This is a genomic window from Mesorhizobium sp. CNPSo 4684 (assembly GCF_057784315.1).
The window spans coordinates 57672-173014 of the sequence record NZ_JBWLUX010000007.1 but is presented as its reverse complement, the minus strand read 5'-3'; the positions used below and the strand labels follow the sequence as shown (position 1 = coordinate 173014).

The 115343-nt window shown below is 62.7% G+C and carries 98 protein-coding genes, 1 tRNA gene and 3 pseudogenes (2 of these 102 cut by a window edge); 48 read left to right on the top strand and 54 right to left on the bottom strand.

The features are described from left to right. The 3 genes in view from lptB to lptC are tightly spaced (each overlapping or abutting the next) and all read right to left on the bottom strand, a layout consistent with a single transcriptional unit that may run on beyond the window. Positions 1–249: the 5' end (the start) of an LPS export ABC transporter ATP-binding protein gene (gene lptB / locus AC04SG_RS08575; RefSeq protein ID WP_112562685.1), read on the bottom strand. 570 nt of this gene lie to the left of the window's left edge; 249 of the gene's 819 nt are visible here — the first part of the coding sequence; it begins with the start codon at positions 247–249; its stop codon lies beyond the left edge, outside the window. Next, positions 246–830 carry an LptA/OstA family protein gene (locus AC04SG_RS08570; RefSeq protein WP_488550677.1) on the bottom strand — a complete coding sequence of 195 codons (585 nt, stop codon included), beginning with the start codon at positions 828–830 and terminating at the stop codon, positions 246–248. Before AC04SG_RS08570 ends, lptB begins: the two co-directional genes overlap by 4 nt. Beyond that, a complete protein-coding gene (gene lptC, locus AC04SG_RS08565) occupies positions 817–1530 on the bottom strand; it encodes an LPS export ABC transporter periplasmic protein LptC (protein WP_488550676.1) in 714 nt (237 codons plus the stop codon). The genes AC04SG_RS08570 and lptC overlap by 14 nt, the downstream gene beginning before the upstream one ends. A gap of 296 nt (positions 1531–1826) precedes the next feature. On the opposite strand from lptC, the gene sppA reads away from it, so the two are divergent. From sppA to lhpI, 4 genes are all read left to right on the top strand, one after another. Further along, positions 1827–2783, top strand: coding sequence for a signal peptide peptidase SppA (gene sppA, locus AC04SG_RS08560; protein ID WP_488550675.1), 957 nt, complete (start codon positions 1827–1829; stop codon positions 2781–2783). Positions 2784–2863: 80 nt separating this feature from the next. Further along, on the top strand, positions 2864–3148 hold the full coding sequence (locus tag AC04SG_RS08555; RefSeq protein WP_006200394.1) for an integration host factor subunit beta: 285 nt from the start codon (positions 2864–2866) through the stop codon (positions 3146–3148). 54 nt (positions 3149–3202) lie between these two features. Beyond that, a complete protein-coding gene (locus tag AC04SG_RS08550; protein WP_112562691.1) occupies positions 3203–3547 on the top strand; it encodes a lipopolysaccharide assembly protein LapA domain-containing protein in 345 nt (114 codons plus the stop codon). Between the two features lie 31 nt (positions 3548–3578). Next, positions 3579–4544 (top strand): bifunctional Delta(1)-pyrroline-2-carboxylate/Delta(1)-piperideine-2-carboxylate reductase, encoded by a 966-nt coding sequence (gene lhpI / locus AC04SG_RS08545; protein WP_488550674.1) that lies wholly within the window; start codon positions 3579–3581, stop codon positions 4542–4544. On the opposite strand, the gene AC04SG_RS08540 is transcribed toward lhpI, so the two are convergent. From AC04SG_RS08540 to AC04SG_RS08525, 4 genes are all read right to left on the bottom strand, one after another. Then, on the bottom strand, positions 4534–4968 hold the full coding sequence (locus AC04SG_RS08540) for a VOC family protein (protein WP_488550673.1): 435 nt from the start codon (positions 4966–4968) through the stop codon (positions 4534–4536). The genes lhpI and AC04SG_RS08540 overlap by 11 nt on opposite strands. A gap of 121 nt (positions 4969–5089) precedes the next feature. Continuing rightward, positions 5090–5524 carry an EVE domain-containing protein gene (locus AC04SG_RS08535; protein ID WP_488550672.1) on the bottom strand — a complete coding sequence of 145 codons (435 nt, stop codon included), beginning with the start codon at positions 5522–5524 and terminating at the stop codon, positions 5090–5092. Then, positions 5521–5901, bottom strand: coding sequence for a VOC family protein (locus AC04SG_RS08530; protein WP_488550671.1), 381 nt, complete (start codon positions 5899–5901; stop codon positions 5521–5523). Before AC04SG_RS08530 ends, AC04SG_RS08535 begins: the two co-directional genes overlap by 4 nt. 91 nt (positions 5902–5992) lie before the next feature. Beyond that, positions 5993–6691, bottom strand: coding sequence for a helix-turn-helix transcriptional regulator (locus AC04SG_RS08525; RefSeq protein WP_488550670.1), 699 nt, complete (start codon positions 6689–6691; stop codon positions 5993–5995). Between the two features lie 127 nt (positions 6692–6818). On the opposite strand from AC04SG_RS08525, the gene AC04SG_RS08520 reads away from it, so the two are divergent. The 6 genes from AC04SG_RS08520 to olsB all read left to right on the top strand — a co-directional run bounded on the left by AC04SG_RS08520 (position 6819) and on the right by olsB (position 13815). Next, positions 6819–7895 carry an RsmD family RNA methyltransferase gene (locus AC04SG_RS08520; RefSeq protein ID WP_488550669.1) on the top strand — a complete coding sequence of 359 codons (1077 nt, stop codon included), beginning with the start codon at positions 6819–6821 and terminating at the stop codon, positions 7893–7895. Positions 7896–7929: 34 nt separating this feature from the next. After that, positions 7930–8787: a TrmH family RNA methyltransferase gene (locus AC04SG_RS08515; protein ID WP_488550668.1), complete on the top strand. Its 858-nt coding sequence runs from the start codon at positions 7930–7932 to the stop codon at positions 8785–8787. Then, the gene (gene lspA / locus AC04SG_RS08510) at positions 8784–9272 is read left to right on the top strand and encodes a signal peptidase II (protein WP_488550667.1); all 489 of its coding nucleotides are present in this window, start codon (positions 8784–8786) and stop codon (positions 9270–9272) included. The genes AC04SG_RS08515 and lspA overlap by 4 nt, the downstream gene beginning before the upstream one ends. A 65-nt stretch (positions 9273–9337) precedes the next feature. Further along, positions 9338–10327 (top strand): acrylyl-CoA reductase (NADPH), encoded by a 990-nt coding sequence (gene acuI, locus AC04SG_RS08505; protein ID WP_488550666.1) that lies wholly within the window; start codon positions 9338–9340, stop codon positions 10325–10327. 144 nt (positions 10328–10471) lie between these two features. Continuing rightward, positions 10472–12763 (top strand): response regulator, encoded by a 2292-nt coding sequence (locus AC04SG_RS08500; protein WP_488550665.1) that lies wholly within the window; start codon positions 10472–10474, stop codon positions 12761–12763. A 176-nt stretch (positions 12764–12939) separates the two neighbouring features. After that, positions 12940–13815 carry a l-ornithine N(alpha)-acyltransferase gene (gene olsB / locus AC04SG_RS08495; RefSeq protein ID WP_488550709.1) on the top strand — a complete coding sequence of 292 codons (876 nt, stop codon included), beginning with the start codon at positions 12940–12942 and terminating at the stop codon, positions 13813–13815. Between the two features lie 94 nt (positions 13816–13909). Here the strand turns inward: olsB and AC04SG_RS08490 are convergent, their stop codons facing one another. Both AC04SG_RS08490 and grpE read right to left on the bottom strand, forming a co-directional pair. Further along, the gene (locus AC04SG_RS08490) at positions 13910–14548 is read right to left on the bottom strand and encodes a trimeric intracellular cation channel family protein (protein WP_488550664.1); all 639 of its coding nucleotides are present in this window, start codon (positions 14546–14548) and stop codon (positions 13910–13912) included. A gap of 113 nt (positions 14549–14661) precedes the next feature. Then, positions 14662–15291: a nucleotide exchange factor GrpE gene (gene grpE / locus AC04SG_RS08485; protein ID WP_488550663.1), complete on the bottom strand. Its 630-nt coding sequence runs from the start codon at positions 15289–15291 to the stop codon at positions 14662–14664. A gap of 239 nt (positions 15292–15530) precedes the next feature. On the opposite strand from grpE, the gene AC04SG_RS08480 reads away from it, so the two are divergent. Together AC04SG_RS08480 and AC04SG_RS08475 are read left to right on the top strand one after the other, a co-directional pair. After that, positions 15531–15731 (top strand): hypothetical protein, encoded by a 201-nt coding sequence (locus AC04SG_RS08480; protein WP_488550662.1) that lies wholly within the window; start codon positions 15531–15533, stop codon positions 15729–15731. Positions 15732–15815: 84 nt separating this feature from the next. Next, positions 15816–16838: a fatty acid desaturase gene (locus AC04SG_RS08475; RefSeq protein ID WP_488550661.1), complete on the top strand. Its 1023-nt coding sequence runs from the start codon at positions 15816–15818 to the stop codon at positions 16836–16838. A gap of 48 nt (positions 16839–16886) precedes the next feature. On the opposite strand, the gene AC04SG_RS08470 is transcribed toward AC04SG_RS08475, so the two are convergent. From AC04SG_RS08470 to cysG, 7 genes are all read right to left on the bottom strand, one after another. Beyond that, positions 16887–17507, bottom strand: a complete 621-nt coding sequence (locus AC04SG_RS08470; RefSeq protein WP_142868981.1) for a DJ-1/PfpI family protein — start codon at positions 17505–17507, stop codon at positions 16887–16889. 194 nt (positions 17508–17701) lie between these two features. Continuing rightward, entirely contained in the window at positions 17702–19309 is a 1608-nt protein-coding gene (locus tag AC04SG_RS08465; RefSeq protein WP_488550660.1) for a GMC family oxidoreductase, read from the bottom strand. A gap of 96 nt (positions 19310–19405) precedes the next feature. Beyond that, complete coding sequence (locus AC04SG_RS08460) at positions 19406–19939, bottom strand: DUF934 domain-containing protein (protein ID WP_488550659.1); 534 nt, start codon at positions 19937–19939, stop codon at positions 19406–19408. Positions 19940–20058: 119 nt separating this feature from the next. Continuing rightward, a complete protein-coding gene (locus tag AC04SG_RS08455; RefSeq protein ID WP_192259174.1) occupies positions 20059–20823 on the bottom strand; it encodes a phosphoadenylyl-sulfate reductase in 765 nt (254 codons plus the stop codon). After that, a complete protein-coding gene (locus AC04SG_RS08450; protein WP_488550658.1) occupies positions 20798–22468 on the bottom strand; it encodes a nitrite/sulfite reductase in 1671 nt (556 codons plus the stop codon). The genes AC04SG_RS08455 and AC04SG_RS08450 overlap by 26 nt, the downstream gene beginning before the upstream one ends. A 43-nt stretch (positions 22469–22511) precedes the next feature. Further along, the gene (locus AC04SG_RS08445; protein WP_192259176.1) at positions 22512–22817 is read right to left on the bottom strand and encodes a DUF2849 domain-containing protein; all 306 of its coding nucleotides are present in this window, start codon (positions 22815–22817) and stop codon (positions 22512–22514) included. Next, positions 22814–24265 carry a siroheme synthase CysG gene (gene cysG, locus AC04SG_RS08440; protein WP_488550657.1) on the bottom strand — a complete coding sequence of 484 codons (1452 nt, stop codon included), beginning with the start codon at positions 24263–24265 and terminating at the stop codon, positions 22814–22816. Before cysG ends, AC04SG_RS08445 begins: the two co-directional genes overlap by 4 nt. A gap of 421 nt (positions 24266–24686) precedes the next feature. Between cysG and AC04SG_RS08435 the strand changes: the two genes are divergently transcribed. Further along, positions 24687–25136 (top strand): baeRF12 domain-containing protein, encoded by a 450-nt coding sequence (locus AC04SG_RS08435; RefSeq protein WP_488550656.1) that lies wholly within the window; start codon positions 24687–24689, stop codon positions 25134–25136. Positions 25137–25340: 204 nt separating this feature from the next. Continuing rightward, positions 25341–27131 carry a cation:proton antiporter domain-containing protein gene (locus tag AC04SG_RS08430; RefSeq protein WP_488550655.1) on the top strand — a complete coding sequence of 597 codons (1791 nt, stop codon included), beginning with the start codon at positions 25341–25343 and terminating at the stop codon, positions 27129–27131. A 45-nt stretch (positions 27132–27176) separates the two neighbouring features. On the opposite strand, the gene AC04SG_RS08425 is transcribed toward AC04SG_RS08430, so the two are convergent. After that, positions 27177–27983 (bottom strand): AraC family transcriptional regulator, encoded by an 807-nt coding sequence (locus AC04SG_RS08425; RefSeq protein ID WP_488550654.1) that lies wholly within the window; start codon positions 27981–27983, stop codon positions 27177–27179. Positions 27984–28091: 108 nt separating this feature from the next. Between AC04SG_RS08425 and AC04SG_RS08420 the strand changes: the two genes are divergently transcribed. Beyond that, a complete protein-coding gene (locus tag AC04SG_RS08420; RefSeq protein ID WP_488550653.1) occupies positions 28092–29009 on the top strand; it encodes a zinc-binding dehydrogenase in 918 nt (305 codons plus the stop codon). Between the two features lie 9 nt (positions 29010–29018). Here the strand turns inward: AC04SG_RS08420 and AC04SG_RS08415 are convergent, their stop codons facing one another. From AC04SG_RS08415 to AC04SG_RS08405, 3 genes are all read right to left on the bottom strand, one after another. Next, entirely contained in the window at positions 29019–29771 is a 753-nt protein-coding gene (locus AC04SG_RS08415) for an SDR family NAD(P)-dependent oxidoreductase (protein ID WP_192259182.1), read from the bottom strand. Positions 29772–29834: 63 nt separating this feature from the next. Continuing rightward, complete coding sequence (locus AC04SG_RS08410; protein WP_488550652.1) at positions 29835–32108, bottom strand: transglycosylase domain-containing protein; 2274 nt, start codon at positions 32106–32108, stop codon at positions 29835–29837. A gap of 123 nt (positions 32109–32231) precedes the next feature. Then, positions 32232–33467, bottom strand: coding sequence for a hypothetical protein (locus AC04SG_RS08405; protein WP_488550651.1), 1236 nt, complete (start codon positions 33465–33467; stop codon positions 32232–32234). Between the two features lie 1313 nt (positions 33468–34780). Between AC04SG_RS08405 and AC04SG_RS08400 the strand changes: the two genes are divergently transcribed. Together AC04SG_RS08400 and AC04SG_RS08395 are read left to right on the top strand one after the other, a co-directional pair. Continuing rightward, entirely contained in the window at positions 34781–35011 is a 231-nt protein-coding gene (locus tag AC04SG_RS08400) for a hypothetical protein (protein WP_488550650.1), read from the top strand. Next, positions 35004–39398 (top strand): NACHT domain-containing protein, encoded by a 4395-nt coding sequence (locus AC04SG_RS08395; RefSeq protein WP_488550649.1) that lies wholly within the window; start codon positions 35004–35006, stop codon positions 39396–39398. The genes AC04SG_RS08400 and AC04SG_RS08395 overlap by 8 nt, the downstream gene beginning before the upstream one ends. A gap of 53 nt (positions 39399–39451) precedes the next feature. Here the strand turns inward: AC04SG_RS08395 and AC04SG_RS08390 are convergent, their stop codons facing one another. Together AC04SG_RS08390 and AC04SG_RS08385 are read right to left on the bottom strand one after the other, a co-directional pair. Continuing rightward, positions 39452–40354 (bottom strand): hypothetical protein, encoded by a 903-nt coding sequence (locus AC04SG_RS08390; RefSeq protein ID WP_488550648.1) that lies wholly within the window; start codon positions 40352–40354, stop codon positions 39452–39454. 501 nt (positions 40355–40855) lie between these two features. Continuing rightward, entirely contained in the window at positions 40856–41836 is a 981-nt protein-coding gene (locus AC04SG_RS08385) for a hypothetical protein (RefSeq protein ID WP_488550647.1), read from the bottom strand. A 735-nt stretch (positions 41837–42571) separates the two neighbouring features. Between AC04SG_RS08385 and AC04SG_RS08380 the strand changes: the two genes are divergently transcribed. Beyond that, entirely contained in the window at positions 42572–43600 is a 1029-nt protein-coding gene (locus AC04SG_RS08380) for an SMEK domain-containing protein (protein ID WP_488550646.1), read from the top strand. 444 nt (positions 43601–44044) lie between these two features. Here the strand turns inward: AC04SG_RS08380 and AC04SG_RS08375 are convergent, their stop codons facing one another. Then, positions 44045–48250 (bottom strand): NACHT domain-containing protein, encoded by a 4206-nt coding sequence (locus AC04SG_RS08375; RefSeq protein WP_488550645.1) that lies wholly within the window; start codon positions 48248–48250, stop codon positions 44045–44047. Positions 48251–48842: 592 nt separating this feature from the next. Between AC04SG_RS08375 and AC04SG_RS08370 the strand changes: the two genes are divergently transcribed. The 5 genes from AC04SG_RS08370 (at position 48843) to AC04SG_RS08350 (ending at position 52768) form a co-directional block, all read left to right on the top strand. Continuing rightward, complete coding sequence (locus AC04SG_RS08370) at positions 48843–49019, top strand: YegP family protein (RefSeq protein WP_127426917.1); 177 nt, start codon at positions 48843–48845, stop codon at positions 49017–49019. Positions 49020–49382: 363 nt separating this feature from the next. Then, positions 49383–50048, top strand: a complete 666-nt coding sequence (locus AC04SG_RS08365) for a thermonuclease family protein (protein ID WP_488550644.1) — start codon at positions 49383–49385, stop codon at positions 50046–50048. A 10-nt stretch (positions 50049–50058) separates the two neighbouring features. Further along, positions 50059–50664 (top strand): BRCT domain-containing protein, encoded by a 606-nt coding sequence (locus tag AC04SG_RS08360; RefSeq protein WP_488550643.1) that lies wholly within the window; start codon positions 50059–50061, stop codon positions 50662–50664. 62 nt (positions 50665–50726) lie between these two features. Continuing rightward, positions 50727–51494, top strand: a complete 768-nt coding sequence (locus tag AC04SG_RS08355) for a hypothetical protein (protein ID WP_488550642.1) — start codon at positions 50727–50729, stop codon at positions 51492–51494. 155 nt (positions 51495–51649) lie between these two features. Then, entirely contained in the window at positions 51650–52768 is a 1119-nt protein-coding gene (locus AC04SG_RS08350) for a GIY-YIG nuclease family protein (RefSeq protein WP_488550641.1), read from the top strand. Between the two features lie 100 nt (positions 52769–52868). Here the strand turns inward: AC04SG_RS08350 and AC04SG_RS08345 are convergent, their stop codons facing one another. Beyond that, positions 52869–54620, bottom strand: coding sequence for an ATP-dependent helicase (locus tag AC04SG_RS08345; RefSeq protein WP_488550640.1), 1752 nt, complete (start codon positions 54618–54620; stop codon positions 52869–52871). Between the two features lie 22 nt (positions 54621–54642). Then, entirely contained in the window at positions 54643–56430 is a 1788-nt protein-coding gene (locus AC04SG_RS08340; protein ID WP_488550639.1) for an ATP-dependent nuclease, read from the bottom strand. 99 nt (positions 56431–56529) lie between these two features. On the opposite strand from AC04SG_RS08340, the gene AC04SG_RS08335 reads away from it, so the two are divergent. Both AC04SG_RS08335 and AC04SG_RS08330 read left to right on the top strand, forming a co-directional pair. Next, positions 56530–59181 (top strand): PD-(D/E)XK nuclease family protein, encoded by a 2652-nt coding sequence (locus tag AC04SG_RS08335; RefSeq protein WP_488550638.1) that lies wholly within the window; start codon positions 56530–56532, stop codon positions 59179–59181. Beyond that, a complete protein-coding gene (locus AC04SG_RS08330) occupies positions 59163–62462 on the top strand; it encodes a UvrD-helicase domain-containing protein (RefSeq protein WP_488550637.1) in 3300 nt (1099 codons plus the stop codon). The genes AC04SG_RS08335 and AC04SG_RS08330 overlap by 19 nt, the downstream gene beginning before the upstream one ends. A 10-nt stretch (positions 62463–62472) precedes the next feature. Here AC04SG_RS08330 and scpB read toward each other — a convergent pair. Both scpB and AC04SG_RS08320 read right to left on the bottom strand, forming a co-directional pair. After that, positions 62473–63181 (bottom strand): annotated as a pseudogene (scpB, locus tag AC04SG_RS08325) (SMC-Scp complex subunit ScpB). Positions 63182–63183: 2 nt separating this feature from the next. Beyond that, a complete protein-coding gene (locus AC04SG_RS08320; RefSeq protein ID WP_488550636.1) occupies positions 63184–64140 on the bottom strand; it encodes a DUF1403 family protein in 957 nt (318 codons plus the stop codon). 277 nt (positions 64141–64417) lie between these two features. Between AC04SG_RS08320 and AC04SG_RS08315 the strand changes: the two genes are divergently transcribed. Then, positions 64418–64777, top strand: a complete 360-nt coding sequence (locus AC04SG_RS08315) for a helix-turn-helix transcriptional regulator (protein ID WP_488550635.1) — start codon at positions 64418–64420, stop codon at positions 64775–64777. Here the strand turns inward: AC04SG_RS08315 and AC04SG_RS08310 are convergent. From AC04SG_RS08310 to AC04SG_RS08300, 3 genes are all read right to left on the bottom strand, one after another. After that, the gene (locus tag AC04SG_RS08310; protein ID WP_488550634.1) at positions 64758–66011 is read right to left on the bottom strand and encodes a tyrosine-type recombinase/integrase; all 1254 of its coding nucleotides are present in this window, start codon (positions 66009–66011) and stop codon (positions 64758–64760) included. The genes AC04SG_RS08315 and AC04SG_RS08310 overlap by 20 nt on opposite strands. Before the next feature lie 313 nt (positions 66012–66324). Beyond that, positions 66325–67887 carry a glutamine-hydrolyzing GMP synthase gene (guaA, locus tag AC04SG_RS08305; protein WP_192250469.1) on the bottom strand — a complete coding sequence of 521 codons (1563 nt, stop codon included), beginning with the start codon at positions 67885–67887 and terminating at the stop codon, positions 66325–66327. 55 nt (positions 67888–67942) lie between these two features. Next, positions 67943–68425, bottom strand: a complete 483-nt coding sequence (locus AC04SG_RS08300; RefSeq protein ID WP_192250466.1) for a MarR family winged helix-turn-helix transcriptional regulator — start codon at positions 68423–68425, stop codon at positions 67943–67945. A gap of 83 nt (positions 68426–68508) precedes the next feature. On the opposite strand from AC04SG_RS08300, the gene AC04SG_RS08295 reads away from it, so the two are divergent. After that, positions 68509–68826 (top strand): hypothetical protein, encoded by a 318-nt coding sequence (locus AC04SG_RS08295; RefSeq protein ID WP_488550633.1) that lies wholly within the window; start codon positions 68509–68511, stop codon positions 68824–68826. 9 nt (positions 68827–68835) lie between these two features. On the opposite strand, the gene AC04SG_RS08290 is transcribed toward AC04SG_RS08295, so the two are convergent. The 3 genes from AC04SG_RS08290 to AC04SG_RS08280 form a co-directional block, all read right to left on the bottom strand. Beyond that, positions 68836–69474, bottom strand: a complete 639-nt coding sequence (locus tag AC04SG_RS08290) for a 5'-methylthioadenosine/S-adenosylhomocysteine nucleosidase (protein WP_488550632.1) — start codon at positions 69472–69474, stop codon at positions 68836–68838. A gap of 135 nt (positions 69475–69609) precedes the next feature. Then, positions 69610–70068 carry a PaaI family thioesterase gene (locus AC04SG_RS08285; RefSeq protein WP_013893903.1) on the bottom strand — a complete coding sequence of 153 codons (459 nt, stop codon included), beginning with the start codon at positions 70066–70068 and terminating at the stop codon, positions 69610–69612. Between the two features lie 138 nt (positions 70069–70206). Further along, complete coding sequence (locus AC04SG_RS08280; RefSeq protein WP_488550631.1) at positions 70207–71496, bottom strand: RsmB/NOP family class I SAM-dependent RNA methyltransferase; 1290 nt, start codon at positions 71494–71496, stop codon at positions 70207–70209. A gap of 314 nt (positions 71497–71810) precedes the next feature. Here AC04SG_RS08280 and AC04SG_RS08275 point away from each other — a divergent pair, with 314 nt between their 5' ends. Continuing rightward, complete coding sequence (locus tag AC04SG_RS08275) at positions 71811–72488, top strand: MIP family channel protein (protein WP_112562434.1); 678 nt, start codon at positions 71811–71813, stop codon at positions 72486–72488. Between the two features lie 65 nt (positions 72489–72553). Here the strand turns inward: AC04SG_RS08275 and katG are convergent, their stop codons facing one another. Beyond that, entirely contained in the window at positions 72554–74749 is a 2196-nt protein-coding gene (katG, locus tag AC04SG_RS08270) for a catalase/peroxidase HPI (protein ID WP_488550630.1), read from the bottom strand. A 140-nt stretch (positions 74750–74889) separates the two neighbouring features. Here katG and AC04SG_RS08265 point away from each other — a divergent pair, with 140 nt between their 5' ends. Next, a complete protein-coding gene (locus tag AC04SG_RS08265) occupies positions 74890–75798 on the top strand; it encodes a hydrogen peroxide-inducible genes activator (RefSeq protein WP_488550629.1) in 909 nt (302 codons plus the stop codon). An 87-nt stretch (positions 75799–75885) separates the two neighbouring features. Here the strand turns inward: AC04SG_RS08265 and AC04SG_RS08260 are convergent, their stop codons facing one another. Then, complete coding sequence (locus AC04SG_RS08260) at positions 75886–76410, bottom strand: hypothetical protein (RefSeq protein WP_488550628.1); 525 nt, start codon at positions 76408–76410, stop codon at positions 75886–75888. 12 nt (positions 76411–76422) lie between these two features. Then, a complete protein-coding gene (locus AC04SG_RS08255; RefSeq protein WP_488550627.1) occupies positions 76423–77253 on the bottom strand; it encodes a class I SAM-dependent methyltransferase in 831 nt (276 codons plus the stop codon). Between the two features lie 78 nt (positions 77254–77331). Between AC04SG_RS08255 and AC04SG_RS08250 the strand changes: the two genes are divergently transcribed. Together AC04SG_RS08250 and AC04SG_RS08245 are read left to right on the top strand one after the other, a co-directional pair. Further along, the gene (locus tag AC04SG_RS08250) at positions 77332–78240 is read left to right on the top strand and encodes a LysR family transcriptional regulator (RefSeq protein WP_488550626.1); all 909 of its coding nucleotides are present in this window, start codon (positions 77332–77334) and stop codon (positions 78238–78240) included. Positions 78241–78273: 33 nt separating this feature from the next. After that, a pseudogene (locus AC04SG_RS08245) lies at positions 78274–78420 on the top strand (hydrogen peroxide-inducible genes activator); the annotation flags it as partial. Positions 78421–78638: 218 nt separating this feature from the next. On the opposite strand, the gene AC04SG_RS08240 reads toward AC04SG_RS08245, so the two are convergent. From AC04SG_RS08240 to AC04SG_RS08230, 3 genes are all read right to left on the bottom strand, one after another. Then, positions 78639–78902, bottom strand: coding sequence for a hypothetical protein (locus tag AC04SG_RS08240; protein WP_477337828.1), 264 nt, complete (start codon positions 78900–78902; stop codon positions 78639–78641). Positions 78903–79056: 154 nt separating this feature from the next. Further along, entirely contained in the window at positions 79057–80214 is a 1158-nt protein-coding gene (locus AC04SG_RS08235; RefSeq protein ID WP_488550625.1) for a calcium:cation antiporter, read from the bottom strand. Positions 80215–80359: 145 nt separating this feature from the next. Next, positions 80360–80581: a cysteine rich repeat-containing protein gene (locus AC04SG_RS08230; RefSeq protein ID WP_488550624.1), complete on the bottom strand. Its 222-nt coding sequence runs from the start codon at positions 80579–80581 to the stop codon at positions 80360–80362. Positions 80582–80661: 80 nt separating this feature from the next. On the opposite strand from AC04SG_RS08230, the gene AC04SG_RS08225 reads away from it, so the two are divergent. The 3 genes and pseudogenes from AC04SG_RS08225 to AC04SG_RS08215 all read left to right on the top strand — a co-directional run bounded on the left by AC04SG_RS08225 (position 80662) and on the right by AC04SG_RS08215 (position 85532). Next, the gene (locus AC04SG_RS08225) at positions 80662–81831 is read left to right on the top strand and encodes an efflux RND transporter periplasmic adaptor subunit (RefSeq protein ID WP_488550623.1); all 1170 of its coding nucleotides are present in this window, start codon (positions 80662–80664) and stop codon (positions 81829–81831) included. Further along, complete coding sequence (locus AC04SG_RS08220) at positions 81828–84977, top strand: efflux RND transporter permease subunit (RefSeq protein WP_488550622.1); 3150 nt, start codon at positions 81828–81830, stop codon at positions 84975–84977. Before AC04SG_RS08225 ends, AC04SG_RS08220 begins: the two co-directional genes overlap by 4 nt. Further along, positions 84923–85532, top strand: a pseudogene (locus AC04SG_RS08215) (DUF992 domain-containing protein). The gene AC04SG_RS08220 and the pseudogene AC04SG_RS08215 overlap by 55 nt, the downstream one beginning before the upstream one ends. Before the next feature lie 86 nt (positions 85533–85618). Here the strand turns inward: AC04SG_RS08215 and AC04SG_RS08210 are convergent. The 4 genes from AC04SG_RS08210 to hisS form a co-directional block, all read right to left on the bottom strand. Continuing rightward, on the bottom strand, positions 85619–87385 hold the full coding sequence (locus AC04SG_RS08210) for an AMP-binding protein (protein WP_488550621.1): 1767 nt from the start codon (positions 87383–87385) through the stop codon (positions 85619–85621). Positions 87386–87620: 235 nt separating this feature from the next. After that, positions 87621–88322, bottom strand: coding sequence for an ATP phosphoribosyltransferase (gene hisG, locus AC04SG_RS08205; protein WP_488550620.1), 702 nt, complete (start codon positions 88320–88322; stop codon positions 87621–87623). Then, positions 88319–89437 (bottom strand): ATP phosphoribosyltransferase regulatory subunit, encoded by a 1119-nt coding sequence (locus AC04SG_RS08200; RefSeq protein WP_488550619.1) that lies wholly within the window; start codon positions 89435–89437, stop codon positions 88319–88321. Before AC04SG_RS08200 ends, hisG begins: the two co-directional genes overlap by 4 nt. A gap of 181 nt (positions 89438–89618) precedes the next feature. Next, positions 89619–91112, bottom strand: a complete 1494-nt coding sequence (hisS, locus tag AC04SG_RS08195; protein ID WP_488550618.1) for a histidine--tRNA ligase — start codon at positions 91110–91112, stop codon at positions 89619–89621. A 466-nt stretch (positions 91113–91578) separates the two neighbouring features. Here hisS and AC04SG_RS08190 point away from each other — a divergent pair, with 466 nt between their 5' ends. Then, positions 91579–91821: a hypothetical protein gene (locus tag AC04SG_RS08190; RefSeq protein ID WP_488550617.1), complete on the top strand. Its 243-nt coding sequence runs from the start codon at positions 91579–91581 to the stop codon at positions 91819–91821. A gap of 111 nt (positions 91822–91932) precedes the next feature. Here AC04SG_RS08190 and AC04SG_RS08185 read toward each other — a convergent pair whose 3' ends face one another. Further along, positions 91933–92571 (bottom strand): DNA-3-methyladenine glycosylase I, encoded by a 639-nt coding sequence (locus tag AC04SG_RS08185; protein ID WP_488550616.1) that lies wholly within the window; start codon positions 92569–92571, stop codon positions 91933–91935. 206 nt (positions 92572–92777) lie between these two features. On the opposite strand from AC04SG_RS08185, the gene AC04SG_RS08180 reads away from it, so the two are divergent. Together AC04SG_RS08180 and AC04SG_RS08175 are read left to right on the top strand one after the other, a co-directional pair. Then, positions 92778–93521: a L,D-transpeptidase gene (locus tag AC04SG_RS08180; protein ID WP_488550615.1), complete on the top strand. Its 744-nt coding sequence runs from the start codon at positions 92778–92780 to the stop codon at positions 93519–93521. A 257-nt stretch (positions 93522–93778) separates the two neighbouring features. Next, positions 93779–94699: a bifunctional 5,10-methylenetetrahydrofolate dehydrogenase/5,10-methenyltetrahydrofolate cyclohydrolase gene (locus AC04SG_RS08175; RefSeq protein WP_192248116.1), complete on the top strand. Its 921-nt coding sequence runs from the start codon at positions 93779–93781 to the stop codon at positions 94697–94699. A gap of 165 nt (positions 94700–94864) precedes the next feature. Here the strand turns inward: AC04SG_RS08175 and glcF are convergent, their stop codons facing one another. The 4 genes from glcF to AC04SG_RS08155 form a co-directional block, all read right to left on the bottom strand. Next, positions 94865–96190: a glycolate oxidase subunit GlcF gene (gene glcF, locus AC04SG_RS08170; protein WP_488550614.1), complete on the bottom strand. Its 1326-nt coding sequence runs from the start codon at positions 96188–96190 to the stop codon at positions 94865–94867. A 12-nt stretch (positions 96191–96202) separates the two neighbouring features. Further along, entirely contained in the window at positions 96203–97408 is a 1206-nt protein-coding gene (locus AC04SG_RS08165; protein ID WP_488550613.1) for an FAD-binding protein, read from the bottom strand. 235 nt (positions 97409–97643) lie between these two features. Then, on the bottom strand, positions 97644–99140 hold the full coding sequence (locus AC04SG_RS08160) for an FAD-linked oxidase C-terminal domain-containing protein (protein ID WP_352590953.1): 1497 nt from the start codon (positions 99138–99140) through the stop codon (positions 97644–97646). 280 nt (positions 99141–99420) lie between these two features. After that, entirely contained in the window at positions 99421–100743 is a 1323-nt protein-coding gene (locus tag AC04SG_RS08155) for a DUF3422 family protein (RefSeq protein WP_488550612.1), read from the bottom strand. A gap of 265 nt (positions 100744–101008) precedes the next feature. Here AC04SG_RS08155 and AC04SG_RS08150 point away from each other — a divergent pair, with 265 nt between their 5' ends. Genes AC04SG_RS08150 through AC04SG_RS08140 form a run of 3 tightly spaced genes read left to right on the top strand, consistent with a single transcriptional unit; the run spans position 101009 to position 103778 of the window. Continuing rightward, the gene (locus AC04SG_RS08150) at positions 101009–101806 is read left to right on the top strand and encodes an FCD domain-containing protein (protein ID WP_488550611.1); all 798 of its coding nucleotides are present in this window, start codon (positions 101009–101011) and stop codon (positions 101804–101806) included. Positions 101807–101818: 12 nt separating this feature from the next. Further along, the gene (locus AC04SG_RS08145) at positions 101819–102955 is read left to right on the top strand and encodes an alpha-hydroxy acid oxidase (RefSeq protein WP_488550610.1); all 1137 of its coding nucleotides are present in this window, start codon (positions 101819–101821) and stop codon (positions 102953–102955) included. Positions 102956–103010: 55 nt separating this feature from the next. After that, on the top strand, positions 103011–103778 hold the full coding sequence (locus AC04SG_RS08140) for a metallophosphoesterase (protein WP_488550609.1): 768 nt from the start codon (positions 103011–103013) through the stop codon (positions 103776–103778). Here AC04SG_RS08140 and AC04SG_RS08135 read toward each other — a convergent pair. Both AC04SG_RS08135 and AC04SG_RS08130 read right to left on the bottom strand, forming a co-directional pair. Further along, complete coding sequence (locus tag AC04SG_RS08135) at positions 103775–103915, bottom strand: hypothetical protein (protein ID WP_006206855.1); 141 nt, start codon at positions 103913–103915, stop codon at positions 103775–103777. The genes AC04SG_RS08140 and AC04SG_RS08135 overlap by 4 nt on opposite strands. Positions 103916–104188: 273 nt before the next feature. After that, a complete protein-coding gene (locus AC04SG_RS08130; protein ID WP_203279822.1) occupies positions 104189–104887 on the bottom strand; it encodes a type 1 glutamine amidotransferase in 699 nt (232 codons plus the stop codon). A gap of 87 nt (positions 104888–104974) precedes the next feature. Here AC04SG_RS08130 and AC04SG_RS08125 point away from each other — a divergent pair, with 87 nt between their 5' ends. From AC04SG_RS08125 to AC04SG_RS08110, 4 genes are all read left to right on the top strand, one after another. Further along, positions 104975–105622 (top strand): hypothetical protein, encoded by a 648-nt coding sequence (locus tag AC04SG_RS08125; RefSeq protein ID WP_488550608.1) that lies wholly within the window; start codon positions 104975–104977, stop codon positions 105620–105622. Positions 105623–105653: 31 nt separating this feature from the next. Beyond that, positions 105654–106388: a 16S rRNA (uracil(1498)-N(3))-methyltransferase gene (locus tag AC04SG_RS08120; protein WP_488550607.1), complete on the top strand. Its 735-nt coding sequence runs from the start codon at positions 105654–105656 to the stop codon at positions 106386–106388. Positions 106389–106531: 143 nt separating this feature from the next. Next, the gene (locus tag AC04SG_RS08115) at positions 106532–107905 is read left to right on the top strand and encodes a glutamate--cysteine ligase (RefSeq protein ID WP_488550606.1); all 1374 of its coding nucleotides are present in this window, start codon (positions 106532–106534) and stop codon (positions 107903–107905) included. Positions 107906–107994: 89 nt separating this feature from the next. Further along, positions 107995–109044, top strand: a complete 1050-nt coding sequence (locus AC04SG_RS08110) for a DUF937 domain-containing protein (protein WP_488550605.1) — start codon at positions 107995–107997, stop codon at positions 109042–109044. A 162-nt stretch (positions 109045–109206) separates the two neighbouring features. Here AC04SG_RS08110 and AC04SG_RS08105 read toward each other — a convergent pair whose 3' ends face one another. Further along, entirely contained in the window at positions 109207–109497 is a 291-nt protein-coding gene (locus AC04SG_RS08105) for a DUF1127 domain-containing protein (protein WP_488550604.1), read from the bottom strand. Between the two features lie 179 nt (positions 109498–109676). Between AC04SG_RS08105 and AC04SG_RS08100 the strand changes: the two genes are divergently transcribed. The 3 genes from AC04SG_RS08100 (at position 109677) to AC04SG_RS08090 (ending at position 113623) form a co-directional block, all read left to right on the top strand. Continuing rightward, entirely contained in the window at positions 109677–110633 is a 957-nt protein-coding gene (locus AC04SG_RS08100) for a LysR substrate-binding domain-containing protein (RefSeq protein WP_488550603.1), read from the top strand. A 156-nt stretch (positions 110634–110789) separates the two neighbouring features. Next, on the top strand, positions 110790–112394 hold the full coding sequence (xseA, locus tag AC04SG_RS08095; protein ID WP_488550602.1) for an exodeoxyribonuclease VII large subunit: 1605 nt from the start codon (positions 110790–110792) through the stop codon (positions 112392–112394). Positions 112395–112504: 110 nt separating this feature from the next. Next, positions 112505–113623, top strand: coding sequence for a DmpA family aminopeptidase (locus AC04SG_RS08090; protein ID WP_488550601.1), 1119 nt, complete (start codon positions 112505–112507; stop codon positions 113621–113623). A gap of 34 nt (positions 113624–113657) precedes the next feature. On the opposite strand, the gene AC04SG_RS08085 is transcribed toward AC04SG_RS08090, so the two are convergent. The 3 genes from AC04SG_RS08085 to AC04SG_RS08075 form a co-directional block, all read right to left on the bottom strand. After that, positions 113658–113912 carry a DUF768 domain-containing protein gene (locus AC04SG_RS08085; RefSeq protein WP_192248174.1) on the bottom strand — a complete coding sequence of 85 codons (255 nt, stop codon included), beginning with the start codon at positions 113910–113912 and terminating at the stop codon, positions 113658–113660. Between the two features lie 176 nt (positions 113913–114088). Further along, positions 114089–114165 (bottom strand) — tRNA-His (locus AC04SG_RS08080). 347 nt (positions 114166–114512) lie between these two features. After that, complete coding sequence (locus tag AC04SG_RS08075) at positions 114513–114971, bottom strand: phasin (RefSeq protein ID WP_112561969.1); 459 nt, start codon at positions 114969–114971, stop codon at positions 114513–114515. Positions 114972–115272: 301 nt separating this feature from the next. Here AC04SG_RS08075 and AC04SG_RS08070 point away from each other — a divergent pair, with 301 nt between their 5' ends. Then, positions 115273–115343 carry the 5' end (the start) of a PAS domain S-box protein gene (locus AC04SG_RS08070; protein WP_488550600.1) on the top strand. Its footprint extends 3922 nt past the window's final position, so 71 of the gene's 3993 nt are visible here — the first part of the coding sequence; the start codon lies at positions 115273–115275; its stop codon lies off the right edge, out of view.

Here is a 115343-nt window from a genome sequence, read left to right as displayed (position 1 = left end):
GCCGGTGACCATGTAGAAACAAGTGGTCTTGCCGGCGCCGTTGGGGCCGAGCAGCCCGACAGCCTCGCCGGCGCGCACGCCGATGGTGACGCCGCTGACCACCTTGCGGCCCTTGTAGCTCTTGGTCAGACCCTTGGCGATCAGGGTGCCCTTGAACTTCGCGGAATCGACGGTGACTGTGGCCGGGGCAGCAAGTTTGCTGGCCGCCCGTCCCGGAAGGCGGGTCAGCAGCGAAGATACGCCAGTCATTCGGGCTTCGGCGCCTCAGATTTCGGCGGCGGCGTCATCGACATGATGACTCGCCCGCCGCAGCCATCGACCTGAGCCAGGCCGCTTTTCATCTGCACGGTGAGCTTGCAGCCCTTGAGCACATTGGGGCCTTGGGACAGCACGACTTCATTGCCCGACAGGACGAGCACCTGCGTCTTCATGTCGAACGTGGCGTTGTCGCCGGTGGCGATCTGGTCATTCGACTTGATGTAGACTTTGTTCTTGACCACCAGGTGATCGATGTTGGCCGAGCCGGTCATCGCCGAAGCGCCGGCGGCCGCACCCTTGGCGGCGTTGGGGTCCTTGACGTAGTAGACTTCCATACTGCCGGCCTTGAGCAGCGTCGGCCCTTGCGTGACGGTGACGTTGCCGCTGAACAGCGCCATGCTGTCGGCCTGGCGGACCTCGAGCTTGTCGCTCTCGATCTGGATCGGCTGGTCGCCCGACAGTTTGAGCCCGGATTGGCTGCTGGCGCTGGACTGAGCCCAGGACGGCGCCACACCCAGCAACAGCAAGGCCGAAGCTGCGGTGACAAGCCGTGCCGAATTACTGGGACGCATTCGATTCTCCGCTCTTTGCCTCTGCCGCCTTCATAGTGGCCGGATCGATGTGAACGCTTACCTTATTTTCGAAAACGACAACGTTGCCATTTTCTTCGACGGACATCGACCCCGCCGTGATCCGCGAGCCGTTGCGGCTGACATCGACCGGATCACCTGTCTTCATAGAGCCTTTGCCCATGTCGAGGAAGACCGATTTGAACGTGGCAGCGACGCCGTCGGTGGTGGTGACGGTGACGTCGCTGGTCATGTCCATCGTGTTGGCGTTGCGGTTATAGATGCCGCGCTTGGCATCGACGACCGCCACATTGTCCGCCGTCAGCGGCAGTTTGGCATGGATGCCTTCGAGTTGGATCATGTCCTGCTTGCCGACGTCCTGGATGGCGCGCAGCGCCGTCAGCGAATAGGGCAGCTTCTGCTTGGTGAAGCCGTTGAGCTTGGGATTGGCCATCACCAGCTTGCCGTCGGCAAAGGCGGTGCCGTCGGCCTGTATCGAGACCGAGACCGGCGCCGCAAGATAGGAATAGACCGGAAACGCAACCGCGATTCCAGCGGCAAGCACCGGCACTGCGAATTTCAGCACGCGCACGCGGCGCGAATGGCGCTGGGCGCGGTCGAAGGCGTCCCCGCGCGTGCCCGCTGGCGCCGTGGGCGCCAAGGCCGCATCGGCGTTGGTCGGTTCGTTCGATCGAGCTAGCATGACTGACTTCTAATAAACCCTTGCCCGCCAAAACACCTGCCATAGGTGGGTTGCCGGCCCCCGCAAGCAAGCACAAGCGGAGGAAAACCGCAAAAATGTGACGGCCGTTGTTTTTGCAAACGGAAATCAGGCGTCACAATTTCGGCACTTCATAGCAGAAACGAAGGCGCTGCGTCATTTTTTCCTGAAATGCCGCCATTGGCGCGGTCGCTTCGTCGCAGGCCCGTGAGGAAGAGGTAGCCGGGCGCGGACGCTTGCTTTAAAAGCATCGCTTCCCACCGACTATGAGGCAGACCATGGCACTGAGAGCCGACGACCTGATCGACCGCCGCCGCTTGCGGCGCAAGCTGACCTTCTGGCGCGGCGCGGCCATTGCCATCGTGGCGCTCGGGGTGATTGCACTTGCAAGCTGGTTCTATGGCGAAGATCTCGGCGGCTCCTCGGTCAACCATATCGCCAAGGTCAGGATCGAAGGCACCATCACCGAGGACGAGGAACTGATCAAGCGACTGGAAACCATCCGCACATCCTCGCAGGTCAAGGGCGTCATTCTGGCTATCGATTCGCCCGGCGGCACCACGGTCGGAGGCGAATCGATCTACGAGGAGGTGCGCAAGCTCGCCGCCGACAAGCCGGTGGTTGCCGAGGTCGGCACGCTGGCCGCATCGGCCGGCTACATGATCGCCAGCGCCAGCGACCACATCGTCGCCCGTAAGACCTCGATCGTCGGCTCGATCGGCGTGCTGATCCAATATCCCGATGTCAGCGGCCTGATGGACAAGGTCGGCATCAAGCTCGAAGAGGTGAAATCCTCGCCGCTGAAGGCCGCGCCCTCGCCCTTCAAGCCGACCAATGAAGACGAGCGCGCCATGGTCCGCAAGCTCATCCTCGACAGCTATGACTGGTTCGTCGGCATCGTCGCCGAGCGCCGCAAGATGACCCGCGACCAGGCATTGGCGCTCGCCGACGGGTCGATCTTCACCGGCCGCCAGGGTCTCGCCAACGGTCTGATCGACGCCGTCGGCGGCGAAAGCGTGGCCATCGACTGGCTGGCGACCAAGGGTGTCGACGCCAAGCTCAAGGTGGTGGAATGGAAGGACACCGAACGGCGCGGCAGCTTCCTGTTCTCGAAAGCAATAGCGCGCAACGTCGGCAGCGCGCTCGGTCTGTCGGAGACCGGAAGCGACGTTCTTCACGAAATCGGCGCCGATCGCTTGTTTCTTGACGGTCTCGTTTCCGTCTGGCACCCTTGATCTGCCGTTTGGGGCGAGTAAAAAAACAAATAAAATCATCCTGATAATTTGACCGCAGCGCTTTCACGGGGACCTTTCTGATGATCAAATCCGAGCTTGTGCAGATCATTGCCACGCGCAACCCGCATCTTTTCCTGCGCGACGTCGAAAACATCGTGGGGGCGATATTCGACGAGATCACTGATGCCCTTGCGGAAGGCAACCGGGTCGAGTTGCGCGGCTTTGGCGCTTTTTCGGTGAAAAACCGCCCTGCCCGCACCGGCCGCAACCCGCGCACCGGCGAATCCGTCGAAGTCGAGGAGAAGTGGGTGCCGTTCTTCAAGACCGGCAAGGAATTGCGTGAACGGCTGAACGGCGGCAAATAAGCGCGGACTTGACGCGTCGGCCTTCTCAAGGCCTGCCTTTCCCAAGGAATCTCTATGTTCAACCGCTTCATACTTATCGTGGTCTTCGTGCCGCTGGCCGTCATCCTGATTGCACTGGCCGTCGCAAACCGCGAGCTCGTCGCCTTCACGCTCGATCCGTTCAACCCGGGCAATCCGAAGCTGACGCTGAACTTGCCGCTGTTTATCTTCCTGTTCGTGGCACTGGCCATCGGCATGGTCGTCGGCAGCCTGGCGACCTGGGTCAAGCAGGGCCGCTACCGCAAGCTGGCGCGCCAGCGCGGCGTCGAGGCCGAGAATTTGCGCCAGGCGGTCAGCCGCGTGCCGGCCGCGCCGCAAGGTTCTGCCCCGGGGACGGCGCTGCCGAAGCCAACGGCCTGAAGCCGGCGCTTTTACCTTCGCGGAGTTTTGCATGCTGACCATTTCGGCCGACGCTGTCGACCAGGCGCTGAGCTTTCCCGGACTGGTCGAGACACTGCGCGTGGCCTTCCGCGAGGGTGCTGTGCAGCCCGTCCGCCATCACCACGCGGTCGAGCGGCCCGATGGTGCCACGTCGACGCTGCTTTTGATGCCGGCCTGGACCGACTTCCATGCCGCCGGCACATCGGCGGGCGGTCATATCGGCGTCAAGATCGTAACCGTATCGCCCGACAACAACGCCATCGGCAAACCGGCTGTCATGGGGCTCTACCTCTTGCTCAACGGCGCCACCGGCGAGCCCGAGGCGCTGATCGACGGCCAGCGGCTGACGCAGTGGCGCACCGCTTGCGCCTCGGCGCTCGCCGCCTCCTATCTCGCCCGCGAGGACGCCTCACGGCTTCTGGTGGTCGGCGCCGGCGCGCTGTCGCCATTCCTGGCCAAGGCGCATTCGGCGGTTCGGCCGATCAAGACCATCCGCATCTGGAACCGCACGCCGGCCAATGCCGAAAAGGTTGCGGCCGATTTGCGCGAGGAAGGTTTCAACGCTGAAGCCGTTAGCGATCTCGACGCCGAGCTTGCTCAGGCCGACATCGTCTCATCGGCGACCATCACGACGACGCCGCTCGTCAAGGGCGCGCTCTTGAAACCGGGCGCGCATGTCGATCTGGTCGGCGGCTTCACGCCGACCATGCGCGAAAGCGATGACGATGCGATCACGCGCGCCCGCATCTATGTCGACACCCGCGCCGGCGCCACCAAGGAAGCCGGTGACATCGTCCAGCCGCTCGCCTCCGGCGTGTTGAAATCGGAAGCCATCGTCGCCGATCTGCATGAACTGGCGCGCGGTGAAAAACAGGGCCGGCAGAGCCCCGGTGAGATCACGCTGTTCAAGTCTGTCGGCGCGGCGCTCGAGGACCTCGCCGCCGGCATTGCCGTCTACAACGCCCTCAAGCCGTAGCGTCGGCCGGCGCTACGGCGCCAGCCTTGCGATCGAATTTCCGGATTGCTTCCGCGCTGACCGGAGTGAAGAAGTTCACCAGATTGCCATCGGGATCGCGCAGCAGCAGCGATCTGTTACCCCATGGCATTGTCGTCGGCGTCTGTACGAAGCCGCCGATGATTTTCGCCAGCCTGCCGTACTCCGCATCGACGTCGCTGACGCGAAACTCGATGATCGCCGATCGATTGGCGGCCGGCTGCGCCACATCCGTTCCGAACAGGGCCAGAGTGCGTGTGCTGCCGATCGCCAGCGTGCAGGAGAGCGTTGCCAGCTCGGCGAAATCGTCGGTGAACCAGGTTGCGCTAAGCCCGGTGATCGTCTCGTAGAATGCCACCAGAGGTTTGATCTGGTCGGTGATGATGCGGATCGAGACGAAGTCCATACTATTCTCCTTGGGGAGGTGCGGCGGATCAGGTGGCGATGCGCTTGTCGCACAAGACTGCTGACAGCTTGGCGTCAGCAGCCTTGTCACCATGGCCGTGCCAATCCGGGGCGCTGAAGACCTAGGCTGCCTTCGTGGTTTCGGCGCCCATCGCCTCGGCGATCAGCGAGAAATCATGCGCGGTGATTTCGAACAGGCCAAAGCGCAGCTGGTAGCCCCAGTTCGACTTGCCCTTGGTGTAGTCGAGTTGTTCGAGCAGCGGCTTGATCGGCGCTTCGTCCGCCTTGGCCCATGCGACATCCCTACGAAATGGTGTGAAACCGGCGCCCATGTCGCCCTGGTAAGGTTCGCCTTCACGCACGGTGCCGATCGCCGTGAAGGCCTGCAGGTGGTCCTTCTCGCGCAGAATTGTGGTCGGCGAGTAGTAGACGATGCCGTCGCCTGGCTTGATGCGGCGCAGCGGTGCCGCCTTGCCGTGATTGACCTGCATGAAGCCGGCCTCACGGCCGCGCCGCACATGCTCGGCGGAAGCCACCGCGATCCAATGGGCACTCATCCCTGTTCTCCGTCGTTCAGCCAATAGACACGCAGCCGGTGGTTGTCGGGATCGAGCGCAACGAAGGTGCGGCCGAAATCCATGTCGGTCGGTGTTTGCAGGATGGCCAGGCCGCGCCCTGCCCAGTCCTTATGGGCGGCGTCCACCGCATCAGCCCGGTCCGACGCGAAGACGAGTTCCGCACCACCACCCGCTGCGGCGGCCGACGGCTCCACGGTGTGACGCGACCACAGGCCGAGCTTGAACCCATTGTCGAGCACGAACAGCACAAAGGTTGGCGCTGCCTCCACCGGCTGGCGCCCAAACAGCGCGCTGTAAAAGGCACCGCTCCGCTCCGGGCTGTCGACATAGAGGATGACGAAATTAGGGGTGTTCATGCCTGCTCTCCAGGGTTTCGATTGGAGGAGCATAGGCGGCCCCACTGTCAGATTCTGGCAGCAGTGATTCGCCAACTCGTAAAAGGAAGCATCACGCGTCAGTTTGGCGCTTTGGCGCATCCAACGTCACGCGCCATTCCTTCAGCAGCGCCTGCCGGCGGCGCGGATAGCGGCTGTCGGTGGCGTTGAGAGCGGACATGCGATCAGCTCGAAAGTGGCGGAAATCCTGGCGCGTCTCGCACCAGGCGACCATCACCCGCACCTTGTCGAAGAAGCCGATCGCAAACGGCCAGACCATGCGCTGCGAAGCGGCGCCACCGGCGTCGCGATAGATAAAGCCGAGTTTTCGCTCATTGCGGATCGCCTGGCGAACAAGTCCAAGATCGATACCTTCGACGGCATCGCCGCGCGGCCCGACCAGCAGTGTGTTTGCATCGAGGTCCTCGCGCAGATCGTCCGGCAGCACCGCGGCAACCTTGGCCAGCGCGTCGGCCGCCGCGGCCGAGAGACGCTTGTCCGGTTGTCTGGCAACCCAACGCGATCCGAGCACAATGGCCTCGATCTCCTCGTCGGTGAACATCAGCGGCGGCAGCATGAAGCCGGGCTTCAGCACATAGCCCAGCCCCGCCTCGCCCTCGATCGGCGCGCCTTGCCCCTGCAGCGTGGCGATGTCGCGATAGAGCGTGCGGATCGACACATTCATCTCGCCGGCAAGCGTGCGGCCGCTGACCGGCCGGCGATACCGGCGCAGAATCTGGATCAGGTCGAGCAGGCGTTCGGAACGGGACATCGCCCAGATTTGCCTGTTTCCTCAGGCGAGGTCCACTACCTCGGACATTCGTATGTTGGACCATTTTGTTTGCGCAGCCGGTGACCCTATGTCAAAAGCGGCCTGCCGCCTCCGGAGACGTTCCTGCTTGAAGTCTTTTCGCGACAAACGCCGCGACAACCGTCCGCCCGCAAAGGGCAGGGCCGAACACGCGCGGCCGCAGCCAGCCGCTACGCCAATCCGACCGGAAGCCAAGCGCCACGAAACAAAACCGGACGACCGGTTTGATCCGAAGCCGGCGCCGCGCCTGCTTGCGCGTCGCGACGGCGCCCTCCCCGCCGAACGCCTGCCGGTGATCCTCGAAGTAGCGCCCAACCAGGATTATGCGCTGCTCGACAGTGGCGCCGGCGAAAAACTCGAACAATACGGCCCCTACCGCATCGTACGGCCCGAAGGCCAGGCGATCTGGCAAAAGGCCTTGCCGGCAAGGGACTGGGACCGCGCCGACGCCATCTTCACCGGCGACACCGACGAGGAGGGCATCGGCCGCTGGCGTTTTCCGAAAATGCCGCTTGGCGAGACCTGGCCGATGAAGCATGACGGCATCGATTATCTCGGCCGCTTCACCTCGTTTCGCCACGTCGGCGTCTTCCCCGAGCAGGCCTCGCACTGGGACCATATGGCCAGCCTGATCGCGGCGGCGAAGCGCCCGGTCAAGGTCCTGAACCTGTTCGGCTACACCGGGCTCGCTTCTCTCGTAGCAGCCCGAGCCGGCGCCGAAGTCACCCATGTCGATGCCTCGAAGAAGGCGATCGGCTGGGCCCGCGAAAACCAGGAAATGGCCGGCCTCGGCAGCAAGCCGATCCGCTGGATCGTCGACGACGCGGTGAAATTCGCCGAGCGCGAGGAGCGCCGCGGCAGCCGCTACGACATCATCCTGTTCGACCCGCCCGCCTATGGTCGCGGCCCCAAGGGCGAGGTCTGGCAATTGTTCGAGGACCTGCCTGGCCTGACCGACCTTTGCCGCGCGATCCTGACGCCGAAGCCGCTGGCGGTGGTGCTGACCGCCTATTCGATCCGCGCCTCCTTCTTCGCCATCCACGCCCTGATGCGCGATACATTTGCCGGCATGGGCGGCACGGTTGAATCAGGTGAACTGATCATCCGCGAGCAATCCGCCGGCCGGGCGCTGTCGACATCGCTGTTTTCGCGCTGGGTGGCCTGAATGCCCGGGGGACCTGAATGCCCGGGAGTCATGGATGAATGAGCGGCACGCCGGCGCGCCGGGTCAGGTGAAGGAAGTCACCAGCCTCGCCAACCCGCTGATCAAGGACATCAAGGCGCTCGCGCAGAAGAAATTCCGCGACCAGCAGAATGCCTTCATGGCCGAAGGGCTGAAGCTGGTCATCGACGCGCTCGACCTCGGCTGGTCGATCAAGACGCTGGTCTTCGCCAAGGCCGGTCGTGGCAATGCGGCGGTCGAAAAGGTAGCGGCGCGCACGGTTGCCGCCGGCGGCACCGTGCTCGAAGTGTCGGAAAAGGTGCTGGTCGCCATCACCCGCCGCGACAATCCGCAAATGGTGGTCGGCGTCTTCCAGCAGAAACTTCTGCCGTTGAAGGACATCCGCGCCCACGACGGCGATGTCTGGGTGGCGCTCGACCGGGTGCGCGACCCCGGCAATCTCGGCACCATCATCCGCACCGTCGATGCTGTCGGCGCCAAAGGAGTCATCCTGGTCGGCGAGACCACCGATCCTTTCTCCGTCGAAACCGTGCGCGCCACCATGGGCTCGATCTTCGCTGTGCCGGTAACCAGGGCCACGTCCGAAGCGTTCCTGGCCTGGCGAAACAGCTTCTCAGGCCTTGTCGTCGGTACCCATCTCAAGGGTGCGGTTGATTACCGCTCGGTCGATTTCTCCAGGGGGCCGGTGCTGCTGATGATGGGCAACGAACAGCAGGGCCTGCCCGACAATCTGGCCGAAAGCTGCGACCGGCTGCTCCGGATTCCGCAGGCCGGCCGCGCCGATTCACTCAACCTTGCCGTCGCCACCGGCGTCATGCTGTTCGAGATCCGGCGCGGCGCCCTGAAGCTTGCTCCCGAGGACGCTAAATCGTGAAATCATGGTCCCCCTATGCGCTGCTGGTGGTAGCGGCAATCGCGCTCGACCAATGGATTAAGCATCTGGTCGAAACCGGCCTCGCTTTCCAGGAAAAGCTCGATCTGGTGCCGTTCCTGGCGCTCTACCGCACCTACAACACCGGCATTGCCTTTTCGATGTTCTCGTCCGTCGGCGACACCGGCCTGGTCGTCATTGCCGTTCTCGTCGTCGCCTTCGTGCTTTATCTGGCGACTCGCACCCCGGCTGGCCATGTGCTGGCCCGCATCGGCTTTGCGCTGATCATCGGTGGGGCGCTCGGCAATCTGATCGACCGCGCCGTCTACGGCCACGTCATCGATTACATACTGTTCCACACGCCGGTATGGTCCTTCGCTGTCTTCAACCTCGCCGACGCCTGCATTTCGGTCGGCGCCGTGCTGATCGTCTTCGACGAACTCATCGGCTGGCGGCGTCAGGCGAAGCCGCAAGGTCCGGACGCTTGACCAATTGACCTCGCCGGACGGTCGCCGCACACTCCGGCCAGCCTTTGCCTGACCGAGGAGAAAAAATGTCCGAGACCTTCAATGCCATCCTCGTTTCGCGCGATGCCGACAAGAAGCAGTCGGTCGAAATCGTCGATCTCGGCGAAACCGATCTGATGGAAGGCGATGTCACCGTCGCGGTCGAGGCAACGACCGTCAATTACAAGGATGGGCTGGCGATCACCGGCAAGGCGCCGGTGATCCGCCGCTGGCCGCTGGTGCCGGGGATCGACTTCGCCGGCACCGTTCTCTCGTCGTCGCATGCCGACTGGCGCAAGGGTGACAAGGTCATCCTCAACGGCTGGGGTGTCGGCGAAACGCATTTCGGCGCCTATGCCGGGCGCGCCCGTGTCAAGGGCGACTGGCTGGTGCCGTTGCCCGACGGCATCAGCGCCCACGATGCGATGGCGGTCGGCACCGCCGGCTATACGGCGATGCTGTGCGTCATGGCGCTGGAGCGGCACGGCATCCTGCCCGACCGCGGCCCGGTGGTGGTGACGGGTGCGGCCGGCGGCGTCGGCTCGGTCGCGGTCTCGATCCTGTCCAGCCTCGGCTACCATGTCATCGCTTCGACGGGCCGCAACGCCGAAAGCCCCTATCTGATCGACCTCGGTGCCGCCGAAGTGATTTCGCGCGACGAGCTGTCCCAGCCGGCCAAGCCGCTGGCCAAGGAACGCTGGGCCGGCGGCATCGATGCCGTCGGCAGCCACACGCTTGCCAATGTGCTGTCGATGACCGCCTATGGCGGCGCGGTCGCCGCTTGCGGCCTGGCCGGCGGCATGGATCTGCCGTCGAGCGTCGCACCCTTCATCCTGCGTGGCGTCTCGTTGCTTGGCATCGATTCGGTGATGGCGCCCAAGGCGGTGCGCCTGGAAACCTGGCGCCGGATCGGCACCGATCTCGACCTCAAGAAACTTGCCGGCCTGTCGACGACAATCGGCTTCGACGGCATCATCGCCGCCGCCCACGACATCGTCGACGGCAAGATCAGGGGCCGCGTGGTCGTGGATATGTGAGCTCCCGAAGCATGATCCCGAAAAGTGGAATCCGGTTTTCGGAAAAGATCATGAGATGCGGAAAACCGCCAAAAATGCATGACCGCTAAAATTCGAACGATCCGCCGCGCTTTTCCATAATCTCTATCTGGCAAGGATTTCCGCATGATCGCGGAGTCCGCCAGGAAAGAGAAGAACCGTGCCGAAAGCATCGACCGGCCGAGCCCGGCGACGCCGAAGCGGCAGCATGTTGTCCCACCGCCGCTGGCGCCGGATTTTCCGCGCGCCACGCACGAGGGCCTGCTGTTCTTGACCGTGGTCGCCAGTGTCGTGCTGGCGGGCCTGTCCCACCTCACCGGCGCGCCGATCTTCATCACGCTCGGCCTGCTGGCGACCGGCCTTGGCGGCGTCGCCATGCACCTGCGCAACCGCCACACCGTCCACCGCGCGACCGCCCTGCTCGACGAAACCGCAGCCCGCAGCCGCGCCGAGATCGAGACGCTGGCCGACCGCATGTGGGAGATGCAGGAGAGCGAGGAGCGCTTTCGCGGGCTGATCGATGCGCTCGGCGACCTCGTCGTCCACCGCGACCGCGACGGCCACATCGTCTATGCCAACAAGGTTTTCGCCAGCCTCGTCGGAACCGATCAGCGCGATCTTGCAGGCAGGACGCTGGCAGACCTCGGCATCGATGTCGGGGTCGTTCCCGACGCCGCCTTTTCGGATCACGAATGCCTGAGTTCCACCGACGTCTCCATCCGCACGCCTAACGGTCCGCGCTGGTTTTCGTGGATCGAACTGTCGGTGCGCGACAAGGACAGCGGCGCCGTTTCGCACCGGGCGATTGCCCGCGACATCACCGCCCGCAAACGTGCCGAATCCTCGCTCATCACCGCGCGGGAGCGCGCCGAATATGCCAGCCAGGCCAAGTCGCGCTTCCTCGCCACCGTCAGCCATGAGATCCGCACGCCGATGAACGGCATCATGGGCATGGCCAAGCTACTGGCCGACACCAATCTGTCGCCGGAGCAGCGCACCTATGTCGCCGCCGTCTCGACCTCGGCCAGCGCCCTTTTGGCGCTCATCGAGGACCTGCTCGATTATTCCAAGATCGAAGCCGGTCGCTTCGACCCGGAGCCGCAGCCGACATCTTTGCGCGAGATTGCCGACAACATCATTGAACTGATGGCGGCGAAAGCCTTCGCCAAGAACATCGGCCTCGGCTGTCATGTCGAGCCCGACGTGCCGCAGATGATCATGGCCGATCCGGGAAGAGTGAGGCAGGTTCTGCTCAACCTCATCGGCAACGCGATCAAGTTCACCGACACCGGCGGCGTGTTGGTCTCGGTCGCGCGGGCCCGCACCGAGACCAGCGACCGCATCTGCTTCACCGTCGCCGACACCGGCCCTGGCCTGCGCGAAGAGGACATGGAGCGCATCTTCGAGGAATTCGAACAGTCCGACGGCACCTCGACCCGCACCCATGGCGGCGCCGGCCTCGGCCTTGCCATATCGAGGCGCCTGGCGACGGCCATGGGCGGCGCCATTTCGGTGTCGAGCCGGCTTGGCGAGGGATCTGAATTCGTCTTCGAAATCCCGGCCACAGGGGCGACCGAAGCGCCGCAGAACCGGCAGAATATCCTCGTCGGCCGGCGCGCCGTCATCGTGTCGAAGAACGCTGTAGAGGCTGATGCTATCGCCCGTGCCATCCGCGCCCATGGCGGCGCCGTCGATGTGGCCGCGACCGCTTCCCAGGCGACGCCTTTCGCCGAACATTGCGACGCGCTGTTGATCGACGCCGCCATGGAAGACAGCGACGGCAGGCTGCTCAAGCGCCTGCGCCAGAGCGGCTTTGCCGATTGCGAGGCGATCACGCTGATCGCGCCGACCGACCGCGGCATGCTTGGCGAATTCCGCGCCAGCGGCTACGCCACCTTCCTGGCAAGGCCGGTGCGCGGCGAAACGCTGATGCGCGTGCTGTTGACCAGCCATGCCCCTGCTTTGCCCCTGCCCACGAAGCCGGAAAAAAGCGGGGCGTCGTCGCATCGGGCTGTTGGCGGGCGCCAGCAGGGCCTGTCGGTGCTGATCGCCGAAGACAACGACATCAACGCCATGCTGGCCCGCGCCACGCTTTTGAAGGCAGGGCATCGGGTCAAAGTCGTCGGCAACGGCAAGGCCGCGGTCGAGGCAATCACCGAAGCCGGGCTGAAACACCGTTTCGACGTGGTGCTGATGGATCTGCACATGCCGGTTATGGACGGGCTGGACGCAATCGCGGCCATCCGCCGCCACGAGGAAGAAATGGCCGTGCCGCCGGTTCCGATCATGGTGCTTTCGGCCGACAGCCAGGAAAAGACCCGCCACACAGTGCTTGCCCATGGCGCCAGCGGTTTCGTCACCAAGCCGCTGGACCCCGACGCGCTGGTCCATGCCGTCGAAGGCCAGGTGGCCGCCTGAGGCCGCCCCAACGTGCTCTTTGCCGTCACGTAAGGTAGCCGGTTGAGGGTTTTCGCCAGCCGACGAAGTATTGCCCGCTGCGCCGTATCACGGTACTGTCACAATCCTGTTGCACCTACACCGTATCCCCGTGCCAAGAGGGATGGCTCGAAGGAGAATCACTCGTGCATACAGTTATGCCGGAATGTGACACTCGGCCCAACGCAGGCGGTGCTTTGCTCGCCGCGCGTAACGCCGATGCCGTCGCAACAGGCGCACCGCTGGGCCGGATCGGTAATCTCGAAGTGCGGCTTGCCCGCAACGAAGCCGAGGTCGCTGCCGCGCAGGAAGTGCGCTACCGGGTATTTTATGACGAGCTTGGCGCCAGGAAGGACCTGTTCCAGGCACAGGATCGGCGCGACGCCGACCGTTTCGACCCGCTCTGCGACCATCTGCTGGTGCTGGACACCTCGATTTCCGGACCCGAGCATCGCCGCATCGTCGGCACTTATCGGCTGCTGCGGCAAGAAATCGCAGCGACCGCCGGCGGCTTCTATTCCGAAGGCGAGTTCGAGCTGACAAAGCTGATTGCCCGTCATCCCGGGCAGCGCTTCCTTGAGCTCGGCCGCTCCTGCGTTCTTAAGGAATACCGCTCCAAGCGCACCATCGAGGCGCTGTGGCAAGGCATCTGGGCCTATATCAAGCACTATGAGATCGGTGTGATGACCGGCTGTGCCTCGTTCCACGGCACGGTGCCGGCGGCGCATGCCGAGGCGCTTACCTATCTTGCCCATCACTGCCGCACCAACTCAGCCTGGGATGTGCGGGCTGTGTCCGGGCGCTATTGCTCGATGGACCTGATGCCGATCGAGGCGGTAAACGCCAAGGCGGCGATCGCGGCCATGCCGCCGCTGGTCAAGGGCTATCTGCGCGTCGGCGCCCGCATCGGCGACGGCTGCGTCATCGACCGCGAATTCTCTACCGTCGATGTGTTCGTGGTGATGCCGGTCAAGGAAATCGGCGCCCGCTATGTCAACTATTATGGCGGCGAAGCGCAGCGCTTTGCGGCGTGAGGCAGTAGGCAGTAGGCAGTAGGCAGTAGTGAAGGCTGCCGGGGTTCGTGACTACTGACTATTCCCTACTCACTAATCCCTACTCACTTCCCCCTTACGGAATATCCTCCGGCCGCCGTCCCGGCCGGCTCTTGTAGGACGGAAACGTCCAGCCGAATTTGAGCGCGCCGCCACGCACCAGGAAAGCCGCGACAAAGCCGGCAAGGTCCGAGGCGAGCGGCGGCAAGCCGATAAGATCGCCAAGCGTGTAGAGGCCGGCGCCCGCCAGCGCCGCGCTGACGTAGATTTCGGGCCTCAGCAGCACCGACGGCTCGCCGGCCAGCAGATCGCGCAGGATGCCGCCGAATGTGGCGGTCAGCACGCCCATAATGACGGAGACGACCGGAGAACCGGTGATCGCCAGCCCCTTGGCCGCGCCCATCACCGAAAAGGCCGCCAATCCGATGGCATCGAGCCAGAGCAGCCATTTCCAGCGGGATTCGACGCGGTGGGCAATGAAGAAGACCAGCACCGCAACCGCCGCGCAGATCAGCACATAGCCTGAGTTGCCGACCCAAAAGACGGGCAGGTTGAGGATGACGTCGCGCAGTGTGCCGCCGCCGATGCCGGTGACGCTGGCCAGGAACAGGAAGCCGATAATGTCGAGCTGCTTGCGCGAGGCGGCCAGCGCCCCGGTCGCCGCAAAGACGGCGACGCCAGCATAGTCGAGGAGGTCGATGGCGCTCAAGGGCATGAGGCAGGGATTAGGCAGTAGGGATTGGAATTAGGAAGTATCAATAACACGAAGCCGGGCGATTGATACGGCCCCCACTGCCTACTGCCTACTGCCTACTGCCTATTCCCTACTCACGCATCCTTCTCGGCCTGCTCGTTCACCGGGCCTGGTTCGACAGGCGCCTCGGCTGCCGCGATCTTGGGGCCGCCCTTGGCGACACCGACCATGGCGGGCCGCAGCACGCGCTCGCCGATCGAATAGCCCGGCTGCACGACCTGGACCACGGTGTTGGCCGGCACATCGGGATTGGGCACCTCGAACATCGCCTGGTGGAAATTCGGGTCGAACTTCTCGCCTTCCGGCTCAAGCTTCTTCACCCCGTGCCGCTCCAGCGCCGACAGCATGGCGCGCTCGGTGATCTCGACGCCGTCGATCAGCGCCTTGAAGCCGGCATCTCCGGCTGCCTTGGCCTCGGCCGGGATGGCATCGAGCGCGCGGCGCAGATTGTCCGACACCGACAGCATGTCGCGGGCAAAATTGGCCACCGCATAGGCGCGCGCGTCATGCACGTCGCGGGCGGTGCGGCGGCGCAGATTCTCCATCTCGGCCGCGACGCGCAGCGCGCGGTCCTTCAGTTCCTCGTTTTCCTTCAGCAGCCGCACCAGCGCTTCATAGTCGCCGTCGATGCCGCCTTGCGTGCGCTCGGCCTCGGCCGTTTCAATATCCTCGGGCGCGCATTCGTCTTTTGCCTGGTCGCTCATCGCCGTTTCCCGTCATTCGAATGGTTTGGATTTGCGCCCGATATCGAGGTTTGGCGGTCAAAAATCAAGGGGCAAGCAATGCTTGGGGCCGTTCGGAGGACCTTGGCACGGATCGCGAAGGTCTTTCGAAATTAATTCAAATTTTACCGTGATTGCCGGCTTTGCTTGCCAATACCCCGCTATGGGGGAACCATTCCGTGGCTGGAGGAGTTTCGAAGCCAACACAGGATTTTGGGACAATGACAGGCAACAAGGGCGACAGGAGCGAAGAGCTCGCCGCCGATATCAAGCGCCAGTTCGGCACCGAGGCAACGAAGCGCTTCCTGCGTAGCTTGCCGGCATTCCGAACCGAGGCCGACATTCCGCAGCATTTTCGGGACCTGCTCGACCGTCTGGACGGCATAGAAGCCAGCGTGGCAGGCGGCCAACGCCGGCAATAGCGACGCAATCGCGCGACAATTACGCGCAGTAATTTTGCGTGAGCTGTGCCTTGCGGCAGCGGCAAGCCCCGCCTATGCTTCCTGATGAACATGATTTCCCCCGAGACGGCCGCCAACAGCAAGCGCGCCTGGTTGAAGATACTGGCGCGCTACAAGAAGCCTGACCGGCGGCGCAGTACCCTAGAACTGGCCATCACCCTCATCCCTTTCGCCACGCTGTGGGCGCTCTCTTCGGCCGCCTATTCCTACGGCCACTGGTGGGGCCTGATCCTCATCCTTCCCGCCGCCGGCTTTCTGGTGCGGATCTTCATGATCCAGCACGATTGCGGCCACGGCTCCTTCTTCGCGAACCGCACCGCCGACGACTGGATCGGCCGCGCGCTCGGCGTGCTGACGCTGACGCCTTATGATTGCTGGCGGCGCGCCCACGCGGTGCACCATGCCAGCGCCGGCAATCTTGATGAACGCGGCATGGGCGACATCCGCACGCTGACCTTGGCCGAGTACCGGCGCCTGTCATGGCGCGGGCGCCTTGCCTATCGTCTTTACCGCCATCCGCTGGTGATGTTCGGCCTCGGGCCGATCTGGCTGTTCATTTTCGAACAAAGGCTGCCGATCGGCATGATGCGCGGCGGGTTGACGCCCTGGGTGTCGTCGATGACGACAAACTTGGCCATTGCGATTGCCGCAGCGCTCCTCATCTGGTGGATCGGCCCCGGCGCTTTCCTGGTCGTCCATCTGCCCATCGTTGTCCTCGCCGGTTCCGCCGGCATCTGGCTGTTCTACGTCCAGCACCAGTTCGAGGAGACGGAATGGGCGAAGGACGAAGAGTGGGAGTTCCAGCATGCCGCGTTGCACGGCTCGTCCTATTACGACCTGCCGGCGGTGCTGAACTGGTTCACCGGCAATATCGGCGTCCACCACGTCCACCATCTCTCGGCCAAGGTGCCGGGCTACCGGCTGCAGGAAGTGCTGCGCGATTATCCGGAACTGCGCGGCATCGGCCGCGTCACGCTGCTCGACAGCCTGCGCTGCGTCAAACTGGCGCTGTGGGACGAACAGCGCCGCAAGCTGATCTCGTTTCGCGAAGCGCGGGCTATGGCCTGAAGTAATCCACCGCGCCAGAGGCGCGGCGGGATTTTATCCAAAAGCTGCTCAGGCGGCCTTGCGCTCGTCGCGCATCAGCGCCTTGCCATCGCGGATCTCGGTGCCGAGCACCTTCAGGCATTCGCGCATGAAGGCGGCAAGGCCGGGCCAGCCCTTGGCCGACACCAGATTGCCGTCGACATGGGCGCCGGTCGGCGCGACATCGATGTAGATGCCGCCTGCCAGCGTCACCTCCGGCTCGCAATACTGCAGCGCCGCGACTTCCCGGCCGCGCACCACGCCGTCGACCGCGATCAGGATCTGCACGCCATGGCAGATGGTGAAGATCGGCTTGCCGGTCTCGTGGAAATGCCTGACCAACGCCTGCACCCTTTTGTCGATGCGGATATATTCGGGACCACGCCCGCCGGCGGCATAGACGGCATCATATTGCGCCGGATCGACCTCGGAAAACGTCTTGTTCAGGATGTAATCGTGGCCGAGCTTTTCGGTGTAGGTCTGGTGGCCCTCGAAATCATGCAGCGAGGTCTTCAATATATCGCCGGCCTTCTTGTCGGGACAAACGACGTGGACGGTGTGGCCAACCGCATGCATGGCCTGTTCAAAGACGAAAATCTCATACTCCTCGCTGAACTCGCCAACGAGCATCAATATCTTCTTGCCTGCCATGCCGGTCTCCTCCCTTGCTGGCCATTATTTCGGATCACGAAATAATGGCCCTATCCTAAGGGCAGGCTCGCGAAAGGAAAAGCCCAAATCGCACAATTGGTCTGACCAGATTGAGTTCGCTAGACATGAGTTGGACGGCACATCAGCGCATCCAGCGAGAAACGGCAAAGTTGGTCCGACCACGAGGCGAGAAATCAGGCAGCGGCCCTGATCATATCAGTCGCCTTTTCGGCGATCATGATGGTCGGCGCATTGGTATTGCCGCCGATCAGTGTCGGCATCACCGAGGCGTCGACGACCCGCAGCCCCTGTAGCCCGCGCACCTTAAGCTGCGGATCGACGACGGCCATCGCATCGACACCCATCTTGCAGGTGCCGACGGGGTGATAGATCGTGTCGGCGCGAGCGCGGATATGCGCCATCAGCTCGGCATCGCTGGAAACGCCGGCGGTATAGATCTCCCTGTCACGGTACTTTGCCAACGCCGGCGCCTCCAATATGCCGCGCATCATTCTGGCACCCTTGAGCAGCAGGTCACCGTCCCTTTCGTCGGATAGAAAGCGCGGATCGATGCGCGGCGGCGCCAGCGGGTCCGGGCTCGACAGCCCGACCTCGCCGCGCGAATGCGGCCGAAGCACGCAGACATGGCAGGAAAAGCCGTAGCCCAGATGCAGCTTGCGGCCATGATCGTCGACGATGGCGATGCAGAAATGCAGCTGCAGATCGGGCCTGTCGATCGCCGGATCGGATTTGAGGAAAGCGCCACCTTCCGCATAGGGCGTGGCGATCATGCCGGTGCCGTTTCTGCGCCAGCGCAGCATGTGCCTAACGAGGCCAGGCAGACCGCGCAGGCCGATGCCCATCATGTCGGCATCCTTCGATGTCCACGCCAGGATGAAATCGAGATGGTCCTGCAGGTTCTTGCCGACACCGGGCAGCTCATGGGCAACGACAATGCCGTGCGCGGCAAGCTCGTCGGCCGGACCGATGCCGGACAACAGCAGGAGCTGCGGTGAACCGAAAGCGCCGCCGCAGACGATGACCTCGCGCCTGGCCTTGGCCACGGCCTCGCTGTTGCCCTTGCGGTACCGAACCCCGGTGGCACGCTTGCCGTCGAGCACAATGCCGGTGGCATGCGCGCCCGTGATCACGGTGATGTTCGGCCGGCTCATTGCCGGATGCAGATAGGCGGCGGCTGCCGAGCAGCGTTCGCCATTTCGGTCCCCACCCCAGAATTGCGTGACCTGATAAAGCCCCGCCCCTTCCTGTTCCTGCCCGTTGAAATCGTCATTGCGGCGGATCTGGTTTTCGCCACAAGCCTCGACAAAGGCGCGCGCGATCGGGCGCGGCTCCTGCTGTTCGCCGACCCTGAGCGGCCCGTCGCCGCCATGCAGCGCGTCGGCGCCGCGCTGATTGCCTTCGGCGCGCTTGAAATAGGGCAGCACCTCGTTCCACGACCAGCCCTGACAACCGAGGCCGGCCCATTCGTCATAGTCGCCACGGTGGCCGCGCGTGTAGAGCATGGCATTGATGGCGCTGGAGCCACCGAGCGCCTTGCCGCGCGGCTGGTAGCCCTTGCGACCGCCGAGCCCCTGCTGCGGCACCGTCTGCAATCCCCAATTGTTGATCTTCGGCCGGCCGGGCAGCAGCGCGATGATGCCTGCGGGCGCCCGGATGAGCAGATTCCTGCCCTCGCCGCCGGCTTCGATCAGGCAGACGGTTTTCGACGCATCTTCCGAGAGCCGTGCGGCAAGCGTGCAGCCGGCGGACCCGCCACCGGCAATGACATAGTCGAAATCCATGGCTTCCTCCCTGGCGTCCCGCGGATGTTTCCGTCTGGACAGCCAAGAGAAGGCTTGATTTCAGCCGATGTAAAGGCGGGTGGAATTACCGCCGCGTCAGCTGTTGCGAACGCGCCGCCAGGAGTATTTCGGCCCCTTCGGCTCAGAGGCTTCGGTCGGCTGATAATACAGCCCGAGCCCGCCGATACGGCCTTCTTCAAGTCGTTTCAACAGCACCGGGTTCGATATTTCGAACTCGTCGAAGCCGAGCCGCAGCATGTGCGGCAGCTGGTCGACGAGGACCTGCCCGGTGGCGCGGACGGCGCCCTCGAACTGGTAACGGCTGCGCAGCAGCTCACCCTTGGAGAAGGAGCGGCCGTCGTTGAAGGCTGGAAAGGCCAAGGCCACCAGCGACAGCTGGTCGAGCAGATCGGCGATCTTCTCCAGCTGGTCGCCTGGCTGCAGCACCACGCCAAGCCGCTCCTTTGCCGAGCGCCGCACCTCCGCATCAAGGCCGAGAAACGCCTGCAGTGGCAGGATAAAGCGGCCGTTGCCCGTCAGCGCGTCAGCACTTTCGGCATGCGCCCACTCGTCCTCGCGAAAACCCGTCGGGGTCCAGAGCCGGGTCTCCGCTATCGTCTGTTCAGTCATCAGAAATTCCTAAAGCTCCAAAAATCGAAAGTCCGCTAAAAGCCAGTCCAAACGAAACCGGCGGCCTCCGAGTGGAAGCCGCCGTTTGCAGGCCAGCCTCACCTGAATATCTACATAGCCTAAAGGGAAGCGTCGGTCAGCGACTTCTCCAACCCGGAGAGGTGAATGCCGCACTCGGTCTTGGCATGACCGGCCCAGCGGCCGCTGCGCGCATCCTCGCCCGGCTGCACCGGCTGCGTGCACGGGAAGCAACCGATCGACAGATAACCATAAGCGACCAGCGGATTTTCGCGCAGCGCATGCGCGCGCATATAGTCGGCCTGGTCGGATGTCGTCCAATGCGCCAGCGGGTTGATGCGCACGCGTGGGCCGACCGCCTCGAACACCGGCAATGCCGCCCGCGTCGAGGCCTGGAAGCGCTTGCGGCCGGTGAACCAGGCACGGAAGGGCGCCACGCCCCGCGCCAGCGGCTCGACCTTGCGCACGTCGCAGCAGGCATCGGTGTTGCTCTGGTGCAGATTGCCGGTCGGATCGATCCGTTCGAGCGCTGCCTCTTCCGGCTTGATCACCCTGATGTTGGTCAGCCCGAAATCGGCGGCGAGTGCGTCGCGATAGCCGAGCGTTTCCTCGAAATGCTTGCCGGTATCGAGGAAGATGACCGGCAACGTGCGATCGACCTTGGCGATCATGTGCAACAGCACCGCCGAATCCGCGCCGAAGGACGAGACGGCGGCGATTTCGTCATGAAAGAGCTCGCGGGTCGCGCGTTCGATGATCTCAAGCGGCTTCAGATGTCCGTACAGCGCATCGAAGCCCGCCGCCTTGGCGGCGATGCTGTCATCGACGTCGACGATACGGTCAAGCGGCCTTGGTTTCGCCAGCATAGAGCGCCTCCTTGAACGGCGCGGGACCGACACGGCGGTAGGCGTCGATGAATCTTTCACTGGGACTGAGCCGAAGGCCGAGATAGGTGTCGACGATCTGCTCGATGGCGTCGGTGATCTCTTCCGAGGAAAAGCCGCGGCCGATGATCTCGCCGACCGAGGTGTTCTCGTCGGCCGAGCCGCCAAGTGTCACCTGGTAGAGCTCGGAGCCCTTCTTCTCGACACCGAGAATGCCGATATGGCCGACATGGTGGTGGCCGCAGGCATTGATGCAGCCGGAGATCTTCAGCTTCAGTTCGCCGATCTCGCGCTGCCGCTCGAGCGAGGCGAAGCGAAGCGAAATCTCCTGCGCGATCGGGATCGAGCGCGCCGTCGCCAGCGCGCAATAGTCGAGGCCGGGGCAGGAAATGATATCGCTGATCAGATTGGAATTGGCCGTCGCCAGACCGATATCGACTAGCGCGTCATAGACCGCCTTCAGATCGGCGCGCGCCACGTGCGGCAGGATGAGGTTCTGCTCATGGCTGACGCGCAGCTCGTCGAAGGCGTATTTCTCGGCGATGTCGGCAACCGCTTCCATCTGGCTGTCGGTGGCGTCACCCGGCACCTCGCCGATCCCCTTCAGCGAAATCGTCACCGCCGCATAGTCGGGATGGCGATGCGTCACGACATTCTGGTCGAGCCAGTCCGAGAAGCTCTTGGAATCCAACCGTGCAAGCCTCACCGCCGCGTCGCCTTCCGGCCGATCCACCAGCTGAGGTGGCGCGAAATAGGCATCGATGGCGCGGATGTCGGCCTCCGGCAGTTTCAGCTCGGCGTCCTTCAATTCCTGCCATTCGGCCTCGACCTGGCGGGTGATTTCCTCGACGCCGGTCTCGTGCACCAGAATCTTGATGCGCGCCTTGTACTTGTTGTCGCGGCGGCCATAGAGGTTGTAAACGCGCAGGATCGCCGTGCAGTAGGATAGAAGATCGGCTTCCGGCAGGAAGTCGCGGATCTTCTTCGCCACCATCGGCGTGCGGCCCTGGCCACCGCCGACATAGACCGCAAAGCCAAGCTCGCCGGCGGCGTTCTTCTTCAGGTGCAGGCCGATGTCATGCGTCTGGATGGCGGCGCGGTCGCGCTCGGCCCCGGTCACCGCGATCTTGAATTTTCTGGGCAGGAACGAGAATTCCGGATGCACGGACGACCACTGCCGCAGGATCTCGGCATAGGGGCGTGGATCGGCGACTTCGTCGGCGGCGGCGCCGGCAAAATGATCGGCGGTGACATTGCGGATGCAATTGCCGCTGGTCTGGATGGCGTGCATCTCGACGCTAGCGAGATCGGCCAGGATCGCCGGAATGTCCGACAGCGCCGGCCAGTTGAACTGGATGTTCTGGCGCGTGGTGAAGTGGCCGTAGCCCTTGTCGTATTTGCGCGCGACGTGACCGAGCATGCGCAACTGCTTGCCGTTCAGCGTGCCATAGGGCACCGCGATGCGTAGCATGTAGGCGTGCAGCTGCAGATAGACGCCGTTCATCAGCCTGAGCGGCCGGAACTGGTCCTCGGTGATCTCGCCGGACAGCCGGCGCTCGACCTGGTCGCTGAACTCGGCGACGCGGGCCTGGACAAAATCGTGGTCGAACTCATCGTAACGGTACATGCTTCGTCTTTCAGGGCGCGTCCGCCCGTTGCCTTCCTTGGATTTAAGCGGCTCGTTCCGCTTGCCGGCTCGCTTGCTTGCCGAGATCGGGGTGGATGGTTGGCCCCGCGGCGCGGATTTTTTCGCGCAGCCGCACCGGCTCGACGACGCCATTGACGACCTCAGCGTCGATCAGGTTGACGTCGACCACTTCATTGTCGGCATAGGCCTTGGCGCCGATCGCCTCGAGCCGATCTTCGGCCGCCTTGTCATGGGCGAGATCGGCGTGGTCCACCGTCTCGGCCCAGCCGCCATCGGCGTACCAGACAGCGATGCCGTCGGTGAGGCGGTTTGCGGTCAATATCTTCATGGTTCGACCTCTGCGGCGGCCGCGTTGGCGGCGCTCTCGTGACTATGTGCCGCCAGCGGCTCGGAACGTTCAAAGTTGGCGCCGGCAACCGCGTCGCCGATGATGGTCATCACCGGGCCGGTCAGATCGGCGCGCGCTTCCAGCGACGGCAGGTCGGCCAGCGTGCCATGGAAACGGCGGCGGTTTTGCAGGCTGGCATTCTCGACCACGGCGACCGCCGTGTCCGGCGCCAGGCCGGCCTCGATCAGGCGTCCCGCAACTTCGGCAGCGACCGAGCGGCCCATATAGACGGCAACCGTGGCGCCGGAGATGGCGAGCTTGGCCCAATCCGGCAGCGAATTGCCCTTGAGATCGTGCCCGGTGGTGAACACCATCGAAGAAGACACACCGCGCAGCGTCAGCGGCAGTTCGAAATCGGCGGCGGCGGCGAAGGCGGCGGTGACGCCGGGGACCACGTCATAGGCGATCCCGGCATCGCGGAGTGCTGCCATCTCCTCGCCGGCCCGGCCGAACACCAGCGGATCGCCCGACTTCAGCCGCACGACACGCTTGCCCTGCTTGCCGAGCTCGACAAGCAGCGCGTTGATTTCGGCCTGGCTCTTGGTATGGCATCCTTTGCGTTTTCCTACAGGCAGCCGCTCGGCGTCGCGACGGCCCATGGCGACGATCGCCTCCGGCACCAGCGCGTCATATACGATGACGTCGGCTTCCATCAGTAAGCGATGCGCGCGCATCGTCAAAAGATCCTCGGCGCCGGGCCCAGCGCCAACCAGCGCGATATGGCCCGCGACCGGAGCCTTCGACAGCAACAGATCGACGGCGGCGTCGTGCGCCTGCGACAGCTCGCCGGCTTCGACGGCACGGGCCGGCGCGCCCTGGAAAAAACTGCTCCAGAACTGACGGCGCGCATTGCCTTTCGGCAGCAGCTTTTCGGCAGTGGCACGGAACGAGGCGGCGAGCGTGGCCAGCGGCCCCAACGATGGCGACAGCATGCGGTCGATCCGGCTGCGCAGCATCTGCGCCAGCACTGGGCCAGCGCCTTCCGTGCCGATTGCAATGGCGACCGGCGCACGGTTGACCAGAGCCGGGGTGAAGAAATCGCAGAGCTCCGGCCGGTCGACGGCATTGACCGGAATGCCAAGCCGGCGCGCATCTTCGGCGACGCGGCGGTCGAGCGCCTCATCGCCGCTGGCGGCAAACACCATGACCGCGCCTCCGAGATTCGCGGCATCGTAAGGGGCGGCGATGTGCGTCGCGCCAGTTACTGCGATGAAGCTCAGCAGTTCGGCGTCCGCAACATCGGCGATGATGCGCAGTGTCGCGCTCGACTGATCAAGCAGCCGCGCCTTGGCCAGCGCCTCGCCACCGCCGCCGACGATGGCCACGGCTTCGCCCTCGACCCGCATGAACACCGGGAACGCGTTGAGCTTGGGATTGGCATGCGGCATGACAAACAAGATTCCGGAACAGTTCGGCAGTTTTACGCGCGGACGTGAAAAAGCTGAAGGAACCCACTCGCGCATCCCCTGACGGGAGGCAATCGGTTTTCCGCAAGCATAAAGGCGAAGAGAAAAATATTCCACATCCGCGTATCCAGCGGATTCAGGCTGCTGGTGCAGGCCTTGTTCTGCGGCTCTTTTATCCGTCAGCCAGCCAAGTCGCAAAATTGTTTTTTCTAAATTCTACTAATTCAGTAGATTAAAGCCGTCGGTGGTACAGCCCTTCGCTGAGGCCGTTGAGTTGCCGCAGGCAGGGGCAGGTGCTGGCCCCCCGTCGAACAGTGGAACGTTCCCGCTCCGCCACGCGTTCTGACCTTGCCGATGCTGACGATAGTCGGTCGGATTTGAAACCCTCGAGCAGGAGCGCGCGATGAACAAGATCAACCTGAAACATGGCATTCTGGTCATGGTGGCCGATGGCGAGAAGGCGCTGTTTCTGAAGAACGAGGGCAACAATCTCCATCCGAACCTGCAGCTCTTCCAGGAGATGAAACAGGACAACCCGGCGACGCGCGAGCAGGGCAGCGACAGCCCCGGCCGCTACAATGACGGCCCCTCCGTTCATCGCAGCGCGGTCGAGGACACCGACTGGCACCGCCAAGGCAAGGAACGTTTCGCCGAAGAGATCGCCGACCGGCTTTACAAGCTCGCCCATCACGGCATCTTCGACGACATCGTTCTGATCGCGCCGCCGGTCATGCTCGGCACGATGCGCAAGAAATTGCACAAGGAAGTCACCGACAAGGTACAGGCCGAAATCCCAAAGACACTGACCAACCGCCCTGTGACCGACATCGAGGCCATGCTGCAGGCAGCGTGACGACCAACCGGGTTGCCCATCCGACATCCGCTGTCAGGCGCGCGCAGCGGTTCTGCTGCGCGCGCCTTTGGTTTTTCAGCACCTCTGGCCAGCAATTCCGCCTTGCGGGTTGCATCGCCAGCACCCTGTCCACCATATTGCAAAGGCGACGGCCGCGGGCGGCGCACCCCGACATCACCGTTCTTGAAAGGCCCTCCATAGACAATGCCGCATGACACGCCCCTTATCGCCACCATCGTCGCCGGTCTGGGGCTGGCATTCATCTTCGGGGCGCTCGCCAACCGTTTTCGCATCCCGCCGCTGGTCGGCTACCTCGTTGCCGGCGTGCTGGTCGGGCCGAACACACCCGGCTTCGTCGCCGATGCGGGCCTTGCCAATGAGCTGGCCGAAATCGGCGTCATCCTGCTCATGTTCGGCGTCGGCCTGCATTTCTCGCTGAAGGATCTTCTCTCCGTCCGCGCCATCGCCGTGCCCGGCGCCATCGTCCAGATCGGCTTTGCCACCGCGCTCGGCGCCGGCCTTGCCTGGATGCTTGGCTGGTCGATGGGCGCCGGCCTGGTCTTCGGCCTGGCGCTCTCGGTCGCGTCCACCGTGGTGCTGTTGCGCGCGCTTCAGGAGCGGCGGCTGATCGAGACCGAGCGCGGCCGCATCGCCGTCGGCTGGCTGATCGTCGAGGATCTCGCCATGGTCCTGGCGCTGGTGCTGTTGCCCGCCCTTGCCGGCGTGCTCGGCGGCCAGCCGCAGGTCGACGACCATGCGAGCCTTTTGTCGCTGCCGGCCAGCTACGGCATCTGGGGCGTCGTCGGGCTCACGCTAGCCAAGGTTGTCGCCTTCGTCGTCGTCATGCTGGTTGTCGGCCGCCGGGTCATTCCGTGGATCCTGCACTATGTCGCCCATACCGGCTCGCGCGAGTTGTTCCGGTTGGCGGTGCTGGCGATCGCGCTCGGCGTCGCCTTCGGCGCGGCCAAGCTGTTCGGTGTTTCGCTGGCGCTCGGCGCCTTCTTCGCCGGCATGATCATGAGCGAATCCGAGCTCAGCCACCGCGCGGCGGAAGAATCGCTGCCGCTGCGCGACGCTTTCTCGGTGCTGTTCTTCGTCTCGGTCGGCATGCTGTTCGACCCGTTCAGCCTGATGAGCAATGGCTTGCCGATCCTGGCGACGCTGGCCATCATCGTCATCGGCAAGTCGCTGGCCGCCTTCGTCATCGTCATCGCCTTCCGCTATCCGCTGGCAACCGCGTTGATGATCTCGGCCAGTCTTGCCCAGATCGGCGAATTCTCCTTCATCCTGGCCGAGCTCGGCGTCGGACTGAAGCTGCTGCCCGAACAGGGACGCGACCTGATCCTGGCCGGCGCCATCCTGTCGATCCTCGTCAATCCGCTGATGTTCCTTGCCGTCGACTGGATGAAGCCATGGCTGGACGCGCGTGCCGCCAGGGCAGCGTCGCCGGAAGAGGCCAAGCCGGTCGGCCCGGCGACACAGCCGGGACAAGTGGCCTCGGTGGCTGCCACGGCCAAAGAGGATGGCCCACCGCCACGCACGACGCTTTCAGGCCACACCATCCTGATTGGCTACGGCCGCGTCGGCAGCCTGGTGGGTGCCGCGCTGAAACAGGCGTCGCTGCCCTTCCTGGTCATCGAGGACGCCGACAAGACGCTGGCCAGGCTGAGAGAGGACGGCGTCGAAACCGTCTCCGGCAATGCGGCCAACGCAGGCGTGTTCGCCGCCGCCAATCCGCAGGGCGCCAAACGATTGATCCTTGCCATCCCCAATGCCTTCGAAGCAGGCCAGGTTGTGCTCAGGACACGCGCCGCCAATCCCGGCATCAACGTCATCGCACGTGCCCATTCCGACGCCGAGGTCGAGCATCTCAAGGGGCTCGGCGCCGACACCGTCATCATGGGCGAACGCGAAATCGCCCGCGGCATCGTGGAAGAGGTGCTGGGGCAAAAGCCGATGCCGCGCCCCGAAGCCATTGAACCCTCCCCGGCCTGAGGTTTGCCCATAGGCGCGTTGATTACGCCACGAAGGCAGCGTTGATTACGCCACGAAGGCAGAGCCGCCATTTTGCGCGACGCTGCTGAGGTACTTTGCCGGGGGCTTGCCAAGGGCCTTCTTGAACATGGTGATGAAGGCGGTGACGGAGCCATAGCCGAGATCGCCCGCAACCTGCTGCACGCTGGCGCCGGCGGCCAGCTCGCGTATGGCCACGATCAGGTGCAATTCCTGGCGCCAGCGGCCGAAGCTCAGGCCGGTCTCCTTTACCACGAGACGGGCGAGGCTGCTCTCTGAGAGCGCAACGCGGCTGCCCCATTCCGCCAGCGTGCTGCGGTCGGCAGGGTCCTGCGCCAACGCTTCGGCGATCCGCCGCAAACGCGGCTCGGCGGAGATCGGCAGATGCAGCTGCTGAACCGGCATATCAGGCAGTTCGGCAAGCAGGACGCTTCCCAGGAAGGCGCACCTTGCATCGTCCGGCGCGCAGTCCGACAGCTCGATGATCAATTCGCGCAGCAGCGGCGAGATCGACAGCGTGCAACAGCGATCCGGCAGATCGGCAGCGCCCGGCTCGATGTAGACGAAGAAAATCCGCGCATTGGCCGTCGCGATGTTGCTGTGTTCCATAGTGCCGGGAATCCACACCCCGCAATGCGGCGGCACCATCCACAGGCCGCTGGGGACGCGGCAGGTGACGCCACCGCCGAGCGCGAAGACGAGCTGGCCCTTGCGGTGCCAATGGGCAGCCACTTCCGCTTTGGTTTCGGTGACGTCGACGCGCACCGCAATTGCCGGCGCGACGGCGTCATCCACATCGAAATTGACCCAGGGGTAGCGTAGAGGCTGTCTCATGATTGACGGCTTTTAGCGACTATTCGCCATGATAGCTAAATTCTTTGCCGAGGAAATCGATAGGTTCCGGTTTGTGGCTGGCGTCCACAAACCAGCAGGAAGGTTCCCATGCGCGCCCTCGTTATGTCTCCCGACCGCACCACCGGGCTCAGGCTCGCCGAGGTCGAGGACCCTCGGCCTCACGCCAACGAAGCGCTTGTCTGCGTCCACGCGACCTCGTTGAACCGCGGCGAATTACGCCTGCTCACCATACGCCCGGATGGCTGGATACCTGGTCAGGACGTGGTTGGAATTGTCGAACAGGCAGCTGCCGATGGCTCCGGGCCAGCCGTCGGCGCCCGGGTTGTGGCTTTGGTCGACGAAGCCGGCTGGGCCGAACGTGTCGCCGTTCCGACAGACCGTCTCGCAGTCGTACCGGATGAGGTCAGCGTCGCTTCTGCGGCCACGCTTCCGGTCGCGGGCACGACGGCGCTGAGGGTCTTGCGCCATGGCGGTGACCTCGCCAGCCAGCGGGTCCTGATCACCGGCGCCAGCGGTGCGGTCGGGCGTTTCCAGATCCAGATCGCCCGCGAGCAAGGCGCCGTCGTGACCGCCATCGCCGCCGCCCGACATGCCGAGGATCTCCGTGGACTAGGCGCTGAGCAGATCGTGGAGTCGATCGAACTGGCCAAAGGGCCATTCTCGCTGATCACCGAGTCGGTGGGAGGCCAAAGCCTCGCCCACGCCATCGAACGCGTCGCCCCGGGCGGCACCATCGTCATGTTCGGTTCAAGCAGCGGCGAACTGACGCCAATTGGCTTCAGACAGTTCGTTCCGGGTCACGAGGGCGCGAGACTTCAGACCTTCGCCTACTACACATCAGGTCCAGCCATTGGCGCCGATATCGCCTCGCTGCTCGCCCTGGTCGCGGCTGGGCGGCTGGAGACCCGCGTGTCCCTGACCCTGCCATGGACGGATATCGCCCAGGCCCTGGACGCCCTGCGACAGCGCAGCTTCAGCGGCAAGGCCGTTCTCACCATAGCCTGAAGTCAGCGCTCAGACGTGCTGGCCGCCATTGATGTGGATTTCCGAGCCCGTCACATAGGACGCCTGCTGCGAGCACAGGAAGTAGATGATGTCGGCGACTTCCGCCGTGGCGCCAAGGCGCCTGAGCGGGATGGTCTCGACGATCTTGTCGGTGCCCGGCGACAGGATCGCGGTGTCGATCTCGCCGGGAGCAATCGCATTGACGCGGATGCCGTGCGGCCCGAAATCATGCGCCATCTCGCGCGTCAGCGAGCCGAGCGCTGCCTTCGACGTCGCATAGGCGGTGCCGGCGAAAGGATGCACGCGGGTGCCGGCGATCGAGGTGACGTTGACGATCGAGCCCTTGGCCGCAGCTAACTCCTTGAAGAGGCCACGCGCGAGCATGATCGGCGCAAAGAAATTGACCTGGAACACATCGCGCCAGACATGCATCGGCGTGTCGATCGAATTCATCCGGCTGTTGCCGTCTTTCAGTTTCGGCGAGATGCCGGCATTGTTGACCAGCGCGTGCAGTTGACCGCCATGCGCTTCGAGCCGATGGCGGATCTCCGACACGGCGATGCCGACATCCTCCTGGTCGGCGAGATCGACCTTGATGTGGTCTTCCGGACCGGCCGGCCACGGGCAGTCCTCGGCAAAGGCCTGGCGCGAACAAGTGATGACCCGCCAGCCCTCGCGCGAAAAGCGCTTGACCGTGGCATGGCCGATGCCGCGGCTAGCGCCGGTCAGCACGATGGTTTTTCTGGTGTCGGTCTCGGCCATGTCGCTGTCTCCAGCCGGACATGTAGCGGAACGCGGTTGGCGTGGCGAGTGGCGAGTTGACGCTCAGCCGCCGCCGAGAATATCGAGGATCGACGTCTTCCGCTTATTGGTCGGGCCGCCGACGCTGCCGGGTGGCACCGGATGCTTGATCGAGGCGGTGGTGCCGCCGTCGCCGGGCATGTCGAAACCATCGGCATCGACGGTCTCGGCCGGACGGCGGACCGGCGCCTGTGCCGGTACAGCAGCAGGCGCCGGAGCGGCAGCGGGCTCCGAACGGCCCACGGCCACGGCAGGCTGCGGCGCTGCCTGGTTGTTGTCAGCTGAAGGAATGTCGTCCGGGACGATGGTATCGGGCGGCGTCGACTTCCAGGTGCCGGGCAGCGGCCTGACCGGCACGCCTTCGTGCGCGGCGACCATGAACTCGTGCCAGGCCTGTGCCGGCAGCGCGCCGCCGGTGACCTTCTTCATCGGCGTGCCGTCATCATTGCCGAACCACACGCCGGTGGTCAGGTTGGCGGTGTAGCCGACGAACCAGGCGTCGCGCGAATTCTGGCTGGTGCCGGTCTTGCCGGCCGACGGCCAGGCAAAGGCCGCCTTCTTGGCCGTGCCGATCTCGACCGTGCCGGTCATCATCGAGTTCATCATGCCGACGATCTCTTGTTTGACGACGCGCGGCGCACCGCCACCACTGTCGTCATAGAGCACCTTGCCTTCGGTCGTGGTGATGCGGCGGATGAAATGGATGTCTGGCTTGTAGCCGCCATTGGCGAACGGCACATAGGCCGATGTCAGCTCCAGCGGCGTCACTTCCGAGGTGCCGAGCGCGATCGAGGTGTTGGCCGTCAATTCCGACTGGATGCCCATGCGGTGCGCCGCCTCGACCACCGCGTCGGGGCCGACCTCCATGGTCAGCTGTGCCGCGACCGAATTCAGCGACTTCGCCAAAGCGGTCGCCAGCGTCACCTTGCCGAAATACTTGCCGCCGTAATTGTCCGGCGTCCACTTGCCGATCTTGATCGGCGCGTCGTTGCGCACGCTGTCGGGTGTACGGCCGGCCTCGAGCGCGGCCATATAGACGAACGGCTTGAATGCCGAGCCCGGCTGGCGGCGCGCTTCCGAGGCGCGGTCGAACTGGCTGGTCGAATAGTCGTAGCCGCCGACCATGGCGCGCACCGCGCCGGAATTGTCGATCGACACCAGCGCGCCTTGGCTGACATTGAGTTTCTTGCCGCTGTCGTCGATTAGCCGGCGGATCGACTGTTCGGCGAGCTTCTGCAGGTTGAGGTCGACCGTGGTGTCGACGACGATATCGCTGCGCACGTCACCGATCAGATCGGGCAGTTCTTCCATGATGGTGTCGGCGACATAGTTTTCCGAGCCGGTCCAGTAAGACGGCGCGCGCGTTGCCGGCGCGCTCATCGCCGAGGTCAGTTCCTTGGCGCTGATCTTGCCTTCGTCGCGCATGGCGGCGAGCACCAGCTGCGAGCGCTGTTCCGCCGCCTTGGGATCGCGTGCCGGCGACAGCCGCGACGGCGCCTTCAACAGGCCGGCGAGAAGGGCCGCCTCCGAAAGCGTGACATCGCGCGCACTCTTGCCGAAATAGCGTCGCGAGGCCGCCTCGACGCCATAGGCGCCGGAGCCGAAATAGACCCGGTTGAGGTACATTTCGAGGATCTGGTCCTTGGTATGCTTGTGCTCCAGCCACAGCGACAGCAGCACCTCCTGCACCTTGCGCTCCAGCGTGCGGTCGGGCTTCAGGAACAGGTTCTTGGCCAGCTGCTGGGTCAGCGTCGAGCCGCCTTGCGAGAAATGGCCGCCGAGCACATTGGTCACCATGGCGCGCGACAGGCCGATCGGATCGATGCCGAAATGCGAATAGAAGCGGCGGTCCTCGATGGCGATGACGGCCTCGGGAATGTAGGGCGACATTTCGTGCAGGCCGACCGCCTCGCCGCCGCTCATACCTCTGTTGGCGAGCAGCTGGCCGTCGACCGAGACGATCTTGATGTTGGGGGCGCGGTCGGGGATCGACCAGGTGGTGGCCGCGGGCATCTTGGCGCCGTAGTAGACGACAATGCCGGCCACCGCGATGCCGCCCCAGATGCAGAGCACGAAGCACCAGTAGAGCATCCGGGCCATAACGCCGAACAGGCCGCGCCGGGGTTTGCCGCGCCTGCCGCGCGACGACTTCGCCTTCGACGATTTGCGTTTGGCGGAGGCTTTGCGGTTGCTCGGCACGACGCGGTCCTCCTCGCTCACCGAAAGACCCGGCTGGGATCGCGCCTGCGGCGGTCCCTCGAAACTGGGCTCGATGCGGCTGTCTCTGCGGTTCGCCATGCCTGCGCTTGCTGTCCCCGGTGCCTATGGCGCTCCGGTTGCAGAGTAGATGCGGCGATTTAAGGGCGGGTTAAATTGATGGCCGAATAGGCATTTGAAATTCCTTGCGAATTTCTTAATCCGTTACCGCGCGTTACCGCTGCCGTTACCGCTCTGTTCACGGCGCTTGAGCCGGGCGTCAGCGAAGCGATTGGCCGCTTCCAAAACAGCTCGGTCGTACTTTTCCGTCGTCTTGGTCGTGGTGTGCCCGGCGACTTTACTGGCATCGTCGAGACGGGCGCCTGACGCCCTGCCCTCGGTGATGCCCGAGGCACGCAGATCGCGCGCCCATAGGGTCGCCGGCAGGCCCGCCGCCTTCCTGTCGACCGACCAACGCTGCGCGAAGATCGACGCGCGCCAGGGCAGTCCGGTTTCCTCGGAAATGATCATCGGGCCGGTTCGCTTTTCAAGCGGCCAGTGCTTCAGCTCTTCCATCACCATCGGCGCTTTGGGGAGCGAGTAGGAGATGCTGGCGCCAGATCTATCGACCGTCTTGGACGGCGTGTAATGCACAACCAAGTCAGCGTCGATGTCCTCCCATCGCAAGCCGAACCATTTGAGATCCCGGTCGGCGTCGAGCACTTCCGAGATGCCGCCCATATCCATCGGCCACCATTGACCAATCACATCCCAAAGCCGAAGCACGGTTTCGAAACAGAGCGCATAGGCCAGCGCGGACGACGGTCGGCCATGTTGATGAGCGGCGGCTCGTGCAGCAATGATCTGCGCCGCCGTAGCCGACTGATTGCGTGGTTTCGGATGCGGCAGTTTCTTCGCGGTCTCGCGCATCACCACCAACAATTCCGCGCAGCCTGGCAAGCGCATCATGATGCCGAAGCTAACAGCCGCGAAAAGTACGGCTCGAGCCGTGGTCGCCGCCGCGAGGTATCGGCCATTTTCTGACCAGACGTCGTGCCAGTCGATCAGGTCAACGCCTGTTGTCTGGTCGATCCGAACGCTGCCGACGTGGCCCTTCAGATTTTTCAGATAGTGGTTGTAGGGCCGCAGGGATCCCGGCTTTAGCCTCCTATATGGGCTGCGCTTGTGCGTCTCATAGATCGTCAGCAGTGACTTGATCGTGCCATCAAATTTCAGCGGATCCGTACGATAGCCTGTGCGCCAGAGAAGCATTTCCGCCTGCAGGGAATCGCACTTCGCCTTTAGCATTTCGGGCTGATCGGCGAGGTAATACAGATTTACCGTCTTCGGGATATAGCCGTTCTTCACGTCAGCTTCGTCGGCAACCCAAAACGGCGTCCTGCCATTGACCCGCTTGATCCACTTCAGCCCTGGCGCCTTAATCTGCTCTTCGTCTTCCATTGACTTGCGTCCGCTCTTCCAGGCCCTGCCGCTGGTGATTGGGCGGTGCCAAGATAATCTTCGTAGAAACGGCGTACGAGAGCAACAGGCCGACCGCCATGGAAATGGTCAACCGCCGGGAAGCCTGGCTTGCAAGATAGGGTTGGCAGTCGCTCGCGCATCCATCTTTCCGCATTTTCGCGCCCGACGATCGCCTGGGCGATCTGTTGATCGGTCGCGAACAAGGGTAAATCATCGAGCCGCAGCGGTCTTTCGGTGGTCGTTCTCGGATCTTTCAGTAACCGAGTTTTTTTCATCGCTCATGCCAAGTTTGGGACGTGCGGTTGCATCGTCAGGCAAACTTCGTCGAAATCTTTCCAATCGAGCATGGCCATCGTGTACGCTCCTGTAACCCTTCTGCCTTCGAGCCGAACCCAAGCGCCGGAAGAGAGCACCCGCTCCCCTGCCGCCCCCTATGGCTTGAATCCTAAGACGGTTGCCACGGCCACGTGACTCAAGGAATTGCGGGGGGAACTAGCGACCTGAACCTTGGCCGAGAGGGCTGTGGCCTTGGTTTACCAATGCCGGGGCCTTGGGTTTACCAATCCGCTGCCAGACGGAGATAGGTTTGACCAACAAGATCGGCTAGATTCCACGCAAATCCAATCACTTAATGCCAGTCCAGAATTAACTGTCATTTAATCCATTGGTAAACCTGGTAGTAGGATCGAAAACCGCTGCCATCGGCCTAAAAACCATCGTGTTTTCAATCGCATACGCCACAAACTCGCGGCCTGTTAATTCCGGACTGGTAAACCCCGCGAAATGCCAAATAATTCCGGACATCATATCAGTTCCCTACTGCCCTTTATGCGACTTTCGAAGCACAAAGGGCGAACGTTGAGAGGGCGTTCTGTGTTTTGACGTCAATTGGCCTGCCCATTCCGCAGTTCCGGTGATCATCAGCAATGGCATGAACGGGGGCGGTACCGGTCGGCCTGCTTTGGGCTGGAGTAATCAGTAAGCGGACGTTCCGCTGCCAGCCCCATAGCGGAAATCCCCGATCTGACTTGCCGGCAGAGTGCCAAATCGCATTAAACCGTCCTCATCGTTGCGTCGCGTACTGTGCGTAAATCCGGCGGCGTTCGGCTAAGCCTGAATTACTCCCACTCGATTATTTGGACAGCGCGTAACTCATTGAAATTACCTTCAAATATTTTTACACGCAACCAATTCTGACATCAAGGCCGTGTAGCAAAAACTTTATTGAGGTTTCAGCAACTATCGGTACCAATCGGGCTGTTTTTGCCTTTTGCACTGCTCGGCGGCGTGCCGTGGCTGGCCTCAAAAGTACTGTCAGAACTCCAGATAGCATTGTTTTCGGTGCGGACCAAAAGGTCCGCAACAGACCGGAAGATATCGATCTGGAGGCTGCTAATGAGATCAGCATCGCGTTGACGAAACGTGGCGATGTAATATCGGAGAACGAATCTTCCGATTTTGCGAACGACAACAAGCGGGCCGTGTCCAGGATGCGCCATCGTCGGAGAAAAAAACTTGAATGATTTGAAAATCCATGGGGGATTTATGACCAGTTCCGGCGGCCAAAAACCAAGCTTGATGGACTTTGCTCGTGCGAAAGCTTTGTTGGCGGCTCGACTCCGCAAACTCGATGCGACCGGCACGAGTGGGTTTGAAGGTCTCATGCGAGACGTCCTGTCAGAAACCACAGGTCAGCTGTTCAGGTTGGCCAAATCGGGCCCGCAAGCAGGATCCGATGTCCGGACGGTCGAGCACAATACATTTCGCGTCGGTCTGGAAGCCAAAAGATATGGCGCGAAAACACGGCTTAGCCTTGATCAGATGAAGGCAAAGGTCGTCGATTCCGCTCTTCAAAGTGACCCTGTCGATCTATGGATCCTGGCTGCCTCGCGGGAGATCCCGGTCACCGATATCGAAGCGCTCCGAGACGTTGGAAACCGCCTGGGAGTAGCTGTGCTGGTCCTCGATTGGCCAAGCCACAAAGACTCGCTTCCCGACCTGGCGGTCCTTTGCCTTGAAGCGCCAGTCGCCATGGCGCGCCACTTGGGGAACGACCGATCTCTGCGTGACGTGGTCAAGGCAATTGGATCCCACCCGGATTTCGCAAGGTCTCGCGAGAGGGTCCGCCAAAGGCTGCTGGAAGCCGATATCGGATATGCGGCAGCTGTGAGCGCCATGAAGACCTGGATTGAGGTTGGTTTGTCCAATCCCATGAACGCGGCATCACGTCTTGGCGGGAGCTTCAACAATCTGCATGACCCTGCCGTGAGGAAAGTCTTACGGCCATCGCTGAACCAACAGCTCGACAGATGGCTCATCAGCGGTCGACCTGCAGTTCTGCTCGGCGATGAAGGCATGGGGAAAACCTGGTCCTTCTTGTCCTGGTGGGCAGCGAATTCCGCAGACGGCCGTAATCTGCCTTTGTCGGTTTTCGTCTCGGCCAATGACGTCCGGGACGACAACGCCGAGGAGCTGCTGGCCAAGGTTCTAGCCAGACGGCTCGGTCATGGCGATGCTACGTTCTGGCTACGCAGAGTTGGGCTCTGGCAGCGCGCCGAGTTCGCCGGTCAGCAGTTCATTCTGGTCGTCGATGGACTGAACCAGAATTGGCGAAAACGCGATTGGTCGGATTTCCTGCAACCGCTCTACGACGAGCGCTGGAAAGGTCGCTTTGCCGTTCTGGCCAGCAGCTGGCCAGACCATTGGGCCGATCTGCACAGGCTGGCTCCGCTGGCTCCCCGTCCGGATGAAATTCGTGTTGGTCCCTTCAGCAACGACGAGCTGAAAGCGCTGTTGAAGTTGCACGCGGTGGAGGGTGAGGCGTTTGGAGATCGGATGCTGGATCTTATGAAGGTGCCGCGTCTCTCCCAGCTGGCTATCGAACGGCGTGAGGCCCTGGCGCCAACAGGCGATATAACGCCCGAGCGGCTCGCATACGAAGATTGGAAGCACAGGGTAGGTCGGCGCGGAGCAGCGCTGGCGATTTCCGATGAAGAATTCCGAGATTTCATCCGCGATCTCGGCAGCGGCCTGAAGGTTTCGCTCGATGACGCAATGTTCACCCGCGCTGATCTGGTTGCGAAACTGGGCCGGGAGAGCGGCAAGGGCCAGGACGACCTTCGCGAAACCGTGGCGGAGCTGATCGCCGGGCGTTGGCTGGAAGCAGGTGACCGCCCTCATCGGTTTAAACTCCGCAAGGAGCTCACGCCTTTCGTGCTCGGCCTTCTGTTGGCGGCTGAACTGAGAGGCCTGGGCGATGAAGGCGAGGCCGCTGCCATCATCGCCACGTTCGTAGATCCTTACAAGGGGCAACGGCTCGGCGTTTCGATCCTGCGAGCGACAGCAACAATCGCGCTCCTGGACGGGCTTGTCGGAAGGCCTGCTCGGCGTGCCATCGTTCATCGGTGGGTGGCCGAACAAAACTTCTCTCAGGTGGACTATGACGCTTTCTGGCGTTTGATCGGCCTGGATTTTGAGCTTTTTTGCCAGATTGCTGAGGAGACCTGGCTCGCGCGGTCCGGCAACAGATCGATCGATGAAATCCTGATCAAGGGACTGGCACGAGCCTATTCCTTCGCAGAGATCGCGCCACGCCTCGTCAGGCAGGTGACGATCTGGCTGGGATGGCTCTGGGCAGACCCAGACGACGGACGCTTCCTTGGTCAGATTGATCCGAACTCCGAGCGATCGGTCACAAATCGCAAGCGAACTCATGACAACCTGAAACGATGGAATGACTCGCCGATATCGTCGACCTGCCCGACCGTTGAGCTTGTGGCCACGGGCGACGTGAGTTGGCTCGCTCACCGGGTGTTCGGGATTCTTTCGTTCCTGCCGCTGCAGGCATTCACTGACGCGTTCCTTGCCTGGGCAATCAGCCGGGCAATCATGGCCACCGCCAATCATTTCGAGGAGTTGGCCTGGGTCTTGCGACTGGGCGGCGGCAAATCTGGCGATTTTCATGCTGCGCTGGTGAAGGCCGTGGACGAACTGATCGCAACAGGTGATGACATTGCGCTAACTGGCGGGCAATGGCTTCTGGAGGCTCTTGGAGACGCTGTCGCTGGGGCGCGACTGGCTGCGTTGGTAAAGGACAAGCCACCTACAGTCTTTGCAGACCGCGCGGATGCCCAGAGCCCGCTTGATCCGAACGCTTGCGTAGCGAACCAGGATGCCAAGTTCGCAGGCGACCAGCTTTGGCTGCTCGGGCGCCAGTCGAGTGACGACGACAATCGTTTTGAGCGCCTAAAACCTATGTTGGCCCGCACAGACCCAAATCTCCTGCAACAAATCGTTCGCTTGGCGGCCCTGAGCGCCCCGAAGCGAAACGAACTCGAATTGCAACGTCTTGTGGCCGAGGCCAACCGACTTTCGCTACTGTATAGACAGGAGGAGAGACTTCTCATCGCCGATGCCATCAAGGATTTGATCGACGCCTCGGCCATCGCGAAGGACGATGATCTTCCTTGGTGGCGAGCACGCGAGCTGGAATTGCGGCTTTGGGACCTCGAGCCGGAACAACTGCTGGATAGAGTGCTCGACGATTGTCTGAAGCTGCCGATCCTCGCCAGGATCGAGAAGGTGCTGCTGCGTTGTGGACAATCAGCCATACGATCGCGCCTTTCCAGATTCCCGCTAACCGGTCCTCGCGATGACGTGCTCGGCGGGCTTCTGCTCCTGGGCGCCATAGCTGATGAAGAGGCTCTGGATGGTTGGTCAAATTTGGCGCCACTTGTCAGCAGCGTGGACGCAGAAATACGCAGCGCCGCCTTCGAACTGGCACCAGAGACACGCGACACTCAGGTGCTGCAGGAGATCGCCGATAGCGGATGGAAAGCTGCGGATGCGAAGAACCTCAAAGACCGCTGCCGGGGATCATTGGCGTTGCTTGCTGCAAGCGAGATTCTGCAACGCCCGGAACTGATGGAAGAGGCGGATCCCGAAATTTGGGCCGTCATGCTTCAACGAAATCCTGAAGACCCGGTCGCACTGCAAAAATATCATGACTTCGTTCGCGGTGCCTTCGACAGGCTGGATCAAAAGGGAGGCTCCTGGTCCTACCCGAGATATTGGGCAAACCACGACCTGCCGATGACCATCTTGATTGCGAAGCAAGGGGCGAGCCTCGTGGCCTGGTTGGACGCTTGGCTCGACGAGCGTAACCAAATTTCGAACGTTGATACGCTCGATGAATTTCCTCTCATTGCCCTGTGTGAGGGACTCATTCGATCCTTGCCCGCGGCTGGCATCCCGTTGTGGCGGAAGTTGAATGACGCAAGGGACCGAGGTATCATAAAGAACCCCCGGATAACCCTGTTGCCAATTGAGGCGCCAGCATGCGCTGCCGGAGATGAAGGACGCCGGGAGGCTCTTGACCTCTGCACGACTGACAATGTGTTGCTTGACATGGCGAGGGCCGCCATCCAGCACGGTCAATCGAGCTGGCTTGAGACCACCATTCGCGATGACGAGGCCAGTGGCGATGCGGCCCGGATCGCGCGGGCTTACACGCTCCTGGGTTTCTGCGATCTGACACCCGCATTCGAAAAGATATGGACCGAGTTCGAGGCGAGGAAGCCACGGACAGGCTGGCTGGCCGAGGTTTACGCGACTGGCAGTGATCACTATCGTCGAAACAGGTGGGCGCGCGAGTGGTATCGACGCTACCTACACGCCGCAGACCATGCGACCGCATTTGCCGCCCACGAAGTTCTCGCGAAGACGATCGACGGGCGAGGCAATCTTTGGATCAAGGGTAAAGATATTGAGCTGCTCACGACTCCGGTCGGGCGACACTGGGACACGAACCTGACCGTTCTGAACCAAGCCATCAAGAGCAGGAGCGAAGCCCTTCAGGATAAGCTTTATGGCGCAAGAATCATGAGGCAGACCCAATCGCCTTGGCTCTGACGGGGATTCGACACCGAGCAAACCTGTTGGCAGATGCAGGCATCATGCGCCCGCTATTCGGTTTTGGGCGCAACGTCGAAGCAGCCAAGTCCGTGCGGTGTGCTGCAGCCTTTGGTCGGTGGCGCTGCCGACGGCGGTGCCTGGATCTTGTTGTTCTCGTCCTTTTTAGGCACTTTTTCCACTTTCTTTGGCGTTGAATTAAGTGGGCCGAGTTCGGCTTTTGAGGGTTTGCCCTTAGGCCGCCCGCAGGTCACGCCGTTCACGATGACCTTCGGATACTTGACCTTATCGCCAGGAGGTTGAAGCGTTATCTGAATCGTCTGTACATCATTTCTCGACTGCATGACCGAGACATCGCCGCCAAGGAACACAAAATCGAAGGTTGCACCGGCATTGCCGGTTTTCACCACTCCGAAATTGGCCTTCAACTGAAGCGAATCCACGACCCCGTAGGGACTGAACTTCGCCTGGACGTTCAATTGCTCGATGCTCCTGGACAGCCACTTTTCAAAGCCAAGTCCAGCTCGGATCCGCGCTGGAATGGCGTCGCAGACTGCGGTGTCCTTATAGTGCAGACCAAGTGTGCCATCTATGATGGTGGTGACTGTGTTCGTCTTGGTAATGGATGCGCCGAACTTCGGCAGCACGCTACCTGTGCCGCCCGAAAACGCGAAGACGAATGGCCCCGCCTTCTCGGCGTTCAAGCTCCCTCCGAAGGACGATGTGTCGACAACCTGAAAAGTATACTCAATAGACGCGACATTTCCCTCAAGTCTAGGATAGCCGCTTCCTCTTTCACGCTGCAGGGACAGCGCCAAGGCACACTTTACTGCTCCTGTGATTTCCGAGATCGCCACCAGCTGATTGTCGACTTGATATGCTGTCGTCTGCGCTCCCGACACACAACCGGTCAGAAGCAGCGCACCAACCGCAACGGTTAACCCTTGCCTCAGCATGATAGATTTCCCTCGCTCCCAAAGTATTGTATCATTGCTTGCTACTTAGATTCCAAAGTAACAAATAATTGATATGGCTCTATTACATTGCGAAATCTGCCTCATCTGCTACAGAATGAAAAGTTCAACCCGCCACCGCTTCCCGCAATGTTGAATGAGCCGACTTATGGCGCGGCCACTTTGGGTTATTTCCGAACTGTGCTGTTCCAAGCGTCGCGGATCGAATGGCGGCCGGTAAGCCCGGGTTGATCTCAACGATGCTCCCGACCCCATCGTCGCCGCTCGCAATGCTTACCGCGTCCCCGAAACCTGCCGTTTATTCGAGACCGGAAGGACTGGAGGGCTGGGTAAAGCAGACTGACAGCTCTAAGCGAAGTTGTCGGCCCGCACATCGCCTAAGGCGCGTGTCGGCCTTCAATCAAAGCCGACTGTGCGAGACAGACGCTATCCAAGCGGCGAGCCACAGAGGCGCATGGGCGACTTCGTCCGACACTCGAAGGGTCAGTAGTCCATGTTGGCGTGCATCATGAATTCGCGGCTCCAGCCCTCTAGAAATTCTTCCAAGTCTTCGTCGGCTCTGCTGACTGCAGCATGGTACTTCTTGATGTGGGCTTCATCGTAGGACGGGTCGACACCCGCATCCATCACCCGATGTGGACGTTCGAGGTCGCCGGTGGTGAGCAGCTCATCAAGGCTGTCGAAGATGGCGCATACTTCAGCATGGTCCTCCTGCTCGATCGGGATGAAGGAAAACCGGACACTGTTGCCGAAACGGCTGAAATTGGTGGGGATGGCTCCTACGCGCGGCCGATGGAAGAAGATGGATCCTCCGTCGTTTTCGAAACCACCATGCGCGAAAGGATTGCGGATTCGTTCCTTGATTTCGCGCATCTTGCCGAGCGGCTCTGCTGAAAGGGTCGCGTCGGACACGATCTGATTGAGCTTTACGTCCCACTTGCCGGCTAGGAACTCTAGCAATTCACCCGGAACGAGTGGTTTTCCGCTGAAGGCGCGTAGAAGCACAAGCCGATGTTCAAGGAGGCTGAAATAGGCATCGACCATGGCCGTTGAATAATAGAAGCCTTGGTGATTGGCTTTCATCATCCTATTCATGCTGGAAGTCAGGTCGCCCACGGCCGACGAAATCAAATCCTTCACTGTACCTTTTTTGCCCTTGGTTTTGCCTTTCCGCGGTTTCGTCTTCGCCTTTGCATAGGCCTTGTCCGCCTTCTCGCGAAAAAACCTGTAGCGGCTATCAAACTCGCAGAATCGGTTGGCGATAGACACCTCTCCAAGAGATACTTGGTGCTTCGCGATTGGCGCTAGGAACGTCTCGACATGTTTTAACGCAGTCTTGAGCTGATTAACGAGTCTCTGCCGATCCTTGGCGTCGCCGCCTTTCATCCCTATCGCGAAACCGAACTTCCGATACTCGAAAAGGACTGGGAAGTCTTTGAAACTCCCATAGACGGTCCAGCGCACCTTTTCTCCATGACCTGACCATGCCCACCCCATGACGTTTCTCATCATGAATAGGACGAGTTCCGGTACGAAAGTCCCTTTTATCGGGTCTTGAACTGAGGATGTCGGACCTAGATTGGTCGTCGGGAAACCCCTTGGAGAAGCCGACAAGAGCCTTTGTCACGCGGAGCTTCAGGGTTTCGAACGTATCGGTTGATGTCACTACCAAGATCTTTCTTCGTCACCGATCCTCGCTATTCACTTACCACCAATTCGAAGCGCTTGAACCAGCCGAGTATGCAAGTCGGGTTTCTGCACAAACTCGGTGATTAGATGAAAAGCAGCCTTCTGGGCGGCGTCGCTCGAACGCAAGACGCCGACGGACCCGGTGTTGTACCCTTGCACATGGACGCCGACGCGGTCGACCGAGATCCGGTCCAGATCTCGCCGTTCAGGCCGCTGAGGTAGTGCTAACCGATGCCGGACCAGCCGGGCGCGCGATGCATGCGGTCGATGTCAGGGACCGTGAACGGATTGCCGTCCGGCATGGCAATGAACGACGACCATGTGGGTGGGGCGCATGCGTGCCCCTTGGATGGCCGTGAACTTCAGGAGGCCGCGTGGCGGCGCGAGAGTCACCGCTATTCGGAAGACACCTATGAGCAAACTCGATTTGAGATGCGTTGCCTGTGACGCAGCGCTATTTCCCCGCGAGCCGGCGCGCTGCTAAAGAGTGTACTAAGGGAGGGGCGGCGCATGATCACCAGAGGGCACTTTATCGGCGAAATCGTCGACGCGCTGAGCGACATCAAGGGACAGGTTTCCACTCGCGGCAAGTTGGGTCTCACCGACCTGAACAGGTATCTCGAGGATTTCTTCAAGGTGATCCTTAACCACCTCTGGACGCTGTCGCTCGAGAACCTCAACGCCGAGCGCAGCAATTTTCCGGGCCTCGACCTGGCCGACAAGGCCAAGGGGTGGGCGTTCCAGGTGACTGCCGAGAAGACCACGAAGAAAGTCAATGAGACGCTCGAGAAGATCACGGACGAGCAGCTCAAGGACTTCCAGAACATCAAGGTCCTGGTGATCGGCGCGAAACAGGGAAGCTATTCCCTCGACCCCGACCAGTGCGCCCGCACGGGCTTCACCGAGGCTGACATCTGGGATGTCGACGACCTCTGCAAGCGATGCATGGACCTCGAGGCGGACGTGCTGCAGACGCTCTACAACCACGTCAGGTCGGAAGTGGTGCGGGTGCGCATCGAGCTGGAGCTGCCCGACACCGAAGGCAACTTCCCGACCAGCGTGCTCAAGTACATCGAGGAGGTGCCACGGCCACGCATGTCGGACCTGGCAGCGTACCGGAAGTTCGTCGAGGACGACGGCCTTGGGGAGTTCGCGACCGAGGCTGAGAACGACTTCAGGAAGCTCTCCGCAGCGCTTGCCAAGCTGCCCCGGATCACCCGGGAGTTCCTGGCAGTGATGATCGAGCGGCGGGAGAGGGAGAGAAGGAGCCGGTTTGGGGGGAGCGACCAGATGGAGATCAACGCCGACAGGCTCGCCAGGATTTCCAGCTATCCCGATACGGAAGGCGAACTGCGGCTGCTGGAGACCTACGGCTTCATCTATTTCGACGAGCCAACCGAGCGGCAGGAAAGCGGGTACTGGCGGATCGGCTTCCCAGAAGTGTCCGACCACTTCGAAGACATGTTCGTGGACTACGTGGAGAAGAAGGGCATCCCGCTAACGCGGCCGCTGGTCAGCCTCGACTTCAGCGACTTCTAGGGACTAGCGGAGCCTCTCGCGGAGGATATCCCGCCGCCAGCGACGCCGAACGCGCCGACGACGAGTTGGCCCCGTTCCTTGTACCTCGCCGCGTCCGGCTACAGGACGGAACCTGCTATCGACCGACTCGACCTTCGTTTCCGTGCCGAACTGCTTGAACATGGCGCGCATCTCCGCTTGGGTCTCCAGCATCCGGATGAGCAGGTCGCGGCCGGGCGTGGTCGTCATCGGGATCCGGCTGCGGCCCGGGAGGGGGCCGCTGGGAGACGGTCTGGTTGCGGAACGACTAGCCGGAAAGCTGCCGTTTGCCGACATAGGCTGGCTGATGGCGCAGCTCTGCCCGGCAGCGTGTTTGTTGCTGCAGGAAGCGTGTTCTAAAACCAGCGGACGAGCCTGCGCCTGACAACACGCTGCGACAGCGCAACAAGTCCAAAGCTGTAAGGATCAGCCGTCGTCGTCGGCTTCGGGATTGCGTGCTAAGATCGGCCACGGCTTACCGGATGGCAAATCGGGATGGCGGGGCTCGTCTTCAGGTGCACCGTTATCGTCGCGAACGCGGTCTATTTCACGGAGTGCGCGCGCTGCGAAATCGTGAGGCCCGCCATCGGTTGTCATAGCCAAGAGCTTCCGCCGTAGCTCAGTTGCTGCGACAGGAAGCACATCGAACGCGCCGCTCCAGTGTTCAGAGGCGACGTGTTCGGTGACCGCTCTCTCAATGGTTCGCCATGAGATCAACGAGCGCCGAAGTCGGTTTTCCAGCCCCACAAGAAACAGTAAACCGTCAGGGGCATTAACCTCGGCCACGGCACTCGCCAGTAGGTCGAGCTTTGGCGAGACGCCGTGTTCCAACAGACCATATGCGTAGTTGCGCAGTTCTGAATGCGCACTCAGCAAACCAGCGATTTCCTGACTGCTGTAGCGGCCGTCGATTTTGCCCTCAATGACCAGGTCTAGATAGCGGCGCGCCGATGTGGACGTGTTGCGACGCCTCACTGCATCGCGCCATGCGTGATTGGTGTAGAAGGTGCCATCATTCTCAGCGAGCTTGAACAGGGCTTCCTCGATCTCTGGTGTCTGCACCCACTCGGTGGCACGGATCATCTCGTCGAGGAATTGCGGCTCCCGCTGCCGTGGCGGCAATGCCGCAATCGTGTCGGCAAGCTGCGCTGGATGGTCGGTAAATGGCAGTAGAAGGAGCCACGCCTTCAACTGCCAACCTTCGTTCAGAATCCAAGTCTGCTTTTTGGCATCTTCCAAGACGTCATCGATCCCGGCTTGCACGACGCCGAACGGGATTGTTTCGCCAGAGAGAATCAGGTTCAGGACAAAATTTGATCGCGCCCCTTGTGGAGCGATCGACAAGAGCGCGCTGATTGTGTCGGAGCGCTCGCCGTGCGGCAGACGCGCGGCTTGAATAGCCAGCTTGATCGCGTGCTTCTTCTGCTCCTCGGTGACGCCATCGGCGATAAGCGGCACAATCGTCTCGAATATTGCTTCCGCTTCGTTGCAGGTTAGCGTGGCGCGATGGGCGCGCAGCGTTCGCATCTCCTCTACGCGGGTCAAGTCCACGTTTCCACGAAAGCCGCGATCGCTCTTGGGTTCGTTCGCGAGAATCCACTGCACCTTGAGCACGAGGGCAGCAGTTTCGCCAAAATGCTCATCGGCCAAATAGCTGACCATCAGTTCCGTCGTCTCTGGCGCGCTGATCGCTGTGAACGCTTTCTGATATCTGTTCAGATAATTCGTGCGCGCTTCGTTCGTCGCCTTGCCTTGCCAGTGTTCAGCCTCGGCCTGATCGAGGAAGGCCCGGTAGCGGCACAATTCGCTGTCGAGCAGCCGCTTGAGCAACGGTAGCAGCGCGACTGAAGGGAAATGACCGATGAGGTCCGCCATCACGGACAGTTGGTTTCGCGTGGCGTTGTCGCCGCTCGCGAGCAACCGTTCAACCCATTGCTCTACCAAGTGCACAACAGCTGTGCTCGCTTCCTTCGGAAACGGGCGCCCTCTCTCGCCTTCCTCATCACGGCGACACAAGAGTTCCGCAAGGGCACAGATTTCTTCATTGCTGGTTGCCGCAGCACGCTCCTGGACGGCGGCGACAAGGCTGGCGCCGGGCGTCTGCGCAATTCGATTGCGAAGACTGTAGTAATGGTCGCTCAAGCTTTTATCATATTTACCAAGCTGCCCAATCTCGGCGAAAATGCCGAGCGCAGCATCGATGAGTTTACCGACGCTAACAGGACCGAGGATGGACGCTGCGGCAGCGGCACGGCTATCTCTCCAATCTTGTGCGGATATCGCGATATCTAGAAGGATTTCGTCTTCGATCACCATTCCGGAAGCGGCCAAAATGTCGCCAGCGCCGTAAAACAGTTCGCGTCCTTCGCGTAGGCGCCTCAGCAATCCAAGAGCGACCGCTCGCTCGTATTGCTTTCGGGCCTCGTAGATCAACCCGGCTTCAACGCCTCGCGTGAGTTCAATTTCAATGGTCGCGACGAGCACAGTCAGCTCCGCGCTATGATCTTTGCCATCGCGTGCGTACACGATCGCGCGCAGCCGCTCGTAATCGGAAATCTCATTCTCGGCACGCGCACGTGCCGCCGCGATACGGTCTTGTACAGCCTTCTCTCCAATCTCTTCGAGATGGCCCTTTCGGTAGATGACGTCCAAGGTGTCGTCGTCGGTGGTGCTCAATACGTCCGCAACATGGCGATCGGCGCGGCGGAAGGACATTGCACCGACCGCTTCGGCCTTCAGTTCGGGGTCAGGATCCCTCTTCGCGATTTGTGCCGCAAGGTCGAGACCGTCCATTCCGCTTCTATAAGCTATCTCGGAAACAACTGTCGCCCGCACTTTTGGAGGCAGGGCGAGGATGTCTTCCATGGCATTCGGTCCGAGCACCGACGGGCGAAACCGGGGCGCCGCGCGCAAGGCAGGAAGTCTTTTCTGGTCATCTTGGTTCGTGATAAGTGGCCATACTAGAGCTCGGAATTCGGAGCGGCCGGATGTGACCATGAATCGCACGGCACGATCGATTTTCCCAGGGGTGTGCCACCGCCGCACAAGGTTCTGGATTTCGTTTGAAATTTGCGCCCATACCGCTTCCGTCGAACGAAAAATCATATCGGCTGCCAACATCGGATCGACGTCGAAGGCGGCGAGGATCGCGGCGCTGCATGCCCTCTGGTGTTGCTCGTCGCCGTGCGCCATGCGCTCCACGGCGAAAAGGATCGGTTCCTCCCACGGTGTCGAGTTCAGAACATCGGCTTTCAACTCTTGACGCGCGTTCTCGTCGACCACGCTTTCGAGCATCGCGCGCTCGACATCCCTTGACGCGTACCATTCCTGAAACTGCTGGTGCTGGAACCGATAGTGAACAGGTCCTCCGGTTCGCACTAGCAGATGGTGGCTCACAAGTGCGTCAAGCACATCACCCGGCTGCGGTTTGATGGTGAGTTGACCGTCGGCGACTAAGAACTCATCCGTCTGCGAAATCGAACGACGCGCGTTGGTATCCGTGATCGATGTGTTGGCAGCGCGTGTCGCGATGACAGCCAAGTCGCTCAAATAAACGCGCTGCAGACCATGCGTAACCGCCTTCAACTGCTCCGTATGCTGAGCTTGCCGCTCATGCGCGGCGATGAAGCGGCCCAGCACTTCCTCCTTGGTGCGCGGGAACGGCTGCTCGTCAGGTAAGGAGAGCAGTGCTGTAAGGTAGAGCGGCGTTGTTACGAGTTCGCGCACGCCAGGGGTCCGCCACGCTTCATCGACTAGACGAACGCCGTGCTTGCCCTTGATCTCGCGTGCTATGTCCATTTGCTGCTGTTCGCTGAGCTCAAGGACTGTCAGCAGTTGGCCGTCAAACGGCACGTCAGAGATTTCCGGACGAGTTGTGACGATAAAGGTCGCCGCGGGCAATTCCGCGCGAAGGCTCTCAATTTCGGCGCGAGCTCTGCGACGCCCCTCACCACCAAGTTCATTCCAGCTATCGAACATGAACACGACACCCGGCTGCTCGGCAACAGTGCGGAGGTCGGTCTCCGTGAACCCGCTAAACGCGGGCCTGCGCAGGATCGCCTCAATGAGTGTAAGACGGCCGGTCGACCAGTCCGAAAGGGAAACTACAAGGGGCGTGCCGCTTGCCGAGCTGACAGAGGCCTCCGCCAACTGAAACAGCGCCGATGTCTTGCCTGTGCCTGGAGCCGCAACGATCACTAGATCGTCCATAGCACCCAGCGTTTGACCGAGTGCCCTCGCAAGAACAGGCTCCGGTTGGCCTTTTACCTCGAGCATTAGGCTGACGTTCGTCGGCGGCCATTTGTGCGAACGCCTGAAAACTTCAAGGTCGGTCGCCGCCGCCTTCTGCAAACGCGCACCAATCTCTCCAACGGTCGGCGGCATGGTGGGTCCGAAGGAGACTTTGTGGACAATGCTACGCCACATATCCACAGCATGCTTGCTCTTCCAGCCGTGCAAAACGGTCTCGGAGAATGCGGGATCATCCGTATCGATGGCTTTGGCGCAGTCCTGGCAGAGCCAAATACCGTTCTCATGCGATTTCCGCTGTTCGGTCGTCATGTCAGCGCGATAGCGACGCGCGCCGGGTCCGGAAGCTGCCGCGCAGATATGAGCGGCGACGCCAATGTCCATGTCTTTTGCGCCATCACTCGTTGGCGCTGACGTCAGGCGTCTGCAACTTGGATTGCTACAATGATACCGCGCTTGTCTTGCAAGCCGGCTCCTTGTCGCGCGCGAGAAGTCATCTCTGTTGCCGTTCTTTGCCATCTGCCACGATGCACTTGGATTTTTCAGACTCGGAACCAATAACAGATTGCATCAAGTCCTCGAACAGCCGTCGCGACGCTTGGCTCTTAAGTATGCGGTTGCGTCGATGTTGAGCGCACGCAAAATTCGGAATCTACCCTATCTGCTTTTGCATGGACCAACGGCTGCTTCTGGGATTCCTCTTAGCCTCACTCAACGTCCGACGTGCTGAAGGCGCAAAGCTGCCGTCGAATCGGACCCGCGTACGCCGCGATCCATTGTCCGGCGGGTTGTCCAGACTGAACATTGTGGCTGATCAAACGGCTCGCCACGATCGCAGCTCGCTCGCATCCTCAGGGATGCTCACGCCGCTTCCGTAGCCCAACGAGAAGCAAAACACCTGTTGGCAGGGGCCAAGGCGATCTTGAAGGCCAACTCGATTCCTGCGAGCTTCTCACTGTCAACGGAGGGCACACCCATGGCACATAAGTTCGAAATCTATAAGGACAAAGCTGGCGAATATCGCGTTCGCTTCAAGTACAACAGCGAGGTGATATTCTCGACCGAGGGGTATTCAAGCAAATCCAGCGCTCAGAACGCCATCGACTCGATTAAGAAAAATGGCCCGAGTGCACCGGTCGAAGACAATAGCTGATCGCCTTCGAGGCCATGCCACGCTGCGACAATTCCGAAGCTAAGCATATTGGCTTCGGAACGAGCTTCGGATCGGCACTAGCACTTGTTGCGCTAGGGCAAGTGAGGCCATCAGCTCCTAAGGCAATCTTCGGCAAATAGACTTCACTAGACCTCTGCTACATTTAGGAGCATTCTCTCCGCTGGGGAGTGGGGTGTGGATAGGTCTCGTTACGACAATCGTTCTTATCGCTGGCGCAAGCGCACCGGAGCAAAACACTCCCGTGCACTGCGGTGGGCAAGTGTGCCGCGACGGTTGATCTTCGTCACCGCTGCCGCAGTCGGAGCCTTCGCTACTGAGAGGGTCATTCTGCATAGTCATCGCTTGCCCGACCTCACCCTTTCGAACTGGATCGAGCCAAAGCCTGCCCCCATGACTGGCGTGGCGTCCGTCATTGACGGTGACACAATCGAGATCCACGGCCAGCGCATTCGGTTCAACGGGATCGACGCGCCAGAGAGCAAGCAATATTGCGACGACGCCAAGGGCTTCGAGTATCCGTGCGGCCGACGATCGGCCGAAGCGCTGGATAGTTTCCTGGCAGCCTCGCGGCCGGTGCAGTGCACTTTCGTGACTTGGGATCGCTATTACCGCTACGTCGGCGACTGCCGGCGCGCCGACGGCACCAGCGTAGCGGGGTGGATGGTCGAACATGGCCAGGCGCTCGATTGGCCGCGCTACAGCAACGGCGCCTATGCGCCGCAGCAGGCCAAGGCCAAGGCGGCGAGGCTTGGACTATGGGTTGGCAAGTTCGACGCGCCTTGGGACTGGCGCGCATCGCATGACGACGGGGCTGCGCCGTCGAGCCAGCCGCTCGGCATCATCAGTCGCAAGCTGGTCGCGCAAAGCGGCGGCCTTTCGTGCGAGCCCCGGCGGTACTGCTCGCAAATCAGTTCCTGCGAAGACGCCCAATGGTACCTGCACAACTGTGCGTGGGGCCGCAAGCTGGATAGGGATGGTGACGGGGTAGCGTGCGAGACGCTTTGCTAGGGAGGGGTTCATGGATGACAAGTTTTACAATCGCGTCGGCGGCGATCGTATTTCTTCGCGGCAGATCGATGAGTTGATTGGGTTAGCGCGCGGCCTCGCTGCAGACGGAAGTATCAACAAGGCGGAAGTCGAGTTCCTGCAAAAGTGGCTGGCCGCCAATGTCGAGATTAGCGATCAGCCGATCGTCCGGACCTTGTACAGACGGGTCAATGAAATCCTTGCGGACGGCGTGCTCGATGCCGATGAACACACCGAACTTCTCGATACGTTGAACAGCTTCTCGAACCGAGATTTCGAACTCGGGGAAGTGTTGAAGCCGACCACCCTGCCCCTTTGCAATCCGCCTCCGCATTTGACCTTTGAAGGTCGGTCGTACTGTTTCACCGGGACGTTCAATTATGGCCAGCGAAAATACTGCGAGCAGGCCATAGCGGATCGTGGCGGCCGCGCCGGCAGTTTGACGCAAAAGACCGACGTGCTCGTGATCGGTGCCTACGCCACGGAGTCTTGGAAGCACTCATCGTTTGGCGACAAGATTTTCAAAGCGACCGCCTGGCGCGACGAGGCGTTGCCAATCTCGATTGTGGCCGAGAGCCATTGGGTCGGTTTTCTCTGAATTCGTCCGTTCGTTTGGCAGCGTCTAATACCATCAGCACCCTATTCGACCGAGCTGGAACGATGCGACACAATGCGTTCAGCGATCAGATCCGCCTGTCTCGGCGATTTGCAGGTCGCTTCATTGCGAGCGTGATCGCGCTCGCAGTTGAAACAGCAGCTGGGTGCAGCTCCATAGACCAGAAGCTTACCACCGGTGAGATATCCGGCAGCTTGCTCGTGATGTGGGTCGGTGAGGGCAACAGTTCCGGTGACGGGAGTTTCCTGTTCGTGCCCGACCCTCATGATCCCTTGATCTTCCATCGGGCAGATCCGGCAGCACCAGGAAGCACGATCAAGCCGGGCCTCATGTACACGGACGGCGGCTCAATCCCGAAGATCGCGCAGGTCTTCAAAGGGCTGTCGCCTTGGTGCTACGCCCCAGCCTACATGATCCACGACTGGATCTTCATTGCGCATCACTGCATCGTTGACGGAAGCACGGAGAAGAGGTTCGATCAGGTCCGTGGCGTCGAGTTCGACGACTCCGCAGCGATCCTGGGCGAGGCAATCAAGGCGTTGATCGCCGCGCGCCAGGTCGCACCGAACGATGTTGCACCCAGCGCCATCACTGCAGCCGTGGGAAGCGCAATCGCCAAGAACCTTTGGGACGAGAAGGGAGCCTGTAAGCCGTTACAGGTAAGCGCGAAAGATATTGCTTCAGCAGAGGCGGCGATACCGGGCTCGACATCCAAAGCGCAAAATCTGAGGACCTTCCAAATACCAGAAACCGTAGCACCGGCGGTCCGAGCAGTGAGGCCGGCGAGGATCATAGCACGCCTGTCCTTCTGACATAGGTCGAGCCAACCCATGGCGGACCGGCGTGCGGCGACCGACCGTCGAAACGGCCATCATGGGTGATCGTCATGGACCTAGCGCGAATGGCGGCCCTTATCGGACAAGTCCGCTTTCAGCAGACGTCATAAACTAATTGAACTGGAGGTTTCGTGGTCTCGATCAATCGCGCCTGGTGGGAGCATCTCGCGCCAAAACCCATGCATCGCCGGTTTCACGAGGTCGAAACCTCGCTGCGCCAATGGTGTCGATCGGAGTATGGCGCACTCTGGCTGGGAATGGCCAAGCGCAAGGGCGGGGTGATACGGGTGAAACCGGGTCAGCTCATTCCGGTCGTCCACTTTGTTGCGCTCGGCGACAGGCCGATATTCATCGCACTCCCGATGAAGGTCAGGGTGGGACATCGGATGGTGGGTTCCGATCAGTTTCTGTCGGGTCACGCTCTTGCGGAGAAAGAACTTGCCCTTAGCCCGACAATTCGTCTCGATGTCGTTGAGGATCAGGCACTGCTGGCAGCTGCGGCGCGCCGGGATTTCTCCGCCCATATCCCCGGCGTGAAGAATCCAAGTCAGGTCTTCTCGGCGCCAGCGCATCTCCTTCTGGCTCCGGAATCGTTTCCGAGAAAGAGCTTCGTTCTCTATCAGCACATCTTCGGTTCAGGATCGTCTTATCCCGACGATGGGTTCTTCTATGTCGGCGTCACGACCCGTAGTTGGCAGAAGCGCTGGGCGGAACATCGACGAGCGATGGAGACCGGTAGCCCCTTGCTGTTTCACCGAAAGCTTCGCGAAGAGACAGAGGCTGGCCGTGTGACCTACATCCACCACAAGGTCATGGCGATCACCGATGATATCGAACGGCTCTATGCCACGGAGGAATGGCTGGTGGACGGACATTGGCACGACCAACGGCGCCTCAATATGATCCCGGGAGGCAAGTCGGGTCTGCGATATCTTCGTGAAAATGGCATGCTGGGTGATCGTGTCGTGCCGCTGCCCGACGAGCGCGACAGTATTCTCGAAAACTGGTTACGTGACCATCCCCGCAAGGGACTTCCTGCCCCTTGGGTCTCGGAAAAATGGAAGGACGACGCCTGGGCCGTCGCCCAGATTTGCGGCCGAGATGACCGCCTCTCAGTTGAGCAGGTCCGGGCTATTCGGGAGCTTGCGAAGGTCCATCCAGCTGAGACTATCGCCGAACGGATAGGCGCACGGAACCGTGAGCAAGTGCAACGGGTGATCGACGGAGAGACATATACCCGAGTGATTTAGACAACGTCGAGCATGTTGAACGTCAGGCTGAAGGTCGGCCGCCAGGATGGGGGCACAGCTCGGATGAGGAGCTGGTCGACTACGCCGATTTACTCGGGATTCAATCCTGCTGACTTCGCTGGTAAAGCTCGAAGACCCATGGTGAGTGGTGGTGTTCCTGATAGACCAGGCTGAGGTGTTTTTTCGGGCGCGTCACCCCGACGTAAAACAAGCGCCTGGCCTCACGAAGGCTCGCGGGAGTCTGCTTGTCGCGCGTGCTCGGAATGTCGGAAGCGTTTACTCCATATATGATGGCCGCATCGAACTCCCTGCCTTTGGCGCTGTGCAGGGTGCTCAGGTTGACGCGACCGGATCCCTCGACCCGCCCGGCGAAGTGCGCAAGGGGAAGATCGAGGTCTCGGACCGGATCGGTGTTGGCGATCATTTCCGCACAGACGTCCCATTCCTGTTCGGAGTTGCGCGCAATTTTGCGCCACGGCGTAACAAGTTCACGAGAAAAGCGCTGGAGCCAGACGTGGGTCGTCTCGGCGGTTGCGAGCGAGGCGTTGAGGAACCCCATGAGTTGCGCGGACAGCTCCTGCTCCTCGCGTTCGCTGGCGTGGCGCCCGTAGACCAGCGTCAGCGCCTGTGAAAGCAGCCGTGCGCATGGCGGTTCGGCATTGCGCCAGCCGCCGGTGATCCAGCGGGCGCATTCCTCGACGAACCGCGCCAGCCGGGAGCTTCTCTTGACCAGCGCATTCGTGTCGGTCCGGACAAAAGGGATCCCCGCCTCTTTCAAGGCGGCCGCCACCTTGTCGCCGAGCCAGGCGGCCCGATAAAGAACCGCGATTGTTCCAAGCTCGAACCCTTGTTCCAACAGCTTGGGAATGATTGTGCCGGCGATCGTGTCAGCCTGGTTGTCGTGTCCGTAGGGAACCGGCCAGAAGCTCAGATCGCCGTCGGGCGCGCCGTCGATGCCGCGATAGTCGCGTTCCTCGCCAAGCGCGCCGAGCGACGCCCGAATGATTTTCGCGCCCGACCGGTAATTGAAGCGAAGCCTGATCGTCCGCACATCGGGCCGGCGCGTCAGGCTTTCCAGCAGTTCGGGATTGGCGCCGGCGAAGGCATAGATCGACTGGTCGGTGTCGCCGACCGCGAAGAGCCGAATCCCTCCCTCGAAGCAGAGCAGCAGGACGAGCTCATGCAGCGCGTGACCGAGATCCTGGTATTCGTCGACAAACAACACAGGAAAGCGAGCGCGAAGCGCGTCGCGGATCCAGCCATTCTCCCTGATCATGCGATAGGCGATCAGCGGCATGTCGTCGAAATCGATCAGGCCTTGCCGGCGCAGCTCAGCCTCGTAGGCTTCGATGAAATCCGCCAATTCCGGATTGTGTCCCCGCCATTCGGGTCGCGTGCGGTCGACGTCGCGAAGGCGCTTTTCCGAAGCGAACTTCCATCGGTCGTGTGGGTTGCCGTAACCGCCGATCGAGTTTTGGTACGCCGTTTCGACGGCGGCTTTCATTTGCGATTTGCTTGCGACCTTGAAGTCTGGTGGAAGCCCAATAGGCACGCAACGCGCATAGGGACCGATGACCTGGCTCAGCGCGAAACTATGCACGGTGCCGATGAAAGCCCGGTCGCCCGGGATGATCCCGAGGCGCGCGAGCCGCGTTTCCAGTTCGATCGCGCAGTCGTTGTTGTAGGTGATGCAGGCAACGCCGCGAGGATCGGCCACGTCCTGGATCAGCGCGCGCGCCATCGCTGTCGTCAGCGTCTTGGTCTTGCCGCTTCCCGGACCGGCCAGCACCACGCAATGGCCCTTCTCCACGACCGCGGCCGCCTGCTCCGGGTTGCCCTTGAGTTCAGCCAAGGCCTGAAGAAGGGCCCGGTCGCTAAGCATTGGAGACCAAGGTTACGAGGGCGGCGAGGGCGGCAGCGATGTAGGGAGGCGGTGGGAGTCCGACGGCCTTTTTCGCAAGCCGGGCGCCGAGCCGCCCCTTGCCGACACTCGCGACCATGGCCAGCAGTTGTTCAGCATCGACTGGCGTGCCGGCCCCCCAGGCAGCAATTCGCTTGGTCCGCACAGATCCGAAATCCTGGTCGCTGAGAATATCGAGGAGCGGATTCAAGAGGGTGGGCGTGTCGGCAATGGAGACTTCGAAGGTCTGATCGTTCAGGAAAATGTTGGACTTCGTCGCCTCCAAACTGAAGGCGGTATAATCCACTGCCTGCCATGCCGCCAATTCGGCCGGCGTTAAGACAGGAATTCCTCGAAGAATGCGCATGTCTTGGCACAGATCGAGAGTGCGCTTATTGCCCAGAGGCGGCTTGCTGCCGTCAAGTGGATCCCAGTCGGTGATGACGCAATAGGGCAGCGCCAGCGCCTCGGCGAGCTTGACATAAGGGCGAAAGTTCGTGCCGGCGACATTGCAGACGGTGATGCCGAGATCGTCGAGCGAATGGCCGAGGGACGAAGCGAAGACGGGCATGAGCGCCTCTTCCGCATCGCCTTCGACGAAGATCGCGCCGCGCGCGAACAGCAGCTCGGCGCGCGTCGCATCAAGATAGTTTTCCAGATCGTCGAGCTCGTCGGATGTCACCGGCAGGTTCGCGAGCGAGAACGCCTGCGTCGCGCCCCCTCTCCTCTTCAGCTGGACGATCGATCGCAACGGCGCTACCGCAGCCAGGGTTGGCGAGTGGCTGGTGACGATCATGGCCTGGGAAGCTTCGGCCTTACCAAGCAGCTTGGAAAAAACCGATCGCTGGAGGTGCGGGTGAAGATGCGCTTCCGGCTCCTCGATGCAAAGCAGCGAAAAGTTTCGTTCGTTCTTCTTCCGACGCCAGGCGAATTCCGCAAGCTTCAGCGCCAGCAACGCAACGTTCGCCGATCCGAGGCTGGCCTCGGCGATGCCACGTTTGCCGCCGTCGATGAACATCGCAATCGCCCGGAAGAGACGCAGCGGGTCGGCGGGCGCGAATCTCAAACGGGCGTCGATGTCATGCGCCTTTCCGGACAGGTGGGCAATGCCGGCGCGCAGTTCATCTTCAAGCGTCTTGATGGTCGGAAAAGCCTCAAGCGCCTTGCTCGCCTTGTCGAGTTCGGCCGCCACGGTGTCGAGATCCGGACGGCTGATGCCCGAGACGGCCTCTTCGAGGAGATGACGCAGTGGGGAAGCCCGCCAACTGCCGAGTTGGCCTTCGGCGTCCCGCAAGGCGTCGAGCAGATCGATCGCAATGCGCCGACGCAGCTTGCTCGGCAGCGAACGCGTTTCGTCGCCACCGCCGAAGACCAGAAATTCGCAGTCGGCGCCGGACTGCGGCGGGCCCGCGACGTCCGCCTTCTTGCGGAAGACGTAGCTCAGGCGAGCGATGTTTGGATCATGGGGCGCCCGGAAATCGGTCAAAAGCGCCGTCAGCGCCATGTCCGTCGTGAAATCGGAGATTTCCAGGTGCACCTCAATGGGCGCGCTATAGTCAGGTGGCCCGCCATCCCAGAAATCGGTGAGCTTCAGCTGTCGTGCCGAATCGGGCATGGTCGGATCGAGGATGAGCTGGATCGCGAAGAGCAGATTGCTCTTGCCGACCCGGTTCTCGCCGAGCAGCACGACATTGCCGGCCAGAGCGACGTCGATCGACTGAAAATTCCTGAAATTCCTAATGCTCAGCTTGCTCAGCTGCATTTCCGTCCCCAAAGTCCGAAGTTTTTCTTTGCCTGATCTTCAATAGCCGGTGATCTTGGGCGATCACAGTGCCCCGTTGAGAGAACACACGAAAACCCGATGCCCATTCGCTCCACCCACGTCGTCGATGGCATGCTGGCGCTGCGCAGCGCCCGCGGCGCCGCGGCACGAGAGGGAGCAATCGGCCGCGAGATCGTCACCCTGCCCCTGCTGGCGGCACGCCTGGTTGGCGGCTTTGCCACACCGGCTGGCACGGACGTGCTCTATCCGGCGATCCAGGCCGCGCTCGCGTCCGAGAGTTTTGGCGACATCGCAACCGTAGCCGGCTTGCCGGGAATGCCACGCGCCGTTCTCCATGCGCTCGATTGCGCCTGGCGGGCGGATCTCGATCTGTCGTCACTGGCAGGCGAAGCGCCGCGGTTTGACGACCTTTATCGCATCGAGACCTACGTTCGCGATCACATCCCACCCGCGCACATGCTGCCGCGCGATCTACGCGACGCCGCCGGCAGGCGGATCGATCTTGCGCGCAGACTGTTGGGTTCGGTGACGCTGTCGAGACTGGTGGACGTCGATCCGCTTTGGCGGCCGCTTGTCAACGAGCTCGCGCGCGTCACCGATCTCATCTGGGAGTTGCCGGAACCTGTCGAGCAACCATGGTTCAGAGGGTCGATCCGGAAGAAGCCGGCGACTACTCCGGTCCGAACAACGGTCGAAGCGAGCGCGGACCCCAAGTCGGAGGTCATCGAGGCCCTACGCTGGACACGCCAGCTGCTCGGCTCAGGCAAGGTTCAAGCAAAGGACATCGCCATTGCCGCGACGTCGACGCAGGACTGGGACGATCATTTCCTGGCCTACGCACGAAGCGCCGGGTTGCCGTTGTATTTCTCTCATGGCGTGCCTGCCTTGAGCACGCAAGAGGGCCAGGCCGGTGCCGCACTGGCCGACATTCTCGCAAACGGGCTCAACCAGGAGCGGGTATGGCGCCTGATCCGGCGCTTGCCCGCGCACCCGTTCGCGGGCCGGCTTCCCTCGGACTGGTTCGTCGCGATCCCGCGCAGCGCCGGCTTGCGCAGCCTCGACCAGTGGCGCGAAGTCCTGTCGGCGGCGAGACCGCACCGCGCCGACGGCCTGCTTAGCGAGCAGATCCTGCTTCCTGTTCTCGAACTGCTCGCGCGCGGCGCCGACATGGCGGCAGAGGCGGGTGCGCGGTTGCTGAGCGGCGCCGGCCTGGCGATGTGGGAGGAGGGTCTGCGAAGCGCGCCGGCACAAGCCATCGCCCTGTCCTTGCAGGCGTTGCGCGTCGCCGATCAGCGTGACCCGGCCAACAGCGTCGTTTGGTGCCCCGCCTCGCAACTGGCGGCCTGTCCGCGACCGTATACCCGCCTGCTCGGCCTCACCACCCGGTCCTGGCCGCGGTCGGAAAACGACGACCCGCTGCTGCCGCACCATTTGCTCGATCGCCGCAGGCTTCATCCTGTGGGGGTCGCCGACCGCGACCGGCAGCATTTCAAGATTATCGAGGCGCACACCCGCGAACAACTCGTCCTGTCGCGCTCGCTGCGCAACGCCAAGGGCAGCGTTCTGTCGCCAAGCTCGCTCTGGCCATCGGGGGAGATTGTGCACAAGCGCGATCGCATCCCGGGGCATGCCTTCAGTGAGGCGGACAGGGTATTGGCGAGACCGCGCGATGCCGGCCAACTCGCCCATGTTCGCCAGAGCCAGCTTTGCTGGCGCAATTGGCAACGGCCGTCGACATTGACGCCACATGACGGCCTATCAGGCGCCAATCATCCAGCGATCGACAGAGCCTTGTCGCGGGTCCAGTCGACGACGTCGCTCCAGAGGCTGCTGCGCGATCCGCTCGGATTTGTCTGGCGTTACGCCTTGGGCTGGCGCTCTATCCAGTTCCAATCCGACCCGCTGCAGCTCGGTGCGGCCTCATTCGGCGAGCTGGTGCATGAGCTGATCAGCGGCGCCATCGCAGCGCTCGAGCCGACGCCGGGGTTCGCGCGCGCCAGCGCTGACGAGATCGAAGCTGCGATCATGGACGCTTCGAGCGCGATCCTGCACGCCTGGCCACTGCAGCGTTCCGTTCCGCCACCGATCCTTTGGCGCCATACGGTGAGCGAGGCCGCGCGTCGCACGGCCCGTGGCCTTGCCGCCGACGATCAGGTCAGACCCGATACGCGCAGCTGGACGGAGGTGCTGTTCGGTCAGCAGGATGGCACGGAGGAAGAGGCGCCGTGGGACACGACGGTCGTGGTGCCGATCGAGCAGACCGGGCTGGTGTTCGGCGGCCGCATGGATCGGCTCGACATCCGTGCCACGGGCGATGGCGCACGCATCACCGACTACAAGAGCGCCAAACCGCCGCCAAAGCATCAGCGCATCGCGCTGGGCCAGGGACGGGAACTGCAGCGCGTGCTGTACGCGATCGCGGCCCGGGCGCTGCTGCCCGAAGTCAGGACGGTCGTGGCGCGCCTCGTCTATCTCGCCGACGATCCCATAACTTTCGAACTCAAGGGTGACGAGCTCGATGGTGCGGTGGGCGAGGCGGTGGGCTATCTGTCGGCGGCCATGACGATCCTGCGCAGCGGCCGGATCGCGCCGCGTTGGGAGCAGGACATCGATTATGACGATATGCGCCTTGCTCTTCCCGCCGATCGTGAAAGCTATCTGCGCCGCAAGGCCTCCGAGTTCCGGACGGCGAACCAGCCCCTCAACCGGCTGTGGAGCGCCTCGACATGATGCTTGTCGACCAAGAGGCCCGTTGCCGGGCCATGACCGATTTCTTGTCGATCCTGCTGGTGGAAGCGGCCGCGGGAACCGGCAAGACCTCGCTGATGGCCGGTCGTGTGGCGATGATGCTCGCAGCCGGCCATCAACCGGGTGACATCGCGGCAATCACCTTCACGGAACTCGCGGCGAGCGAGCTCGCGCGCCGGATCAGGAAGACGATCGACGCGCTGCTGGCGGGCAATGTTCCTGCTTTCCTTCAAGCGGTTCTTCCGCAGGGCCTTTCGGAGCGGCAACGCGAAGCGCTTGTTGCTGCCTCTCCTCGCCTAGATCAACTGACGGCGACGACCATTCATGGATTTTGCCAGGCGATCATCCGCAGCCATGGATTGCGGGCAGGCCTCGACCCCGGCGCCCGTGTGGTCGATGCGACGGTGGCCGACAATCTGTTCATGGCCGAGCTCTCGGCCTGGTTCTCGCGACGGCTTGCGACAGACGCGGCGGAAGGCGATCCGATCGTCGTGCTGGCCGAGGAAATCCCCCTTCAGGTCGTCGACCTCATTCGCGAACTCGCGAACCTTCGGCGCAAGCACCCCGATGCCCAACCGATCCCTACGTCGCTCGACGCGCGGCCCGACATCGATTTCGTCCAGGCGGTGGATGATTTCGACCGATGGCAGGCGAGCGTCGAACCCGACAGATGGCTCTCCGAGATCGCGCACGAATTGCGCCGGCTCGCAGAGCGCTATCAGAATTGCCTCGCAAGCAAAGCGGATTTCGGAACCCTGTGGCGGCTTTGCGATCCGGGAACCGGCCGTCTCTTCGAGCGCCAGGGCCTGCAACTCAAAGGCTACGAAGATGCGGCCCGAGGCTTCGGCGCTCACCGCAACGACACAGGTTCAGTTGACGGCCGGGCGCTTTATGAAACGGTTGTCATCGCATGGAGCGAGCTCGTCGGCCAGATCGCCAGCACGCTTGTGTGCTCGTTGTCGGCCTCACTCGACCAGCTGCTCGAAAGCTATCAGGCGCGCAAGCGCGCGGCCGCCGTCCTGGACTTCGACGACTTGCTGATCCATGTTCGCTCGCTGGTCCGCGACCATGAAGAGGTGCGTCAGGCCATCGGCCAGCGCTATCGCTACATCCTGGTCGATGAGTTCCAGGACACCGACGGCATCCAGAACGAGATTTTGTTCTCGATCGCCGCGACCCAAGCGCGGCCAGAACGATGGGAGAAGTCGGAGCTGCGGCCCGGTTCGCTGTTCCTCGTCGGCGATCCGAAACAGGCGATCTACCGTTTCCGCGGCGCGGACATCGAAGCCTACGAACTCTGCCGCCAGTTGATCGATGGCCAGGATCATGGCGCGGTGCTCGAGATCACCGCCAATTTCCGATCGCTGAGCCCGATCATTGACCATGTGAATGCCTGCTTCGAGCCGGTCTTTGCCAAGCCGTCGCAGCCCCGATATGTCGCGCTCGCGCCCACGCTGTTCGAAGCGTCGCACCCGCTTCCTTGCGTGGCGCGCTTCACCGTCGAGGTCGCGACCGAGGGACGCATCTACGCAGAGATGTTTCGCGAGGCCGAGGCGGAGCGGGTTGCCGACATCTGCGCCGCCTTGATCGGCAATGTGTCGATACAACGCGCCGACAAGACATGCACACTGCTGCAGGCCGGCGACATCGCGCTGCTTTCGCCGGGACACACGGAGCTGTGGCGCTACGAGCGGGCGCTCGAGCAGCGTGGCCTTGCGGTCTCCTCGCAAGCCGGTCAGACGCTGATGCGGCGGCAGGAGACACAGGACATCCTGGCGCTCTTGCGGGTCCTGGCCGATTCCTCCGACACGCTGGCTTTTGGCGCGCTGATGCGTGGGCCGCTGGTGGGTTTGAGCGAACAGGAGCTCCTCGACATCACCGCGGCGGTTGCCGAAAAGGAAGAAGGCCAGAGCTTTTTCACTGTCCAAACGGATCCGGAATTGGTTCAGCATCAAGTGGCAAGGCATATTCTCGTCGAGCTGCAACAACTTCGCCGACGGGCGTCGATCGTGACCCCGAGCCTGATCCTTGCGGATGTCATCGAGCGCTTGAACGTTCGCGTGATCATAGCGGCGCGGCATGGCAACCGAAATGCGCGCGCTCTCGCCAATCTCGACGCCCTGATCGAAAGAGCGCGCGGCTATTCGGTCGCTGGCCTGCGGGCCTTCATTCGAGATCTTCAGTCGGATTGGGAGCGCAGGGCGCGGGCGCAGGAGGGACGCATCGACGCTGCTGCGGACGCCGTCGAGGTCGTGACCATTCACAGCGCCAAGGGGTTGGAATGGCCGGTGGTCATTCCGGTCAATTCCACAACCGAACTCTACCGGCCGGACCAGTTCGTGCATCGGCAATCCGATAACAGCCTGCATTGGATGCTCGGCGGCGTCGCACCGCCGGAGCTGGCTGCAGCGCGTGCCGCGGAAAGCCTGGAAGACGGCAATCAACGCGAGCGGATTTGGTATGTGGCCTGCACACGGGCACGGGATCTCCTGATCCTCCCTCACATCCCCCAGGCGTCGAAAGATTCCTGGTTCAGCTCAATAGACCTGCGTCAGTGCGACATTCCTGAGCTGGACCTTACGTCCTTTGCCCGGCGCAAAATGCCGGCACCGGCGTCTCTGCCCAACGAGCAGTCTTCCGACATTTTTGCCGCCGAGCAGCGATGCGTCGAGGAAAGCGCGCCGCCGATCGTGTGGCGCCGACCCAGCGAACACGATGCCGATCGACTCGGCGACCCTCTCGAGGGCGTCGTAACTTCGGAGAGCCACATTGAGCATTTCGAGGTGGTCGGTGCCGGAGCCCGCCGCGGCGTCATCCTTCACAAGCTGATGGAAGAGCTTCTGACCGGCGAGCTTGCGGGAGAACTCGACGCAAGCGTTAACCGCGCTCGCGAACTGCTCAATCAATTGGTGACCGACGTAAATGACGATGGACCTCGGCCCGATCCCAATGAGATGGGAGCAGCGGCCCTCCGCGGGCTCGCTTTGCCACAGATCGCCGAACTGCGGCCTCACCTTGTGCCCGAGATGGCAATCTGGGGGCGCGATGAGGTGAGCCTTGTTGCCGGGCGGGCCGACGCTTTGGCGATCATCGAAGACCGTGTCGACGCCGCCATCGATTGGAAATCCGATGTCCATCCCACACCTGCGGTGCGTGAATCACATGTGCAGCAGCTGCGTGACTACCTGTCGGCGACCGGCGCCATGCGCGGCGCAATTGTCTATCTGACAAGCGGCGAGATCGCGTGGATTGTCCCTCCGTGATGGGGATCATCTATCCGTCGAGCGCAGCGCTGGGACCATCAACGTCGATGTCTGCAAACCCTGGCAAGATGTCACCCGCGAGCAGCTTCTCCTTCGACAGCAGCCTAGCGTCCTCGAGCGCCTCGAAATCCGGCAGCTGGCGCAGCGTGTCGAACCCGAACTGCGACAGGAAATTTTTGGTCGTCACATAGGTGTAAGGCGCGCCCGGCTGCGGGCTGCGCGGCCCCGGGACGATGAGATCCTGCGCGCGCAGCGCCGATCAGATCGCGCGACACCTCCTTGCCGAAAAAGCTCGACAGTTCGCCGCGCGTGATCGGCTGAAAATAAGCAATGCACATCAAAACGAGCGACTCAGACTGCGACAATTCTTTCGCCCCTTGCCCCGCAGGTGTGCCGAAGGCGGCGTGGATGACGTCGCCAAAGGCTTTCTTGGTCCGGTGCTGCCAGCCGCCGGCGACCGCGACCAGCTCATAAGGGCGGCCGGCGAGCTCGGCGCGAATGTCGTCGATAACCAGGTCGATGTTGCAGTTTCTTCCCACCACCCGCGCGAGGACACTACGTGTCACCGGTTCATTTGCCGCAAAGATCACCGCTTCGACGCGGCCCATCCATTCGCGCCAGCGCAGTTCTGGCGGCAGGTGCGCGAGCTCGGTGTCGACCAGCATTCGCTGGACACCACCCTTGTCTCGCGGGCGTTCGGCTCGGGCTGCCTCGCTCATCGCTACAGCCCAAACAGCCGGAAGGTCGGACGGCCGGAGAGCTCTCGCACGGCATCCAGTTGCAGCAGCCGCTCGAACAGCCGCCGCGCCGCAAAGCGCGACAGGTTCTTCGTCGTCAGCGATCCGGAGACGACGTCTTCATTCAGGAGCAAAAAAATCACGTCGCCGGCGCCCCTGGCGCGCAGTTTCGGCACCACCGCGAGAAGTTTTTCGGCGCGACGCGACAACTCGACCGCCAGCCGGCAGGCATCGGCCACAGCTTGAACCAACGCCACGCAAACCGCCCGCTCAAAATTTTTGTCCCCGGGTCGGACCCGCCTGGCACCGCCCGCCTCGGCGCGGGAGGGCGGAGCAAAGGCCTGCACCATCAGGAGCGGCAGCGGCCGCGGCCAGCGCAGGCCTTGCGCCAGCGCCAGGTCGGCCAGCCACCAGGCCAAAAGCTCGGAGTCGGGCCGCACCGAGACAATGTGAGCGGCGATCGCCGCGGCGGCGAACGGCGCCGGCCGCTGCGCCGCCGCGAGATCTTCGATGTGTGTACAGAGGTCGGCGACCGCCTCGTCGTCCCAGGCGAGCCCGAGCATCTCGGCCACTTTTGCCAGCCGATCGGGGCTGACCACCGGCGGCTGCACGGCCAACTGCCGCCAGGCGCTATAGATGGCGCCGGCGGGGCCGGGATCGGCGCCGGCCGGGCGCAAATGCCAGACATCGCGCAAGGCGGACGCGTCCTCGCCGCGGCCGCCCAGCCGCATGCTGGCGGCGGCGCATTTGAGCGCCAGCCGCTGGCGCCAGGCGCCGGACCAGCTGGGCTGCGCGCGGGCCAGCGTGTCGAGCGTCACCAGCGCGGCGCCGGCCTTGAAGACAGCGTCGGCGTCGCTGGTGTCGCGGCCGGTCGCGAGCGCCCAGGCCGGAACGGTGGGCGGCGCGGCGGAGTTGGCGGTCGCGGGATCGAGGCGAATCATGACTTCGAGGGTAAATCGCCCGTGCGCTTTTCGCCATTATTTTCAGCCCAAACGCACAGCCTGTCGGCGCACAAGAACGAATGATAATCTTGCATCGTCGCTCGTTTCGCCCCCGCACAAGAAAGGACGGCTGCAGAAAACCAGCACGTATGACCGACCACCCACATGTTTAAAAGCAGGGAGAGCGACGAGGCTTAGTAGTAGATGAGGGTAATATCGACGTCGCACACAATCTGGCAAATTCTGCGTCTTGATTAGGATTTACGCGGTTACACCAATGGCCAAGTGGCAGCAATCTTCTCGACGAGATGGGCGAGAGCTGGTCGAGACCGAGACTTCGAGCCCTCTACCGGTTCTGCCGCACATTTCTTCGCGTCAAGTGGTGCGAACTGTCCGCCGACCCCAGCTGCGTGAAATCATTCCGCTGTCCGACACGACGATCTATGAGATGGAACAACGTGGCGAATTTCCGCGACGATTCAATCTCACGCCCCGCTGCGTCGTCTGGGACCTGGCAGAAATCGAGGCTTGGGTCGAGGAGCGACGGAACATGTCATCCGCCGGAAGGATCGAGCCTGTTGCCCCCCCCAATGTAAGGCTGCGGAAATCGAGACCAGTCAAGTCGGATCAAGGGTAATCGCCGCTTCTACCGTCGGCTGAAGTGCCGGGGTGTGCTTCTTGCCTGCCGCCCACGCGTCAATCATATCGGCCCATTCCTGCAGCATGTGGCGACGCTGCGGCTCATACTCAGCTCTGTTGTAGACCCCGCGTGATGAGCGGCTGTCTTCGTGAGCGAGGCATTTTTCAATCCAGTCCCGATTGAATCCGATTTCGTTTAGCAGCGTTGAGCCCGTGCGACGTAGGTCGTGCACCGTGAAGGGCGCCAGCGGGAGGTTTTGCTTCTTTGCGCGGGCGACGATCGCCATGGTGACCCGGTTAAAGGTGGCGCGCGACATTGGCTCGTCGGCATCGTAGCGGGAGGGCAGTACATATTGCGAGTTCGCCGCACATGTCTTGAGCGCTATCATAATGTCCAGGGACTGGCGCGACAGGTAGACGTTATGGGCCTTCTTTCGCTTCATCCGCTCTTTTGGAATGCGCCACACGGCGTTCTCAAAATCGACCTCGTCCCACGTTGCATCTAGCAGCTCGCTCTTTCGCACCACCGTGAGCAATATCAGCTTGAGGCCTAGACGAATGGTCGGCAGTGTAGGCACATTTTCCAACTCTTTGAGCATGATGCGGATTTCCGAAGGAGACAAGGCCCGGTCCTTCGGCTCAAAGGTGGCTATCGAAGAGGGCCCCACCTCGTCCGCGGGATTGGAGATCTTCTCGCCGTTCAGCATGACATAGCCATAGATCTGCTTCACGATATCCCGGACGTGGATCGCAGTTGCCGGGGCACCGCGGTTCTTCACCTTGATGCAGAGTTCCCGCAAATCGTCAGGTGTGATTTCGGTTAGGAGCCGCTTCTCCCAGATCGGCAAAATGTCTCGATCGAAAATGACCTTGCGCATAGATCGCGTGCTGTCCGCCATCGCAGCGTTCTTGAACCAGTCCTTACCGGCATCGCCAAAAGTTCCAACGGTTAGCCGACGCCGCTTAGCGCGCTGCTTTTCCTGTGCCGGCGACTTCCCCTCGGCAACCAGCCTGCGAGCGTCTAGGCAGCGGTCCCTCGCTTCTGACAGGGTGATGCCTCCCGCACCGTAACGGCCCAGGGTCACAGTCTCTCGTCGGCCGTTTATCCGATAGTCGTATCGGAATGCGATTTGCCCGGCCGGAGAGACGGTCGCATACATACCGTCACGATCGGCGACCTTATAGATTTTATCTTTTGGTTTCAGTCGCTTAATGGCGATGTCGGTCAGCATGGGGAGTAACCAAGGACAATTTAGGGAATCTTCGCCCCCAATTTTACCGTCAACGATTTTACCGTCAACCCCCGAATAAAACACTTAATTTTCAATAAGCTAGATGAAATCTTCAGCGTTAGCTGCTGATCAACGCTCTGACGGTATAGAGCATTCGTGTAGAGGGAGCAGAGATCTATACCGTCCGGCTTACCGTCAGATGTTCTCGCTTGGAGGCGATCGATACCGATAGTCCTCAAGAGAAAAGATTTGAAATTTCAGTGATTTACGTTGCCCGACCGATAGTTGCCGAAAGGTAGAAAAGGATGCAGCTTCATTCCCACTCGATCGTCCCTGGCGGTTTCGAGGTCACGTCGTAAACAACACGGTTGATGCCCTTGACCTCGTTGATGATGCGGGTGGCGGCGGCGCCGAGGAAAGCCATGTCGTAGTGGTAGAAATCCGCCGTCATGCCGTCGACCGAGGTGACGGCGCGTAGCGCGCAGACGAATTCGTAGGTGCGGCCGTCGCCCATCACGCCGACGGTCTGCACCGGCAAAAGCACGGCGAAAGCCTGCCAGATGGCGTCGTAGAGGCCGGCTTTGCGGATCTCGTCGAGATAGATGGCGTCGGCCTCGCGCAGGATTTCGAGCTTTTCGCGGGTGATGCCGCCTGGGCAGCGGATGGCGAGGCCGGGCCCCGGGAACGGATGGCGGCCGATAAAACTTTCGGGCAGGCCGAGTTCCTTGCCGAGCGCCCTCACCTCATCCTTGAACAGTTCGCGCAGCGGCTCGACCAGCTGCATGTTCATACGCGCGGGCAGGCCGCCGACATTGTGGTGCGACTTGATGGTCACCGACGGGCCGCCGGTGAAGGAGACGCTTTCGATGACGTCGGGATAGAGTGTGCCTTGCGCCAGGAAATCCGCACCGCCTAATTTCTTGGCCTCTTCCTCGAACACTTCGATGAAGAGCCGGCCGATGGTCTTGCGCTTCTTCTCGGGGTCGGACTCGCCTTCCAGCGCCGAGATGAATTTTTCCGAAGCGTCGACCAGGATCAGCGGCAAATTGTAGTGCTGGCGGAACATCGCCACCACGCCCGCGGCCTCGTCCTTGCGCATCAGGCCATGGTCGACGAGGATGCAGGTGAGCTGGTCGCCGACCGCCTCATGGATCAACAGCGCGGCGACGGAAGAATCCACACCGCCCGACAGCGCGCAGATCACCTTGCCCTTGCCGACCTGCTTGCGGATGGTCTCGACGGCATGCTCGCGATAGGCGCGCATCGTCCAGTCGCCTTCGATGCCGGCAATGTTGTGGACGAAGTTCCTGAGCAGCCTGGCGCCATCGGGCGTATGCACCACTTCGGGGTGGAACATGATGCCGTACATCTTGCGCGCGACATTGCCGAAGATGGCGAAGGGCGAGCCTTCCGACTTGCCGAAGACTTCGAACCCCTTCGGCAGCGAGATGACGCGGTCGCCATGGCTCATCCACACCTGGTGGCGCTGGCCGGGCGCCCACAGGCCCTCGAACAGCGGGCTGTCCTTCTCGATCTCGACGAAGGCGCGGCCGAATTCGCGATGGTTTGAGCTTTCGGCAACGCCGCCCATCTGCACGCACAGCGCCATCTGGCCGTAACAGATGCCGAGCACCGGCACGCCGGCATCGAAGACGATCTGCGGCGCGCGCGGGCTGCCTATGTCCGATGTCGAGGCGGGACCGCCAGACAGGATCACGGCTTTGGGATTTATGCGCTTGAAGGCAGCTTCGGCCGATTGGAACGGCACGATCTCGGAAAACACGCCGGCCTCGCGGATGCGGCGGGCGATGAGCTGCGTAAACTGGCTGCCGAAATCGACAATCAGGACTGTATCGGGATGATTGGCTGTCGTCATGGCGAGCCTTTAGAGAAAGAAACGAGTCGGCGCAATGGGTTGTGAGGCCGCACTGTTACTGAACTTCGGTGTCTTTATCGGCGGCAGCCGCCGGTCCCGCATCCAGGGTCCGTAAAGCATCCATCAGCGCTGCGAAGCGCTGCAGGCCGATGCGCTCGACATAGCGTCGTTCGATCTGCAGTTTGATGCGGTCACCGTCGCGCAAAGCGTCCAGACCCTTGCGCGTATAGCCAACAAGCTTGCCGCGTCCATCCTGCGGATCGGGCAGGCGCTGCACCACGCCTTCCGCCTCCAGCCCGTCGAGCAATTGCTGGACCGCCTGCTTGGAAATCGCCGAGCGATCGATCAGAGCAGCCTGGCGAATCCCGTCGCGGGCAATGTGCCCCAGCAGCCCAGCGCGCGCTTCCGTAAACCAGCCGTGACCGGCAGCGCGCATTGCGGCGGCGAATTCGGCCTGCCAGGCGCGACTCGCCTGCCACAGGCGCCAACCGATGTGATCAGGAAGTGCTTCGGTTTTTTCGTCAAGCTCCTTGACCACTTTGTCTTCACTCCATATAGTCAAGATACTTGACGATTTTCATTGCGTCGAGCGCTTTTGGACTCAAACCTCGGACTGGGACAATGACCATTCTAAACAAGGACACGCTGGCCATTATCATGATCGGCACAACGCATGTCATCGACATGGGCGGCAAGAGCGCGTTCATCCACTACGAAACCGCAAACAAGGCGCACATGCTCCTGCCGGACGGCACCCGCTTCCATGGGCGATGGGACCTGCTGGACGACGGCTACAAAGTCGAATGGACGGATGGCCCGGTCGGTTCCTGGAAACTCGACCATACACCGGGAGCAATCGACTATGTCGATGCTACCGGAACCGTGCGCGGGCGCATCGCGCGCATCGATTTCGGCGACCCCGCCAGCCTGGCGGCCTGATCAGTAGAGTCAGGCGCCGAGCAAACCGTCGTCGATCGCTTGGTCGAGCAGCCCGACCGCATCCGCCAGCTTCTCGTCGATGACATGCAGATATTCAGTCCAGCCACCGACATGCCGCAGGTCAGCCGCGCCGTCGGAAATGCCGCGCAGGCCGATCAGCGGGATATCGAACAGCTGGCAGGCGCGCAGGCAAGCGAAGGTCTCCATGTCGACCATATCGGCGGCGATTGCGTCATAAGCGCCGCCGGTGATGATGGCGCCGCCGGTCGACAGGCTGGCCTCCTTGATGTCGGGAATCCGGAACGGCAGCGGCATGGCCACCGGCAGGTCGAGAAACGGCGTTGCGCCCTTCTCGAACCCTAAGGGGGAGGCGTCGATGTCGCGATAGCTGACCGAGACGGCCTGGTAAATTTCCGTCTGCTCCAGCGTGCGGCTGCCGGCGGAGCCGAGCGAGACGACGAGATCGGGCAGCGTCTTCTCGGATTTCAGCCAGGACAGTTCGGCGCCGAGGCGCACGCCTGCCTCGACCGGGCCAACGCCTGTCATCAGCGGCGTGAACAGTTTCTGCAGATGCGGACCGTACTCGGCCTGCGCGGCCATGACGAAGAGGACATTTTTGCCGCCAATGCGCGACACTTTACCGGTCATGAATTCGTCTCCCTTGGCTGCGGAAGAAAGAGGGCAGCTTGCCGTCATCGCCTCCCGGCCCTTCGCTATAGCTCCGGGCGTTCGTCGCTCGAAAAGCCCATTTGGGGGCTTTTAGTCCGCTTCGCGGACCGCTCCTCACCCTGCAATCCCGTCACGCCCGACCACCGTCATCATCGTTCCGGTCATCGTCGCAATGAGCTTGGCCTCGCCGTCAACGGCGAAGGCGTAGGCCTGGCCGTCGGCGACGATGATGGTGCGGCCGGGCTTGGTCACCGAGCCGCGAAACAGGAAACGCTCGCCCCTGCCCGGCGCCAGGAGATTGACCTTGAACTCGATGGTCAGCACACCGGAATTTTCTGGCATCAGCGAAAACGCGGCATAGCCACAGGCCGAGTCCAACGCCGTCGAAATCACGCCGGCGTGCAGGAAACCATGCTGCTGGGTGAGTGCCGCCGAATAGGGCATCTCGATCTCGATGATGCCTGGCGTCACCAGCGTCAGCTCGGCGCCGATCGTCGCCATCGCCTGCTGGCGCGCGAAGGACGCCCTGACGCGATCCTCATAGTCGGGAGCCGGTACGATCTTTGCTGCCATGGCTGTCGCCCTGATTGATCTGCAAAGCTTATTGCAGAGGCTTGAACGCCGCGCAAATGCTTTTGCTGCACTGCAGCAAAGCGCCGCCTGCCATCAAGGGACGAGAGCCGGCTGAAGACTGCCGATTTGCGGCAAGGCTCAAGCCGCCCGGCGCAGCGCGCAGAAATAGAACCCGTCAGTGCCGCTCAGCGCCGGCGACAGGGAGATGTCGCTTGTCTTGCCGATCCGCGCGGCCGCCGCATGACCGGGGAAGCTGATGTCCCAGAGCGCGCGATGATCTACCGGGGCAAAGCCCTTGTGCCGCTCGCGGAAGGCCGCGATCTGCTCGCCATTCTCGTCGTCGAACACCGAACAGGTGATGTAGACCAAGAGGCCACCAGGTTTGACATAGGTTTTAGCGGCATCGAGGATCGCCGACTGTTCGTTCTTGCGGGCATCGAGCTGTCTCTGTGTCAGCCGCCATTTGGCATCGGGACGGCGCCGCCAGGTGCCGCTGCCGGTGCAGGGCGCATCGACGAGCACGATGTCCATATGGCCCGCGAGCGGGGACAGTTCGGCCGGCTTGGTGACGATCTGCACATTTCGGTTTTCCGATCGGCGGATGCGGTCGAAGATCGGCGCCAGCCGCGCCTTTTCGGCGTCGTGGGCGAAAACCTGGCCTTTGTTGGCCATCGCCGCCGACAGGGCCAGCGTCTTGCCGCCGGCGCCGGCGCAGAAGTCGAGCACCTGCATACCGGCTTGCGCCCCGGCCAGCGCCGCAACGATCTGCGAACCCTCGTCCTGGACCTCGAACCAGCCTTTCTGGAAGGCGGGCTCAGCCTGCACATTGGGATGCCGGCCGTCGCCGTCGATCGGCGGGATGCGAATGCCTTGCGGCGCAATAGCGGCCGGTTTGGCGCCGGTATCGGCGAGTTCCGCCAGCACCTTGGCACGGTCGGACTGCAGCGTGTTTACCCTTATATCGAGCGGCGGGCGAGTGGCCAGAGCTGCGCCCTCCTCGACCCAGCCTGCGCCAAAGGCTCGCTCGAACAGCGGCGCACACCAGTCGGGCACGTCCGCCCGCACCGCCTCCGGCGCGTCTTCAGGCCGGCGTTCGGCCAGCGCCTGCAACTCGGCGGCGCTGAGCAGCGGCGGCGCGAACTTGTCGCAGTCAAGCGCATCGTTGAGCGATAGCGCCGTCTGGCCCCATTCGATGAGCAGCGCGCCGAAGCCGATGGCGCGCGGCGTGTCTTCACCGAGCAGCCAGCCGGCCGAACGCTTGTGGCGCAGCGCGTCGTAAACGATGTTGCCGATCGCCGCGCGGTCGCCACCGCCGGCAAAGCGATGCGACAGGCCCCAATCCTTCAGCGCATCGGCCACCGGCCGGTGGCGCCGGCCAATGTCTTCCAGCACTTCAATGGCTGCCGCCAGCCGTCCACCCAGTCGCATCCATCATTCCATTCAATCAAGCTTCCCGGCTTGCTCTTAGAGCCTTTCACGTCGAGATTGAACCCCGCTCGCATTCGCGGCAACGAGACTACCCCGATCGCGGTCGGCGAATTTCCCGGCCGGCAAATGTGCGCCCGCCGGCGACAACAAATCCCAAATAGATGCAGGGTCTCTAATGTTGGAAACCGGCCGCCGCAAGCATGACCTGTGGCGCAACTGCTCTGCTTTCCAAGCTTTTGCGTTGGGAATACTCTCTGCACCATGATTCGCGGCGCAGAAAACGCGGACCCGCGGATCGATACGAGGAGAGGGCAATGAAAACGTATCTTGCGGAAGTTCTAGGAACATTTTTGTTGGTGTTCATCGGCACGGCGTCGGTGGCGACGGGCGGCTTCCTGGCCGACCTGCCGCTCGGCCAGGAAGCCATCGGCCTGGCGTTCGGCATCGGTCTGATTGCAGCTGCCTATGCGGTCGGACCGATTTCCGGCGCGCATCTCAATCCTGCTGTCACGCTCGGCGTCTTCCTTGCCGGCCGGCTGCCGGCCAAGGATGTGATCCCCTATTGGATCGCGCAGGTCATCGGCGCCATCCTGGCCTCGCTGGCGCTGTGGATCATCGTTTCCGGCCAGACCGGCGGACACACCACCGGCTTCGGCGCCAATGGCTGGGACGTGGCGAAATGGGGGATGAGCTCCGCCTTCCTGTGGGAGCTGATCGGCACCTTCACCTTTGTCACCGTCATCCTCGGCGTCACCGCGGAAAAGCACTCGACGGCGTTCGCCGGGCTGGTCATTGGCCTGACCTTGGCAGGGCTGCACTTCGCCATGATCCCGGTGACCGGCACCTCGGTCAATCCGGCACGTTCGATCGGCCCGGCGCTGTTTACCGGCGGCGCCGCACTCAGCCAGCTCTGGCTGTTCATCGTCGCGCCGCTGATCGGCGGCGCCATTGCCGGCGTCGTCGCCAAGGCGCGCATCTTCGAAAAGGACTGATTTTCGAAAGCATAAACAAAAAGGCGCGGGCCTCGGCCCGCGCCTTTTTGTTGGGAGGGCTGCGATCAGCCGACGATGTCGAAGCGGTCGGCGTTCATCACCTTGGTCCAAGCCTTGACGAAATCGCCGACGAATTTCGGCCCGGCATCCGCCGACCCGTAGACCTCGGCCAGCGCGCGTAACTGCGCATGCGAGCCGAAGATCAGGTCGGCGCGGGTAGCCGTCCATTTGACCGCCTTGGTCTTGCGATCGCGCGCTTCGTAGACCTCATGCGAGCCCGGTTCGGAGGCTGGATCCCAAACGGTGCTCATCGACAGCAGGTTGACGAAGAAGTCGTTCGTCAGCGTGCCCGGCCTGTCGGTGAGCACGCCATGCTTTGAGCCACCGGCATTGGCGCCAAGCACACGCAGGCCGGCGACCAGCACCGTCATCTCCGGCGCCGTCAGGTTGAGCAGTTGCGCCCGGTCGACCAGCAACGCTTCGACCGACATCAGCAACTTACCGCTGACATAATTGCGGAAGCCATCGACCTTCGGCTCAAGCGCGGCGAAGGAATGAACGTCGGTCTGCGCCTGCGAGGCGTCGGTGCGGCCCGGCGTGAACGGCACCTTCACCGCGTTGCCGCCATCCGTCGCGGCCTTCTCGACCGCGGCGACACCACCGAGCACAATGAGGTCGGCCAGCGACACCTTCTGGCCGCCAACGTTGAACTCCTTCTGGATGGCCTCGAGCTTCGCCAGCACCTTGGCCAGTTCAGCCGGCTGGTTGACCTCCCAGTCTTTCTGCGGTGCCAAACGAATGCGCGCGCCATTGGCGCCGCCGCGCTTGTCGGAGTTGCGGAAGGTAGAGGCCGAGGCCCAGGCGGTCGAAACCAGCTGCGAAACGGTGAGGCTCGAAGCCAGGATCTTGGCCTTCAGGGAAGCGATATCCTGGTCGCTGACCGGTTCATGGTCGACTGCCGGCACCGGATCCTGCCAGATCAGCTCTTCCTTCGGCACCAACGGGCCGAGATAGCGCACGACCGGACCCATGTCGCGATGGGTGAGCTTGAACCAAGCGCGGGCGAAGGCGTCGGCGAACTGCTCGGGATGCTCATGGAAACGCCGCGAGATCTTCTCATAGGCCGGGTCGGCACGCAGTGCGAGGTCGGTGGTGAGCATCGCCGGTGCATGGCGCTTTCCCGGATTGTGCGCGTCCGGCACCGTAACCGCGCTGGAGCCGCCTTTCGGCGTCCACTGATGGGCGCCGGCGGGGCTCTTGGTCAGTTCCCATTCGAAGTTGAACAGATTGTCGAAGAAGTTGTTGCTCCACTTGGTCGGCGTCGTCGTCCAGGTGACTTCGAGCCCTGACGTGATCGCATCGCCGGCAATGCCTGACGCATGCTTGCTCGACCAGCCGAGTCCTTGCGCCTCGATGCCGGCGCCTTCCGGCTCGGCGCCAACAAGGGCTGCATCACCGGCGCCGTGGGTCTTGCCGAAGGTGTGCCCGCCGGCGATCAGCGCCACGGTTTCCTCGTCGTTCATCGCCATGCGCCCGAAGGTCTCGCGGATATCGCGCGCCGAGGCCAGCGGATCGGGCTTGCCGTTCGGGCCTTCCGGATTGACGTAGATCAAGCCCATCTGCACGGCGCCGAGATGGCCGTGCAGTTCGCGGTCACCGGAATAGCGCTTGTCGTCGAGCCACTTGGTTTCCGAACCCCAGTTGACGTCCTGCTCGGGCTCCCAGACATCGGCGCGGCCGCCGGCAAAACCAAAAGTCTTGAAGCCCATCGATTCCAGCGCGACGTTGCCGGTGAGGATCAACAGGTCGGCCCAGGAAATCTTGCGGCCGTATTTCTGCTTGATCGGCCACAGCAGCCGGCGCGCCTTGTCGAGATTGGCGTTGTCCGGCCAACTGTTCAATGGCGCGAAACGCTGTTGGCCGGCGCCGGCGCCACCGCGACCATCGCCGATGCGATAGGTGCCGGCGCTGTGCCAGGCCATGCGAATGAACAGCGGCCCGTAATGGCCGAAGTCGGCCGGCCACCAATCCTGCGAATCCGTCATCACCTTGTGCAGGTCCTTGATCACCGCATCGAGGTCGAGGCTCTTGAACTCCTCGGCGTAATCGAACGCCTCGCCCATCGGGTCCGAAAGGTTCGACTGCTGGTGGAGAACGCTGATGTCGAGCTGGTTCGGCCACCAGTCACGGTTGGTCCTACCGGAGGTTCCATGCGCGACCGGGCATTTGCCGGCGCTGTTGTCGTCGGTATTCGCGTCCATCTTAGCCTCCGAATTGCTGATTTTCTGTGTTGGTTTTCCGGGCCGGCCGGGAGCCGTGCCACTCTGGAATGGTTCCAGAGTAGGCCGTCTCCTCGATAAAAACAAATTGCCTTTCCTGTTTGTTGCGATAGGTTTTCCTTATGATTGGTCTCACCGTCCGGCAGATGCAATATTTCGAGGCTTTGGCGCAAACGCTGCATTTCGGCCGCGCCGCAAAGCTCGCCGGCGTCAGCCAGCCGGCGCTGTCCGCACAGATCGCCGAGATGGAGCAAAGGCTGAACTGCCGGCTGTTCGAACGCGGCGGCAAGACGGTGCGGATAACCGAGGAGGCGCAGGCTCTGCTGCCGCGCATCGAGCGCATCCTGCGCGATATCAGCGAGGTCGAGACGACGGCGCGGCGCGGCCGCCCGGCCATGGAAGGGCGCTTCCGGCTGGGCATCATCCCGACGGTGGCGCCCTATCTGCTGCCGCATGTTCTGCCGGAGCTGAAGCGGCATTTTCCGTCCCTGCAGCTCGAGCTGCGCGAAGCGGTGACGGCGTCGCTGGTCGAGGACACAGCGACGGGACGGCTCGACGCCTTCATCGCCGCGCTGCCGCTCGACCAGCCCGGCCTGGTTACCGAGGCGCTGTTCGCCGACCGCTTCTTCCTCGCCGTGCCGTCAGGCGACCCGGCCTTTGCCTCGCCGCCGGTGCCGCCGGAAAGCCCGGCGCTGGAGCGGCTGATGCTTCTCGAGGAAGGCCACTGCCTGCGCGAACAGGCGCTGGCGCTGTGCGGCAGCGTGCGCCCGGTGGCGATGGCAAGCTACGGCGCCACCAGCCTGACGACACTTCTGCAAATGGTGGCGCATGGGCTCGGCGTCACGCTCATTCCGGAAATGGCGGCAAGACCGGCCAGCGCCATGACGGACCTGAAGATCGTGCCGTTCCAGGAGCCGATGCCACAACGGACGATCTGCCTGGCATGGCGCCGCAACAAGGTGCGGCATGACGAGTGCGTGGAACTGGCGAAGATCATTCGTGGGCTGGATCAGGCGGTGCTGGCGGCGTAAAAGGCCAGCCAAGCGTCACAGAACCCGGGACAGACAGGTCCGCGGCGATTTCAGGCTGGCGATCATCGCATGCTCCCAGATGATGACTTAGGAAGCCGCATCATTGTCTGCGATGGCGCGAGTCGCCTTCTGGTGCGGACGGAATAGAAAATAGAAAGCGACGATGTGCGTGATCATCAGCAGCGGCACGTAGAGGATCGGGACCGCATAGGTAGCCCCCAACAGGCCCGCATGGGCAGGCAGGTCGACCTGGATAGCCTGGTAATAGTCGACGACGAGGTCGACCGTTCCGACGACATTGAAGGCGACGACGAATAGCCAGTAGAGCTGGCGTATCCTCACGGTGAGCAGCGCTAGCATGGCCAGCAGCCCGGTTGCGAAGTCGCCATAGGCGGCAAAGATGGCGAAGCTGGCGGGCAGATCGGGGCTGACGACGCCTGGAAGGATGAAGACGAGGCCGAAGAAGCGGAAGCTGTGGAGCGTGGCGATAGCACGTTGCGCCGCGATCCGGTCCATAGATCCGAGCCAAGGCCAGATGTACGCACCAAAGCACAGTAGCCACGCGACATAGCCGAGAACGAGATGGGTCTGAAAGACGATCTCCGTCGACATTCTGATCTCCTGTCAGCTGTTGATCGACGCGGCCTCGAACACCGCGGTCAGGATGCCGAGCCGGCCTTCCATGAGATTTCGACCCAAATTGGCTGCAAGCTCTGCAAAGTCCGATCCCATCACCACGCCGAGATTGGGCGAAGGCGGAGGACCCGACACACGCAACTGCGCGAACCAGGCCTTGGCGATCTCGGTGTCGTCTTGCCATGCCAGCATGCGGAAGCCGGCCGGTTCGATCGCCTCGCGCGTCGCGTCGATTGTCAGGAGGAAGCTTGTCGCCGGCGTTCGCGCCCAGGGAAGCGGATAGTGCGGCTCGCCGCCGCCCAACACGACGTCGAAGGTGGCAAACCTGCCACTTGGCTTCAGCACGCGCCGAATCTCGTGGTAGAGCCGTGCCCGGTCGGAAATGTTCATCGCCACATGTTGCAGCAGCACGATGTCGAAACGGCCGTCATCGAATGGAAGCTCCAGGGCGCTGGCGGTCTTGAACAACAATTGCCCGCTTTGTCCCGTGCGCTCGGTCAGATAGCGCGCGGCATCCACGAAAGCCTCGCTGAGGTCCACGCCGGTAACCCGGCAGCCATAGGTCGCAGCCAGAAAGCGCGCCGGCCCGCCGACGCCCGAGCCGACATCCAAAACCGACATACCGGTGGCAATCCTCGCCAATTGGGCAAGCTCTGCGGTGGCAGCAAGCCCACGGGTATGAAACTGGTCGAGGGTACCCAATTGCTGCGGCGTGAGAAGCTGATCCTCCGGGCCGAGAGCAGCCAGTACCGTCTTCAGCCGCTCAGTCAGGCCGGTCGCGCGATAGTGGTCGCGCACCCCATCAAGTTCATCGGTCATGGCAAAATGTCTCCGAGGTTCAGCTCTTACTTAAATCCGCTTCCATAGTTCGACTAGCCGATGTAATCAGAACAACCCATGAAGCAGAACTACACAATCCGGCACGGTGCGCTGGAGGGCGTCGAGGTGTTCCTGGCTGTCGCCAGGCACAGCAACTTCCGCCGCGCCGCCGCCGATCTCGGCGTGACGCCGTCCGCCGTGAGCCAGGCGGTGCGCTCACTAGAGGCGCGCATGGGCGCGGCGCTGTTTGTCCGCACGACACGCAGCGTCGGTCTGACCGAGGCCGGTCAGCGCTTCCTCGATCGTGCCGGCCCTGCCTTCGAGGAGATCGTCGCTGCCGGCGAGGCCGCGCGTGATGTCGGCCAGCGGCCGACCGGCCTGCTGCGCCTGTCAGTGCCGCGCGCCGTCGTGCCGTTGATCCTGGAGCCGGTGATCGCGTCATTCTGCCAGGCTTATCCCGAGATCGAACTGGAGATCGCCGCGAGCGACGAGATGGTCGATCTGGCGACCGGCGGGTTCGATGCCGGCATTCGCCTCGGCCAGTTCATTGCCACCGACATGGTGGCGGTGCGGCTGACCCCTTCCTTCTCGTTCGTCGTCGTCGGCAGCCCTGACTATCTCGCGCGCCACGGCCGCCCCGAGCGTATCGACGCCTTGCGCCACCACGCCTGCCTGCGCTTGCGCCGCTCGAACGGCGCCATCGCACCCTGGACATTCGTCGACGGCAACGAGGCGATCGAGGCCATGGTCTCCGGCCCGCTGATCGCCCACGACTACCCGACATTGCTCGGAGCCGCGATGCGTGGGATTGGGCTGGCGCAGATCCCTCAACCCGTCGTCCAAGGTCCGATTGCCCAGGGAAAACTTGAGTCGGTGCTGGACGACATCGCGGCGACGACGCCGGGCGTCTTCCTCTATCATCCCGGCAAGCGCCAGATCCTCCCGAAGCTGCGCGCCTTCATCGACCACCTCAAATCCGCGGTCTGAAATAAAGCATGATGGCGGAAATCTTGGCGCTTCCCTCCTCTCCAGATCGTGCCGTTCCAGGAGCCAATGCCGCAATGCACGATCTGCCTGGCGTGGCGCCGCAACAAGGTGCGGCATGACGAGTGCGTGGAACTGGCGAAGATCATTCGTGGGCTGGATCAGGCGGTGCTGGGGGTTTGATGCGCGTTGGGGGCGACTATATTCCTCACTGATAGGCCGGCCACATATTGTCCTTGACGACCTTCTGACATTGCGGCGTCTGGTCGTTCAGATGAGCGTTCAGGCACTTGATCAGACGCCCGCCGCCTTGTTCCATGGCTTTGCAGAATTCTCGTAGTCAGCCTGGCAGGCCTCGTAGGGCCGTAACAGGCTTTATGCCTCACACTATACTGTCCCGGCTATTTGATGTAGACGAGCACGTACCTGTTTTTGTAGGGCTGGTAGTATTTCGTGCCGCACTTCCAGACCACGATCCCACCGCTATAGGTGGTCTTCACGCAGCCCGTTGGAAGTGTCGTAATGTAGATGGTGGTCTTCTGGATGAAGACCGTCTTTGCTTCCGCTGATGCGATTAAACCGAATCCAGAGGCGCCTGCCATCGACGAAATCGTGAGCAAAGCTCCAATGGCAAATATGCGCGCAAACAAACCGCGTCTGACCATAGGTTTCCCCTCTCCTTAACCTGCAGCCTCTCTAATATAGCATCAGCAAGCGAAAGCCTCAACAGATCGATTGATTCTGTTCCATTGAGGCGCGGCCAGATCATCGATGCATCCCCGGCATAGCACGATCCTGCATCAGTGGCCGGCAACAATTTCACGGCACAAAGATCAGAAACACATACGTAAAAAACACCACGATATGGACCATGCCGGTCAGGAACGTGGTTCTTTCGGTACTGAAGCTTACGGCGCATGTGAAAAGCGCCAGGACCAAGAGGACCGCGTCAGCCGCCGGCAGCCCCAGGGTCAAACCCCTCCCCGTTAGCAGGCTGGCGGCTGCTACTCCCGGTATCGTCAGGCCGATCGTGGCGCAGGCTGAACCCATCGCGACATTCAAGCCGCGCTGCAACTCATTGTTGAGCGAAGCGCGAATTGCCGAAATGGCCTCCGGCATCAACACCAGCCCTGCGATCATTGCTCCGACAATGCTGTCGGCCTGGGCCACCTGGTAGGCAACGAGCGTATCTTCAACGCTTGCGGCGACCTGCTCGGCAAGCATAACAATTCCGATCAGCCCGGCCACCAGCAGCACAGCGCTGACAAAGATGTTCTCGTCAGAGGCCATTCGCACCGAAACGTGGTGCTCTTGTCCCTCGACAAAGTCTTCCCGGTGCCGGACAGTTTGCGCGAACACGAAGCTTGCATAGAGCAGTACTGAAAGGGCACTGACGAAACCAAGTTGAGCTGCCGAAAACGTGCCGGGACCCGTGGTCTGGGTGTAGGTCGGCAGAATAAGCGTCATGACGGTCAGCGCGATCAGAACCGCCAGATAGGCACTGGTTCCTTGCCGGACGATAGCCTGCTTGCGATGGCGCCAGCCGCCAAGCGCGAGACAGATGCCGACGACGCCGGTTGAAGTGATCATCACTGTCGAGAAAACGGACTCGCGCGCAAGCGTCGGATTGTTTTCTCCGTGCAACATCATAGAAACGATGATCGACACTTCGATCGCCGTCACCGCAAAAGTCAGCACCAAGGTTCCAAAGGGCTCCCCCACGCGCCGGGCGACTGCCTCGGCATGCTCGAGCACCACGAAAATGGTGGTGAACATGATCGCGCTCGACAGCGCGCCAACGAGGATCCTGAGGTTCAGCGATCCTTGGTCGACCGAAAGGCCGCTGGCCCTCACCGCGAGAGCCATGGCCAAGGCACCCAAAGGCATCACCCAAGACACCACCGATCGCCCGAAACCGCCCGATGCGGCCTTGGATGTTGCAACCTTGGGCGTTTGCGTAGGCCTGTCTTCAAGCATCCAGCCAACATTCCACGAGATCAGCGGGCCTTGCCGGCCAGCGTTCGCTGATCCCGCTCAGTCGTCGGATAGGCCGAGCCCTAGAGCACCCTATCCCAATTCCGGAGGCAAATCACCGCGCACTTTTGCTGGAATTGCGGTGGCCCTATTGGGGCGTATTCTCCTTGACGACCTTCTGGCATTGCGGCGTCAGGTCACTCAGATGATCGTTCAGGCACTTGATGATGCGGCCTCCGCCCTGCTCCACCCCCTTGCAGAATTTCTCGTAGTCAGACTGGCAGGCTTCTCGCTCGGCCGCGGTCTGCGCAAATGCGGCATTGGCCGTCACCTGAGTTGCCAGAAAAAGAACGCCTAACGCAATCCGCATGACAAACTCCCCAAAAAAAGCTAGGTTCACGCAATTTCACAGCAATACGATATATATACCGAAGTATTCAGAGGGGCAAAATGGTTTTCTCATGGAGGAGATCCGCGCCGACGGCTGGTTCATTCGCATTTGCAGCAATTTTATTGTGCGCCTGCAGCAATGAAAACAGTTACGCGCCGCCCCCGCCACCCAAGATAGATGTAGCACTTCCGGTCAAGCAGACTGTAACCCCCTATCTCGAGGCCACAGGCAGCGCCGCGGCGGTGAATACGACGCCGCTGGTTGCGCGTGTCTCCGGCTTCATCCAGGAAATCGACTATAAGGACGGGGATGAGGTCAAGGCTGGTACCCGGCTGTTCCTGATCGAACAGGATACCTATAAATTGGCACTCGAACAGGCCCAGGCCGGGCAGGGTTCGGCCGATGCCTCCGCCAAGCAGTCCGGAGCCGACCTCAAGCGGCAGCAGGAGCTGCTATCACAGAAGATCATCTCGCAATCGACCCTCGATCAGTCCGCCGCCGCGGCGGATGTCGACGCCGCCAAGCAGAAGCAGAGCGCCGTCGACGTCGAGCAAGCCCAGCTCAATTTGAGCTACACCGAGGTCAAGGCGCCGTTTGCCGGCATCGTCGGCGCCCGCCAGGTGTCGATCGGGCAACTGGTTGGCGCCGGCAGCGCGACGACGCTGGCGACCATCGTTCAGCTCGCGCCCATTTATGTCAACTTCAACATCTCGGAGCAGGACGTGCTGCGCATTCGCGCCGCCATGGCCAAACGGGGCCTGACTAGCCAGGACCTCAAGAAGATACCGGCCGAAGTCGGCCTGCAGAACGAGACAGGCTATCCGCACAAGGGAATGCTGGACTACGCCTCCCCTGAGGTTACGGCCACCACCGGCACGCTCGCGGTGCGCGCCGTGCTGCCCAACGACGATCGGGCATTGCTTCCGGGTTACTTCGTGCGCGTGCGCGTGCCGCTGGGAGAAGAACCGGACATGCTGCTGGTTCCCGACCGAGCGATCGGAAGCGACCAGAGGGGTCGCTACCTGCTCGTTGTGGGAAAGGACGACGTCGTCGAGGAGCGCCCGGTCGAGATCGGCCAGCTTGTCGGTGCCTTGCGCGTGATCAGCAAGGGGATCACCGCAGAAGACCGCGTCCTGGTCTCCGGCTTGCTGACGGCCGTGCCCGGCCAGAAGATCGAGCCGCAGGTGAAAACGGTGGAAGCGGCTGCGGCCGACGGCGCTGCCCAATGATCTCCAAATTCTTCATCGAGCGGCCGGTCCTGGCCAATGCAATCGCCGTCCTCATGGTCGTCATCGGCCTGGTCTCGCTCTTCGGCCTGCCGGTGGCGCAATATCCCGACGTGGTGCCGCCGACCGTTTCGGTGACCACCCGCTATCCTGGCGCCAGCGCGCGCTCGGTAATCGACACGGTGGCGCTGCCGATCGAGCAGCAGGTCAACGGCGTCGAGGGCATGCTCTACATGCAGTCCTTCTCCGCGTCGGATGGCAGCTACAATCTGACCGTCACTTTCCAGATCGGCACGGACCTCGACCAGGCGCAGGTGCGTGTCCAGAACCGGGTGTCCACTGCGCTCGCATCGCTGCCGCAGGCAGTGCAGGTGCAGGGCGTCAACGTCCAGAAGAAATCGACCTCTATCCTCGAGATCGTCACGCTGACGTCGCCGGACAACCAATACGACAGCCTTTATCTCGCCAACTACGCAACCATCCGGCTGAAGGACGAGCTCTCCCGGATACCAGGTGTCGGCAACGTGAACGTGTTCGGCGCCGGGCAGTATTCGATGCGCGTCTGGCTCGACCCGCAGAAGATGCAGGTGCGCGGCCTTACCACCCAGGACGTCGTCCAGGCGCTGCAGCAGCAAAGCGAGCAGGTGACCGCGGGCCAGGTTGGCGCGCCGCCGGCGCCCGACGGACAGTCCTTCCAATATACGATCGAAGTGTCCAGCCGCCTTGACGACCCCGATCAGTTCGGCGCGGTGATCGTCAAGACCGGCGCCAACGGCGACCTGACCCGCGTGCGCGACGTCGGCCGGGTCGAGCTCGGTGCCCAGACCTATGGGCAATTCTTCAATCTCGATGGCCAGCAGGCGGCTGGCCTGGCCATCTTCTTGTCGCCCGGCGCCAACGCACTCGACGTGGCCGGCAAAGTCGAGGCCAGGATGAAGGAACTGTCTGGCGAGTTCCCGCAAGGCCTTGCTTACTCGATCCCGTTCAACACCACGATCTTCGTCAGCCAAGCGATCGACGAGGTCTATAAGACGCTGCTTGAGGCCGCGGTGCTGGTGCTGATCGTCATCCTACTTTTCCTGCAGGACTGGCGGGCGATGCTGGTGCCGGCAACGACCGTGCCGGTGACCATCATCGGGGCCTTCGCGGCGATGCTCGCGCTTGGCTTTACCGTCAACCTGTCGACCCTGTTCGCCATCGTGCTTGCCATCGGTATCGTCGTCGACGACGCCATCGTTGTGGTCGAGGGGGCCGCGCACAACATGGAGCGCGGCATGTCCGGCCACGATGCGGCGGTCGCGGCCATGAATGCGCTGTTCGGGCCGATCATCGGCATCACGCTTGTGTTGATGGCGGTGTTCCTGCCTGCCGCCTTCCTGCCAGGCCTTACCGGCCAGATGTATGCGCAATTCGCCCTGGTGATTGCGGCAACGGCCTTGATCAGCGCCGTCAACGCGGCAACGCTGAAGCCCACGCAGTGCGCGACCTGGTTGAGGCAGCCGGTGCCGCTGGACAAGCGAAACGCCTTCTTCCGCGGCTTCAACGCCGTCTATCAGCGGGCGGAAAACGGCTACGCCCGCCTGATCGGATCCATGGTGCGTCACAGCACGGTGATGGGCACAATCGCGTTGCTCATCATTGGCGCCGCGGGCTACGGCATGTCGCGCGTGGCCACCGGTTTCATTCCGATCGAGGACCAAGGCTATCTGCTCGCTTCGGTGCAACTGCCTGACGGCGCGTCCCTCGGCCGTACGCAGGAGACACTGCAGCAGATTTCGACAATCGCCAAGACAACGCCGGGCGTAGACCAGGTGGTGACGATCGCCGGGTTATCGGCCCTCGACAACAACTCGACTTTAGCAAATGCCGGCGTTGCCTACATCATCCTCAAGGACTGGAGCGTGCGGGGCAAGGGTGAGGATCTCGCCTCGCTTTATGCGACACTGAACAAGAACCTGTCAGACATGGCGGACGGCAATGTCCTGGTGCTGCCACCGCCGCCGATCCAGGGCATCGGCAACGCCGCCGGCTTCACCATGCAGGTCGAGTTGCGTGACGGCAGTTTCGACCTTGCGAAATTGCAGGGCGCGACCAGCGCGCTGACCAGGGCAGCAGCGACGCAGTCCGGCATCCAGCGCGTATCGGCAACGTTCCGATCCAACGTCCCGCAATACCAGGTCGAATTCGACCGCGAAAAGGTACAGATGCTCGGGCTGACCACCGACCAGGTGTTTCAGACGCTCGCCGGCTATCTAGGCTCCACCTATGTCAGCCAATTCAACAAGTTCGGGCGGGTCTTCCAGATCTATGTGCAGGGCGATTCTCAGTTCCGACTGTCGCCCGAGGACATCGGCCGCCTGACGGTGCGCAACCAGAACGGCGATATGATCCCGCTTGGCACGGTGCTGACGGTCACGCCAAGCGTCGGCCCCTCGCTGATCAGCCTCTATAACCTCTATCCCTCCGCATCGATCCTTGGCGTGCAGGCGCAGGGTTTCTCATCAGGTGATGCGATCAAGCTGATGGAAGCGGCCGCGGCCGACACGCTGCCGCCCGGGACCGGCTACGAGTGGACTGCACTCTCCTTCCAGGAAAAGCTCGTCGGCAGCCAGATCTACCTGGTGTTCGGCATGGCACTGCTGTTGGTCTATCTGGTGCTGGCGGGCCAGTATGAGAGCTGGCTGGCGCCGATCTCGATATTGCTCGCTGCGCCGCTTTCGCTGGTCGGCCCGGTGCTGGTCCTCACCGGGCTCGGTATCGATAACAACCTCTATGTCCAGATCGGCCTGATCCTGCTGATTGCGCTGTCGGCCAAGAACGCCATTCTGATCGTCGAGGTCGCGCGCGAATTGCGCGCCGCCGGCAAACCGATCGTCGAGGCGGCGATCGAGGCCGCGCGCGCCCGCTTCCGCCCCATCTTGATGACGTCCTTCGCCTTTATCCTCGGCGTCGCGCCACTGGTGCTTGCGACGGGCGCCGGAGCCAGTGCGCGCAAATCGATCGGCATCACGGTCTTCTCCGGCATGATCGCCTCCACCTGCCTTGCCGTTCTCTTCGTGCCTGCCTTCTTCGTGATCTTGCAGCGGTTTGAGGAATGGCGCGCCGAGCGCAAAGGGAAGCGGGAGGTCACGTCCACGCTTCCCGGCTAGGCACGGCAAGAGAGCCGCGTCCAACGACTACCAAGGAGATTTGCCTGCTATCGGACGCATCGCAACTTAGCCAAGGAAAATCTGACATGCTTTTCCACTCCCTCATCCGCCTCTTCGCTCTTGCGGGCGCTTCATTTCTGCTTGTCCCGACGGCGCCAGCCTGGGCGGTGAACGCACAGGTCGGTATCCTGATCTGCGACACCTCGACTGGCATCGGCGAAATCATAACGCGCAAACAGACAATGATCTGCGTATTCACCAAGAATGACGGCACGAAGGAAAATTACACCGGCTCCATCAACGAATTCGGCATTGAACTTGGCGACGTGAAGGAGGGCCGTCGTGAGCGGCTCGGCTGCAAAGGACAATGGCTTGCTGACCGGAAAATATGATGGCGTCGATGCGGAAGCGGCCGCGGGCCTTGGAGTTGGCGCCGATGTCCTGCTTGGTGGAACTGAGAAAGCCTTTGCCCTTCAACCGCTGGCAGTCGAGGGCGAAACTGGCATCAACATCGCGGCGGGGGTCGAGCAGATCGAACTCACTGCCGCAAATTAGTGGCCGCGTCCACACGGGACTATCCGGCCAAGCCTGTACGGCAAGGCAAGATGCCTACCGGCGCGAACTGCGGCTAAGTAGCCGCTTTACGCCGTCTTCTGAACCACCAACCCCAGTTCCTCCACCATCGCCTCCCTCATCAAAAACTTCTGCGGCTTGCCGGTCACCGTCATCGGCAATTCGGTGCGGAAGCGGATGTAACGGGGGATTTTGTAGTGGGCGATCTGGCCGGCGCAGAAGTTCCTGATCTCCTGCTCGGTCGCGATCTGGTTGGGTTTCAGCACGATCCAGGCGCACAACTCCTCGCCATATTTGCTGTCGGGAATGCCGAACACCTGCACTTCCTTGACCTTGGGATGGCGGTAGAGGAACTCCTCGACCTCGCGCGGATAGACGTTCTCGCCGCCCCGGATGACCATGTCCTTGACCCGGCCGACGATGTTGCAATAGCCCTCGGCATCTATTGTTGCAAGGTCGCCGGTGTGCATCCAGCCATCGCTGTCGATCGCCTCGGCGGTCTTTTCCACGTCGTCCCAATAGCCTTTCATCACGGAATAGCCGCGCGTGCACAGCTCGCCCGGCGCGCCGACGGCGACGGTGGCGCCCTCGGCGTCGATGGCCTTGACCTCGACATGCGGATGGATGCGGCCGACGGTGGAGACGCGCTTTTCCAGCGGGTCGTCGACGCTGCTCTGGAACGAGACCGGACTGGTCTCTGTCATGCCGTAGGCGATGGTCACCTCTTCCATATGCATCAGCGAGACCACCTTCTTCATCACCTCGATCGGGCATGGTGAACCCGCCATGATGCCGGTGCGCAAGCTGGAGAGGTCGAAGCTGGCAAAGTCGGCGTGGTCGAGCATGGCGACGAACATGGTCGGCACGCCGTAGAGGCCGGTGCAGCGTTCCTGCGCCACCGCCTTGAGCGTCGCGCCGGCATCGAACCCCTCGCCCGGGAAAACCATCGTGGCGCCCTTGGTGACACAGCCCATCGTGCCCATCGACATGCCGAAGCAGTGGTAGAGCGGCACCGGAATGCAGAGCCGGTCGTCAACAGTGAGCTTGATGGCCGCGGTAACGAAATTGCCGTTGTTGACGATGTTGGTGTGGGTCAGCGTGGCGCCCTTGGGCGCGCCTGTCGTGCCCGAGGTGAACTGGATGTTGATGGCTTCACCCGGCTTCAACCCCTCGGAGATGCGGTCGAGGCTGTCATGCTCGTCGCGGCCGGCCATCGACAGCACATCGGCGAAATTGAACATGCCGGGCGAATTGTCGTCGCCCATGCGGATGACGATCTTCAGCGTCGGCAGTTTCTGCGCCTTGAGCTTGCCGGGAATGGCCTTGGCGAGCTCCGGCGCCAGCGTCTCAATCATGCCGAGATAGTCGGAGGTCTTGAAACTGGCCGCCGTCACCAGCGCCTTGCAGCCGACCTTGTTGAGGGCATATTCGAGTTCGGTCAGCCGGTAGGCCGGGTTGATGTTGACCAGGATCAGGCCGATGCGGGCGGTGGCGAACTGCGTCACCAGCCATTCCCAGCGGTTGGGCGACCAGATGCCGACGCGGTCGCCCTTTTCGAGGCCAAGCGCCAGGAACCCGGCGGCCAGCGTGTCGACCGTGTCCGAAAGCTCGCTCCAGGTGAAGCGCTTGTCCTGGCTGAGGAAGACGGCGGCATCCTGCGTGGCGTATTTGCTGACCGTGTCGGAAAACAGCGTGGGAATCGTCTGTTTCAGCAGCGGCGCCGAGCGATCGCCCGAGACATGCGCCCTGCCGTCGATCGGGGCGATGAAGGTGCCGCCTTTGGCCGGGCCGCGCAAATGTGTGGCGTTCTGGAGTTCGTCGAGTTTGATCGCCATCGCCGTTTCCTCCCGGGATATGGCGAGCCTATCAGCCTGATGGGGCTGTGGAAATCCCGTCGATGGTACCCCTCCCCTCGAGGGGAGGGTGCCGAGCGAAGCGAGGCGGATGGGGTCCTCGGCGAAGTGCTCGACTCTTTTGGTCACTGTCGACGCGGCTTCGGTCGTCTCGCGTCGAGCACTGCCGCAGCGACCCCACCCGTCCATCCGCCTTCGGCGGCTGTCCACCCTCCCCTCAAGGAGGAGGGAGGGCGCTCATCTTCGCGGCGATATCGCGCAACAGCGCCTCATCGGCCGCAGCACGCACCTTTTTCGAGGCCACGAGGCAGGCCTGCGACTTCAGCACAACACCATCCGCCAGCACCTTGAGATGGTTGGCGCGCAAGGTCGAGCCGGTGGTGGTGATGTCGACGATGACGTCGGCCAATCCCGCCGCCGGCGCGCCTTCGGTGGCGCCCAGGCTCTCGACGATGCGATAGACCTGGATGCCGTGCTTTTGCGAGAAGAATTGTTGCGTCAGCCGCCAGTATTTGGTGGCGATCCTCAGCCGCCGGCCATGGCGCTGGCGAAAATCGGCGGCGACATCGTCGAGATCGGCCATGGTGTCGACGTCGAGCCAGATGCCGGGCACGGCCACGACGACATCCGCATGGCCGAAACCGAGGCGAGCGACGATCTCGGCGCGCGCTTCCCAATCTGCCAGGTTTTCGCGCAGCAGATCTTCGCCGGTGATGCCGAGATCGACCGAGCCTTGGCCGATCTCGCCGGCAATTTCGGACGCCGACAGGAACGCCACCTCGATGCCTTCGGCGCCGTCGATGCGGGCGCGGTATTTGCGGTCGTCGCCGGGCAGGCTGACGGCAAGCCCGGCTTTGGCCAACACCTCCAGCGCCTGCTCCTTGAGCCGGCCTTTCGACGGGATTGCCAGCGTGATCATTGCGGTTCTCCCCGCAGCGCTTCGATGCGGTCGAGCCAGACGGAGAAGCCGACGCCGGGGATCGGCGTTCTCGCGCCAAGCAGTGTCAGCAGCCGGTCGTAACGGCCGCCGCCGGCCAGCGGTCGCTCACCACCTTGCGCCGCGATCTCGAAGACGATGCCGGTGTAATAATCCAACGGACGGCCGAAAGCGGCGTCATAGCGAATTGTCTTTGCCGGCAGGCCATGCGCCTCGATCGCCTTGGCGCGGGCGGCGAACTTTTCGAGTGCCGCGCCGAGCGAAAGCCCGGCAGAGGCGGCGAAGCTTTCGAGCGCAGCACTCGCGCCGTCGAGCGGCACGTCGATGGCGAGAAAATCCTTGAGTGCCGCGAAGGCTTCGTTCGACAGCCGTACGCTGCGCAGTTCGGCCTTCTCGATCAGCCGCCGGGCAATATCGGCGGGCGCGCGTCCGCCTGACGCCAAAAGGCCCGCCTCTTCCATGCCACCAGCAATGTGAGCGGACAGCGCTTCGAGATCGCCGTCGAGCACAAGGGCGGCGACATCCCCGTCGAGCTGGCCGTTGCGCGGCGGGTTGGCGAGGTCGGCGAGCGCTGCCTGCAGCATCGGCGCCGAGCCGAAGGCCCGGGCCAGTCGCATGCGCCAGCCGCGCGGCAGGCCGAGCGCCGCCAGCACCGCCTCGAAGATGGTCTGGTCGCCGAGCATGATCGCCAGGGGTTGGCCCGGCAGCACCAGCTGCAGCAGCGCATGCGCATCGGCCAGCGAACGCGCGTCGGCCTCAGCCGTATCGCGGTCGCCGAGATCCTCGATGCCGGCCTGGAAAAACTCGTTGCCGCCCTCGCGGCGCTGGCGAAACACTTCGCCGAGGTAGGAATAGCGGCGCGGCGTGCCGGCCTGGCTGGCTATGTGGTCGAGGCAGACGGGAATGGTGAATTCAGGCCGCAGGCATAGCGTCTTGCCGGTCTCGCTTTCGGTGAGAAAGATGCGGCGGCGCAAATCCTCGCCGGCCATGTCGAGGAACGGATCGGCCGGCTGCAACACGGCCACTTCCACCGCATGGGTGTTGCGGGTGGCGAAGAGGCGGGTGATTTCGGTTGCGATGGTGGGGCGGGAGGTCATGGGCAGCGCCCTTCCCTTCTCCCCTTGTCGGAGAAGATGGCCGAGCGAAGCTCGGTCGGATGAGGGATGCGTGACGGAATGCGGCGTTGGCGTTCCCTGGAACACCCCTCATCCGTCTCGGCGCTCCGCGCCGATCCACCTTCTCCCACAAGGGGAGAAGGGAAGAACAGCGCGGCGCTCATCATTTCGCTCGTTCCTCGGCCTGCGCCGCGAGTATCTTCTTCACCTCGGCGACCAGCTCGCCCTCCGCCACCGTCACCTGCGCCGGACGCGCGGCGCGCCATTCGGCGTTGTCGGTGATCTCGGCCGACATGCGGGCGCCTTCGATCAGGTCTTTGATCTGCAGCTCGCCTTTGGCGCGCTCGTCGCCGCCCTGGATGATTGCGACCGGACTGCCACGGCGGTCGGCGTATTTCAGCTGCGCCTTCATGCCGGCGCCGCCGAGATACATTTCGGAGCGGATGCCGGCAGCGCGCAGTTGCGCAACCATCTTCTGGTAGCGGCCGAGGCTTTCGGTATCCTTGTCCATCACCAGCACGACGACCGGCGCGATGACATCGGTGGTGTCCAGCTTGCCGAGGTTCTTCAGCGCCGTCATCAGGCGGGAGACGCCGATGGAAAAACCGGTCGCCGGCACTGGCTCGCCACGGAAGCGCGAGACAAGGCCATCGTAGCGCCCACCGCCGCCGACCGAGCCGAAGCGCACGATCTGGCCGTCCTCATTGGGGATCTCGGCCAGAAGCTCGGCCTCGAAGACGGGGCCCGTGTAGTATTCGAGCCCGCGAACGACGGAGCGGTCCATGGCGATACGATCTTCGCCGTATCCGGCCGCCCTGACCAAGGCTTCAATGGTCGAGAGCTCGCCAACGCCTTCCTGATAGATCGCGTTCGCACCCACATTAGAATCCTGGCGCGCCTGTTCCCTCGCTGTCGCGAGAAGGACGGCCTCGGCTTGCACCTCATTCAGTCCAGCGCCCTTGGCAAAGTCACCCTCGCCTTCCTTGCCACCGTCCCAGCGACCCGGACCAAGCAGAAGCTTCACGCCTTCCGGCCCGAGCTTGTCCAGCTTGTCGATAGCCCGCAGCACGGTCAGGCGGCGCCCTGCGTTCTCCTCACCACCGAGGCCAATCGCCTCCAGCACACCATCCAGCACCTTGCGGTTGTTGACGCGAATGACGTAGTCGCCGCGTTTGATGCCGAGCGCCTCCATGACGTCGGCCATCATCATCGCCATTTCGGCGTCGGCGGCGACACCCGGCGTGCCGATGGTGTCGGCGTCGAACTGCATGAACTGGCGGAAGCGGCCGGGACCGGGCTTTTCGTTGCGAAACACCCAGCCGGAGCGGTAGCTGCGATACGGCTTCGGCAGCCGCTCAAAATTCTCGGCGACGTAACGCGCCGTCGGCGCAGTCAGGTCGTAGCGCAGCGACAGCCACTGTTCGTCATCGTCCTGGAACGAGAACACGCCTTCATTCGGCCGGTCCTGATCGGGCAGGAATTTGCCGAGCGCATCGGTGTATTCGATCAGCGGCTGGTCGGCCGGCTCGAAACCATACAGCTCATAGACCGAGCGGATCGTCGCCATCATCTTCTCGACGGCACGGATATCGTCAGCGCTGCGGTCGGCAAAGCCGCGCGGCAGTCGCGCTTTCGTCTTTTCCGATTTGTCGGCCATGGGATGGGTACTCGGCGTTTCGTGGCGTTGCGTGGATCGGTCAAATTACCGCTTTCCACGGCGCGCGTGTCCTAACCGATGCAGCAGGGAGCGGCAAGGGTTTGCAACCCCGCCCGCGAAGTCGCTTGGAATGGTTCGATATTTTGCCAACGCTGCGCCGCCCCTCATCCGCCTGCCGGCACCTTCTCCCCGTATAGGGACGGGGAGAAGGGGACGACCGCAACCCGGCGCGCCTCCTGCTGCGCTGGTGATTGGCGAAACCTTGCGCGCAAGCAATCTTTCTCCCCGTCACTATACGGGGAGAAATGCCCGGCAGGGCAATGAGGGGCAGCGCAAACGGCCAAAGCCGTCTGCGAATCCGACTCCGAAACAAAACGCACCAACAAGGAAACAATTCCGCCACCGGTGCGGCATCGTGCCGACACAATCGGAGCCGATAAGCGCGCCGAAACAAGGGGTTGGGGCCATGACTGCGGCACAGAAATTCGATATCAGAGACGACGGCTTGCATGAAGTCCGGCTGCGGCCAGCCGAGAGCCGTGCGCCGGTGACGGCGAGCCTCGGTCCGTTTGAGGCCACTGCCGACGAGCGCAAGCGCTCGACGATGCGCGAGGCGCTGATGACCGGGCTGCTGGTGATCTATCCGGCATTTGCAGCGCTAGCGGCGATTGTCGCGGGGTTGTTTTTGACGGGCGCCAGTGGGGTGTGAGCTTACCCTCCCCCTTGTGGAGTCGACGCGTAGCGGTGGGGGGCAGCGCCAAGGGACCCCCACCCGCGCCTTCGGCGCGACCTCCCCACAAGGGGGAGGTAGGGGACAGCGCTACTTCGGCCGTTTGAACGCCTTCCTGTCCTTCTCGACCTCCTTGCGGCAAACACAGCCTTCGAGGTGGTCGTTGACCAGGCCCATCGCCTGCATGAAGGCGTAGACCGTCGTCGGGCCGACAAAACTCCAGCCGCGCTTCTTCAGTTCCTTCGAAATCCTGACCGAGACCGCCGTCGTCGGATTGGCGCGCAGATGGGCGAGGTCGACGATTTCGGGTCGCTCCTCCTTGCCCGGCTCGAATTTCCAGAACCATGCGGCCAGCGAGCCGAACTCATCGACCATTTCCCGCGCGCGCTTGGCGTTGTTGATGGTCGAGACGATCTTGCCCCGGTGGCGGATGATGCCGGCATTGCCAAGCAGGCGCTCGACATCCGTGTCGGTGAAGGCGGCGACCTTGTCGAAGTCGAAGCCGGCGAAAGCCTCGCGGAAATTCTCGCGCTTGCGCAGGATGGTCAGCCAGGACAGGCCGGACTGAAAGCCTTCGAGGCAGATCTTTTCGAACAGCCGGCGGTCGTCGGCCACCGGCCGGCCCCATTCATGGTCGTGGTAGTGCAGATAGTCAGGCAGGTTGCCGTGCCAGAAGCAGCGCATGATGCCGTCGGGGCCGATCAGCAGACCGGTGTTGTCTTGTGCCATGGCCAATCCATTCGTTAACGCGCTGTCGCGCATTTACCGCGGCTTTACCAGATTCCTGAACGCGGCGGTAACCACACCAAAAGGTTTACTGACAAAGCGGCATTTTACGCATTCCGATTCATGTTTCGGTTGCGGCTTCACGCCAAGGATCGCGCAACCGGGGGCAAGTTCCGCCTCCGTCCGTTCGACGATCAAGGTGCGTTCCGATGAAGATCTTTTTGCGTTCCGTGCTCGGCGCCGCGGCCATTCTGGCCGCCGGCGCTACCTCGTCTGCCGCCAACGACCGCTATGCCGACAGGCCGCCGGTGATGGTGAGCCCCGACCTTTCGGCACCCTGGGTGCTGCAGCTTGGCCGCGCGCCCGGCATCGTGCGCCAGAGCCGCCAGGTGATCCAGCAGCCGCGCATTCGCTATGCACAGCCGGCGCAGCCCGACCGGGTGCGTACCGCTTCGGTGCAGGCTCCGGCCAAGCGCATGGTGATGCGGCCGCAGATCAACCCGCTCTATCTGCCGCAGGAAGTCGCCTATGACGGGCCGCAGAAGCCGGGCACGATCGTCATCGATACGACGCAGAATTTCCTGTTCCTGGTCGAGAAGAATGGCAAGGCACGGCGCTACGGTGTCGGCACCGGCAAGCCGGGCTTCGAATGGTCCGGCACGCACAAGATCACCAACAAGCGCGTCTGGCCGGACTGGCGTCCGCCGGCGGAGATGATCAAGCGCGAGGCCGCCAAGGGCCGCTACCTGCCGACTTATCTGGCCGGCGGCGAAGAGAACCCGCTCGGCGCCCGCGCGCTCTATCTCGGCACGACGGAATACCGTATTCACGGCACCAACCAGCCGTGGACGATCGGCGGCGCGGTGTCGTCCGGCTGCATCCGCATGCGCAACGAGGACGTGGTTGACCTTTACGAGAGGGTCAATGTTGGAACGACCGTGGTCGTGATATAGTCGGCTACCGAATCATCTGGTCCAGACCTTCAGGGATCGGCAAGGGTTTACGGGGGACGGGCCGTGTGGGGATGCGGCCAGTCAGGAAAGGGCAGCACGGGAAACCGCGCTGCCCTTTCTCTTTGTCGTGACACCGCCCGCGTCTAAGCAAGATGCGCCAGAACGTCGCGGCAGGGGGATGACGGTTCGCTTTCACGCTGCCCTTGCCACATTTCCCCTGCTATAGGGGCGGCCAAATTCGCTACGAAGGTCCAGCCATGTCTCAGCCAGACGACAGCCGCTATCTCCGGGGCGGCCCGGTCGCCCAGCGCATCATCGCCGCCGTGCGCGAGGATGCTGCCATTGCTACCGCCGAGGGTTTTCCGCCCAAGCTGGTGTCGATCACCGTCGGCGATACCGATGCGGTCGATGTCTATGTGCGCAACCAGCGCGCCAAGGCCGGGCTCGCCGGCATCTCCTTCGAGGAGCGGCGCTTTGCCGCCGACATAACTGCCGGCGAACTCGAAGCGGCGATCCATGGCCTCAACGCCGATCCGCGCGTCACCGGCATCATCATCCAGCGGCCGGTGCCTGCACACATCCCGATCAAGACACTGCAGGCGGCGGTGCATCCGCTGAAGGATGTCGAGGGCATGCACCCGGCCTCGATCGGCAACATCGTCTACAACCAGCTCGATCTCGCGCCTTGCACGGCGGCGGCCTCTGTCGAGCTGCTGAAGGAAACCGGCCTCGATCTCAAGGGGCTCGAAGTGGTCGTCGTCGGCCATTCCGAAATCGTCGGCAAGCCGATCGCCTTCCTGCTGATGAGCGAAGGCGCGACGGTGACGGTGTGCCATCACATGACACGCTCGGTGGCCGCCCATGCGCGCCGCGCCGACGCGCTGTTCGTCGCCGTCGGCAAGCCGAGGCTGATCAAGGCCGATATGGTAAAGCCCGGTGCGGCGGTCATCGACATCGGCATCAATTCCGAGATCGGGCCGGACGGGCAGAGCCGCATCGTCGGCGACGTCGACACCGAGAGCGTCAAGCACGTCGCGTCCTGGATCACACCCGTGCCGGGCGGCGTCGGCCCGATCACCGTGGCGATCCTGCTGCGCAACACCATGGTCGCGCTCAGCCGCCAGCGGGCACGCTACCAGGCGACGTATGGCGTGGTGGACAGGCTGGCGGCGGAGTAAGATACGGCGGCGCCAAGCCCCCTCACCCAGCCTCCGCTTCGCTCGGCTGACCTCTCCCCTTGGGGAGAGGAGACTTTCGGCGCCAGCGCCAACCTCTTCTGCCCGACGGGGAGAAGGTGGCCGCGAAGCGGCCGGATGAGGGGGCTGGCGCCTACGATCGTCTTCTTACTCCGCGGCGACCAGCCTTCCCTCGGAGACGCCGTCCGGCTTCGGGCCGCCATAGGCCCAGTCCAGCAGCTTGATCGTGTGCACTACCGGCAGCTTGGCGGCCGAGGCGATCTGGGTGATGCAGCCGATATTGCCGGTGGCGACGATTTCGGCGCCGGTCGCCTCGATGTTTTTCACCTTGCGGTCGCGCAGTTTTGCGGAAATCTCAGGCTGCAGGATGTTATAGGTGCCGGCGGAGCCGCAGCACAGATGGCCCTCGCGCGGCTCGCGGACGACGAAGCCGGCCTTGGCCAGCAGCTCCTTCGGCTGGCGGGTGATCTTCTGGCCGTGCTGCATCGAGCAGGCCGAGTGGTAGGCGACGACGGTGCCCGGCTTGCGCACCGGCTCCGGCAGGTCGAGGGACGAGAGATATTCGGCGATGTCCTTGGCCAGCGACGACACGCGTGCAGCCTTGTCGGCATAGGCCGGGTCGAGGCGCAGCATGAAGCCGTAATCCTTGATGGTGGTGCCGCAGCCCGATGCGGTGATGACAATCGCATCGAGCCCGCCCTGGTCGATGGCACGCGTCCAGGCATCGACATTCTGCTTCGCCGAAGCGAGCGCTGCTTCCTCGCGGCCCATATGATGGACCAGCGCGCCGCAGCAGGCCTCGCCCTGTGGCACCACGACCTCGACGCCAAGCCTGGTCAGCAGCGCGATCGTCGTCTCGTTGATGGCGGGATCGAGCACCGACTGGGCGCAACCGGTGAGGATGGCGACGCGGCCTTTTTTCGCCCCCTTGCCGGCATGGACGCCGGGAGAAGCCATAGGCGAGGCCGCCGGGATCGAGGCCGGCGCCAGCTTCAGCATCGCGCCGAGCGGCTTCAGGGCCGGCAGTTTTTCGAACAGGCCAATGAACGGCTTGCCCAGTCTCGCCAGTTTCAGCGCGGTGCGAAAGCGCACGGGATAGGGCAGCACGAAGGCCAGCATGGCGCGGATCAGCCGGTCGAGCAGCGGCCGCTTGTAGGTCTCCTCGATATGGGCGCGGGCATGGTCGACCAGATGCATGTAATTGACGCCCGACGGGCAGGTCGTCATGCAGGCCAGGCAGGACAGGCAGCGGTCGATATGGGTGACGATCTCCTTGTCGGCCGGACGGCCGTTCTCCAGCATGTCCTTGATCAGGTAAATGCGACCGCGCGGCGAATCGAGCTCGTTGCCGAGCGTCACATAGGTCGGGCAGGTGGCGGTGCAGAAGCCGCAATGCACGCATTTGCGCAGGATCTTCTCCGATTCCGCGACGTGGGGATCAGCTAGCTGGGCAAGGGAGAAATTGGTTTGCATCTCGTTCTGGTCCTAAGCCATGCGGCCGGGATTGAGGATGGCCTTGGGATCGAACTCGGCCTTGAGCCTCGCCGACAGCGCCGCCAGATGCGGCGCCTGCGGCTCGAACACCGGCACGGCGGCGCGATGCGCGGGCGCAGCGCGCACCAGCGTCGCGTGGCCGCCGCCATGCTTTCTTATCAGCCCGCGCAGCAGGCCGGCCTCGGGATCGCCCTCCTCCATGCGCAGCCAGACCAGCCCGCCCTGCCAGTCGTAGAAGGCGCTGACGCCAATCTGCATGCGCAGTGTCAGCACCATCTGATGGGCCTGCGACGGCGCCATGGAGACGCGCCATACCGGCTTTTCAGTGCCATCGGCGAATGGCGCGCAATCCCTGACGTCGCGCCAGACTGCATATGAGGCTTCGCCCGCAATCTCCTGCAACGGGCCGGCATTTCTGAGCAGGGTTTTCAGCGCCTCGATGCGGTAGGCGACCGACGGACCGAACCCTTCGACGCGCAGCACTGTCGCGGCGTCTACACCGAGCGCGCCGCCGGCAACGCGCGCGGCGATGCGTTCGGGCAGATGCGCGGCGCTCGACACTTCGGCGCTGGAGCCAAGCGCAAGCGCCATGGCGGGGACCGCCGCATCGTCGAGCAGGCTGCGGATGGCGAGCGTGACCTCGGTCTCGGCCGCCGGCAGCACCTTGAAGGTGACGTCGGTGAGCACGGCCAGTGTGCCCCAGCTGTTGGCCATCAGCTTCGACAAATCGTAGCCGGTGACATTCTTGACAACGCGGCCGCCGGATTTGAAGGCTTCGCCGCGCCCGGCAACGGCATTGATACCCAGGATGTGGTCACGCGCGGCACCCGCCTTCAGCCGGCGCGGGCCGGACAGATTCGCGGCAAGCACCCCGCCGATCGTGCCTTTGCCCGGCGCGCCGCCGAGCAGCGGACCGTAATCCATCGGCTCGAAGGCAAGCTGCTGGCCGTTTTGCGCGAGCAGGCTTTCGATCTCGGAGCGCGGCGTGCCGGCTTTCGCCGACAGCACCAGCTCAGCCGGCTCATAAAGCGTGACGCCGGTGAGCTTCGACAGGTCGAGCGTGTGTTCGCTCTGCTGCGGCCGGCCAATGCCGCGCTTGGAACCGTGGCCGACGGTTTCCAACGGCGTCTCCTCTGCCGCGGCCCATTGTACGATGGAGAGGGCTTCGGTGGACGAGGTGGGAGTGAAGGTGGTCATGGGTGCGACGCGCCACTTGCGAGTGCAGAGACGTCGCGTTCCTTCGCGCCCCCCTCTGTCCTGCCGGACATCTCCCCCACTTGGGGGGAGATTGGCAGCTTCTCCGACCGCGCCTCTCTTGCGTCGAAGATTTGCGAAGGCCGAGATGACAGCTGATCTCCCCCCTTGTGGGGGAGATGTCCGGCAGGACAGAGGGGGGCGTGAACGATCGCCGACATGCGAAATTCAGCCCCCATCAAAACCTCGGAATATCCGGAAATGCCACCTGCCCGCGATGCACATGCATGCGCCCCAATTCCGCGCATCTGCGCAGCTGTGGAAACACTTTTCCCGGGTTGAGCAGATGATTGGGATCGAAGGCGCATTTGACGCGCATTTGCTGGTCGAGGTCGATCTGGTTGAACATCTCCGGCATCAGGTCGCGCTTCTCGACGCCGACGCCGTGCTCGCCGGTCAAGACGCCGCCGACCTTGACGCAAAGCCGCAATATGTCGGCGCCAAAGCTTTCCGCCTTGTCGAGTTCGCCCGGCACGTTAGCGTCGTAGAGGATCAGCGGGTGCAGATTGCCGTCGCCGGCATGGAAGACATTGGCGACGCCGAGCCCGTATTTCTCCGACAGTTCACGCATGCCGGCGAGCACCTTCGGCAGCTCCTTGCGCGGGATGGTGCCATCCATGCAGTAATAGTCGGGCGAGATACGGCCGACAGCGGGGAAGGCCGCCTTGCGGCCGGCCCAGAAACTCAGCCGCTCCTGTTCGGACTGCGAGATGCGGCAGGTGGTGGAGCCGTTCTTGTAGGCGATCGCCTCGACGAGACCGATCAGGTGATCGACCTCTACGCCCGGCCCGTCGAGTTCGACGATGAGCAGCGCCTCGACATCAAGGGGATAGCCGGCATGGACAAAATCCTCCGCCGCATGGATTGCCGGGCGGTCCATCATCTCCATGCCGCCGGGAATGATGCCGGCGCCGATAATGTCAGCGACGCATTGGCCGCCCTGCTCGCTGGTCGGAAAACCGATCAGCAGCGCGCGGGCCGTCTCCGGCTTTTTCAGGATGCGCACGGTGACTTCGGTGACGACGCCGAGCAAGCCTTCGGAGCCGGTCATGACGCCCAGCAGGTCGTAGCCTTCCGAGTCCAGATGATTGCCGCCGAGGCGCACCACCTCGCCGTTCATCAGCACCATCTCGATGCCGAGCACATTGTTGGCGGTCAGGCCGTATTTCAGGCAGTGCACGCCGCCGGAATTCTCCGCAACATTGCCGCCGATCGAGCAGGCGATCTGGGAGGATGGATCGGGCGCGTAGTAAAACCCCTCCTGCTCGACGGCGGTGGTGATGCCGAGATTGGTGACGCCGGGTTGAGCGACGACAACGCGGTCGGGATAGTCGATGGCAAGGATGCGGTTGAAGCGGCTCATGACCAGCAGCACCGCATCTTCGAGCGGCAGCGCGCCGCCGGACAGTGAGGTGCCGGAGCCTCGCGGCACGACGCGAATGTTGCGGTCGTTGCAGTATTTCAGCACCCGCGACACCTGCGCCACCGTTTCCGGCAGCACCACGACCAGCGGCAATTGCCGGTAGGCGGTGAGGCCGTCGCTTTCGAAGGCACGCATTTCGTTGGTGGCGTCGACGACGCCCTCGCCCGGCACGATGATGCGCATGTCGGCAACGATCTCTGCCCGCCTTCGCATCGTGGCGTCATCTGGCTTGGGCATGACAAGGCCGGACATCGGCAACGTCCTCCGCGTGACTGGTAAAAATCTTTTACCAGCCGTCGGCGCTTGTTGCAAACACCGTGTTGGACAAAGAGCGTACTGCCAACCTTCCGCAGCGGCAATCTGCCGCTGGCGTACCCTCCCCCCTTGAGGGGGAGGTGGCCGCGAAGCGGCTGGAGGGGGTCCTTGCGCGTTAAGCGCCTACATCGTCTTCCGTCTCGAAAAAAGGCTGGCGCTTCACGCGAGACGACCCCCTCTGTCGCCTTCGGCGACATCTCCCCCTCAAGGGGGGAGATTATTCCCCCGGATGTTTCGCGGGCTCGGAATGCATGCGCCTCACCCGCCGCACGCCCCACCAGACCAGCAGGATGGCAACCGGCACCGCGGCGGCAGTGACGACTTCAGGCGCAAAGGCATGGCCGAAGATCGAGGCGCCCTTGGCGAGATAGGAGATCAGGCCGACGACATAGTAGGAGACGGCGGCAACGGAGAGGCCTTCCACCGTCTGCTGCAGGCGCAGTTGCAGCCGGGCGCGGTTGTTCATCGACGCCAGCAAATCGCGGTTCTGCTTCTCCACCTCGACATCGACCCAGGTGCGCAGCAGCGTCGTGGCGCGGGTGAGTTTTCGCGACAGGTTGGCCTGGCGCTCCTCGACCGAACGGCAGGTGCGCATGGCGGGTGCTACGCGGCGCTGCAGGAAGCCGCCCCATGTGTCGTAGCCGGGCACCGCCTCTTCCTCCAGCGCTTCCAGCCGCTCGACAACGATGCCGTCATAGGCGCGGCTGGCGCCGAAGCGATAAAGGCTGGAGGCGGCATCGGCTTCCAGTTCGGCGGCAAGCTCGGTCAAATCGGCGAGCAGTGTCTGGCTGTCGCGGGTTTCAGTGACCTTCATCTCCAGCGTGGTCTGTGCCAGCCTGTCCTCAATGCGGCGGGCGCGGCTCGACAGCGTCAGCGCCAGCGGCAGGCCGAGCATGGCAAGCGTACGGTAAGTCTCAATGTCGATCAGGCGCTGCGATAGCGCGCCGGTGCGGGCCGGCGTCAGGCCGCGGTCCAGAACCAGGATGCGGGTCATGCCGTCGCCGTCCTGGCGAAAATCAGTGACGATGGCCGCGTTGCCGCGCTCGACCAGCGAATAGCACAGGCTCGTCGGGTCGAAGCCGGCGATCAGCTTCTCGCTCGCCTGCGTCCATTTGCGGATGTCGAGGCGGATGCCGGAAATGACCGTTCCAGGCGGCGAAAATCCATTGCCGAAGGGAGAATCCTCCTGCGCCCTACCGTTTTCGGCAAGCGGCCCTTCCCACAGATAGGTCGAGAATTCCGTATGCCGCTCCCAGCGCAGCGTGCCCTTGCCCCATTTCATGGCGTGGTGGCGGGCATGACGGTCGGGAGCGGCGATGCCGAGCCGCCGCGACAGTTCGGAGAGCACGGCCATGTCGACGCCGGAGCCGCCTTCGGTCATGAAGGCAAGCTGCACCAGCACGCGCGGCTTCTCGATCAGCGGATGCGGCCGGGCATGAACCTCGCCAAGCGCGCCGGGCCGTCCCTCATGCGCGGGAAAGCCCATCACGCTGCCTTGGGCGCGCGGCTGGAATTCGAGATTGGACGTCTCGTCCGACACGGCTGGTCCCCCTGTTCTCGACCCTTCGTGTTGTCGCGTCCTCTTGAGACAATCGATGAGGCGCGTAAACAGCAAAGTTTAGCCGAAGCGGTTTCGCCGGCACCGCACGGAAAGCGACTGTGTGGGGCGAATTGGATAAATAATTTGACCAGTTGGCGACACCGGCTTTAATCTGCACGACAAGAAGCAGAGCATGATGTCGTCCCGAAAACCGCTTCACACTTTTCGGCACCATGCTCCCAGGCAAGATTTCCCAGGCGCCCCTTTGAGCGATATTTTCTCCAGGATCGAGCATTCGCGCACCGCCGACGAGGTGGTGCAGCAGATCGAAAGCCTGATCCTGGAAGGTGTGCTGCGCACCGGCGACCGGCTGCCGGGCGAACGCGAACTGGCGCGCCAGTTCGACGTGTCGCGGCCGATCCTGCGCGACGCGCTGAAGGCGCTGGAGGGGCGTGGACTGTTGACGACCAAGGCCGGCGGCGGCACCCATGTCGCCGATGTCATCGGCCAGCTGTTCACCAAGCCGGTGACCGACCTGATCTCCATGCACCGCAAGGCGGTGACGGACTATCTGGAATATCGCCGCGAGATCGAAGGCGTCGCCGCTGAATATGCGGCGCGGCGCGCCACAGCAGACGACATCGCGTTGCTCGACCGCATCATGGCGCGCATGGACGAGGCGCACCGCACCGGCGATTTTGACGACGAGGCGGAGATCGACGTCGAGTTCCATCACGCGGTCTGCGAGTGCGCGCACAACATCATCCTGTTGCACACGCTGCGCTCCTGCTACCGGCTGTTGTCGGAAGGCGTGTTCCAAAACCGGCTGCTGGTGTTCACCGTGCCCGGCGCGCGCGAGGCGCTGCTGGCCCAGCACCGCGCGATCTACAAAGCGGTGAAGGCCGGCGATCCCTCAGCCGCCCGGCAGGCGGCGATGGACCACATCTCCTATGTCGAGCGCTCGATGCTCGAGGCCGAGCGCAGCGGCGACTGGCAGCGCGTGTCGCGGCTCAGGCTCAAACAGCGCTCCGACGCCGGCGACGGCACGAAAACAACCGGCTAGCGAGAGACCACCATGGGCGACATCCTCACCATTGCCGACCTCAAGGACCTGGCGCGCCGGCGGGTGCCGAAGATGTTCTTCGACTATGCCGATTCCGGCGCCTGGACTGAGAGCACCTACCGCGCCAATGAGGAGGACTTCGGCAAGATCAAATTCCGCCAGCGCGTGCTGGTCGACATGAGCAACCGCTCGCTGGAATCGACCATGATCGGCGAAAAGGTGGCGATGCCGGTGGCGTTGGCGCCAACCGGGCTGACCGGCATGCAGCATGCGGATGGCGAAATGCTGGCGGCGCAGGCGGCGGAAGAATTCGGCGTGCCGTTCACGCTGTCGACGATGAGCATCTGCTCGATCGAGGATGTGGCATCGGTCACCAAGAAGCCTTTCTGGTTCCAGCTCTACGTGTTGCGCGACAAGGACTTCGTGCTCAATTTGATCGACCGGGCGAAGGCGGCGAAATGCTCCGCGCTGGTGCTGACTCTCGACCTGCAGATCCTGGGGCAGCGCCACAAGGATATCCGCAACGGCCTGTCGGCGCCGCCCAAGATGACGCTGGCTAACATTGTAGACATCGCCATGCGGCCGCGCTGGCTGATGGGCATTGCGGCTACCCCGCGCCGCACCTTCCGCAACATTGTCGGCCATGCCAAGGGTGTCGGCGACGTCTCCTCGCTGGGGTCGTGGACAAACGAGCAGTTCGATCCGCAGCTGTCGTGGAAGGACGTCGCCTGGATCAAGGAACGCTGGGGCGGCAAGCTGATCCTGAAAGGTATTCTCGACAAGGAGGACGCGCTGATGGCGGTCGAGACAGGCGCGGACGCCATCGTCGTTTCCAACCATGGTGGGCGCCAGCTCGACGGCGCCTCATCATCGATCATGGTGCTGGAAGAAATCGCCGATGCGGTCGGCGACAAAATAGAAGTCCATATGGATGGCGGCATCCGATCCGGCCAGGACGTGCTGAAGGCGCTCTGCCTCGGCGCCAAGGGCACCTATATCGGCCGGCCCTTCCTGTACGGCCTCGGCGCCATGGGCAAGGAAGGGGTGACCCTGGCGCTGGAGATCATCCGCAAGGAGATGGACATTACGCTGGCTCTGTGCGGCAAGCGCCTGGTGACCGACATGGGCAAGGACCAGTTGCGGCGCTAGAGTTTGTTCACCGATTGGCCCTAGCCTCGCTGGGATCACGGAGACGACGCCAGCCTTGACCGAGACCGGCATCCATTACCTCGACGCGCGCGCGCCGGACGGCATGCGCCTTTATGCGATCGGCGACGTGCATGGCCGGCTCGACCTGCTCGTAGCCATGCACCGCCGGATCGAGAGCGAGCTCGAATACAAGCCGACCGCCGACTGGGGGATCATCCACCTCGGCGACTATGTCGACCGCGGGCCAGACTCCAAGGGCGTCATCGATTTCCTGGTCGAGGCGCAAAAGCGCGATCCGCGCAACCTGATGCTGGCCGGCAACCACGATGTCGGCTTCCTCGATTTTCTCGAAGTGCCCGACCCGGAAGGGCTGTTCATGCGCTATGGTGGTGTGCAGACGGCACAATCCTATGGCGTTGACTTGATTGGAGACGCACGCTGGTTCGGCAAGGCACAGGCCGTGCAGCGGGGGCACGCCGAGCTGGTCAAGGCCGTGCCGCAAGCCCATGTCGACTTCCTGCGGTCGCTGACGTTTTCAACAAGCTTCGGTGATTTCTTCTTCTGCCATGCCGGCATCAGGCCAGATGTGCCACTGGAGAGCCAGAACCCGCAGGATCTGGTCTGGATTCGCGACATCTTCCACAACCATCCAGGGCTTTACCCGAAAGTGGTCGTGCACGGCCACACGCCGGTGCCGGAGGCCGAGGTGATGCCCAACCGCGTCAATGTCGACACGCTCGCCTGGCAGTCAGGCATGCTCACCGCGCTCGCCGTAGACGGCGCAGACAAGCGTATCCTGACTGTGCAGGGAAAAGCGTTTTAACGGAGCGCGGCGGTGACGCCGTAGCCGTCGACGGCTTGATGGTTGTTGGCTGCATCGGCGGAATAAATGCCGAGACCGCACAGCACGATGGCAGACAGCATGACAAAGGACAGAAGCGCTGCTTTCACGGACGTCATCTCTAGTTGAGCTTCCTGCATCTGGGCACGAGGCGGTTACCAATGCGTTGAAACGGAGAATTCGTCTCAAAGTTTCGACGATTTCGCGCTTGTAGGTCGATTCTGTATCGGCGGTGTGTCGCGCGGAGCACACAGAAGGTTCATCGCGGTTGCATTGCCGATGCAGAGCGCGCCTTGTAGGATAGCGTTCGGCCACAAACCAAGGATGAAAGAGGTTGTCCCCGGCGGATTCCCCGCCGCGTGCCAATTATGCAACGGCCGCGCCCGCTGGGCTCAGATCGTCGCCACCCAGGCGCGGGCAATGGCGAGGCCGGCAGCGTCGGCGTCGGGGCCGTTGCGGGCCATTTCGCCATCGAGCCGGTCATGCCAGTCGGGATGGCGCTCGGCGATGAGCGGTGCGAAGGATGTGCTCCAGTCCTTCACCATCGGCCGGTCGGCTTCGAAATGGAACTGGAAGCCGTAGACGGCGCGGCCGATGCGGAATGCCTGGTTCTCGGCAATATCGCTGCCGGCTAGCCGCACCGCATTTTCGGGCAGTGCGAAGGTGTCGTCGTGCCATTCGAAGATGGGGAAATCCTGGGGCAGTGCGCCAAGCACCGGATCGGTCTTGGCGTCCGGTGTCAGCGACACCTTGTGCCAGCCGAATTCCGAGGCGCCGCCGATCTTGTTCTCGCCACCGAAAGTGCGGGCGACCAGCTGGCTGCCCAGGCAGATACCGAGCACAGAGCGATCCTTGGCGGCGAAATCGCGGGTCAGTTCGAGCAGCGCCGGGAAATAGGGGTAATCATCGTCGGCCAGCGCGTTCTGACCGCCGCCCAGCATCACCATGGCATCGTGCCCGGTCGCGTCGTCGGGCAGCGGATCGCCCTTGTAGGGTCGGCGCAGGTCGAGATCGGCGCCGGCTTCGGCAAGTGCCGCGCCGACCTGGCCGAGACCGGTGTTGTCGTAGTTCTGGACCACCAGCACCCGCATACGGAAATCCACCTGACATGAAATGACGCGACGAGCGATATCATGTCGCCAGCATTGCAGCCAAGATGCGCGTTCCAGGAGAGAGCTATGCCACTGCAAAACCGGGTCGATCCGTTCGGCGCCATTCATGCCGTGCCGGAACGCGGCCTGTTCACCGGCAATCGCGGCATCATCCACGACCCGCAGACCAAGGCGCTGCTGAAAAAGCGCTGGGCGCTTCAGGCGTGGATCATCTGCGTATGCAAGTTTGGCAATGTGCGGCGCGAGCCGATGGGCCGTAATCGGCCGGGTGGCAAGGCCGGCTGGACCGAGCTGTTCTTCCTCGACGAGGTGACGGCGCTGGCCGCCGGGCACCGGCCCTGTTTCTACTGCCGGCGTGAGCGAGCCACGGATTTTGTCGGCCGTTTCGGCAAAGCTTTCGGTGTGACCGAGCCGCGCGCGCCAATGGTCGACAAGCGTCTGCACAAGGAGCGGCTGGCTTCGGGCGGCAAGCCACCGGCGATCAAGGCGGAAGATTTGGCCGGATTGCCGGACGGAGCGATGATCGCGGATGCCGGCACCGCCTATGCGTTGCGCGGCGGCAAGACACTGCGTTGGTCGTTCGCGGGTTACGGTGGTGCGGTAGGGTTTGCGAGCTTTGCCGGTCGACAGGTTCACCTGCTGACACCGGCGACAACCGTTTCGGTGTTGCGGCAGGGCTTTGAACCTGTGTGGCATCCTTCCGCCGAGGCTTGACGCCGGGAACCGCCTCGCCCATTCCTCGGCGATGCGCGCCAACTATAAGATGCAGCGGCTGTTCGTGCCGGACGATCTCGCGGTAGGTATCGAATTCGATGCCGGCCAGCAGCAGAGCCATTATTTGATGCATGTGCTGCGACTTGGCGAAGGCGCCGAAATCCTTGTCTTCAACGGCCGCGATGGCGAATGGTCGGCGGCGATCGCCTCCAAGTCGAAGAAAGCGGTGCGGCTGAAAGTTCTGGTCCTGCAGCGGCCGCAACCGCCGCTGCCCGACCTCGTCTACTGCTTCGCCCCGCTGAAGCAGGGGCGGCTCGACTATCTCGTGCAAAAGGCGGTGGAGATGGGCGCCGGCATCCTGCAGCCGGTGATCACCCAGCACACGCAAGTGGCAAAACCCTCCATCGATCGCCTGCGCGCCAATGTCGTCGAGGCGGCCGAACAATGCGGCATACTGGCCGTGCCTGAGGTGCGCGATGCGGAAAAATTCGAGCGCCTGCTCTCCGGCTGGGACAAGGAACGGCGGCTGATCTTCTGCGACGAGGACGCCTCGACCAACAATCCGCTGCCGGCATTGCAGGCGATCAGGGAAAGGAAGCTTGGGCTGCTGGTCGGACCGGAAGGCGGCTTTTCCGATGACGAGCGCAAGATGCTGCGGGCCCTCCCCTTCGTCACCGCCATCCCGCTCGGCCCACGCATCCTGCGTGCCGACACGGCGGCGGTAGCCGCCCTTGCCGTGATGCAGGCGACGGTCGGGGACTGGTGAGACTTCGCCTATTGCAAGGGACGGGCGAGGCAGTCACATTCAATTCCTGTTGACCTGTGGCTCAGGATTTTTCGCTTGATCGGCTACTGACATTTCGTCCATCTAGCGCCGGCGGTCTTTCGAGAGCCGCAAAGGGGGTTCCTATGGCGCGCGACACAACCGATTTTCGGCCCATCGAAGGCGTAGACGAACTGGTCGAACACCTGGCCGAAGGCAACAAGCCTCGTGACAAATGGCGCATCGGCACCGAGCACGAGAAGTTCCCCTTCTATGTCGACGGCAACGCGCCGGTGCCCTATGGCGGCGAGCGCGGCATCCGCGCCATCCTTGAAGGCATGCAGCACAAGCTCGGCTGGGATCCGATCATAGATGACGGCCGCATCATCGGCCTGGTCGAGCCGACCGGCCAGGGTGCGATCTCGCTGGAGCCCGGCGGCCAGTTCGAACTGTCCGGCGCACCGCTGGAATCGATCCACCAGACCTGCCGCGAGGGCAATGCGCATCTGGCGCAGGTGCGCGAGATTGCCGAGCCTATGGGCATCCGCTTCCTCGGCCTCGGCGGCAGCCCGAAATGGTCGCTGGCCGAGACGCCGAAAATGCCGAAATCACGCTACGAGATCATGACCCGCTACATGCCCAAGGTCGGTAGCAAGGGTCTCGACATGATGTACCGCACCTGCACCATCCAAGTGAACCTCGACTTCGAGAGCGAAGCCGACATGCGCCGCAAGATGCAGGTGTCGCTGAAGCTGCAGCCGCTGTCGACGGCGCTGTTTGCCAATTCGCCCTTCACCGACAGCCGGCCGAACGGGCTGCAGAGCTGGCGCGGCGATATCTGGCGCGACACCGACAACCGGCGTTCGGGCCTGCTCGAATTCTGCTTCTCGCCCGAGTTCGGCTTTGCCGACTATGTCGAATGGGCGCTCGACGTGCCGATGTATTTCGTCATTCGCGACGGCCACTATCACGACATGACGCACGTCACCTTCCGCCAGTTCATGGCGGGTGCTGCGCGCAATGAAGTGCCCGACGGACTGCCGACGATGGGCGACTGGGCGAACCATCTGTCGACCTTGTTTCCCGATGTGCGGCTGAAGCGCTTCCTTGAAATGCGCGGGGCCGATGGCGGGCCGTGGCGGCGCATCTGCGCGCTGCCGGCCTTCTGGGTCGGCCTCCTCTATGACGAGGCAGCGCTTGACGCCGCCGAGGCGTTGACCTCGAGCTGGACCTATGAAGAAACGCTGGCGATGCGCAATGCGGTGCCGGAACAAGGTATTTCTGCGCCGTTCCGCAACACGACGCTGCGCGACATCGCCCGCGACGTGCTGGTCATTTCGCGCATGGGCCTGAAGAACCGCGGCAAGAAAAACCGCGACGGCTATGACGAGACCTCGTTCCTCAACACACTGGACGAAGTGGTGGCGCGCGGCACCACCAGTGCTGAGGAAATGCTGTCGGCCTACCACACGCGTTGGGGCGGTTCGATCGAGCCGGTGTTCATGGAATATGCCTATTAACGGCGCGGCTCGAGCTGCGGCAAAAGCCGCTTCAATCGAGCATTGAAACCAACTAGGCTCTCCTCGAGGATTTCCCGGAGGAGAAACCGATGCCCACCTTGTTCGACATATTGGCGCAGGCCCAGAACGGCAATGGCATGCAGGCGCTTGCCCAGCAGTACGGGCTTTCGATGCAGCAGACACAGGCTGCGGTCGCCGCATTGCTGCCGGCTTTCTCGCAAGGGCTGCAGCGCAACACCGCCGACCCTTACGGGCTCGGCGCTTTCATGACGGCGATGGCAAGCGGCCAGCACGCCAAATATTTCGAGGACGCGACCAGGGCTTTCTCGCCGCAAGGCGTCAATGAGGGTAATGGCATTCTGGGTCATCTGTTCGGCTCCAAAGAGCTGTCGCGCGCCGTGGCCAGCCAGGCCGCGCAGGCGACCGGCGTCAGTCAGCAGATCCTGCAGCAGATGCTGCCGGCCATCGCGTCGATGGTGATGGGCGGACTGTTCAAGCAGACGACGGACCAGTTGATGGGGGGCCAGATGCAGGCCGCCGGCGGCTTCGGCGGTGGCAGCAATCCGCTCGGCGAGATCATCGAGCAGATGATGCGGCAGGCCGGCGGCGGCGCACAGCAGGCGCCGCAGCCGGCACCCAATCCTTACGGCGAGAACCCGTTGGGCAAAGTGCTGCAGGACATGTTCGGCGGTGGCGCGCAACAGCCGCAAACCCAGCCGCAACAAGCGCCCAACCCCTATGGCGACAATCCACTCGGCAAGGTGCTTCAGGATATGTTCGGTGGCGGCGCGGCACAACAGCCGCAGGGCCGCGCGCAGCCAACGCAACCGCAACAGACTCAGAGCCCTTACGGCGACAATCCGCTGGGAAAGATTTTTGAAGAGATGCTGCGGCAAGGCGGTGGCGGCGGCTTGGGCCTGCCCGGTGGCCAGCCAAGCGGGCAGCCGGCGCCACAGCAGCCCCAGGCGAAGCAGCGCCAAGCGCCACAACCGCAGGCCAATCCGAGCGGCAGGCCAAGAAATCCGTTCGACGATATTTTCGGCAAGATGTTCGAGACCGGCGCCCAGCAGCGCGACGAGTATCAGAAGGGCGTGGAAACGATCTTCGACCAGTTCAAGCGGGACATGGACCGGCGGTAGTCAGAGGCTAAGCAAAAAAGAAAAGCCCGGTCCTGGAGGAGGACCGGGCCAATGTGCAGGCTGGCCGGCGGGGATCCGGCAGGGAGTGGGGACGCCTGCGATACTTCTTGGTCGCCGCGAGCCGCAGAAGGGTTCACGGCGACCGAAACAAAGTGCTGCCGATCAGGCTACCTTGCGGGCAAGATTTTCGATCGTGTCGGCACGATCACTGGCGATCGCACGCAGCTTCACGGTCGGATCACCGCCGAACGGCACATCGATGGCGACATGGAGGTCGGCGCGCGTCAGGCCGATATCGGCGAGTTCGGCGTCCGACATTTCGCCAAGGCGATAGAAGGCGCGGCGATTTTTCCAGGCCTGGAAGGCGTTGAGAAGAGCATTGGCCACGCGCGTCGCAACGGCCGGACGCGAGGTGATGCGCGAGGTCTCGGTGGCGAAATCGATAGTGGTCATGTCAGTCTCCTTCGGAGTCGAGCGGACGAAGCCGGGCAAACAGTGCTTGGGAGAAGCACCGTTCCGGTCTCGATTCACATGCCTTCATGTGGATGTCAGGGAATTTGCCACGACGCGATTGATTAATCCAACGAATGTTTCTAATCTTTAGCATCAACGCCAGTGATGGATTGGACCCGATGAAAGCGCCACTCGATCTCGACCAGTTGCAGACCTTCATCTCGATTGCCGATACCGGCAGCTTCACCCGCGCGGCCGAGGAAGTGCTTCGCACCCAGTCGGCGGTGTCGATGCAGATGCGCCGGCTTGAAGAGCGGATCGGCAAGCCGCTATTCGAAAAGGACGGCCGCACCAACAGGCTGACCGAGGAAGGCGACAAGCTGCTCTCCTATGCACGGCGCCTGCTCTATCTCAACCGCGAGACGCTGGCCGCCTTCGACGACCGGCGGCTCGAAGGCACCATCCGCATCGGCACGCCCGACGACTATGCCGACCGCTTCCTGCCCGAGATCATGGCGCGCTTCACGCGCTCCAACCCGCGCGTCGAGCTGACCGTCATCTGCGAGCCGACGCCGGGGCTGGTCGAGCATATCAAGCGCGGCAATCTCGATTTGGCGCTGGTGACGCACAACGATACGCGCGGCCAGTCGGAAGTGGTGCGGCGCGAACCACTTCTGTGGGTAACCTCGGCCAACCATGCCACGCATGAACAGGAAGTGCTGCCGATGGCCTTCGGCCGGCCGAATTGCATCTGGCGGCGCGCCGCCGTCGATGTGCTCGACCGGCAGAACCGCGACTATCGCATCCTGTTCACCAGCTTCTCGGCAACCGTCATCACCGCCGCGGTGCTGTCGGGGCTCGCAATCTCGGTGCTGCCTGAATGCGCGCTACGGCCCGGCATGCGGGTGCTGGGCGAAGCCGACGGTTTCGGCGTCCTGCCCGACTGCCGCATCGGCATCATGCGCGGCCAGACCTCGCGGCCGGAGATTGTCGATGCGCTGGCCCGCCATATTTCGGAAAGCCTCGACAACATTTCCGTGCCGCTCGGCGAAGAGGCGGGAAGCTTCGATTTTGCTGCACTCGCCTTCGCCAAGATGAAGCGGAGCAAACCCAACCAGATTCTGCCGGGCTGGTAGGGCGGATCAGGCCGACGCGGCTGTGAACCTGGAACGTCAACGGGCTGCGTTGTTCGCGGCTCATGCGTCCTGCTTGGCGGCAAAATCAATCAAGCCGGGCTTAAGATCAAGTTATGGAATCTTGACGCGGAGCGACAACAGCCGCTCAATCGGCGCATGAGCGACGCAGCATCCGAATCACGCACCAACGCCACCGAATATACGGTGAGCGAGATTTCCGGCGCGCTTAAGCGCACGGTCGAGGATGTCTTCGGCCATGTGCGGGTGCGCGGCGAAATCTCCGGCTATCGCGGGCCGCACTCTTCCGGTCATGCCTATTTCACGCTCAAGGACGACCGCGCGCGGCTCGACGCCGTGGTTTGGAAAGGCACGATGAGCCGGCTGAAATTCCGCCCCGAAGAGGGGATGGAGGTGATCGCCACCGGTAAGCTCACCACCTATCCCGGCAAATCCAACTACCAGATCGTCATCGATAATCTCGAGCCGGCCGGCGCCGGTGCGCTGATGGCGCTTTTGGAAGAGCGCAAGCGACGGCTGCAGGCTGAAGGGTTGTTCGACGCCGGTCGCAAGCGGCGACTGCCGTTCATGCCATGCACCATCGGCGTCGTCACCTCCCCGACCGGATCGGTCATCCGCGACATCATTCACCGCATCAAGGACCGCTTTCCACTGCATGTGCTGGTCTGGCCGGTGAGAGTCCAGGGCGAGACGGCAGGCGCGGAAGTGACGGCCGCCGTCAACGGCTTCAACACGCTGGCCCGGGATGGCGCCATTGCCCAGCCCGACCTTCTAATCGTGGCGCGCGGCGGCGGCAGCCTGGAAGACCTCTGGGGGTTCAACGACGAAGGTCTGGCGCGTGCGGTTGCCGCCTCGCGCATTCCGGTGATTTCGGCCGTCGGCCACGAGACCGACTGGACGCTGATCGATCTCGTCGCCGATATGCGGGCGCCAACGCCGACGGGCGCAGCGGAGATCGCGGTGCCGGTGAAGGCGGATCTCGAAGCGACGCTCGCCAGTCTTGGCGCACGGCTCAAGGCGGCAGTCTTGCGCAATTTCGAACGCAAACGGCAGGCCTCGCGTGCGGCCGCCCGCGCGCTCCCCTCGCCCGACCAGTTGCTGGCGCTGCCGCGCCGGCGCCTGGACGAGGCGACCAGCCGGCTCGGCCGGGCGCTGTCGGTCAGCATCGAGCGCAAGCGGACCAAGCTTCAGGGACAGCGGCTGACGCCGGCCACCCTGTCGCGACGCATCAACGAGGCACGCACGCTGACCGGACGCGACCTGGCGCGGGCGCAAGCAGCATTTTTCGGCATCGTGCGCGAACGGCGCACCCGGTTTTCGCGCACAGCAAAGCGGCTGTCGCCGGCGCCGATCGCCAGGCGGCAGAAATTGCAGGCGGACGCGCTGGCAGCACTGACGCGCCGCCAGGATCATGCGGTTTCGCGACGGCTCGACCGGCTGCGCGGACAGTTGACCCAGGCGGACCGGCTTCTGGCGACGCTGTCGCACAAGGCGGTGCTGGCGCGTGGCTTCGCGCTGGTCAAGGACGCTGAAGGCGCAGTGATCAAGCTGGCGGCGGATGTCGCGCCGGGCGCTCCGCTGCAAATCGAGTTCGCCGACGGCACCACGAATGCGGTTGCGACCGGCGGCACGGGGCAGCCGGAGGCAGTTGCCAAACCGGCTACGCCTGCCAGCAAGCCCGCGGTCACCAAGGCTGCCCCCAGCAAACCAAAAGAACCGGGCAATCAGGGCTCGCTTTTCTAGAGCGTTTCGTCGTTTCGCGGAAACGACGAACCGCCCCTATCTCTTTGTCTTGACGCAATTCCGGACGGAAAACCGCTCACACTTTTCCTGGAATTGCTCTGGAGGACGGCATGACCGGACACGACCCGCATCTTCAAACGCCGGCCGGCACGCCACGCGCCCGTGCGTTCGGCATTGCCTTTGAAGGCACGCCAGGCCGCTTCAATGCCATCACCGACGTGCCCGGTGTGAGCGTCGGCTATGCGACGCTGATCTCAGGCGATGGTCCGCTCGATGTCGGCACAGGACCGGTGCGCACCGGCGTCACCGCCATCCTGCCGCGACCGTTAGCGGAGCTCGCCACGCCGGTGTTTGCCGGCGTGTTCAGCCAGAACGGCAATGGCGAGCTGACGGGCTCGCATATCATCGAGGAGGTCGGCGCCTTCAACCTGCCGGTCACCATCACCAACACGCATTCCTGCGGCGTCACCCGCGACGGCACGCTGCGCTGGATGCAACGCGTGCTGCCGGCGGCACTCGACAGTGGTTGGGGGCTGCCGGTCGCGGCGGAAACCTATGACGGCTTCCTCAACGACATCAACGGCCATCATGTCGGCTTCGAACATGTCGAAGCCGCGCTCGACGGTGCCACCGGCGGAACCATCGAGGAAGGCAGCGTCGGCGGCGGCACCGGCATGATCGCCTTCGGCTTCAAGGCCGGCTCGGGCACGGCGTCGCGCATCGTCGAATGGCAGGGCATCAGGCATACGGTCGGTGTGTTCGTGCAGGCGAATTTCGGCAAGCGGCACAATTTCACGCTGCGCGGCGCGCGCGTCGGACCTGATCTGGTGGAACCGGCGATGGGCGAAGGCACGCCGCGCGCCGAGAAGGGTTCGATCATCGCCATCGTCGCCACCGATGCGCCCTTCCTGCCGCATCAGATGAAGCGGTTGGCAAGGCGTGTGCCGCTCGGCATCGCCATGACCGGCGGCTTCGGCTACCACAGTTCGGGCGACATTTTCCTCGCCTTCACCACCGCCAACCCGCAAGCAGCACTTGCGCCGCCAGGACAGATGGCCAGCGCCGCTTACATTCCGGATGTCGATATCGATCCGTTCTTCGATGCGGTGGTGCAGGGTGTGGAAGAGGCGATCCTCAATGCGATGGTCGCCAATGAGGATATGAGCGGGCGCGACGGCAATTTCGTGCCGGCGCTGCCGAAGGCCTGGCTGAAAAATCGGTTTGGATAGAGGGGAGCCCGGCTCTGGCGGCCGCGCCTGACATTTATTCGGCGGGCTTGCCCGAATTTGCGTTGCTCTGGTCGGCCTCGGCCGCCTCTTCGAGCCGCGAGGCGATCAGCTCCTGGATGTCGCCGACTTCTTCCTGGATATCCTCCAGCGGGATGCCGACCTCGGCCGCCTTGGCGGCGCATTCCTTGGCCAGGGTCTCGGCCTGCTTCTCGATCTTTACCGGCGAGTGCTGGCAGTGGACCTTTTCACCAATCCACCCGCGCAAAAACTCGATCGCATGTTCACTCATACTGCTTTTCCCTGGCGGCTATGCCGGTTGGTAATCGTAAACGTCCGCACCCGGTAAAGGATGCATGCCCGCATTCGAACCGAGTCGGCTTCGCTCGGCAAGCCGATCTTGCCCGAGGTCCACAAAGCCGAAGGAAGGGAAGGGTTCAAGGAGCACGTTCTGATTGTTTGATAGAGTGGTACCGTTGGCTGGGATCGAACCAGCGACCTCCGGATCCACAATCCGGCGCTCTAACCATCTGAGCTACAACGGCACGTTCGCCTGAGCCAGATCGTGGTGAAAAATTCATTCTCCGAGATCCGCTCTGTCGTTCGGCGATGCGTCCAATACGGTCTATCAGAGTCTAATTCAAGGCCTTTGATAAGGCAAAGCCCGGTTCCTCGAGCGGGCGCCGCTTTTCAGCAGGCAAAAGAAAAGGCCGGCGGGAGGAGGTGCCGGCCTTTTCCTGTTACGAGCCAGCGGGAGGAGGTGCTGGCTGGTCACCCCGGAGAGCAGAGGGAGGAGGTTCCACTCGCCGGGTATTCACTGGACAACTCATCGCACATCTATTTGTCTGACGAAATGCGACGTTTTGATGCATCGCAGAGTTGTGCGTAATTATTAGGCGGCCTTGATGTCCTTCAGGGCCTTCTCGAAAGCGGTCTTGACCGGCTTGGAGACGTCTTCGGCAGCCTTTGAAGCAACGGCCTGGAATTCCTTGGCCTGCTCGACGGTCGACTCGACGCGCTTGCGCAGGAAGGCGGTCTGCAGCTCGACGACTTCCGACAGCGACTTGGCGCCGATCAGGGCTTCGAGATGCGAGAAGCCGGCTTCGGCATTGGCGCGCAGAGCGGCGATGGTCTTGAGCGACAGGTCGCTGGAAACGGTCTTGGCGGTCTCGAAGGTCGATTCCAGAACTTTCTGGGTCTCTTCGGCGCCGGTCTTCAGCTTGGAATAGGCTTCCTTCGACTGCTCAACGCCCTTTTCGGCGAAAGCGCGGATCTGGTCGGTCGCCTTGGAGGCGTCGAAGCTCGGGAATTCAACGTTTTCGATGGTCTCAGCGGTCTTGGCCTTGGTCATTTTCCATCCTTTCGGGAGGTAGCGGCTTTGACAGAAAGCCGTCTCGTTCATGTATGATGGCAATATAGCGGTTTTTTTGTGCGATGCAATATCTTTGTTGCAGTGCACCATAAATTTCTTCCGCGACGTTACCCCCGGGCATTACCCAAGGGTCGTTAACCAAGAGGCCAGAGATTCCGTCTGCTTTCCGCCACGGCTTGTGGACCTTCGCCGCGTGGGCTTTTATTAACAAAGCGTTAACTGCAAATTGCCCGCCTTGTAGGTTCGCCAAGAGGTTTCACCGAAAGGGTCCGCCAAGCGCATGCCGTCCGAGAACTACTCTTTCCTCGATGTCGCCGTGCTCGACGCGGTCCGCCGGCGCTTCGCCGCCGG

What these genes read in the sequence shown, in the direction of transcription:
- AC04SG_RS08570 (WP_488550677.1), bottom strand. Translation starts at nt 830, where the DNA reads ATGCGTCCCAGTAATTCGGCACGGCTTGTCACCGCAGCTTCGGCCTTG.
- lptC (WP_488550676.1), bottom strand. Translation starts at nt 1,530, where the DNA reads ATGCTAGCTCGATCGAACGAACCGACCAACGCCGATGCGGCCTTGGCG.
- sppA (WP_488550675.1), top strand. Translation starts at nt 1,827, where the DNA reads ATGGCACTGAGAGCCGACGACCTGATCGACCGCCGCCGCTTGCGGCGC.
- AC04SG_RS08555 (WP_006200394.1), top strand. Translation starts at nt 2,864, where the DNA reads ATGATCAAATCCGAGCTTGTGCAGATCATTGCCACGCGCAACCCGCAT.
- AC04SG_RS08550 (WP_112562691.1), top strand. Translation starts at nt 3,203, where the DNA reads ATGTTCAACCGCTTCATACTTATCGTGGTCTTCGTGCCGCTGGCCGTC.
- lhpI (WP_488550674.1), top strand. Translation starts at nt 3,579, where the DNA reads ATGCTGACCATTTCGGCCGACGCTGTCGACCAGGCGCTGAGCTTTCCC.
- AC04SG_RS08540 (WP_488550673.1), bottom strand. Translation starts at nt 4,968, where the DNA reads ATGGACTTCGTCTCGATCCGCATCATCACCGACCAGATCAAACCTCTG.
- AC04SG_RS08535 (WP_488550672.1), bottom strand. Translation starts at nt 5,524, where the DNA reads ATGAGTGCCCATTGGATCGCGGTGGCTTCCGCCGAGCATGTGCGGCGC.
- AC04SG_RS08530 (WP_488550671.1), bottom strand. Translation starts at nt 5,901, where the DNA reads ATGAACACCCCTAATTTCGTCATCCTCTATGTCGACAGCCCGGAGCGG.
- AC04SG_RS08525 (WP_488550670.1), bottom strand. Translation starts at nt 6,691, where the DNA reads ATGTCCCGTTCCGAACGCCTGCTCGACCTGATCCAGATTCTGCGCCGG.
- AC04SG_RS08515 (WP_488550668.1), top strand. Translation starts at nt 7,930, where the DNA reads ATGAATGAGCGGCACGCCGGCGCGCCGGGTCAGGTGAAGGAAGTCACC.
- acuI (WP_488550666.1), top strand. Translation starts at nt 9,338, where the DNA reads ATGTCCGAGACCTTCAATGCCATCCTCGTTTCGCGCGATGCCGACAAG.
- AC04SG_RS08500 (WP_488550665.1), top strand. Translation starts at nt 10,472, where the DNA reads ATGATCGCGGAGTCCGCCAGGAAAGAGAAGAACCGTGCCGAAAGCATC.
- olsB (WP_488550709.1), top strand. Translation starts at nt 12,940, where the DNA reads ATGCCGGAATGTGACACTCGGCCCAACGCAGGCGGTGCTTTGCTCGCC.
- AC04SG_RS08490 (WP_488550664.1), bottom strand. Translation starts at nt 14,548, where the DNA reads ATGCCCTTGAGCGCCATCGACCTCCTCGACTATGCTGGCGTCGCCGTC.
- grpE (WP_488550663.1), bottom strand. Translation starts at nt 15,291, where the DNA reads ATGAGCGACCAGGCAAAAGACGAATGCGCGCCCGAGGATATTGAAACG.
- AC04SG_RS08480 (WP_488550662.1), top strand. Translation starts at nt 15,531, where the DNA reads ATGACAGGCAACAAGGGCGACAGGAGCGAAGAGCTCGCCGCCGATATC.
- AC04SG_RS08475 (WP_488550661.1), top strand. Translation starts at nt 15,816, where the DNA reads ATGAACATGATTTCCCCCGAGACGGCCGCCAACAGCAAGCGCGCCTGG.
- AC04SG_RS08470 (WP_142868981.1), bottom strand. Translation starts at nt 17,507, where the DNA reads ATGGCAGGCAAGAAGATATTGATGCTCGTTGGCGAGTTCAGCGAGGAG.
- AC04SG_RS08465 (WP_488550660.1), bottom strand. Translation starts at nt 19,309, where the DNA reads ATGGATTTCGACTATGTCATTGCCGGTGGCGGGTCCGCCGGCTGCACG.
- AC04SG_RS08460 (WP_488550659.1), bottom strand. Translation starts at nt 19,939, where the DNA reads ATGACTGAACAGACGATAGCGGAGACCCGGCTCTGGACCCCGACGGGT.
- AC04SG_RS08455 (WP_192259174.1), bottom strand. Translation starts at nt 20,823, where the DNA reads ATGCTGGCGAAACCAAGGCCGCTTGACCGTATCGTCGACGTCGATGAC.
- AC04SG_RS08450 (WP_488550658.1), bottom strand. Translation starts at nt 22,468, where the DNA reads ATGTACCGTTACGATGAGTTCGACCACGATTTTGTCCAGGCCCGCGTC.
- AC04SG_RS08445 (WP_192259176.1), bottom strand. Translation starts at nt 22,817, where the DNA reads ATGAAGATATTGACCGCAAACCGCCTCACCGACGGCATCGCTGTCTGG.
- cysG (WP_488550657.1), bottom strand. Translation starts at nt 24,265, where the DNA reads ATGCCGCATGCCAATCCCAAGCTCAACGCGTTCCCGGTGTTCATGCGG.
- AC04SG_RS08435 (WP_488550656.1), top strand. Translation starts at nt 24,687, where the DNA reads ATGAACAAGATCAACCTGAAACATGGCATTCTGGTCATGGTGGCCGAT.
- AC04SG_RS08430 (WP_488550655.1), top strand. Translation starts at nt 25,341, where the DNA reads ATGCCGCATGACACGCCCCTTATCGCCACCATCGTCGCCGGTCTGGGG.
- AC04SG_RS08425 (WP_488550654.1), bottom strand. Translation starts at nt 27,983, where the DNA reads ATGAGACAGCCTCTACGCTACCCCTGGGTCAATTTCGATGTGGATGAC.
- AC04SG_RS08420 (WP_488550653.1), top strand. Translation starts at nt 28,092, where the DNA reads ATGCGCGCCCTCGTTATGTCTCCCGACCGCACCACCGGGCTCAGGCTC.
- AC04SG_RS08415 (WP_192259182.1), bottom strand. Translation starts at nt 29,771, where the DNA reads ATGGCCGAGACCGACACCAGAAAAACCATCGTGCTGACCGGCGCTAGC.
- AC04SG_RS08410 (WP_488550652.1), bottom strand. Translation starts at nt 32,108, where the DNA reads ATGGCGAACCGCAGAGACAGCCGCATCGAGCCCAGTTTCGAGGGACCG.
- AC04SG_RS08405 (WP_488550651.1), bottom strand. Translation starts at nt 33,467, where the DNA reads ATGGAAGACGAAGAGCAGATTAAGGCGCCAGGGCTGAAGTGGATCAAG.
- AC04SG_RS08390 (WP_488550648.1), bottom strand. Translation starts at nt 40,354, where the DNA reads ATGCTGAGGCAAGGGTTAACCGTTGCGGTTGGTGCGCTGCTTCTGACC.
- AC04SG_RS08380 (WP_488550646.1), top strand. Translation starts at nt 42,572, where the DNA reads ATGATCACCAGAGGGCACTTTATCGGCGAAATCGTCGACGCGCTGAGC.
- AC04SG_RS08375 (WP_488550645.1), bottom strand. Translation starts at nt 48,250, where the DNA reads ATGGACATTGGCGTCGCCGCTCATATCTGCGCGGCAGCTTCCGGACCC.
- AC04SG_RS08370 (WP_127426917.1), top strand. Translation starts at nt 48,843, where the DNA reads ATGGCACATAAGTTCGAAATCTATAAGGACAAAGCTGGCGAATATCGC.
- AC04SG_RS08360 (WP_488550643.1), top strand. Translation starts at nt 50,059, where the DNA reads ATGGATGACAAGTTTTACAATCGCGTCGGCGGCGATCGTATTTCTTCG.
- AC04SG_RS08355 (WP_488550642.1), top strand. Translation starts at nt 50,727, where the DNA reads ATGCGACACAATGCGTTCAGCGATCAGATCCGCCTGTCTCGGCGATTT.
- AC04SG_RS08340 (WP_488550639.1), bottom strand. Translation starts at nt 56,430, where the DNA reads ATGCAGCTGAGCAAGCTGAGCATTAGGAATTTCAGGAATTTTCAGTCG.
- AC04SG_RS08335 (WP_488550638.1), top strand. Translation starts at nt 56,530, where the DNA reads ATGCCCATTCGCTCCACCCACGTCGTCGATGGCATGCTGGCGCTGCGC.
- AC04SG_RS08320 (WP_488550636.1), bottom strand. Translation starts at nt 64,140, where the DNA reads ATGATTCGCCTCGATCCCGCGACCGCCAACTCCGCCGCGCCGCCCACC.
- AC04SG_RS08315 (WP_488550635.1), top strand. Translation starts at nt 64,418, where the DNA reads ATGGCCAAGTGGCAGCAATCTTCTCGACGAGATGGGCGAGAGCTGGTC.
- AC04SG_RS08310 (WP_488550634.1), bottom strand. Translation starts at nt 66,011, where the DNA reads ATGCTGACCGACATCGCCATTAAGCGACTGAAACCAAAAGATAAAATC.
- guaA (WP_192250469.1), bottom strand. Translation starts at nt 67,887, where the DNA reads ATGACGACAGCCAATCATCCCGATACAGTCCTGATTGTCGATTTCGGC.
- AC04SG_RS08295 (WP_488550633.1), top strand. Translation starts at nt 68,509, where the DNA reads ATGACCATTCTAAACAAGGACACGCTGGCCATTATCATGATCGGCACA.
- AC04SG_RS08290 (WP_488550632.1), bottom strand. Translation starts at nt 69,474, where the DNA reads ATGACCGGTAAAGTGTCGCGCATTGGCGGCAAAAATGTCCTCTTCGTC.
- AC04SG_RS08285 (WP_013893903.1), bottom strand. Translation starts at nt 70,068, where the DNA reads ATGGCAGCAAAGATCGTACCGGCTCCCGACTATGAGGATCGCGTCAGG.
- AC04SG_RS08280 (WP_488550631.1), bottom strand. Translation starts at nt 71,496, where the DNA reads ATGCGACTGGGTGGACGGCTGGCGGCAGCCATTGAAGTGCTGGAAGAC.
- AC04SG_RS08275 (WP_112562434.1), top strand. Translation starts at nt 71,811, where the DNA reads ATGAAAACGTATCTTGCGGAAGTTCTAGGAACATTTTTGTTGGTGTTC.
- katG (WP_488550630.1), bottom strand. Translation starts at nt 74,749, where the DNA reads ATGGACGCGAATACCGACGACAACAGCGCCGGCAAATGCCCGGTCGCG.
- AC04SG_RS08265 (WP_488550629.1), top strand. Translation starts at nt 74,890, where the DNA reads ATGATTGGTCTCACCGTCCGGCAGATGCAATATTTCGAGGCTTTGGCG.
- AC04SG_RS08260 (WP_488550628.1), bottom strand. Translation starts at nt 76,410, where the DNA reads ATGTCGACGGAGATCGTCTTTCAGACCCATCTCGTTCTCGGCTATGTC.
- AC04SG_RS08255 (WP_488550627.1), bottom strand. Translation starts at nt 77,253, where the DNA reads ATGACCGATGAACTTGATGGGGTGCGCGACCACTATCGCGCGACCGGC.
- AC04SG_RS08250 (WP_488550626.1), top strand. Translation starts at nt 77,332, where the DNA reads ATGAAGCAGAACTACACAATCCGGCACGGTGCGCTGGAGGGCGTCGAG.
- AC04SG_RS08240 (WP_477337828.1), bottom strand. Translation starts at nt 78,902, where the DNA reads ATGGTCAGACGCGGTTTGTTTGCGCGCATATTTGCCATTGGAGCTTTG.
- AC04SG_RS08235 (WP_488550625.1), bottom strand. Translation starts at nt 80,214, where the DNA reads ATGCTTGAAGACAGGCCTACGCAAACGCCCAAGGTTGCAACATCCAAG.
- AC04SG_RS08230 (WP_488550624.1), bottom strand. Translation starts at nt 80,581, where the DNA reads ATGCGGATTGCGTTAGGCGTTCTTTTTCTGGCAACTCAGGTGACGGCC.
- AC04SG_RS08225 (WP_488550623.1), top strand. Translation starts at nt 80,662, where the DNA reads ATGGTTTTCTCATGGAGGAGATCCGCGCCGACGGCTGGTTCATTCGCA.
- AC04SG_RS08220 (WP_488550622.1), top strand. Translation starts at nt 81,828, where the DNA reads ATGATCTCCAAATTCTTCATCGAGCGGCCGGTCCTGGCCAATGCAATC.
- AC04SG_RS08210 (WP_488550621.1), bottom strand. Translation starts at nt 87,385, where the DNA reads ATGGCGATCAAACTCGACGAACTCCAGAACGCCACACATTTGCGCGGC.
- hisG (WP_488550620.1), bottom strand. Translation starts at nt 88,322, where the DNA reads ATGATCACGCTGGCAATCCCGTCGAAAGGCCGGCTCAAGGAGCAGGCG.
- AC04SG_RS08200 (WP_488550619.1), bottom strand. Translation starts at nt 89,437, where the DNA reads ATGACCTCCCGCCCCACCATCGCAACCGAAATCACCCGCCTCTTCGCC.
- hisS (WP_488550618.1), bottom strand. Translation starts at nt 91,112, where the DNA reads ATGGCCGACAAATCGGAAAAGACGAAAGCGCGACTGCCGCGCGGCTTT.
- AC04SG_RS08190 (WP_488550617.1), top strand. Translation starts at nt 91,579, where the DNA reads ATGACTGCGGCACAGAAATTCGATATCAGAGACGACGGCTTGCATGAA.
- AC04SG_RS08185 (WP_488550616.1), bottom strand. Translation starts at nt 92,571, where the DNA reads ATGGCACAAGACAACACCGGTCTGCTGATCGGCCCCGACGGCATCATG.
- AC04SG_RS08180 (WP_488550615.1), top strand. Translation starts at nt 92,778, where the DNA reads ATGAAGATCTTTTTGCGTTCCGTGCTCGGCGCCGCGGCCATTCTGGCC.
- AC04SG_RS08175 (WP_192248116.1), top strand. Translation starts at nt 93,779, where the DNA reads ATGTCTCAGCCAGACGACAGCCGCTATCTCCGGGGCGGCCCGGTCGCC.
- glcF (WP_488550614.1), bottom strand. Translation starts at nt 96,190, where the DNA reads ATGCAAACCAATTTCTCCCTTGCCCAGCTAGCTGATCCCCACGTCGCG.
- AC04SG_RS08165 (WP_488550613.1), bottom strand. Translation starts at nt 97,408, where the DNA reads ATGACCACCTTCACTCCCACCTCGTCCACCGAAGCCCTCTCCATCGTA.
- AC04SG_RS08160 (WP_352590953.1), bottom strand. Translation starts at nt 99,140, where the DNA reads ATGTCCGGCCTTGTCATGCCCAAGCCAGATGACGCCACGATGCGAAGG.
- AC04SG_RS08145 (WP_488550610.1), top strand. Translation starts at nt 101,819, where the DNA reads ATGGGCGACATCCTCACCATTGCCGACCTCAAGGACCTGGCGCGCCGG.
- AC04SG_RS08135 (WP_006206855.1), bottom strand. Translation starts at nt 103,915, where the DNA reads ATGACGTCCGTGAAAGCAGCGCTTCTGTCCTTTGTCATGCTGTCTGCC.
- AC04SG_RS08130 (WP_203279822.1), bottom strand. Translation starts at nt 104,887, where the DNA reads ATGCGGGTGCTGGTGGTCCAGAACTACGACAACACCGGTCTCGGCCAG.
- AC04SG_RS08125 (WP_488550608.1), top strand. Translation starts at nt 104,975, where the DNA reads ATGCCACTGCAAAACCGGGTCGATCCGTTCGGCGCCATTCATGCCGTG.
- AC04SG_RS08120 (WP_488550607.1), top strand. Translation starts at nt 105,654, where the DNA reads ATGCGCGCCAACTATAAGATGCAGCGGCTGTTCGTGCCGGACGATCTC.
- AC04SG_RS08115 (WP_488550606.1), top strand. Translation starts at nt 106,532, where the DNA reads ATGGCGCGCGACACAACCGATTTTCGGCCCATCGAAGGCGTAGACGAA.
- AC04SG_RS08110 (WP_488550605.1), top strand. Translation starts at nt 107,995, where the DNA reads ATGCCCACCTTGTTCGACATATTGGCGCAGGCCCAGAACGGCAATGGC.
- AC04SG_RS08105 (WP_488550604.1), bottom strand. Translation starts at nt 109,497, where the DNA reads ATGACCACTATCGATTTCGCCACCGAGACCTCGCGCATCACCTCGCGT.
- AC04SG_RS08100 (WP_488550603.1), top strand. Translation starts at nt 109,677, where the DNA reads ATGAAAGCGCCACTCGATCTCGACCAGTTGCAGACCTTCATCTCGATT.
- xseA (WP_488550602.1), top strand. Translation starts at nt 110,790, where the DNA reads ATGAGCGACGCAGCATCCGAATCACGCACCAACGCCACCGAATATACG.
- AC04SG_RS08090 (WP_488550601.1), top strand. Translation starts at nt 112,505, where the DNA reads ATGACCGGACACGACCCGCATCTTCAAACGCCGGCCGGCACGCCACGC.
- AC04SG_RS08085 (WP_192248174.1), bottom strand. Translation starts at nt 113,912, where the DNA reads ATGAGTGAACATGCGATCGAGTTTTTGCGCGGGTGGATTGGTGAAAAG.
- AC04SG_RS08075 (WP_112561969.1), bottom strand. Translation starts at nt 114,971, where the DNA reads ATGACCAAGGCCAAGACCGCTGAGACCATCGAAAACGTTGAATTCCCG.